Source organism: Streptomyces nojiriensis, from assembly GCF_017639205.1.
Taxonomy (GTDB): Bacteria; Actinomycetota; Actinomycetes; order Streptomycetales; family Streptomycetaceae; genus Streptomyces; species Streptomyces nojiriensis.
Window position 1 is genome coordinate 2,958,493 of record NZ_CP071139.1, and the last position, 113,595, is coordinate 3,072,087.

General features: G+C 71.7%; 104 protein-coding genes and 2 riboswitches (2 of these 106 cut by a window edge). Of the genes, 41 read left to right on the forward strand and 63 right to left on the reverse strand.

Annotation, left to right across the window (positions count from 1 at the left end; genetic code table 11):
- Positions 1-1,341, reverse strand: the 5' portion of a protein-coding gene (locus JYK04_RS13800; protein ID WP_189736235.1) for a YhgE/Pip family protein. The gene continues 756 nt to the left of window position 1, outside the view; the window shows 1,341 of its 2,097 coding nt (coding positions 1-1,341); the start codon lies at positions 1,339-1,341; its stop codon lies off the left edge, out of view.
- Positions 1,313-2,212, reverse strand: coding sequence for an ATP-binding cassette domain-containing protein (locus JYK04_RS13805; protein WP_189736237.1), 900 nt, complete (start codon positions 2,210-2,212; stop codon positions 1,313-1,315). The genes JYK04_RS13800 and JYK04_RS13805 overlap by 29 nt, the downstream gene beginning before the upstream one ends.
- Before the next feature lie 172 nt (positions 2,213-2,384).
- On the opposite strand from JYK04_RS13805, the gene JYK04_RS13810 reads away from it, so the two are divergent.
- The 5 genes from JYK04_RS13810 (at position 2,385) to JYK04_RS13830 (ending at position 6,570) form a co-directional block, all read left to right on the forward strand.
- On the forward strand, positions 2,385-2,879 hold the full coding sequence (locus JYK04_RS13810) for an SAV_6107 family HEPN domain-containing protein (RefSeq protein ID WP_189736239.1): 495 nt from the start codon (positions 2,385-2,387) through the stop codon (positions 2,877-2,879).
- Positions 2,880-2,952: 73 nt separating this feature from the next.
- Positions 2,953-3,711: a methyltransferase gene (locus tag JYK04_RS13815; protein ID WP_189736241.1), complete on the forward strand. Its 759-nt coding sequence runs from the start codon at positions 2,953-2,955 to the stop codon at positions 3,709-3,711.
- A 292-nt stretch (positions 3,712-4,003) separates the two neighbouring features.
- Positions 4,004-4,405 (forward strand): DUF3040 domain-containing protein, encoded by a 402-nt coding sequence (locus JYK04_RS13820; RefSeq protein ID WP_189736243.1) that lies wholly within the window; start codon positions 4,004-4,006, stop codon positions 4,403-4,405.
- Positions 4,406-4,487: 82 nt separating this feature from the next.
- Positions 4,488-5,114 carry a DUF4126 domain-containing protein gene (locus tag JYK04_RS13825; RefSeq protein WP_189736245.1) on the forward strand — a complete coding sequence of 209 codons (627 nt, stop codon included), beginning with the start codon at positions 4,488-4,490 and terminating at the stop codon, positions 5,112-5,114.
- 37 nt (positions 5,115-5,151) lie between these two features.
- Positions 5,152-6,570, forward strand: a complete 1,419-nt coding sequence (locus JYK04_RS13830; protein WP_189736247.1) for a phytoene desaturase family protein — start codon at positions 5,152-5,154, stop codon at positions 6,568-6,570.
- Between the two features lie 4 nt (positions 6,571-6,574).
- Here JYK04_RS13830 and JYK04_RS13835 read toward each other — a convergent pair whose 3' ends face one another.
- The 5 genes from JYK04_RS13835 to JYK04_RS13855 all read right to left on the reverse strand — a co-directional run bounded on the left by JYK04_RS13835 (position 6,575) and on the right by JYK04_RS13855 (position 11,076).
- A complete protein-coding gene (locus JYK04_RS13835; protein WP_189736249.1) occupies positions 6,575-7,456 on the reverse strand; it encodes a hypothetical protein in 882 nt (293 codons plus the stop codon).
- Between the two features lie 50 nt (positions 7,457-7,506).
- On the reverse strand, positions 7,507-8,421 hold the full coding sequence (metF, locus tag JYK04_RS13840; protein ID WP_189736251.1) for a methylenetetrahydrofolate reductase [NAD(P)H]: 915 nt from the start codon (positions 8,419-8,421) through the stop codon (positions 7,507-7,509).
- 142 nt (positions 8,422-8,563) lie between these two features.
- Entirely contained in the window at positions 8,564-9,199 is a 636-nt protein-coding gene (gene thiE / locus JYK04_RS13845) for a thiamine phosphate synthase (RefSeq protein WP_030016873.1), read from the reverse strand.
- Between the two features lie 73 nt (positions 9,200-9,272).
- Complete coding sequence (locus JYK04_RS13850; protein ID WP_189736253.1) at positions 9,273-9,638, reverse strand: Rv2175c family DNA-binding protein; 366 nt, start codon at positions 9,636-9,638, stop codon at positions 9,273-9,275.
- 217 nt (positions 9,639-9,855) lie between these two features.
- Positions 9,856-11,076, reverse strand: coding sequence for an NAD(P)/FAD-dependent oxidoreductase (locus JYK04_RS13855; RefSeq protein WP_189736255.1), 1,221 nt, complete (start codon positions 11,074-11,076; stop codon positions 9,856-9,858).
- 81 nt (positions 11,077-11,157) lie between these two features.
- Positions 11,158-11,269, forward strand: a riboswitch (TPP riboswitch).
- Here JYK04_RS13855 and thiO point away from each other — a divergent pair.
- From thiO to JYK04_RS13885, 6 genes are all read left to right on the forward strand, one after another.
- A complete protein-coding gene (thiO, locus tag JYK04_RS13860; RefSeq protein ID WP_189736257.1) occupies positions 11,267-12,454 on the forward strand; it encodes a glycine oxidase ThiO in 1,188 nt (395 codons plus the stop codon). Its footprint overlaps the riboswitch before it by 3 nt.
- Complete coding sequence (gene thiS / locus JYK04_RS13865) at positions 12,451-12,651, forward strand: sulfur carrier protein ThiS (RefSeq protein ID WP_189736258.1); 201 nt, start codon at positions 12,451-12,453, stop codon at positions 12,649-12,651. The genes thiO and thiS overlap by 4 nt, the downstream gene beginning before the upstream one ends.
- A 5-nt stretch (positions 12,652-12,656) precedes the next feature.
- Positions 12,657-13,451, forward strand: a complete 795-nt coding sequence (locus JYK04_RS13870) for a thiazole synthase (RefSeq protein WP_189736260.1) — start codon at positions 12,657-12,659, stop codon at positions 13,449-13,451.
- A 1,476-nt stretch (positions 13,452-14,927) separates the two neighbouring features.
- Positions 14,928-16,844 (forward strand): Stk1 family PASTA domain-containing Ser/Thr kinase, encoded by a 1,917-nt coding sequence (gene pknB / locus JYK04_RS13875; RefSeq protein ID WP_189736262.1) that lies wholly within the window; start codon positions 14,928-14,930, stop codon positions 16,842-16,844.
- Positions 16,845-16,853: 9 nt separating this feature from the next.
- Positions 16,854-17,711 carry a deoxyribonuclease IV gene (locus JYK04_RS13880; protein WP_189736264.1) on the forward strand — a complete coding sequence of 286 codons (858 nt, stop codon included), beginning with the start codon at positions 16,854-16,856 and terminating at the stop codon, positions 17,709-17,711.
- Between the two features lie 91 nt (positions 17,712-17,802).
- Positions 17,803-18,369 carry a DUF4396 domain-containing protein gene (locus tag JYK04_RS13885; protein ID WP_189736266.1) on the forward strand — a complete coding sequence of 189 codons (567 nt, stop codon included), beginning with the start codon at positions 17,803-17,805 and terminating at the stop codon, positions 18,367-18,369.
- 31 nt (positions 18,370-18,400) lie between these two features.
- On the opposite strand, the gene JYK04_RS13890 is transcribed toward JYK04_RS13885, so the two are convergent.
- Positions 18,401-19,033, reverse strand: a complete 633-nt coding sequence (locus JYK04_RS13890; protein ID WP_030010526.1) for a sulfite oxidase-like oxidoreductase — start codon at positions 19,031-19,033, stop codon at positions 18,401-18,403.
- A gap of 173 nt (positions 19,034-19,206) precedes the next feature.
- Between JYK04_RS13890 and bfr the strand changes: the two genes are divergently transcribed.
- Positions 19,207-19,683 carry a bacterioferritin gene (gene bfr / locus JYK04_RS13895; protein WP_030010525.1) on the forward strand — a complete coding sequence of 159 codons (477 nt, stop codon included), beginning with the start codon at positions 19,207-19,209 and terminating at the stop codon, positions 19,681-19,683.
- Between the two features lie 16 nt (positions 19,684-19,699).
- Here bfr and JYK04_RS13900 read toward each other — a convergent pair whose 3' ends face one another.
- Positions 19,700-19,966: a (2Fe-2S)-binding protein gene (locus JYK04_RS13900; RefSeq protein WP_189736268.1), complete on the reverse strand. Its 267-nt coding sequence runs from the start codon at positions 19,964-19,966 to the stop codon at positions 19,700-19,702.
- A gap of 165 nt (positions 19,967-20,131) precedes the next feature.
- Complete coding sequence (locus JYK04_RS13905; protein ID WP_189736270.1) at positions 20,132-21,487, reverse strand: class II 3-deoxy-7-phosphoheptulonate synthase; 1,356 nt, start codon at positions 21,485-21,487, stop codon at positions 20,132-20,134.
- Positions 21,488-21,827: 340 nt separating this feature from the next.
- Between JYK04_RS13905 and JYK04_RS13910 the strand changes: the two genes are divergently transcribed.
- Positions 21,828-23,723 carry an anthranilate synthase family protein gene (locus JYK04_RS13910; protein WP_189736271.1) on the forward strand — a complete coding sequence of 632 codons (1,896 nt, stop codon included), beginning with the start codon at positions 21,828-21,830 and terminating at the stop codon, positions 23,721-23,723.
- A 279-nt stretch (positions 23,724-24,002) separates the two neighbouring features.
- Here the strand turns inward: JYK04_RS13910 and JYK04_RS13915 are convergent, their stop codons facing one another.
- The 6 genes from JYK04_RS13915 to JYK04_RS13940 all read right to left on the reverse strand — a co-directional run bounded on the left by JYK04_RS13915 (position 24,003) and on the right by JYK04_RS13940 (position 29,354).
- On the reverse strand, positions 24,003-24,320 hold the full coding sequence (locus tag JYK04_RS13915; protein WP_189736273.1) for a hypothetical protein: 318 nt from the start codon (positions 24,318-24,320) through the stop codon (positions 24,003-24,005).
- Between the two features lie 75 nt (positions 24,321-24,395).
- The gene (locus JYK04_RS13920; RefSeq protein ID WP_189736275.1) at positions 24,396-25,391 is read right to left on the reverse strand and encodes a 2-hydroxyacid dehydrogenase; all 996 of its coding nucleotides are present in this window, start codon (positions 25,389-25,391) and stop codon (positions 24,396-24,398) included.
- Positions 25,392-25,458: 67 nt separating this feature from the next.
- Positions 25,459-26,487: a 6-phosphofructokinase gene (locus tag JYK04_RS13925; protein WP_189736614.1), complete on the reverse strand. Its 1,029-nt coding sequence runs from the start codon at positions 26,485-26,487 to the stop codon at positions 25,459-25,461.
- A gap of 166 nt (positions 26,488-26,653) precedes the next feature.
- Entirely contained in the window at positions 26,654-27,361 is a 708-nt protein-coding gene (locus tag JYK04_RS13930; RefSeq protein WP_229875156.1) for a response regulator, read from the reverse strand.
- Positions 27,358-28,575: a MacS family sensor histidine kinase gene (macS, locus tag JYK04_RS13935; RefSeq protein WP_189736277.1), complete on the reverse strand. Its 1,218-nt coding sequence runs from the start codon at positions 28,573-28,575 to the stop codon at positions 27,358-27,360. Before macS ends, JYK04_RS13930 begins: the two co-directional genes overlap by 4 nt.
- Positions 28,576-28,613: 38 nt before the next feature.
- On the reverse strand, positions 28,614-29,354 hold the full coding sequence (locus JYK04_RS13940; RefSeq protein WP_189736618.1) for a lysophospholipid acyltransferase family protein: 741 nt from the start codon (positions 29,352-29,354) through the stop codon (positions 28,614-28,616).
- Between the two features lie 170 nt (positions 29,355-29,524).
- Here JYK04_RS13940 and JYK04_RS13945 point away from each other — a divergent pair, with 170 nt between their 5' ends.
- Positions 29,525-30,304 carry an alpha/beta hydrolase gene (locus JYK04_RS13945; protein WP_189736279.1) on the forward strand — a complete coding sequence of 260 codons (780 nt, stop codon included), beginning with the start codon at positions 29,525-29,527 and terminating at the stop codon, positions 30,302-30,304.
- Entirely contained in the window at positions 30,297-30,929 is a 633-nt protein-coding gene (locus JYK04_RS13950; RefSeq protein ID WP_189736280.1) for a hypothetical protein, read from the forward strand. The genes JYK04_RS13945 and JYK04_RS13950 overlap by 8 nt, the downstream gene beginning before the upstream one ends.
- A 173-nt stretch (positions 30,930-31,102) precedes the next feature.
- On the opposite strand, the gene JYK04_RS13955 is transcribed toward JYK04_RS13950, so the two are convergent.
- From JYK04_RS13955 to JYK04_RS13980, 6 genes are all read right to left on the reverse strand, one after another.
- The gene (locus tag JYK04_RS13955) at positions 31,103-31,852 is read right to left on the reverse strand and encodes an endonuclease/exonuclease/phosphatase family protein (RefSeq protein ID WP_189736282.1); all 750 of its coding nucleotides are present in this window, start codon (positions 31,850-31,852) and stop codon (positions 31,103-31,105) included.
- An 80-nt stretch (positions 31,853-31,932) separates the two neighbouring features.
- Positions 31,933-32,874: an ROK family glucokinase gene (locus tag JYK04_RS13960; protein ID WP_189736284.1), complete on the reverse strand. Its 942-nt coding sequence runs from the start codon at positions 32,872-32,874 to the stop codon at positions 31,933-31,935.
- A gap of 61 nt (positions 32,875-32,935) precedes the next feature.
- Entirely contained in the window at positions 32,936-33,400 is a 465-nt protein-coding gene (locus JYK04_RS13965; RefSeq protein ID WP_189736287.1) for a DUF5304 domain-containing protein, read from the reverse strand.
- A gap of 78 nt (positions 33,401-33,478) precedes the next feature.
- Positions 33,479-34,636 (reverse strand): ArsA family ATPase, encoded by a 1,158-nt coding sequence (locus JYK04_RS13970; protein ID WP_189736289.1) that lies wholly within the window; start codon positions 34,634-34,636, stop codon positions 33,479-33,481.
- 32 nt (positions 34,637-34,668) lie between these two features.
- Entirely contained in the window at positions 34,669-35,109 is a 441-nt protein-coding gene (locus JYK04_RS13975; RefSeq protein WP_189736291.1) for an SRPBCC family protein, read from the reverse strand.
- Between the two features lie 166 nt (positions 35,110-35,275).
- A complete protein-coding gene (locus JYK04_RS13980; RefSeq protein WP_373297415.1) occupies positions 35,276-36,115 on the reverse strand; it encodes a metallophosphoesterase family protein in 840 nt (279 codons plus the stop codon).
- A 255-nt stretch (positions 36,116-36,370) separates the two neighbouring features.
- On the opposite strand from JYK04_RS13980, the gene JYK04_RS13985 reads away from it, so the two are divergent.
- On the forward strand, positions 36,371-38,167 hold the full coding sequence (locus tag JYK04_RS13985) for an AMP-dependent synthetase/ligase (protein ID WP_189736294.1): 1,797 nt from the start codon (positions 36,371-36,373) through the stop codon (positions 38,165-38,167).
- 39 nt (positions 38,168-38,206) lie between these two features.
- Here JYK04_RS13985 and JYK04_RS13990 read toward each other — a convergent pair whose 3' ends face one another.
- The 7 genes from JYK04_RS13990 to JYK04_RS14020 all read right to left on the reverse strand — a co-directional run bounded on the left by JYK04_RS13990 (position 38,207) and on the right by JYK04_RS14020 (position 46,632).
- Complete coding sequence (locus tag JYK04_RS13990; protein WP_189736296.1) at positions 38,207-39,820, reverse strand: GMC oxidoreductase; 1,614 nt, start codon at positions 39,818-39,820, stop codon at positions 38,207-38,209.
- 274 nt (positions 39,821-40,094) lie between these two features.
- Positions 40,095-41,237: a glycosyltransferase family 4 protein gene (locus JYK04_RS13995; protein ID WP_189736298.1), complete on the reverse strand. Its 1,143-nt coding sequence runs from the start codon at positions 41,235-41,237 to the stop codon at positions 40,095-40,097.
- A gap of 23 nt (positions 41,238-41,260) precedes the next feature.
- Positions 41,261-42,376: a hypothetical protein gene (locus JYK04_RS14000; protein WP_189736300.1), complete on the reverse strand. Its 1,116-nt coding sequence runs from the start codon at positions 42,374-42,376 to the stop codon at positions 41,261-41,263.
- 25 nt (positions 42,377-42,401) lie between these two features.
- Positions 42,402-43,460, reverse strand: coding sequence for a C40 family peptidase (locus tag JYK04_RS14005; RefSeq protein ID WP_189736302.1), 1,059 nt, complete (start codon positions 43,458-43,460; stop codon positions 42,402-42,404).
- Between the two features lie 245 nt (positions 43,461-43,705).
- A complete protein-coding gene (locus JYK04_RS14010) occupies positions 43,706-44,734 on the reverse strand; it encodes a C40 family peptidase (RefSeq protein ID WP_189736304.1) in 1,029 nt (342 codons plus the stop codon).
- Between the two features lie 253 nt (positions 44,735-44,987).
- Complete coding sequence (locus tag JYK04_RS14015; RefSeq protein WP_189736620.1) at positions 44,988-46,352, reverse strand: NYN domain-containing protein; 1,365 nt, start codon at positions 46,350-46,352, stop codon at positions 44,988-44,990.
- A gap of 40 nt (positions 46,353-46,392) precedes the next feature.
- On the reverse strand, positions 46,393-46,632 hold the full coding sequence (locus tag JYK04_RS14020) for a hypothetical protein (RefSeq protein WP_008738811.1): 240 nt from the start codon (positions 46,630-46,632) through the stop codon (positions 46,393-46,395).
- A gap of 124 nt (positions 46,633-46,756) precedes the next feature.
- On the opposite strand from JYK04_RS14020, the gene JYK04_RS14025 reads away from it, so the two are divergent.
- Together JYK04_RS14025 and JYK04_RS14030 are read left to right on the forward strand one after the other, a co-directional pair.
- The gene (locus tag JYK04_RS14025) at positions 46,757-47,491 is read left to right on the forward strand and encodes a rhomboid family intramembrane serine protease (RefSeq protein WP_189736306.1); all 735 of its coding nucleotides are present in this window, start codon (positions 46,757-46,759) and stop codon (positions 47,489-47,491) included.
- The gene (locus tag JYK04_RS14030) at positions 47,488-47,769 is read left to right on the forward strand and encodes an Lrp/AsnC family transcriptional regulator (RefSeq protein WP_030013053.1); all 282 of its coding nucleotides are present in this window, start codon (positions 47,488-47,490) and stop codon (positions 47,767-47,769) included. The genes JYK04_RS14025 and JYK04_RS14030 overlap by 4 nt, the downstream gene beginning before the upstream one ends.
- Positions 47,770-48,296: 527 nt before the next feature.
- On the opposite strand, the gene JYK04_RS14035 is transcribed toward JYK04_RS14030, so the two are convergent.
- The 6 genes from JYK04_RS14035 to ctaE form a co-directional block, all read right to left on the reverse strand.
- The gene (locus tag JYK04_RS14035) at positions 48,297-49,679 is read right to left on the reverse strand and encodes an aminotransferase class V-fold PLP-dependent enzyme (RefSeq protein WP_189736308.1); all 1,383 of its coding nucleotides are present in this window, start codon (positions 49,677-49,679) and stop codon (positions 48,297-48,299) included.
- 223 nt (positions 49,680-49,902) lie between these two features.
- A riboswitch (SAM riboswitch) is annotated at positions 49,903-50,019 on the reverse strand.
- A gap of 86 nt (positions 50,020-50,105) precedes the next feature.
- Positions 50,106-51,170, reverse strand: coding sequence for an anthranilate phosphoribosyltransferase (trpD, locus tag JYK04_RS14040; RefSeq protein ID WP_189736310.1), 1,065 nt, complete (start codon positions 51,168-51,170; stop codon positions 50,106-50,108).
- A gap of 164 nt (positions 51,171-51,334) precedes the next feature.
- A complete protein-coding gene (gene qcrB, locus JYK04_RS14045) occupies positions 51,335-52,960 on the reverse strand; it encodes a cytochrome bc1 complex cytochrome b subunit (protein ID WP_189736312.1) in 1,626 nt (541 codons plus the stop codon).
- Positions 52,957-54,012, reverse strand: a complete 1,056-nt coding sequence (qcrA, locus tag JYK04_RS14050; protein ID WP_189736314.1) for a cytochrome bc1 complex Rieske iron-sulfur subunit — start codon at positions 54,010-54,012, stop codon at positions 52,957-52,959. The genes qcrB and qcrA overlap by 4 nt, the downstream gene beginning before the upstream one ends.
- Positions 54,009-54,818 (reverse strand): cytochrome bc1 complex diheme cytochrome c subunit, encoded by an 810-nt coding sequence (gene qcrC, locus JYK04_RS14055; RefSeq protein WP_189736317.1) that lies wholly within the window; start codon positions 54,816-54,818, stop codon positions 54,009-54,011. The genes qcrA and qcrC overlap by 4 nt, the downstream gene beginning before the upstream one ends.
- 76 nt (positions 54,819-54,894) lie before the next feature.
- The gene (ctaE, locus tag JYK04_RS14060; protein WP_033221876.1) at positions 54,895-55,515 is read right to left on the reverse strand and encodes an aa3-type cytochrome oxidase subunit III; all 621 of its coding nucleotides are present in this window, start codon (positions 55,513-55,515) and stop codon (positions 54,895-54,897) included.
- A 199-nt stretch (positions 55,516-55,714) separates the two neighbouring features.
- On the opposite strand from ctaE, the gene JYK04_RS14065 reads away from it, so the two are divergent.
- On the forward strand, positions 55,715-56,116 hold the full coding sequence (locus JYK04_RS14065; RefSeq protein WP_189736319.1) for a DNA-binding transcriptional response regulator: 402 nt from the start codon (positions 55,715-55,717) through the stop codon (positions 56,114-56,116).
- A gap of 111 nt (positions 56,117-56,227) precedes the next feature.
- On the opposite strand, the gene JYK04_RS14070 is transcribed toward JYK04_RS14065, so the two are convergent.
- From JYK04_RS14070 to ctaC, 4 genes are all read right to left on the reverse strand, one after another.
- Entirely contained in the window at positions 56,228-57,475 is a 1,248-nt protein-coding gene (locus tag JYK04_RS14070; RefSeq protein ID WP_189736321.1) for a L,D-transpeptidase, read from the reverse strand.
- Between the two features lie 125 nt (positions 57,476-57,600).
- Positions 57,601-57,999: a cytochrome c oxidase subunit 4 gene (locus JYK04_RS14075; protein WP_189736323.1), complete on the reverse strand. Its 399-nt coding sequence runs from the start codon at positions 57,997-57,999 to the stop codon at positions 57,601-57,603.
- Entirely contained in the window at positions 57,996-59,726 is a 1,731-nt protein-coding gene (gene ctaD / locus JYK04_RS14080; RefSeq protein WP_189736325.1) for an aa3-type cytochrome oxidase subunit I, read from the reverse strand. Before ctaD ends, JYK04_RS14075 begins: the two co-directional genes overlap by 4 nt.
- Positions 59,723-60,697, reverse strand: coding sequence for an aa3-type cytochrome oxidase subunit II (gene ctaC, locus JYK04_RS14085; RefSeq protein ID WP_189736327.1), 975 nt, complete (start codon positions 60,695-60,697; stop codon positions 59,723-59,725). Before ctaC ends, ctaD begins: the two co-directional genes overlap by 4 nt.
- A 283-nt stretch (positions 60,698-60,980) precedes the next feature.
- Between ctaC and JYK04_RS14090 the strand changes: the two genes are divergently transcribed.
- Positions 60,981-62,360: a cysteine desulfurase/sulfurtransferase TusA family protein gene (locus JYK04_RS14090; protein WP_189736329.1), complete on the forward strand. Its 1,380-nt coding sequence runs from the start codon at positions 60,981-60,983 to the stop codon at positions 62,358-62,360.
- A gap of 301 nt (positions 62,361-62,661) precedes the next feature.
- On the opposite strand, the gene JYK04_RS14095 is transcribed toward JYK04_RS14090, so the two are convergent.
- A complete protein-coding gene (locus JYK04_RS14095; protein ID WP_189736331.1) occupies positions 62,662-63,636 on the reverse strand; it encodes a carbohydrate kinase family protein in 975 nt (324 codons plus the stop codon).
- Positions 63,637-63,767: 131 nt separating this feature from the next.
- On the opposite strand from JYK04_RS14095, the gene JYK04_RS14100 reads away from it, so the two are divergent.
- Both JYK04_RS14100 and JYK04_RS14105 read left to right on the forward strand, forming a co-directional pair.
- Complete coding sequence (locus JYK04_RS14100) at positions 63,768-64,007, forward strand: hypothetical protein (protein WP_189736332.1); 240 nt, start codon at positions 63,768-63,770, stop codon at positions 64,005-64,007.
- A 72-nt stretch (positions 64,008-64,079) separates the two neighbouring features.
- Positions 64,080-65,540 carry a hypothetical protein gene (locus JYK04_RS14105; RefSeq protein WP_189736334.1) on the forward strand — a complete coding sequence of 487 codons (1,461 nt, stop codon included), beginning with the start codon at positions 64,080-64,082 and terminating at the stop codon, positions 65,538-65,540.
- A gap of 94 nt (positions 65,541-65,634) precedes the next feature.
- Here JYK04_RS14105 and erpA read toward each other — a convergent pair whose 3' ends face one another.
- A complete protein-coding gene (erpA, locus tag JYK04_RS14110) occupies positions 65,635-65,991 on the reverse strand; it encodes an iron-sulfur cluster insertion protein ErpA (protein WP_030010511.1) in 357 nt (118 codons plus the stop codon).
- 293 nt (positions 65,992-66,284) lie between these two features.
- On the opposite strand from erpA, the gene nadA reads away from it, so the two are divergent.
- Positions 66,285-67,472: a quinolinate synthase NadA gene (gene nadA, locus JYK04_RS14115; protein WP_189736336.1), complete on the forward strand. Its 1,188-nt coding sequence runs from the start codon at positions 66,285-66,287 to the stop codon at positions 67,470-67,472.
- 94 nt (positions 67,473-67,566) lie between these two features.
- On the opposite strand, the gene JYK04_RS14120 is transcribed toward nadA, so the two are convergent.
- The 3 genes from JYK04_RS14120 to cobS all read right to left on the reverse strand — a co-directional run bounded on the left by JYK04_RS14120 (position 67,567) and on the right by cobS (position 72,426).
- Entirely contained in the window at positions 67,567-70,707 is a 3,141-nt protein-coding gene (locus tag JYK04_RS14120; protein WP_189736338.1) for an efflux RND transporter permease subunit, read from the reverse strand.
- Positions 70,708-70,843: 136 nt separating this feature from the next.
- Positions 70,844-71,572 (reverse strand): response regulator, encoded by a 729-nt coding sequence (locus JYK04_RS14125; RefSeq protein WP_229875157.1) that lies wholly within the window; start codon positions 71,570-71,572, stop codon positions 70,844-70,846.
- Positions 71,573-71,604: 32 nt separating this feature from the next.
- Positions 71,605-72,426, reverse strand: coding sequence for an adenosylcobinamide-GDP ribazoletransferase (gene cobS / locus JYK04_RS14130; protein ID WP_189736340.1), 822 nt, complete (start codon positions 72,424-72,426; stop codon positions 71,605-71,607).
- 70 nt (positions 72,427-72,496) lie between these two features.
- Between cobS and JYK04_RS14135 the strand changes: the two genes are divergently transcribed.
- Positions 72,497-73,270, forward strand: coding sequence for a hypothetical protein (locus tag JYK04_RS14135; RefSeq protein WP_189736342.1), 774 nt, complete (start codon positions 72,497-72,499; stop codon positions 73,268-73,270).
- 73 nt (positions 73,271-73,343) lie between these two features.
- Here the strand turns inward: JYK04_RS14135 and pspAA are convergent, their stop codons facing one another.
- Positions 73,344-73,622: a PspA-associated protein PspAA gene (gene pspAA, locus JYK04_RS14140; RefSeq protein ID WP_189736344.1), complete on the reverse strand. Its 279-nt coding sequence runs from the start codon at positions 73,620-73,622 to the stop codon at positions 73,344-73,346.
- 13 nt (positions 73,623-73,635) lie between these two features.
- On the reverse strand, positions 73,636-74,430 hold the full coding sequence (locus tag JYK04_RS14145; RefSeq protein WP_189736346.1) for a PspA/IM30 family protein: 795 nt from the start codon (positions 74,428-74,430) through the stop codon (positions 73,636-73,638).
- Positions 74,431-74,693: 263 nt separating this feature from the next.
- On the opposite strand from JYK04_RS14145, the gene JYK04_RS14150 reads away from it, so the two are divergent.
- Both JYK04_RS14150 and JYK04_RS14155 read left to right on the forward strand, forming a co-directional pair.
- Positions 74,694-75,302 (forward strand): DUF3043 domain-containing protein, encoded by a 609-nt coding sequence (locus JYK04_RS14150; RefSeq protein WP_229875158.1) that lies wholly within the window; start codon positions 74,694-74,696, stop codon positions 75,300-75,302.
- Positions 75,303-75,319: 17 nt separating this feature from the next.
- Positions 75,320-76,111, forward strand: a complete 792-nt coding sequence (locus JYK04_RS14155; RefSeq protein WP_229875159.1) for a class I SAM-dependent methyltransferase — start codon at positions 75,320-75,322, stop codon at positions 76,109-76,111.
- Between the two features lie 174 nt (positions 76,112-76,285).
- On the opposite strand, the gene JYK04_RS14160 is transcribed toward JYK04_RS14155, so the two are convergent.
- On the reverse strand, positions 76,286-76,498 hold the full coding sequence (locus JYK04_RS14160) for a hypothetical protein (RefSeq protein WP_030389078.1): 213 nt from the start codon (positions 76,496-76,498) through the stop codon (positions 76,286-76,288).
- A gap of 93 nt (positions 76,499-76,591) precedes the next feature.
- On the opposite strand from JYK04_RS14160, the gene JYK04_RS14165 reads away from it, so the two are divergent.
- The 5 genes from JYK04_RS14165 to JYK04_RS14185 all read left to right on the forward strand — a co-directional run bounded on the left by JYK04_RS14165 (position 76,592) and on the right by JYK04_RS14185 (position 82,885).
- Positions 76,592-77,797, forward strand: coding sequence for a bifunctional adenosylcobinamide kinase/adenosylcobinamide-phosphate guanylyltransferase (locus tag JYK04_RS14165; protein ID WP_189736348.1), 1,206 nt, complete (start codon positions 76,592-76,594; stop codon positions 77,795-77,797).
- A 119-nt stretch (positions 77,798-77,916) separates the two neighbouring features.
- Positions 77,917-78,981, forward strand: a complete 1,065-nt coding sequence (gene cobT / locus JYK04_RS14170; protein WP_189736350.1) for a nicotinate-nucleotide--dimethylbenzimidazole phosphoribosyltransferase — start codon at positions 77,917-77,919, stop codon at positions 78,979-78,981.
- Positions 78,982-79,063: 82 nt separating this feature from the next.
- Entirely contained in the window at positions 79,064-80,929 is a 1,866-nt protein-coding gene (locus JYK04_RS14175; protein WP_189736352.1) for a phosphatidylglycerol lysyltransferase domain-containing protein, read from the forward strand.
- On the forward strand, positions 80,926-81,627 hold the full coding sequence (locus tag JYK04_RS14180) for a hypothetical protein (RefSeq protein ID WP_189736354.1): 702 nt from the start codon (positions 80,926-80,928) through the stop codon (positions 81,625-81,627). The genes JYK04_RS14175 and JYK04_RS14180 overlap by 4 nt, the downstream gene beginning before the upstream one ends.
- A 13-nt stretch (positions 81,628-81,640) precedes the next feature.
- Complete coding sequence (locus tag JYK04_RS14185) at positions 81,641-82,885, forward strand: sensor histidine kinase (RefSeq protein ID WP_189736356.1); 1,245 nt, start codon at positions 81,641-81,643, stop codon at positions 82,883-82,885.
- A 232-nt stretch (positions 82,886-83,117) separates the two neighbouring features.
- Here JYK04_RS14185 and JYK04_RS14190 read toward each other — a convergent pair whose 3' ends face one another.
- The 5 genes from JYK04_RS14190 to JYK04_RS14210 form a co-directional block, all read right to left on the reverse strand.
- The gene (locus tag JYK04_RS14190; protein ID WP_189736358.1) at positions 83,118-83,927 is read right to left on the reverse strand and encodes an endo alpha-1,4 polygalactosaminidase; all 810 of its coding nucleotides are present in this window, start codon (positions 83,925-83,927) and stop codon (positions 83,118-83,120) included.
- On the reverse strand, positions 83,924-84,607 hold the full coding sequence (locus JYK04_RS14195) for a spherulation-specific family 4 protein (RefSeq protein ID WP_229875160.1): 684 nt from the start codon (positions 84,605-84,607) through the stop codon (positions 83,924-83,926). Before JYK04_RS14195 ends, JYK04_RS14190 begins: the two co-directional genes overlap by 4 nt.
- Complete coding sequence (locus JYK04_RS14200) at positions 84,604-86,172, reverse strand: hypothetical protein (protein ID WP_189736360.1); 1,569 nt, start codon at positions 86,170-86,172, stop codon at positions 84,604-84,606. Before JYK04_RS14200 ends, JYK04_RS14195 begins: the two co-directional genes overlap by 4 nt.
- Positions 86,169-87,695, reverse strand: coding sequence for a GT4 family glycosyltransferase PelF (gene pelF / locus JYK04_RS14205; RefSeq protein WP_189736362.1), 1,527 nt, complete (start codon positions 87,693-87,695; stop codon positions 86,169-86,171). The genes JYK04_RS14200 and pelF overlap by 4 nt, the downstream gene beginning before the upstream one ends.
- 93 nt (positions 87,696-87,788) lie before the next feature.
- Positions 87,789-89,816, reverse strand: coding sequence for a hypothetical protein (locus JYK04_RS14210; protein WP_189736364.1), 2,028 nt, complete (start codon positions 89,814-89,816; stop codon positions 87,789-87,791).
- Positions 89,817-90,161: 345 nt separating this feature from the next.
- On the opposite strand from JYK04_RS14210, the gene JYK04_RS14215 reads away from it, so the two are divergent.
- From JYK04_RS14215 to JYK04_RS14240, 6 genes are all read left to right on the forward strand, one after another.
- The gene (locus JYK04_RS14215; protein WP_189736366.1) at positions 90,162-91,700 is read left to right on the forward strand and encodes a leucyl aminopeptidase; all 1,539 of its coding nucleotides are present in this window, start codon (positions 90,162-90,164) and stop codon (positions 91,698-91,700) included.
- A gap of 342 nt (positions 91,701-92,042) precedes the next feature.
- Positions 92,043-93,431, forward strand: a complete 1,389-nt coding sequence (lpdA, locus tag JYK04_RS14220) for a dihydrolipoyl dehydrogenase (RefSeq protein WP_030731050.1) — start codon at positions 92,043-92,045, stop codon at positions 93,429-93,431.
- Positions 93,432-93,485: 54 nt separating this feature from the next.
- A complete protein-coding gene (gene sucB / locus JYK04_RS14225; RefSeq protein WP_189736368.1) occupies positions 93,486-95,261 on the forward strand; it encodes a 2-oxoglutarate dehydrogenase, E2 component, dihydrolipoamide succinyltransferase in 1,776 nt (591 codons plus the stop codon).
- Between the two features lie 132 nt (positions 95,262-95,393).
- Positions 95,394-96,017, forward strand: coding sequence for a GntR family transcriptional regulator (locus tag JYK04_RS14230; RefSeq protein WP_189736630.1), 624 nt, complete (start codon positions 95,394-95,396; stop codon positions 96,015-96,017).
- A gap of 220 nt (positions 96,018-96,237) precedes the next feature.
- A complete protein-coding gene (gene aceE / locus JYK04_RS14235) occupies positions 96,238-98,922 on the forward strand; it encodes a pyruvate dehydrogenase (acetyl-transferring), homodimeric type (RefSeq protein ID WP_189736370.1) in 2,685 nt (894 codons plus the stop codon).
- 178 nt (positions 98,923-99,100) lie between these two features.
- Positions 99,101-99,619, forward strand: a complete 519-nt coding sequence (locus tag JYK04_RS14240; RefSeq protein WP_189736372.1) for a DUF4240 domain-containing protein — start codon at positions 99,101-99,103, stop codon at positions 99,617-99,619.
- On the opposite strand, the gene JYK04_RS14245 is transcribed toward JYK04_RS14240, so the two are convergent.
- A complete protein-coding gene (locus JYK04_RS14245; RefSeq protein WP_189736374.1) occupies positions 99,620-100,417 on the reverse strand; it encodes an SDR family NAD(P)-dependent oxidoreductase in 798 nt (265 codons plus the stop codon).
- A gap of 86 nt (positions 100,418-100,503) precedes the next feature.
- Between JYK04_RS14245 and JYK04_RS14250 the strand changes: the two genes are divergently transcribed.
- Complete coding sequence (locus JYK04_RS14250; protein WP_229875162.1) at positions 100,504-101,160, forward strand: TetR/AcrR family transcriptional regulator; 657 nt, start codon at positions 100,504-100,506, stop codon at positions 101,158-101,160.
- Between the two features lie 59 nt (positions 101,161-101,219).
- Here JYK04_RS14250 and JYK04_RS14255 read toward each other — a convergent pair whose 3' ends face one another.
- Together JYK04_RS14255 and glnA are read right to left on the reverse strand one after the other, a co-directional pair.
- The gene (locus JYK04_RS14255) at positions 101,220-101,771 is read right to left on the reverse strand and encodes a hypothetical protein (protein WP_189736378.1); all 552 of its coding nucleotides are present in this window, start codon (positions 101,769-101,771) and stop codon (positions 101,220-101,222) included.
- A 141-nt stretch (positions 101,772-101,912) separates the two neighbouring features.
- Positions 101,913-103,322 (reverse strand): type I glutamate--ammonia ligase, encoded by a 1,410-nt coding sequence (gene glnA, locus JYK04_RS14260; protein ID WP_189736380.1) that lies wholly within the window; start codon positions 103,320-103,322, stop codon positions 101,913-101,915.
- 185 nt (positions 103,323-103,507) lie between these two features.
- Between glnA and JYK04_RS14265 the strand changes: the two genes are divergently transcribed.
- Positions 103,508-103,975: an RDD family protein gene (locus tag JYK04_RS14265; protein WP_189736382.1), complete on the forward strand. Its 468-nt coding sequence runs from the start codon at positions 103,508-103,510 to the stop codon at positions 103,973-103,975.
- A gap of 95 nt (positions 103,976-104,070) precedes the next feature.
- On the opposite strand, the gene JYK04_RS14270 is transcribed toward JYK04_RS14265, so the two are convergent.
- The 5 genes from JYK04_RS14270 to JYK04_RS14290 all read right to left on the reverse strand — a co-directional run bounded on the left by JYK04_RS14270 (position 104,071) and on the right by JYK04_RS14290 (position 107,558).
- Positions 104,071-104,769, reverse strand: coding sequence for a DUF4191 domain-containing protein (locus JYK04_RS14270; protein ID WP_189736384.1), 699 nt, complete (start codon positions 104,767-104,769; stop codon positions 104,071-104,073).
- A 10-nt stretch (positions 104,770-104,779) separates the two neighbouring features.
- Positions 104,780-104,977 (reverse strand): SCO2195 family GlnR-regulated protein, encoded by a 198-nt coding sequence (locus tag JYK04_RS14275; protein ID WP_030010916.1) that lies wholly within the window; start codon positions 104,975-104,977, stop codon positions 104,780-104,782.
- A 350-nt stretch (positions 104,978-105,327) separates the two neighbouring features.
- Complete coding sequence (gene lipA, locus JYK04_RS14280) at positions 105,328-106,275, reverse strand: lipoyl synthase (RefSeq protein ID WP_030010915.1); 948 nt, start codon at positions 106,273-106,275, stop codon at positions 105,328-105,330.
- Positions 106,276-106,384: 109 nt separating this feature from the next.
- Positions 106,385-107,185: a lipoyl(octanoyl) transferase LipB gene (lipB, locus tag JYK04_RS14285; protein ID WP_189736386.1), complete on the reverse strand. Its 801-nt coding sequence runs from the start codon at positions 107,183-107,185 to the stop codon at positions 106,385-106,387.
- A gap of 76 nt (positions 107,186-107,261) precedes the next feature.
- Positions 107,262-107,558, reverse strand: a complete 297-nt coding sequence (locus tag JYK04_RS14290; RefSeq protein ID WP_189736388.1) for a hypothetical protein — start codon at positions 107,556-107,558, stop codon at positions 107,262-107,264.
- A 173-nt stretch (positions 107,559-107,731) separates the two neighbouring features.
- Between JYK04_RS14290 and JYK04_RS14295 the strand changes: the two genes are divergently transcribed.
- Positions 107,732-109,171 (forward strand): NsdA family TPR-like regulatory protein, encoded by a 1,440-nt coding sequence (locus JYK04_RS14295; RefSeq protein ID WP_189736390.1) that lies wholly within the window; start codon positions 107,732-107,734, stop codon positions 109,169-109,171.
- A gap of 106 nt (positions 109,172-109,277) precedes the next feature.
- Here the strand turns inward: JYK04_RS14295 and JYK04_RS14300 are convergent, their stop codons facing one another.
- The 3 genes from JYK04_RS14300 to JYK04_RS14310 all read right to left on the reverse strand — a co-directional run bounded on the left by JYK04_RS14300 (position 109,278) and on the right by JYK04_RS14310 (position 112,534).
- Positions 109,278-110,549 carry an NAD(P)/FAD-dependent oxidoreductase gene (locus JYK04_RS14300; protein ID WP_189736392.1) on the reverse strand — a complete coding sequence of 424 codons (1,272 nt, stop codon included), beginning with the start codon at positions 110,547-110,549 and terminating at the stop codon, positions 109,278-109,280.
- 156 nt (positions 110,550-110,705) lie between these two features.
- Positions 110,706-111,593, reverse strand: coding sequence for a TIGR01777 family oxidoreductase (locus JYK04_RS14305; protein WP_189736394.1), 888 nt, complete (start codon positions 111,591-111,593; stop codon positions 110,706-110,708).
- Between the two features lie 182 nt (positions 111,594-111,775).
- Positions 111,776-112,534: a VIT1/CCC1 transporter family protein gene (locus JYK04_RS14310; protein ID WP_373297409.1), complete on the reverse strand. Its 759-nt coding sequence runs from the start codon at positions 112,532-112,534 to the stop codon at positions 111,776-111,778.
- A gap of 89 nt (positions 112,535-112,623) precedes the next feature.
- Here JYK04_RS14310 and JYK04_RS14315 point away from each other — a divergent pair, with 89 nt between their 5' ends.
- Positions 112,624-113,595 carry the 5' portion of a PP2C family protein-serine/threonine phosphatase gene (locus JYK04_RS14315; protein ID WP_189736398.1) on the forward strand. It continues 120 nt past the right edge of the window, so the window shows 972 of its 1,092 coding nt (coding positions 1-972); the start codon lies at positions 112,624-112,626; the stop codon falls past the right edge of the window.

Sequence of the window (113,595 nt, forward strand, 5' to 3'; positions counted from 1 at the left end):
GAGCTTGTACATGCCGCCGTCGAGCTGGTGGGCACCGTCGCCGAGCTTGCCGACGCCGTCGGTGAGGGCGCCGGAGCCGGTGGTGGCGGAGCCGATGCCGGTGTGCAGCTGGGCCATGCCCGCGGACACCTTGTGGGCACCGTCGTTGAGGGCGTTGACCTTGGCGACGGCCGCGTCGAGGTCGCCCGCGAGCTGCGGGGCCTTGTCGACGAGCACGCGGGCCTTGTTCTCCAGGTCGGTGAGCTGGGTGCGGAGCTTGGCGACGTCGCCGTTGGCGTTCTTGGCCAGGACGCTGACGTCCCCGCTGAGCTCGGCGGCCTCGGCCGTGCTGTCCCGGACCGTCTTCAGGTCGGGGCAGGAGGCCAGGTGCGGTTCGCCGCCGGGGGTCACGCAGTGCTTGGTGTAGTAGGTGTCGGCGACGGTGGCGGCCTTCTTGGCGGCAGCGGCGGCGGCCGGGGCCTTCTCGGCGAACTTGTCGAGGTGGTTGCGGACGACCTTCGCGCTGTCGGCGACCAGCTCGGCGGTGTCGGCCAGGTTCTTGGGGTCCTTGACGAAGGGACGGGCCTTGTCCGCGGCCCCGTTGACCTTGTCGGCCAGCGCCTGGGTGCCGTCCGCGACGCCCTTGGAGCCGGTCTCCAGCTTGCCGGCCGCCGTGTTCAGCTTCTGCAGACCGCTGTTGAGCTCGCCGGACTTCTCCTGCGCCGTGTCGAGGCCGTCGGCGAGCTCCTTGGCGCCCTCCTGGGCCTTGCCCGCGCCGTCCTTGAGCTTGTCGGCGCCGTCGGCCGCCTCGGCGGTCTTGTCGTGCAGGTCGGAGAAGTTGACGAAGATCTTGTCGAGGAAGCCGCGGGAGGCGTTGGCGGACGCCGCGGAGCGGACCTCGGCGAAGACGGAGCGCGAGATCGAGCCGACGATGTAGTTGTTGGCGTCGTTGGTGCGGACCTGGAGCGCCCCGGTGGTGGGGTCGTCGCCGGAGCTGGAGGCGATCTTCGCGCTGAAGTCCTCGGGCAGGGTCAGGGTCAGGTAGTACGTACCGTCCTCCAGACCCTTGGCCGCCTCGTCGGCGCTCGCATAGCGCCAGTCGAAGGACTTCTTGCTGGCGTGCAGCTTCTCGGCGAGCTCGGTGCCGACGTCGAGGCGCTTGCCGTCGACGGTCGTGCCCTTGTCGGAGTTGACGATGGCGACGGGCACCTGGTCGAGCCGCTTGTACGGGTCCCAGAAGGACCACAGGTACAGGGCTCCGTAGAGCAGCGGCAGCAGGAGCAGCGCGACGAGAGCGGCCCGGGGCAGCTTCCCCCGCCCGAACCGCTTCAGCTCAAGCGCGGCCAGCTTCGGCGAGCGCATCGTCCGCCCCCTTCGTGTCGTCGTTCTCGGAGTCGTTCTTCGAGTCGTTCTTCGAGTCGTTCTGCGAGCCCTTCTCGGACTCGTTCTCGCCGTCGTTCTCGCTGTCGTTCCCGGTGCCGCTGCCGGTGTCGGCGGCGCTCTCCGCGGCGGCGGGCGCGGCCGGCGCGGCCGGCTCCGTGGGGGAGGTCCGCAGGACGACCGCGTCGGCGGGCGCCTCGCTGCACACCGCGAGGACGGTGATCCCGCGGGCGGCGACCGAGCGGAGCAGGTCCCAGGCCTCGGCGCGTTCGGTGTCCGACAGCTTGAGGTCGAGGTCGTCGAGGGCCAGCAGCCCCGGGGAGCCCAGCAGCGCGATGGCGACGGAGAGCCGTACGGACTCCAGTCGTTCCAGGTCCCGTACGGAGGTCCGCCCGCCCTTGGGCAGCGTGGCGAGGTCCAGCCCGGCGGCCTCCAGGGCGGCGGCGATCCGTGCCTCGGCGGCGGCCCGGCGCTCGGCCCGGGGCCGCAGCATGGCGCGTACCGGTGCGCCGTAGTGGCGCTGGAGCAGGGCGCCCTCGCGCAGCTGTTCCGCGACCGTGAGGGCCTGGTCGAGCTCGTTGACCCCGGAGACCGGGCCGAGTGCGGTGATCCGGCGGACCGCCGTCATGTGCTTCGGCAGCCGGTGGCCGCCGACCTCGGCGTGGCCCCGGGTGGGCTTCATCCGCCCGGTGAGGGCGAGCAGCAGGCAGGTGCGACCACTGCCGGAGGGGCCTTCGACCGCGATGAGCGAGCCTGGCGCCGCGTCGATGCCGACTCCCCGGAACGCCCAGCCTCGCGGGCCCTTGAGTCCGAAGTCCTCGGCCTTGACGGCCGCGCCGTGCGGGCTGTCCACGCCGTCCCCCTTCTTTTTGAACTGACCGGTCAGTTCAAAAACTAGCATCCTTCTTCGCACCAGGTGCGCAGGAGGGGGTAGTTGCCCGGTTCGTGACCGTAAAAGCGCAGGTCAGCGCAATTGTCAGTGGGGCCCGTCACGATGGGGGCAACGCATCGACAGGAGGTTCGTCATGGCCACACCGTCCCCGTCCCCTGTCCACCCCGTCCTGCGCAAGTCGACGGCCCCACCGGCCGCCCTCGACCTACTCGCCAAGGCCCACAGCGGCCTGGCCGAGGCCGCCCGGCTGACCCGCCCCAACGAGCGCTACGCCACCGCCCACCTCGCCGCGCTGCGCACCGCCGCGGCCGTGCTCGCCGCCCGCGCCCGGCCCGAACCGGTGAGCCCGCGGCGGCGGCCCCGGATCCGCAGCGCGTGGGAGGTGCTGCCCGAGCTGGCGCCGGAGCTTGCCGAGTGGAGCGCGCTCTTCGCCTCCGGCGCCGCGCGCCGGGCCAGGGCGGAGGCGGGGATAGCGGACGCGGCGAGCAGCCGGGACGCGGACGATCTGGTGCGGGCGGCCTCGATGTTCCTTCGCCTGGTGGAGCGGATGCTCGCCGTCCGGGCGGCGCCCCAACCCCTGGAGAAGACCCTGCCGCAACCGCGTCCGGAGCATCCGGACGCGGGATGAGCTGCCCGGCGGCGGAAGGCAATAGGGTGGGCCAGGACCGCTCATCCTTTACCGCGCCGAGGAGCCATCAGCCGTGTCGGACACTTCCCGCCCCCGTGCCTCCCTCCGCACCGCCGTGGTGTGGGAGGTCCTCAAGGAGGCGCTCGACCGCCGGGTGAAGGCGACCGGGCGGGATGTCCTGGACGTGCTCGACACCGGTGGCGGCACCGGCAAGTTCGCCGTGCCGGTGGCCCGTCTGGGCCACCGGGTCACGGTGGTCGACCCCAGCCCGAACGCGCTGTTCGGGCTGGAGCGCCGGGTGGCCGAGGCCGGTGTCGCCGATCTCGTGCGCGGCGTGCAGGGCGACGCCCAGGGTCTCCTGGACGTCGTCGAGCAGGACGCCTACGACGTGGTGCTCTGCCACGGCGTACTGGAGTACGTGGACGACCCCGCCGAGGGCGTGGCCAACACGGTGGCCGCGCTGCGGGCCGGCGGCACGCTCAGCCTGCTGGCCGCCGGCCTCGGCGGGGCCGTGCTGGCCCGCGCCCTGGCCGGGCACTTCACGGAGGCCCGTACCGCCCTCACCGACCCGGCCGGCCGCTGGGGCTCCGGCGACCCGGTACCGCGCCGCTTCACCGCCGAGCAGCTCTCCGAGCTGGTCGGCGGCGCCGGCCTCGCGGTCGGCGCGGTGCACGGCGTGCGGATCTTCGCCGACCTCGTGCCCGGGGTCCTGGTGGACACCGAGCCCGGCGCCGTGGAGGCGCTGCTGCGTCTGGAAGAGGCCGCGGCCGAGCTGCCCGCCTTCCACGCCGTCGCCACCCAGCTGCACGTCCTGGGTGAGAAGCAGGCCTGAACAGCGACCTTCCGCGCGGAGTCGGCCACACACCCTCCGATCCGCCGGTCGGCCCCGTATGATCAGGTGCAAGACCGGCATGGTGGACGGACCATTGGGGAATAAGGGCCTCAGTGACCGCCCCCGCGGCGGTACGGTTTTCACGCAGTGCTTTTACCGGCTGCGTCATTTCTGGGCCGTGTCCAATTGGAACGTGGCGTAGAGGGCGGGTGTCACGGGGGCGATTCCCCGCCTATCCTGAAGGGGACCCCTGGTCGCTACCCCCCGCGACCGACGGATGAGGAGGACTCCCGTGCCGCTCTCGGAGCACGAGCAGCGAATGCTCGAGCAGATGGAGCGAGCGCTGTACGCCGAAGATCCCAAGTTCGCGACAGCGCTTGAGGGAAGCGGACTGCGTACGTACACCCGGCGACGGGTCTACCAGGCAGTCGCAGGCATTGTGGTGGGTATCGCGCTCCTCATGACCGGTGTGATCATTCCGAACGTGCTCTGGATCAGCGTGGTGGGTTTCCTCGTCATGCTGGGATGTACGGTCCTGGTGGTCACCGGTTGGCGCAAGGCACCCAAGCCTGGCGAGCAGCCCGTCTCCGGAAGTACCGGTGGTTCGGCCCATGGCCGGAACCGGCAGCGTCGGTCGATGATGACCCGCATCGAAGAACGGTGGCAGCGCCGCCGTGACGAGCAGGGGCAGTAGCCCCGGACAACGTGGGTGAGGGGATGGCCGCTGTGCGGCCGTCCCCTCACTTTTCTGCGTTCCCGTACGGCATGATGATCCGATGAGTGTGCTCCCCCTGGTCTTCACCAGCGGCTGGGCCAGTGGGATCAACGCTTACGCCGTGGTCCTCCTGCTCGGCATCTTCGGCCGCACCGGCCTGACCGACGACGTCCCCGCCGCCCTGCAGCGCACCGACGTGCTGGTCGTCGCGGCGGTGCTGTTCCTGTGCGAGGCGATCGCCGACAAGGTCCCGTACATGGACTCGATATGGGACACCGTCCATACCGTGATCCGCCCGGTGTCCGGCGCGGTGATCGGCGCGCTGCTGGCCGGGCAGACCGGCTCGCTCCCCGAGATCACCGCCGCCGCGGTCGGCGGCTCCACGGCTCTGGCCAGCCATTTCATCAAGGCCGGCACCCGGATGGCGATCAATACCTCGCCCGAGCCCTTCACCAATGTGGGGATGAGCATCGCCGAGGACCTCGGCGTGGCCGGGCTCGTCACCTTCGCGATGTTCAATCCCGAGGCCGCCGCGATCATCGCCGCCGTGCTGCTGGCCATCGGGCTGGCGATACTGGCCTTCCTGTGGAGCCGGATCCGCCGGTTCCTGCGCCGTCGCGCCCAGCGCCGCGAGGAGAAGCGGCTGGCCGCCGGGGTCCGCGAGACCACCGGGGCACCACCCCGCTGACCACGGGGTCACCAGGGGGGTCGATAGGCTCGGCCGCATGGCACGAATTGCGGTGATCGGCGCCGGCATGGGCGCGATGGCTACGGCGGCCCGGCTGGCGGTGGCGGGGCACCAGGTGACGGTGTACGAACGCGGGACGACCTACGGCGGAGCCGTGGGGCGGTACGAGCGCGAGGGCTTCGCCTTCGACACCGGGCCCGGGCTGCTGCACCTGCCCGCCGTCTACCGCGATCTCTTCGTGAAGACCGGCAAGCGGCCGCTGGAGACCTGCGTCGACATGGTCCAGGCGGACCCGGCCATCCGGCACGTCCTCCCCCACCACGGCATCGACGTCGCGCTCCCCGGCGCCTCCCACGGCGGTGTCGCCGCCGCCCTGGAATCCGCCTTCGGCCCGGGCGCGGGCGAACGCTGGAACGCCGTCCTGGGCCGTGCCCGCGACGCCTGGGACGCCACCCGGCGCCCGCTGCTGGAGGAGCCCCTGCGGCCCGGCGCCCGGCAGAGCCTGGGCGGCGACCCGTATCCGGCCCTGCGCCGCAGCGGTCTGCTGCGCCGCCGTACGCCGACCCTCGCCGAGGTGGCCGACCGGGAGCTGGGCGGCGCCCTCGCGGAGCTGTTGACCGGCCTGGTGCGCGGGTACGGGATCGACCCCGCCACCGCACCGGCCTCGGCGGCCGTGCTCCCGTACATGGAGCAGACCTTCGGCAGCTGGTACGTGCGCGGCGGGATGCGGGCCCTGGCCACCGCCGTGTACGAGCGCTGCCTGGAGCGCAAGGTCGCCTTCGTCTTCGGGGCGGGAGTCCGGGAGGTCCTGGTCACGGACGGTCGCGCGGCCGGTCTGCGGCTGGCCGACGGCACCGAGGTGGCCGCCGACACCGTCGTGTGCGGGATCGACCCCCAGCAGCTGCCCGCCGGTTCGCTGCCGTGGCCGCCGGAGGCGGTTCCCGCCCGCGGGGACGGCGTGCCGGGGCGGATCACGCTCCTGCTCGCGCTGCGCGGCTCCCGCCCCGCCACTGCCGTGCACCGCACCCTGGTCCACGCCTCCGGGGCGCAGGTCACCGTCATGCGCCCGGACGACCCGGCCACCCGGCCCGACGAGGAGCACGAGGCGGTCACCGTGAGCGCCGTGCCCGGGCCCGGGACCTCGGACCCCGCCGAGCTGCTGAACCTCGCGGAGAAGGCCGTACAGGGGCTGCGGGAGCGGCTGTTGTGGCAGGAGGTGCGCACTCCGGCCGACATCGAGGCGGCGACCGGGGCGCTGGGCGGCGCGGTGCCCCCGCCCGCCCTCGCGGGGGCCGGGGGCCGGCTGCTCCAGCCGGCCAACACCACCGCCGTGCCCGGGCTCTACCTGGCGGGCGGCTGGGCCCACCCCGGCGGCGGGCTGGCGCACGCCGGGATGACGGGGGCCCTGGTGGCCGGACTGATCGTGGAGGGCGCGGAGTTCCGCGGCTCCCAGTGAGCGGTCAGTAGCGGTACTGCTCGTACCCGCCCTGCTGGGGGTACGGGTACTGCTGCGGCGGCTCGCCCTGGTCCTCCATCGGGTAGGACTGGCCGGCGCCGTCGGTGGACCGCTGCTGCGGGACCCAGACCCCGCCGGGCGGGGTGTCCGTGGAGTACTGCTGCTGGCCGTAGCCGGCGTACGGGGTGTAGTCGTACGGCTGGGGCGGGGCCATGCCGCCGCCGGTGCCGATGTACGGGTCCGAGTAGGCGGCGTAGACCTGCTGCTGGTCGCCCGTCGGGTAGCCGCCCGAGTAGTCGTAGCCGCCCTGGTTCTGCTGGTCGTAGTACGCCGCGTACTGGTGGGCGTCCTGCTCGGCCGTGGTGAACGGCGAGGCGAAGGCCGCCGTCCGGTCGGCCTCGGGCGCGAGACTCTGTATCCCGTAGGACCCGGTGTCCTCGGGCACCGGCTCCGGGCTGTAGACGACCGGGGGCGCGTCCCGGAACGACCGCTCCTCGGGGGCCCCGTCCGCGGCACCGCCGCCGGCACCGTCGGCGGCAGCGTCGTCGTACTGCAGCGCGGTGACCTGGAGGGCCGGCTCCTGCTTGGTGCCCGCGGCCCGGCGGCGCCGGTTCTGCCGTACGGGTTCCCCGCCGCGGCGCAGCGCCCAGCCCGCGACGAAGCCCTTGCGGAAGGACAGCGTCACCAGGGTCTGGCCCACGGCGAACGCCAGCGCGCCGGCGCCGATGACCGGCACCGACGGCAGTATCACGCCGGCGACCACGCCGAGGAAGCCGGCGAAGGCGAGCAGGCGCCAGCGGAGCCGGGCCTTGTACTGCATCAGGACCTCGGCAAGCAGCCACAGCGCGACGAATCCGAACGCGATGTAGAGGACCGTCATTCCCATGCGTGGCCCCTCTCGGTACGGCCGCCGGCGCGGGAACGGGAGGCGGCCGCTCAGGCCCGCTGGTGCAGGCCCAGGTTCTCGTAGATTTCGAGAGTCGCCGTGGAATTGTTGAGCGTGATGAAGTGCAGCCCCGGGACACCCTCGGACAGCAGTCGCGCGCAGAACTCCGTGGCGAACTCGATGCCAATGGAGCGTACAGCGGCCGGGTCGTCCTTGACGGCGAGCATGCGCTCTTTCACGTCCGCGGGGAAGACCGCGTTGCTGAGCTGGGGCAGTCGGTCGAGCTGCTTGATGCCCACAACAGGCATGACCTCGGGGATGATCGGGGTCTCGCAGCCCGCCTTCTCGACGCTGTCGCGCAGCCGCAGATAATTCTCCGGATCGAAGAACATCTGGGTGATCGCGTAGTCGGCGCCTGCGTGGCACTTGTCCACGAAGTGCCGGATGTCCGTGTCCCAGTCCGACGAACGCGGGTGCATCTCGGGGAAGGCCGCGACGCCGACGCAGAAATCGCCGGACTCCTTGACCAGCCGGACCAGGTCGGCGGCGTAGTGCACGCCCTCGGGGTGCGCCACCCACTCGCCCATCGGGTCGCCCGGCGGGTCTCCGCGCACGACGAGCATGTTGCGGATCCCGGCGTCCGCGAACTGCCCGATGACATTGCGCAGCTCGGCGACCGAGTGGTCCACGGCGGTGAGGTGCGCGACGGGGGTGAGGGTGGTGTCCGCGGCGATCTCCTGGGTGGCCTTGACGGTGCCGCCGCGGGTGGAGCCGCCGGCGCCGTAGGTCACGGACACGAAGCTGGGGGATACCGCCTCGACCCGGCGCAGGGCGTTCCAGAGGTTGCGTTCGCCCTTCTCCGTCTTCGGGGCCCAGAACTCGAAGGAGTACGAGCGCCCGGACGCGAGGAGGTCGCGGACCGTGTGTGCACGATCCGACCAGGTGGAAGCGGTACCAGAGGCCATGTGGGCAGGTTAGACGCGGCCCGGCGTACGCCGAAGCCTTGTCCGCCTTTTGGACACGTTTTTGGACACTTGAGGGGTCGGCTCCGGCCGGAAGGCGTCCGTACGGGGTAACGCGACCGCCCGTGGTCCGGGCGGACCGGACTCAGCCGAGGCGGGCCCGGACCCGCTTGGCGAGCTCGGCGGCGGCCGCGCCGGGGTCGGTGGCCTCGGTGAGGGCGCGGACGACCACGATGCGGGTGGCGCCGGCGTCCAGCACCTCGTCCAGGTTCGAGCCGTCGATGCCGCCGATGGCGAACCAGGGGCGGTCCTGCTCCAGGGAGGCCGCGTACCGGACCAGGTCCAGGCCCGGGGCGTGGCGGCCGGGCTTGGTGGGGGTGGGCCAGCAGGGGCCGGTGCAGAAGTAGTCCACGCCGGCTTCGGCGACGGCCGCGTCGACCTCGCCCTCGGCGTGGCAGGACCGGCCGATCAGCACCCGCTCGCCGAGGATGGCGCGGGCCGCGGGGACGGGGATGTCGCCCTGGCCGAGGTGCAGGACGTCGGAGCCGATGGCGTGGGCGACGTCGGCGCGGTCGTTCACGGCGAGGAGCTTGCCGTGGCGGCGGGCGGCCTCGGCGAAGACCTGGAGGTGTTCGAGTTCCTCCCCCGCCTCCATGCCCTTGTCGCGGAGCTGGACGATGTCCACGCCCGAGGACAGGACGGCGTCGAGGAACTCGGGGAGGTCACCCTGGCGCTTGCGGGCGTCCGTGCAGAGGTAGAGCCGGGCGTCGGACAGCTGCATGGGTTTACCCCCCGTGATGGAGGCGGTGTACGGGCCGCGGCCCGTACACCGCTGTGGAGCGAAGGCGATCAGGTCAGAGGGCGAGCGCCTGAGCGCGGCGCTTCACCTCCGTGCCGCGATTCTCGCTCAGCGCCTGCACGGGGGTGCCGGGCAGGGTCGGATCCTCGGTGAAGAGCCATTCCAGGATCTCCTCCTCGGTGAAACGGTCGTCGCGCAGCACGGTCAGCAGGCCGACGAGGCCCTTGACGACCTTGTCGCCGTCGATGAAGGGGGCCGGAACCTGCAGGGAGCGGTTCTCGCCCCGGCGGACGGCGATGAGCTGCCCTTCCTTGACCATCTGGCGGACCCGGGTCACCTCGATGCCGAGCATCTCCGCGATGTCGGGGAGGTACAGCCATGAGGGGACAAGGGCATCGATCTTTGCGTCAATCTCGGTCACAGGCACAAGCCTGCCATCTCGGCTGCGCCGCCGGTACCTGGGCGGCCCCGTCCGGGTCGCGTCCCATGCCGGGGCTCCGCCCCGGACCCCGCGCCTCGAACGCCGGCGGGGCTGAAATCTCCCGGCGGGCAATCCGCCCCCACCAGGTGGACGGCAGCAGCCGAAATCCAGCCTCGCCGACGTTTGAGGCGCGGGTCCGGGCGGAGCCCGGCGGCCGTCAGGCCGTGGCCGACTTGAGGGGTACCTCGGGGTCGGAGACCTTGGCGGGGTCCAGCGGGACCGCCGCCTCGATCAGCCGGCGGCCCTGCGCCATGTCGCGCGGACGGCCCACGACCAGCACGGCGACGAGCGCGCCGTCGCGCAGCCAGCACGCCGACCAGGCGGGTCCGGCCGGGTCCCCGCGCAGGAGCAGGGTGTCGGCCCCGCCGTGGTGTCCGGCGTACTGCACGAAGCGCCCGAACTGCTCCGACCAGAAGTACGGCACCGGGTCGTAGACCTGGGCCGGCTCCCCGGCCAGGATGTTCGCCGCGACCGTCCTCGGTCCCTGGAGCGCGTTGTCCCAGTGGTGCACGAGCAGCCGCGTCCCGTACCGCCCGGACGGGAAGGAGGCGCAGTCGCCGACCGCGTACACGCCGGGCAGCGAGGTCCGCAGGTACGCGTCCGCGGTGACCGAGCCGTCGGGGCCGCGTTCCACGCCGCTCCCGTCCAGCCATCCGGTGGCGGGGCGGGCGCCGATGCCCACCACCACCGCGCCGGCGGGCAGGGTCCGCCCGTCCGCCAGCAGGACCCGCCCCTCCTCGATCCCGGCGACCTTCGCCCCGGTGATCAGCTCCGCGCCCGCCTCCTGGTACCAGCGCGCCATCGGCTCGGCGACCTCGGCGGGCAGGGCCCCCGCCAGCACCCGGTCCGCCGCCTCGACCACGGTCACCTCGCAGCCCGCCTCCCGGGCGGCGGTCGCGAACTCGGCGCCGATCCAGCCCGCCCCGACGACCACGGCCCGGGGCGATGCGGCCAGCACCGGGCGCAGCCGGGCCGCGTCGTCCAGGGTGCGCAGCAGGTGGACGCCCGGGACGCCCTCGGTCCCGGGGAGGGTCAGCGGCTGCGCGCCGGTCGCCAGCACGAGGATCCCGTACGGGACCGGTCCCGCCTCGGTGTCCAGCTCGTGGACGGCGGCACGCAGTCCGGTGACCTCGACGCCGAGCCGGAGGTCGATGTCGAGGCCTTCGAAGTCCACGTCGAAGGCGGAGTCCTCGGCCTTGCCGAGGAGGACCGCCTTGGACAGCGGGGGCCGGTCGTAGGGCTGGTGGGGTTCGGCTCCCAGCAGGGTCACGGGGCCGGTGAAGCCCTGTTCCCGCAGGGCGACCGCGGTCTGGACCCCGGCCATTCCGGCGCCGACGATCACGACGCCGCGCTGATTCTGTTCCGTCTGCTCGCTCACCCCGCCACCCTAATCATCTGACGCTCCGTCAGGAATAGGTGCCGCCTTACCCGCCATCCACCGCCGGGTTAGTCTGGCCACCGTACCTATCGCGGGAGTCCGGCGCACCGGGCTGAGAGGGAGGCTGGCCGGCCTCCGACCGTACGAACCTGATCCGGGTCATGCCGGCGAAGGGAGGGGCTGGACGCCCATGCACTCATCCCGAACACCCCGAACACCTCGGACGGGATCCGACGTCCTCGTCATCGGGGGCGGAATCATCGGCCTGGTCACCGCCTGGCGGGCCGCCGCGCGTGGACTGCGCACCGTACTCGCCGACCCCGCACCCGGCGGCGGCGCCGCCCAGGTCGCGGCCGGCATGCTCGCCCCCGTCACCGAACTGCACTACGGCGAGGAAGCCCTGCTGGGCCTCGGCCTCGCCTCCGCCGCGCGCTATCCGCAGTTCGCCGCCGAGCTCGCCGAAGCCAGCGGCGGCATGGACATCGGCTACCGCGCCTGCGGCACCCTCGCCGTGGCCCTCGACGCCGACGACCGCCTCCACCTGCGCGAACTGCACGCCCTGCAGCGCCGCTGCGGCCTGGAGTCCGAGTGGCTCACCGGCCGCGAGTGCCGCCGCCTGGAGCCCATGCTCGCCCCGGGCGTACGCGGCGGCCTGCGCGTCGACGGCGACCACCAGGTCGACCCCCGCCGACTCGCGGCCGCCCTGCTGGCCGCCTGCGAACGCGCCGGCGTGACCATCCACCGGGCCGGCGCGGAGCGGCTCCTCACCACCGCCGACCGGGCCACCGGCGCCCTCCTCGACGACGGCACGGAGCTGCTCGCCGACCAGGTGGTCCTCGCCGCGGGCTCGCTCACCGGCCGGCTGGCGGGCGTACCGCCGGAGGTCGTGGCCCCCGTACGGCCGGTCAAGGGACAGGTCCTGCGGCTCACGGTGCCCACCGCGTACGCGCCGTTCCTGTCGCGGACCGTACGGGCCGTCGTCCGCGGCAGCCACGTCTACCTGGTGCCGCGCGAGAACGGCGAGCTCGTCATCGGCGCCACCAGCGAGGAACTCGGCTGGGACACCACCGTCACCGCGGGCGGGGTCTACGAACTCCTGCGCGACGCCCACGAACTGGTCCCCGGCATCACCGAACTCCCGCTCACCGAGACCCGGGCGGGACTGCGCCCCGGATCCCCCGACAACGCCCCGCTGCTCGGCCCGACCGAGCTGCCGGGCCTGCACCTGGCCACCGGGCACTACCGCAACGGGGTGCTGCTGACCCCGCTCACCGGCGAGGTCCTCGCCGAGCTGCTGGCCACCGGCGAACTGCCGGAGATCGCGCGCCCCTTCACCCCCCGCCGGTTCTCCGCCGCACGTCAGGAGTCGTACGCATGACCATCTCCGTCAACGGCGAGCCGCGCGAGATCGCGGCCGGCGCCACCCTCGACACGGTGGTCGCCACCCTGACCACCGCCCCCTCCGGCGTCGCCGCCGCACTCAACGAGACGGTGGTCCCGCGCGGGCAGTGGCCGGCCACCGTCGTGGGCGACGGCGACCGGGTCGAGATCCTGACCGCGGTACAGGGAGGCTGACCGGCATGGCGGACGACCTCTTCACCCTCGGCGGCCGGACCTTCACCTCCCGCCTGATCATGGGCACGGGCGGGGCCCCGAGCCTGGACGTCCTGGAACGCGCCCTCGTCGCGTCCGGCACCGAACTCACCACGGTCGCGATGCGGCGGCTCGACCCCACGGTCCAGGGCTCCGTCCTGTCCGTGCTGGCCAAGCTCGGCATCTCGGTCCTCCCCAACACGGCGGGCTGCTTCACGGCGGGCGAGGCCGTCCTCACGGCCCGCCTGGCACGCGAGGCCCTCGGCACGGACTGGATCAAGCTGGAGGTGGTCGCGGACGAACGGACCCTGCTGCCCGACGGCGTCGAACTGCTGGACGCCGCCGAGATCCTGGTGGACGAGGGCTTCACGGTCCTCCCGTACACCAACGACGACCCGGTGCTCGCACGGAAGCTGGAGGACGTGGGCTGCGCGGCGATCATGCCGCTCGGGTCCCCCATCGGGTCCGGCATGGGCATCCGCAACCCGCACAACTTCGAGCTGATCACGGAGCGCGCGTCGGTCCCGGTCATCCTGGACGCGGGCGCGGGCACGGCGTCCGACGCGGCCCTGGCGATGGAACTGGGCTGCGCGGCGGTCATGCTGGCCTCGGCGGTGACCCGGGCACAGGAACCGGTCCTCATGGCGTCGGCCATGCGCGACGCCGTCTCGGCGGGCCGCCTCGCCTTCCGCGCGGGCCGCATCCCCCAACGCCGCTTCGCCGAAGCCTCCTCCCCCACGGAGGGCCGCGCCACCCTGGACCCGGAACGACCGGCGTTCTGAGGAGTACGAGGCCTCGGGGCGGGGCCTTCACCCCCGCGGCGCGGTGCCCCGGGCCGGTGGCTGCCCACCCGCCCCCCTCGGCGGCGGGGGAGCGGGGAGCGCAAGGCCGGACGGCGGCTTCGGGGTGGGCGGGAGCCACTCGACCGGCATCAGGGATGCGTGTGGGGGTTTCCCGTCAGTCCGATCGTCTCCGGGTCGGGCCGCCCCCTCAAGGGCGCTCCTTCGTCGCGTCGCTTCGCGATGTCGCTGCGCTCCACCCTTGACCGGCCGACCCGCCCCAGAGGAACGAAGACTGCCGGGAAACCCCCAAAAGAACGGGCCGGGCGTTCAAGGATCAGGACGGGGAGTCGGATATGCCCATGCCTGTCCCGGGTGAGGGACGAGCAGGAGACGGGACCCATCCAGACCAGGGCCCGGGGCGAGGGGCGCGTCCAATCGCTACGCGCTCCTCACCTCTCAGCGTCCGACGACCGTCTGTGGCTGGACATAGGCCGCCCACAGCCTCAGATGCTTCCCACTGACAGCGTCCGACGACCGTCTGTGGCCCCTCATAAGCCGCCCACGACCCGCAGAGACTCCTCACGAGTCGCGCCTGACCGCCGTCCGGGGCGGAAAAGCATGAGACAGCGGCTATTCCGCAGTGGATGCGGGTCAGCGCACATGGGTGGCCCGAAAGACCAGCCATTTGCCCCAATTACCCCTATTTGGGGATGGGTTTGTGGTGTCCTGCTCGCGCTGACCCGGTCCCACTACGGAATAGGTGAAGTGACGGCGGTCAGCTCCTCCCATCTGTTCTCATCAGCCCCTGTCGGCCGTCGGTCGCGGTCATGGAGAAGCGCGTAGCGATCCGAGGCGGCCTATGTCCGGCCACGGCCGGTCGTCGGACGCCTCCCGAGAGGGGCGTCCAAGGGTCTTGGGCGGCTTATGTCCAGCCCAAGACGGTCGTCGGACGCAGAGGGATGAGGAGCGCGTAGCGATCTGGCGCGCCCCACCGACCCGGGCCCTGGTCCGGATGGGTCCCGTCTCAAGACCATGTCGCCGGGACAGGGCTGGGCATCTCTGACGGGCCCGTCCCTGGAAAGGAAAGCCCGGCCCGTTCTTTTGGGGGTTTCCCGGCAGTCTTCGTTCCTCCGGGGCGGGACGGTCGGTCAAGGGTGGAGCGCAGCGACATCGCGAAGCGACGCGACGAAGGAGCGCCCTTGAGGGGGCGGCCCGACCCGGAGACGATCGGACTGACGGGAAACCCCCACACGCATCCCTGATGCCGGTCGAGTGGCTCCCGCCCACCCCGAAGCCGCCGCCCGGCCTTGCGCCCCCCGCTCCCCCGCCGCCGAGGGGGGCGGGTGGGCAGCCACCGGCCCGGGGCACCGCGCCCGCGGGGGTGAAGGCCCCGCCCCGCCCCGCCCAGCGTCACAGGTGCGCTGCAAGGCGAGACGCCCAGGACGGGCTCCGCTCGGCGGCTCGTAGAATCGGCGGGTGGATACGACCCTGGATGACCCCCTCGTCGGGCGCGTGCTCGACGGCCGCTACCGCATCGACGCCCGCATCGCGGCCGGCGGCATGGCCACGGTCTACCGGGCCGTCGACACCCGCCTCGACCGCGTGCTCGCCCTGAAGGTGATGCACCCGGCCCTCGCCGCCGACGCCGCCTTCGTCGACCGGTTCATCCGCGAGGCGAAGTCCGTCGCCCGGCTCGCGCACCCGAACGTGGTCGCCGTCTTCGACCAGGGCACGGACGGGCCGTACGTGTACTTGGCCATGGAGTACGTCTCCGGCTGCACCCTGCGCGACGTGCTCCGCGAGCGCGGCGCGCTCCAGCCCCGGGCCGCCCTCGACATCCTCGAACCGGTCCTCGCCGCCCTCGGCGCCGCCCACCGGGCCGGCTTCGTCCACCGCGACATGAAGCCCGAGAACGTCCTGATCGGGGACGACGGCCGGGTGAAGGTCGCGGACTTCGGGCTGGTCCGGTCGGTCGACTCGGTGACCAACACCACCGGCTCCGTCCTCGGCACCGTCTCCTACCTGGCCCCCGAGCAGATCGAGAACGGGGTCGCCGACACCCGCGTGGACGTCTACGCCTGCGGTGTCGTCCTCTACGAGATGCTCACCGGCTCCAAGCCCCACGTCGGCGGCACCCCCGCGCAGGTGCTCTACCAGCACCTGCACGAGGACGTCCCGCCCCCGTCCGCCGTGGTCCCGGGGCTCGCCGTCGGGCTCGACGAGCTGGTCGCGCAGGCCGCCGCCCGCAATCCCGAGCTGCGTCCCTACGACGCGGCCGCCCTGCTCGGCCTCACCCGCGAGGCCCGCGCGCTGCTCAGCGACGCCGAGCTGGACGCCGTACCCCCGCAGGCGCGCGCCGAGGAGCGGTCGTCCGCCGAGGACCGTACGGGTGTGATCCCGCGCCCGGTGGCCGAGCAGCAGCCCGTGCAGCACACCTCCCGCCTGGAGATGCCCGCCTCGCCGCCCGCTCCGCCCGCGCAGCGGCCTCAGGCCCCCGCGCGGCGGCCCCGCCGCGGGGTGCTGCTCGTCGTCGCGGGCGTGCTGCTCGCGCTCGGGCTCGGGGCCGGCGTCTGGTACATCAGCTACGGGCAGTTCACCAAGGTCCCCAACCTGCTCGGCAAGACCGAGGCGCAGGCCCGCTCCCAGCTGTCCGCGGCCGGACTCGGGGTGAAGGGGGTGAACCGGAAGTTCAGCGACGCCTTCGACCGCGGGACGGTGATGAACACCGATCCCCCGGGCGGCCGACGGATCCGCGGCAACGACGCGGTGACCATCACCATCTCCCGCGGCCCCGAGGTCGTGGCCGTGCCGAACCTGAAGGGCCGGCCCCTGGAGGAGGCCAAGGCCGAGCTGACCCAGTCCGGGCTGGCGCCCGGCATGGTCACGCAGGCCTTCAGCCAGGACATCGCCCAGGGTTCGGTGATCAGCACCAATCCGGCGGGCGGTGAGAAGCGGGCGCCCGACACGGCGGTTTCGCTCGTCGTCAGCAAGGGTCGCCCGGTGCCGGTGCCGAGCGTGACCGGTCTCCCGGTCGATCAGGCGACGGCCGCTCTCGAGGCTCAGGGCCTCAAGGCCGTGACGGCTCCCGAGCAGGTCAACGCCCCCTTCGCGGCCGGTACGGTCGCCAACCAGTCGATCGGCGCCGGCACCCAGGCCGCGGCCGGGGAGACGGTCACGCTGACCGTGTCCAAGGGCCCCCGGCAGATCCCGGTCCCGAACGTGACCGGCCAGGACGTGGACGCGGCCCGCAAGGCGCTGGAGGCCGCCGGCTTCAAGGTGAAGGTGGACCGGCCGCTGATCTCCTTCAGCAACACGATCGACACCCAGTCGGTGCCGGCCGGGCAGAACGCCCCCGAGGGCACCACGATCACCATCAAGACCAAGGGGCTGTAAGCCGTAGTGATGCGCAATCCAGTGGGCGGGCACGTCCCCGTTGCCGGGGGGCTCGCCTCGGTCGGCCTGACCTACGCCCGTGAGATGGGGGCGGAGGCCGTCCAGGTCTTCGTCGCCAATCCGCGCGGCTGGGCCACTCCGGTCGGCAATCCGGCGCAGGACGAACGGTTCCGGGCGGAGTGCGCGGCGGAGTCCATCCCGGCGTACGTGCACGCCCCGTACCTGATCAACTTCGGCTCGCACACCGAGGCGACCGTGGAGAAGTCGGTGGAGTCGCTGCGCCATTCCCTGCGCCGCGGCCGGGAGATCGGTGCGCTCGGGGTGGTCGTGCACACCGGGTCGGCGACCGGGGGGCGCCCGCGTGAGGCGGCGTACGCGCAGGTCAGGGAGCACATGCTGCCGCTGCTGGACGAGCTGACGCACGACGACGACCCGTTCTTGCTGCTGGAGTCCACGGCCGGGCAGGGCTTCTCGCTGTGTTCGCTCGCCGAGGACTTCGGGCCGTACTTCGACGCACTGGACCACCACCCGAAGCTGGGGATCTGCCTGGACACCTGCCACATCTTCGCGGCGGGTCACGACCTGGCGGAGCCGGGCGGGACGAAGGTGATGCTGGACCTGCTGGTGGACACGGTGGGCGAGGGCCGGCTGAAGCTGGTCCATGCGAACGACTCCAAGGAGGGCGTCGGCGCCCACAAGGACCGGCACGCCAACATCGGCCAGGGGCACATCGGCCGGGACGCCTTCGCGGAGCTGTTCACGCACCCCGCGATGGACGGCGTTCCGCTGGTCATCGAGACGCCCGGCGGCAAGGAAGGGCACGCGGCGGACGTCGCGCTGCTGAAGGAGCTGCGCGGCCCGCAGTGATCCGCTGATTCCTTGAGGAATACCCCAGGGGGGTATACGGTTCGGTCATATCGACGGAACCGCTACCCGGCGTTCCCACGAGGGGGTTGTCATGGAGCACATGCACGAGAGGCACGAGGGACACACGGCTCACGAAGGACACACGGGCCACGAAGAGCACCACCACCCCGGGTCCGCGCAGCCGCACGAGCACCACGCATCCGCGCACGGGGCCGGCGGCCCGGTCAGCTGGGGCATGGCCGCCCGGGCCACCCTCCACTGCCTCACCGGGTGCGCCATCGGCGAGGTGCTCGGCATGATCATCGGCACCGCGCTGGGCTGGGGGAACGCCGGGACGATGATCCTGGCGATCGTCCTCGCGTTCTTCTTCGGCTACGCGCTCACCCTGCGCGGGATCCTCGCCGCCGGCGTCGACCTCCGTACGGCCGTCCGGGTGGCGCTGGCCGCGGACACCCTTTCGATCGCCGTCATGGAGCTGATCGACAACGGGGTGATCGCCCTGTGGCCCGGCGCGATGGACGCGCACCTGTCGGACCCGCTGTTCTGGATCGTCCTGGCGATCGCGCTGGCGGCCGCCTTCGTGATCACGACCCCGGTCAACAAGTGGATGATCGGCCGCGGCAAGGGTCACGCGGTCGTGCACCGGTACCACCACTGAGCGAGCCCGGCCCGACCGGCGAGGCGCCCCGCTACAGTTCGGGGCCCTCCCCGGGCTCCTCCTGGTACGAGTAGCGCTGCTCGCGCCACGGGTCGCCGATGTTGTGGTAGCCGCGCTCCTCCCAGAAGCCGCGGCGGTCGGCGGTCATGTACTCGATGCCGCGGACCCACTTGGGGCCCTTCCAGGCGTACAGGTGCGGGACCACCAGCCGTACCGGGAAACCGTGCTCGGCGGTGAGCAGTTCACCGCCCTCGTGGGTGGCGAAAACGGTCCGGTCGGAGGCGAAGTCGGCCAGCCGCAGATTGGAGCTGAAGCCGTACTCGGCCCACACCATCACATGCGTGACCTGCGGTGCGGGGGGAGCCAGGGCGAGGACCTCACGGGCGAGCACACCGCCCCATTCGGCGCCCTGCATGCTGAACTTCGTGACGCAGTGCAGATCGGCCACGACGGAGTCGAACGGCAGGGCCGTGAACTCCTCATGGTTCCAGCAGTGCTTGTCCCCGTCGGCCGTCGCGCCGAAGACGCGGAACTCCCAGCGGTCCGGCTTGAACTTGGGTACGGGCCCGTAATGGGTGACCGGCCAGCCCCTCTGCAGCCGCTGCCCCGGTGGAAGCTCCAGCTGCTCTGCTCCCGGAGATTCCCGGCTTTCCGGCTGACCCATGACTCCATGGTGACAGACTGGGCAGGGTGGTCATGACCAGGCCTTGGTCGATTCGGGCAAGTCATGGTAACTCCCACTAAGGAGGCACTTACTGGACGGTCCCCGACGGCGGTGCAAGGATGCGCGCAACTGCCCCGTCACATAGCTGACATTGCCTGGAAGGAGCCTCTGCGATGCAGGGCGACCCCGAGGTCCTTGAGTTTCTGAACGAGCAGCTGACCGGCGAGCTGACGGCCATCAACCAGTACTGGCTGCACTACCGCATCCAGGACAACAAGGGCTGGACCAAGCTCGCCAAGTACACGCGTGAAGAGTCCATCGACGAGATGAAGCACGCGGACAAGATCACCGAGCGCATCCTGATGCTCGACGGTCTGCCGAACTACCAGCGTCTCTTCCACGTGCGCGTCGGGCAGACGCTCACGGAGATGTTCCAGGCGGACCGCCAGGTCGAGGTCGAGGCCATCGACCGGCTCAAGCGGGGCATCGAGGTCATGCGCGGCAAGGGCGACATCACCTCGGCCCGGCTCTTCGAGGAGATCCTGGAGGACGAGGAGCACCACATCGACTACCTCGACACCCAGCTGGAGCTCATCGAGTCCCTGGGCGAGCCGCTCTACATCGCGCAGCTGATCGAGCAGCCGAGCTGACCGGGCCGATCGAGCCCTAGGCCGCTTCCGCCAGCTCCGCCGAACGGACCGGACCCGGCTCCGCGGCGAGCACGGCCGCGCTCTGGCCCTTCTCCAGCAGCTCCCGGCGCGGGCAGGCCCCACGGCCGAGGATGCCCTGGATGGTGCGCACGCACGATCCGCAGTCGGTGCCGGCCTTGGTGGCCGAGGCGATCTGGCGCGGGGTGCAGGCCCCGGACGCCGCGTGCTCCTTGACCTGCTTGTCGGTGACACCGAAGCAAGAGCAGACGTACACGCGGTTCACCTCCCAGGGCGGAATGGTTCTGCGGTTCAGCGAGCCATCCCCTTTTCGGTGAGGCTTACCTAACCGTACCCAAAGTTAGGGTCGCCTAAAAGCCCTGGATACGACAGTGGGGCGCGGATCACATCGATCCGCGCCCCACTGTCGTACGAAGGTACTGACTGATCCCTACTGGTCGCGGTACATCTCGGCGACGAGGAACGCCAGGTCCAGGGACTGGCTGCGGTTGAGCCGCGGGTCGCAGGCCGTCTCGTAGCGCTGGTGCAGGTCGTCGACGAAGATCTCGTCGCCGCCGCCCACGCACTCGGTGACGTCGTCACCGGTGAGCTCGACGTGGATGCCGCCCGGGTGGGTGCCGAGGGCCTTGTGGACCTCGAAGAAGCCCTTGACCTCGTCGAGCACGTCGTCGAAACGGCGCGTCTTGTGGCCGGAGGCCGCCTCGAAGGTGTTGCCGTGCATCGGGTCGGTGACCCAGGCGACGGTCGCACCGGAGGCGGTGACCTTCTCGACCAGCTCGGGGAGCTTGTCGCGGACCTTGTCGGCGCCCATGCGGACGACGAAGGTCAGCCGGCCCGGCTCGCGCTCCGGGTCCAGGCGGTCGATGTACGTCAGCGCCTCGTCCACCGTGGTGGTGGGGCCGAGCTTGATGCCGATCGGGTTGGCGATCTGCGAGCAGAACTCGATGTGCGCGTGGTCCAGCTGGCGGGTGCGCTCACCGATCCAGACCATGTGGCCGGAGGTGTCGTACAGCTTGCCGGTGCGCGAGTCGGTGCGGGTCAGCGCGCCCTCGTAGTCGAGCAGCAGCGCCTCGTGGGAGGCGTAGAACTCGACGGCCTTGAACTCGGCCGGGTCGGTGCCGCACGCCTTCATGAAGTTCAGCGCGTTGTCGATCTCCCGGGCCAGCTGCTCGTACCGCTGACCGGACGGGGAGGACTTCACGAAGTCCTGGTTCCAGGCGTGCACCTGGCGCAGGTCGGCGTAGCCGCCGGTGGTGAAGGCGCGCACCAGGTTGAGCGTCGAGGCGGACGCGTTGTACATGCGCTTCAGGCGCTCCGGGTCCGGGACCCGGGCCTCCTCGGTGAAGGCGAAGCCGTTGACGGAGTCGCCGCGGTAGGTCGGCAGGGTGACGCCGTCGCGGGTCTCGGTGTCCTTGGAGCGCGGCTTGGAGTACTGGCCCGCGATGCGGCCGACCTTGACGACGGGCACGGAGGCCGCGTACGTCAGGACGGCGCTCATCTGGAGCAGCGTCTTCAGCTTGGCGCGGATGTGGTCGGCGGAGACGCCGTCGAAGGCCTCGGCACAGTCGCCGCCCTGGAGCAGGAACGCCTCGCCCTTGGCGACGGCTCCCAGACGGGCACGCAGCTGGTCGCATTCACCCGCGAAAACGAGGGGAGGATACGACTCGAGGTCCGCGACGACAGCGCGCAGAGCCTCGGCATCGGGGTACGAAGGCTGCTGCGCCGCGGGAAGGTCTCGCCAGGTCGCCTTGGCGGCGGGGGCTTGGGTTTCAGCGTTCACGGTCACCTCGTACACATTACGGCGTCACAGGCCGCGTTCGGCCCCCCGCCCACAACGTGAGACGAACCAGCTCAAAGGTCGCGGACGCCCGGCGGAACGGAATCCATGGTTCAGCTCACGCCATGAGACAGATCCTGCCCCGCGGGGGTGGTCTGGGCTAAAGTGCCCACCATGTACGCGCACTCGAACCAGAACTGGTGGTGGCCCGCTCCCGGCGGCCCACTTCTCGCGCGTACCTGAAGACACGCACGACGCGAAGGCCGCCCCGAGGGGCGGCCTTCCGCGTTTTCGACCACGCTGTCGGATCCCAGGGGCCGCTCCTCCCACCGGAAGGACGCTCCGCCCCATGAATCCCAGCCGACCCGACCGACTGAGCCGACTGCTCGACCCCGCCTGCCCGCCGTTCGCCCTGCTGCGCCGGCGAACCCCCGGCCGCGACCACGACACCGTCGAGGTGCTGATCGGTCAGGTGGGCGACGTCGAACACCTCGCCGACCTGCCCGTCGGCGAGCTTCCCACCCTCGCGCTCGTCCCCTTCCGGCAGATCCGGGAGCGCGGCTTCGACGTGCGCGACGACGGCACGCCGCTGAGCGTGCTGGTCGCCGAGGAGGCGTACGAGATCCCGCTCGCCGAGGCGCTGGCCGCGCTGCCGAGCCATCCGGTGCGGGTCGACGGCGGCGGCTTCGACGTCCCCGACGAGGAGTACGCGGCCACCGTCCGGCGGGTCATCGAGGACGAGATCGGCCGCGGCGAGGGCGCGAACTTCGTCATCCGGCGCACGTACGAGGGCCGCATCGACGGCTTCGGCCGGGCCGACGCGCTCGCGCTGTTCCGGCGGCTGCTGGAGGGCGAGCGGGGCGCGTACTGGACGTACGTCGTCCACACCGGGCGGCGGACCCTCGTCGGGGCGAGCCCCGAGGTGCACGTGCGGATGTCCGGCCGGACGGTCGTGATGAACCCGATCAGCGGCACCTACCGCTATCCGGCCGGGGGCCCGACGGCCGAGTCCCTGCTCGCCTTCCTCGGCGACCGCAAGGAGACCGAGGAACTGTCGATGGTGGTCGACGAGGAACTGAAGATGATGTGCACGGTCGGCGACATGGGCGGGGTCGTCGTCGGACCGCGGCTGAAGGAGATGTCCCACCTCGCGCACACCGAGTACGAGCTGCGCGGCCGGTCCTCGCTGGACGTGCGGGACGTGCTGCGCGAAACCATGTTCGCGGCGACCGTCACCGGATCGCCGGTGCAGAACGCCTGCCGCGTCATCGAGCGGTACGAGGCGGGCGGGCGCGGCTACTACGCGGGCGCGCTGGCCCTGCTGGGCCGGGACTCCGCGGGGGCGCAGACCCTCGACTCCCCCATCCTGATCCGCACCGCCGACATCGCGGCGGACGGCACGCTGCGGGTGCCGGTGGGCGCCACGCTGGTCCGGCACTCGGACCCGGCGGGCGAGGTGGCGGAGACCCACGCGAAGGCGGCGGGGGTGCTGGCCGCGCTCGGGGTGCGGCCGGCCGCGCCGCGCCCGGCCTTCGAGGGGGCCCGGCTGGCGGACGACCCGCGGGTGCGGGCGGCCCTGGCGGCGCGCCGCCAGGACCTGGCGCCGTTCTGGCTCCGGATGCAGGAGCGGCCGGCCGCTCCTGCGGGCCATGCGCTGGTGGTGGACGGCGAGGACACCTTCACGGCGATGCTGGGGCACGTCCTGCGGGTGGCCGGGCTGGAGGTGACCGTACGCCGCTACGACGATCCGGGGCTGCGGGCGGCGGCCCTGGCCTGGGAGGGCCCGATCGTCCTGGGCCCCGGCCCGGGCAACCCGGCCGAGGCGGCGGACCCCAAGATGCGGATGCTGCGCGCGCTGACGGCCGATCTGCTGGCCGGGCACCGGCAGGGCCTGGTCGGGGTCTGCCTGGGCCATGAGCTGCTGGCGGCCGAGCTGGGCCTCCCGCTGGTCCGCAAGGCGGAGCCGGCGCAGGGGGCGCAGACCCGGATCGAGCTGTTCGGGGCCGAGGAGGTGGTCGGCTTCTACAACACGTACACCGCGCACTGCGACGACGCCCTGGCCGCGCGGCTCGCCGACGAGGGGGTGGAGGTGGCCCGTGATCCGGCGACGGGCGAGGTCCACGCCCTTCGCTCTACGGCCGGCTTCGCGGGGGTGCAGTTCCACCCGGAGTCGGTCCTCACCCTGCGCGGGGCGGACCTGCTGCGCGAGCTCCTGGCCGGAGTCCGGGCGGTGTCCCCGGCCTGAGGCGTCGCACGCCGGGCGGGCCGGATTTCAGCCCGTCCGGCGCTCGAGGCGCGGGGACCGGCCGGGGTCCGGGCCGCCGCCTGGGTCGTCTCTTTCGGATCTTGTCGGCCGAGCCCGCGGCGTCCGGTGCCATGGGGCCTCCCCAGGCCCGCCAGGGCCGAGGGGAAGCATGGCAAGGCGGAGGAGCGCACCGTGTACTGGACGTACTCGGGCGCCCCGACAACGCGGCCAGGTGCGGTGCCGGGCGGGCCGGGCCCGGCAAGATCCGAAAGAGACGACCTAGTCCCCGCCCGGGGCGGCTCCCGTGCCGGGCGCGGGGGCCGTCGGCGCCGCCCGGCGGGCGAGGGCGGACCGGATCCCCTGCCACGACAGGACCGCCAGCAGTACCGGGGCCCCGAACACCAGGACGGAGACCGCGCCGAGTGCCAGCCCGACGGACAGCACCACGCCCACGGCGTGGTCGGCGACCTCCAACCACGGATCGGTCCGCCGGCCGGGCTCGGCCCGGCGCGCCAGGTGCGCGGCGCGGTAGGCGAACAGCAGTTGTACGGCGGCGAAGACGAAGAAGATCCAGCGGATCCAGTCGGGTATGTCCACGGTGCGAACATAGGCCCGTGGTCGCCTTCCGTCGTGGACGGGATGTGAACGCGGGCGGAAATCCGAGGGCGCGCCCTACTCCGGCGGGACCAGGGTGTTCTCGGAGCGGCGGCCCGCCAGGTAGTCGGCCACGTTGGCGACGGTGGTGTCGATGATCTGGCCCACCGCGTCCGTCGTGTAGTACGCCTGGTGGGAGGTCACGACGACGTTCGGGAAGGTGACGAGGCGGGCCAGGGTGTCGTCCGCGACGGTCTCCAGCGACTTGTCCAGGAAGAAGACGCCGGCCTCCGCCTCGTACACGTCCAGGCCGACGCCCTCGAGGCGGCCCGCCCGCAGCTCGTCGACCAGGGCCTCGGTGTCGATCAGCCCGCCGCGGCTGGAGTTCACCAGGATCGCGTCGTCCCGCATCCGCCGCAGCGCGGCCGCGTCGATGAGGTGCCGGGTGGAGTCGACCAGTGGCACGTGCAGGCTGATCAGGTCCGAGGACTCCAGCAGCTCGTCCTTGTCCACGTACGTCATGCCGAGCTCCACGCAGGCCGGGTTCTGCACCACGTCCCAGCCCAGCAGGCGCATGCCGAAGCCGTGCGCGATCCGGGTGAACGCCTCGCCGATCTTGCCGGTGCCGAGCACGCCGACCGTGCGGCCGTGGAAGTCCCGGCCCATCAGCCCGTTCAGCCGGAAGTCGAAGTCCCGGGTCCGGGTCGTCGCCCGGACGAGCCGCCGGTTCACGGTCAGCGCCAGCGCCCACGCGAACTCGGCGACCGAGTAGGGCGAGTAGTACGAGACCCGGCCGATCGTCATGCCGAGGCGCCGGGCCTCGTCCAGGTCGATGTTGTTGAAGCCGGTGGACCGCTGGGCGATCATCTTCGTCCCGCCCGCCGCCAGCATCCGCAGCACCCGGCCGCTCAGGTCGGCGTTGACGCTGGAGGAGACGATCTCGTACCCGGCGGCGATCGGCGCGGTGTCCTCCTCCAGGAAGACTTCGAGGCAGCGGATCTCGTGCGTGCCCGCGAAGGCCTGCTCCAGGAGCGGCTTCTCGTCGGCGGTCACACCGAATGCCAGGATCTCCACGCCAGCTCCCGCACCTCGACACCATGGGCCGTTCGTCACGATACGGCCCATGGTGGCGGGTCGCCGCTCAGCCGAAGAAGACCCCGGCCTCCTTGTACAGGGCGGGATCCACCGTCTTCAGCTTCGACGTCGCCTCCGCGATCGGCACCCGGACGATGTCCGTCCCCTTGAGCGCGACCATCTTCCCGAAGTCCCTGTCGCGCACCGCGTCGATCGCGTGCAGACCGAACCGGGTCGCGAGCCACCGGTCGAAGGCGCTCGGCGTGCCGCCCCGCTGGATGTGCCCGAGCACCGTCGTACGGGCCTCCTTGCCGGTCCGTTCCTCGATCTCCTTGGCCAGCCACTCGCCCACGCCCGACAGCCGGACGTGGCCGAAGGAGTCCAGGGTGCCGTCCTTCAGCACCATCTCCCCGTCCTTGGGCATGGCCCCCTCGGCGACCACCACGATCGGCGCGTAGCTCGCCTTGAACCGGGAGGTGACCCAGGCGCAGACCTCGTCCATGTCGAAGCGCTGCTCCGGGATGAGGATGACGTTGGCGCCGCCCGCGAGCCCCGAGTGCAGGGCGATCCAGCCGGCGTGCCGGCCCATGACCTCGACGACCAGGACCCGCATGTGGGACTCGGCCGTGGTGTGCAGCCGGTCGATCGCCTCGGTCGCGATGCCGACGGCGGTGTCGAAGCCGAAGGTGTAGTCGGTGGCCGACAGGTCGTTGTCGATGGTCTTGGGCACGCCGACACAGGGGATGCCGTACTCCTCGTACAGCCGGGCCGCGACCCCGAGGGTGTCCTCGCCGCCGATCGCGATGAGCGCGTCCACCTCGTACTTCGCGAGGTTCTCCTTGATGTCGCGCACGCCGTTCTCCGTCTTGAACGGATTGGTGCGCGAGGAGCCGAGGATGGTGCCGCCGCGGGGCAGGATGCCGCGGACGGCGGGGATGTCGAGGGGGACGGTGCGCCCCTCGACCGCGCCCCGCCAGCCGTCCTTGAACCCGATGAACCCGCAGCCGTACTCCTGCTCGCCCTTGCGGACGACGGCCCTGATCACCGCGTTGAGACCGGGGCAGTCGCCGCCACCGGTCAGCACTCCGACCTTCATGGAATCTCCAATCGCCATGACGGTCACGCTAGTGGTGACCCAGGTCACAGCAAGGGACCCGGAGAGGCCAATTCCGGTGGAATCGCGAGGCGTTGCGTACACCCGTTCACTCGTACGAGGACGTAAGTACGATCGACGGGCGGTGCGGACGTCCCCCGGGCGGGTACTACGCGTCGTCGAGGCCGCGTTCTATGGCATACCGGACGAGCTCCACCCGGTTGTGCAACTGCAGCTTGCCCAGGGTGTTCTGGACGTGGTTCTGCACGGTGCGGTGGGAGATGACCAGACGCTCGGCGATCTGCTTGTACGACAGCCCCTTGGCCACGAGCCGCAGTACCTCGGTCTCGCGGTCGGTCAGTTGCGGGGCCTTCGGCTCGTCGGAGGTGGCCGGCAGCGGGTCGGTGGCCAGGCGCCGGTACTCGCCGAGCACCAGCCCGGCCAGGCCCGGGGTGAAGACCGGGTCGCCGGCCGCGGTGCGGCGGACGGCGTCGATCAGCTCCTGGGCGCCGGCGGACTTCATCAGGTAGCCGGTCGCGCCGGACTTCACCGCCTCCAGGACGTCCGCGTGCTCACCGCTGGCCGACAGGACCAGGACCCGCAGCGCCGGGTTGGCGCCGACGAGTTCCTTGCAGACCTGCACGCCCGGCATGCCGGGCAGGTTGAGGTCGAGGACCAGCACGTCGGGCGTGACGGCGTGGGCCCGGCGGACCGCCTCGGGGCCGTCGCCGGCCGTGGCGACGACGTCGAAGCCCGCGGCGGCCAGGTCCCGGGCGACCGCGTCCCGCCACATCGGGTGGTCGTCGACGACCATCACCCTTATGTCGTGGAGCTCGTTCGGCCTGTTCGGGTCGTTCACGTCGGTGCGCTCGCTCATCTCTTGTCCGTCCTCGCCCTGGGTACCTTCAGTTCCACTTCGGTGCCCTGCCCGGGAACGGACACCAGATCGGCGCTGCCGCCGAGATCGCGCAGCCTGCCGCGGATGGACAGGGCCACCCCCATCCGGCCCTCGCCCGCCGCCTGGTCGAGCCGGCCCGCCGGGATGCCGGGGCCGTCGTCGCGAACGGTCACGATCACCTCGTCGCCCCAGTCCTCGACGAGGATCCAGGCCCGCGCCCCTTCCCCGGCGTGCTTGCGCACGTTGTCCAGGGCGGCGCCGACCGCCGCGGCCAGTTCCTTCGCGGCCGGCACCGGCAGCGGCACCGGGGTGCCCGGCTCGGCGAAGCTCACGCGGGACCCGGCGTGCGGGGCGAGGAGCGTGCGCAGGTCCAGCTCGCCGTCCTCGGCGCCCGGCTCGTCCACCTCGTACGTGTCCACCAGCGCGCCGCGCGACTCGTCGTGGGAGACCCGGGAGGGCTGTACCAGCCCGCTGGAGACCAGCGTGCGCAGCGCCACCTCCTGCTCCCCCGCCATCCGGCCGAGCTCCTCGGCCTCGCCGCCCAGCTCGCTGCCGCGCCGCTGGACCATGGCGAGGACCTGGAGGACCCCGTCGTGGATGTCGCGGGCGAGGCGCTCGCGCTCGCGGGTGGCCGCCTCGATCTCCAGGGCGCGGGCGAGGGTGTTCTCACTGGCCCGGGCGACCTCGACCACGTAGCCGATGGCCACGGAGGCGACCCAGACGAGCAGGACGTTGTGCAGGGTGTCCCGGGTGGGCTGGCCGGTGTGGATGGCGAGGTTGGCGGCCGCCACGAAGGTGGAGGCGAAGCAGGCCCAGCGCCAGCCGCCCTTGATGGCGAAGGCGAGGACCGCACCCGCCGTCCAGATGGTGGGGAGGGTGCTGCCGCCCGCGCTGATCCGCGCCTGGGTGTCGGCGACCGGTGTGAGCACGATCCCGACGATCGCGACGGTGAGGTCGGCGACGAGGAAGCCCTTGGTGCAGCTGGCGGCGTTCGCCACCTTCCGGGAGGTGGCGAGGGTCCAGACGGCGAGGGCGGCCAGGTAGCCGACCGCGACCCCGGGGCGGGAGAACTCCTTGTACGCGAAGGCGAACAGCAGCACCGCGTAGACCATGGTCAGCAGCCGGTACGCGGTCAGGGCACGCCAGAGCGGCTGCTCGACCGACATGCGTACGACGCGTTCGCGTTTCGCCATCTCCCCCACCCCTCGCGGGCGGTACCGCCCACGCGCAGCTACTCCGACGTGCCGTCGGCCTTCTCGCCCTTTTCGGCCTTCTCCGCCTTGGCGGCCTTCTCGGCCTTCTCGGCGTCGGCGATCTGGCGCTTGGCCGCCGTCGCGTAGATGTCGACGTACTCCTGGCCGGAGAGCTTCATGATCTCGTACATGACCTCGTCGGTCACCGAGCGGAGGATGAAGCGGTCGTTGTCCATGCCGTGGTAGCGGCTGAAGTCCAGCGGCTTGCCGATCCGGATCCCCGGGCGCATCAGCTTGGGGACCACCTTGCCGGGCGGCTGGATCTTCTCCGTGTCGATCATCGCTACGGGGATCACGGGCGCACCGGTGGCCAGGGCGACGCGGGCCAGACCGCCGGGCTTGCCGCGGTAGAGGCGTCCGTCGGGTGAACGCGTGCCCTCGGGGTAGATACCGAACAGCTCTCCGGCCTCGATGACCTTGATGCCGCTCTGGATCGCGGCCTCACCGGCCCCGCGGGCGCCGGAGCGGTCCACCGGGAGCTGGCCGACGCCCTTGAAGAAGGCGGCCGTCAGCTTGCCCTTGACCCCCGGGGAGGTGAAGTACTCCGCCTTCGCGATGAAGGTGACCTTCCGGTCCAGCACCGCCGGCAGGAAGAAGGAGTCGGAGAAGGACAGGTGGTTGCTCGCGAGGATCGCCGGCCCCTCCGCGGGAATGTTCTCGAGGCCCTCCACCCACGGCCTGAAAGCGAGCTTCAGTGAACCGCCGATGGAGAACTTCATTGCGCCGTAGATCAACTCGAAAGCCTTCCTGTGTCTGTCGAACAGACCATATCCCGTGCCTACACCGGCAGGGACCCGACGACCCTGGCCGGTGCCACCCCGGTCGCGTACGGTGAAGTCACACAGAGCAACGCACCCACCCGACGTACATCATGATCAAGGAGACCCTGGTGCCCGTCCTCCCTGGAGCCGAGCCGTTCCGCCACGAGGGCGGAGAGGTCGGCGTCCTCCTCTGCCACGGCTTCACCGGTTCCCCGCAGTCCCTGCGCCCCTGGGCCGAGTATCTCGCCGGGCGGGGCCTCACGGTGTCGCTTCCGCTGCTGCCCGGCCACGGGACGCGCTGGCAGGACATGCAGCTCACGGGCTGGCAGGACTGGTACGCCGAGGTCGACCGCGCCCTGCGGGAACTGCTGGACCGGTGCGAGCAGGTGTTCGTCTTCGGGCTGTCGATGGGCGGGGCGCTGACCCTGCGGCTGGCGGCCAAGCACGGGGACGCCATCAGCGGCATCGTGCTCGTCAACCCGGCCAACAAGGTGCACGACCCGCTCGCCGTGACCCTTCCGGTGACCAAGCACCTCATCCGGTCGACGCCGGGCATCGCCAGCGACATCGCGAAGCCGGGCTCGGAGGAGGTCGGATACGACCGGGTCCCGACCCGGGCCGCGCACTCGCTGAAGAAGTTCCTGCAGCTCGTGGACGCCGACCTGCCGCAGGTGACGCAGCCGATGCTGCTGCTGCACAGCCCGCAGGACCACGTCGTACCGCCGGTCGACTCCGCGCGGGTACTGGCCCGGGTCTCCTCCACGGACGTCACCGAGACCCTGCTGGAACAGAGCTACCACGTCGCGACGTTGGACCATGACGCGGAGCGGATCTTCGCGGACAGCTATGCGTTCATCGGCCGCTTGGCGGAGAGCGTGGGCAGGGAGGGGGCGGAGGCCGGTGGCTGAGCACGAGGAGCAGTCGGGCGGGGTTCCGCCGCTGGACGAGGAAGCGGCGTGGGCGGCGATCGTCGCCGGGTACGGGCAGGAGCCGCCGGACCCGCCGGGGGCCCGGCCGTTCAGACCGATCGAGAACCTCCTCCTGCCGGAGGAGGACGTCAAGCCGCTGCCCGCGGAGTCCGGAGCGGACGCGAAGGCCGATCCGGAGCCGGACGCGGAGCCGGATCCGAAGACGGATGCGGAGCCGGATCCGAAGACGGATGCGGACCCGGGGCCTCCGGCGGCGCTGGGCAGCTCCGTGGTCTTCGCCCCGGGCGTGGGCATGTCGGGTCCCCGGGACCACTCGCCGGCGGAGCCGAAGGACGACGACCTGACCGCGGCGGAGGAGGGCCACTTCGTCCCTCCGGAGCCGGAGCTCCCGCCGGCGGACACGACGTCGAAGTTCGCGTGGCTGGCGGTCGTCGGCGGCCCGGTCCTGCTTCTGCTCGCGGTGCTCCTGCAGTGGGAGATGACCTGGTGGCTGACGACGCTGGGCATCGGCGGCTTCCTGGGCGGCTTCGCCACGCTGGTCGCGCGCATGGCGACCGGCGACGACGATGACGACGACGACCCGGGCCGCGGCGCGGTCGTCTGACCCCGAGGCTTCCCGGGGCTCCGCCCCGGACCCCGCGCTTCAATCTCCCCCAGCTACCGCTGGGAGGTACCCCCTGGCGGGGCTGACATTCGGCCCCGCCGGCAATTGAGGCGCGGGGGTCCGGGGGCGGCGCCCCCGGCAACGGCGCCGCACGCGGACCCGGGACCGCCAAGCTACGGCGCAGCCGCCAGCCGGAGTGCCGCCAGCACCGGCAGGTGGTCCGTCGCCGAGCGCAGGTCCGTGGTCGAGATTCCCGGCAGCCCCGCAGGGACACCGCAGGCCAGCACCTCCACCCCCTTCGTGGCGAACACGGCGTCGATCCGCCGCTCCGGCGCCGCCGCCGGGAAGGTCGGTCCGCCGCCCCACGGGGCCACCGCCCGGCAGTCCTGGAGCTCGGCGGCCAGCCGCCCGTACGCCGGCCCCTCCGGGCCCTCGTTCACGTCGCCCGCGGCGATCGCGTACGGCACGTCCATGGCGGCCAGCCGGTCCAGCAGCAGCTCCGTGTGGGCGCGGCGCTCCTCGGCCCGGAGCGAGAGGTGCAGGGAGGCCAGGCCCATCCGGACGCCCCCGATCCGGACCACCGCCGTGGCGAAGCCCCTGCGGTGCAGGCCGGGGGTGCGCGGCAGCAGGACGTCCTCCGTGCGCTCCACGAAGACCCGTAGCGAGCACAGCAGCAGCGGCCCGGCCGCCGTCGCGCCCCCGCCCAGCACCACCAGGTCGCACTTGGCGGCCAGCCGGGCCGCGTGTTTGCGCCACCGGAAGAACCGGGGGGCCTCCTGCACGAGGACGAGGTCGGGTTCGCACGCCCGGATGACCCGGGCCAGCGCCTCCTCGTCGTCGCGCAGGGAGCGGATGTTGTAGCTGAGTACCCGGATCACGGCAGAACCGTCGGGCTCCGTACGAGACTTCGGCAGCTGGTCCATGCCCCGCAAGATACGCAGCCGCCCGCCGCTCCCCCAAGGGGCGCGGCGGGCGGTGCGCAGGGAATCGAGACGGAGAGGGCTCAGCCCTGGCGGGCCAGGTCGGCCGCGCCGACGAGCCCGGCCTTGCCGCCCAGCTGCGCGGCGAGGACCTGCGCGTGCGGGCGCCAGGCGCCGCCGACCAGCCAGCGCTTGAAGGACTTGCGGATCGGGTCGAGGACGAGGTCGCCCTCGTCCGAGACCCCGCCGCCGACGATGAAGGCGGACGGGTCGAACAGCGAGGCCAGGTCGGCCAGTCCCGCGCCGGCCCAGCGGGCCAGTTCGCGGAAGGCGTCGATGGCCACCAGGTCGCCCTGCCGGGCGGCCTCGCTGATGTGCTTGCCCTCGATGCCGTCGGCGGTGCCGTCGCCGAGCGCGAGCAGGATCGCCGCGTTCTCGGGGGTGGCGTTGGCACGCTGCTTCGCGTACCGGACGAGGGCGCGCCCGGAGGCGTACTGCTCCCAGCAGCCCTGGCTTCCGCAGCCGCACAGCAGGCCGTCCGGGACGACCCGGATGTGCCCGAACTCGGCGGCGACGCCGAAGCGTCCGCGGCGCAGCTTGTTGCCGATGATGATGCCGCCGCCCAGGCCGGTGCCGAGCGTGATGCAGATGACGTCGTCGTGGCCCTGGCCGGCGCCGAAGCGGTACTCGCCCCAGGCCGCGCAGTTCGCGTCGTTCTCGACGACGACGGGCAGGCCGATGCGCTGCTCGACCTTGTCCTTCAGCGGCTCGTGCCGCCAGTTGATGTTGGGCGCGAAGAGCACGGTCGCGCGCTTGTCGTCCACGTATCCGGCGGCGCCGATGCCGACGGCCTCGATCGTGTGGTTGCTGCTGACCTCGGAGACGGCGGCGCAGATGGCCTCCGTCACTCCGTCCGCGGTCGGCGGGGTGGGCACCTTGTACGTCTCAAGGATCGTGCCCTCTTCGTCGACCACGCCGGCCGCGATCTTCGTGCCGCCGATGTCGACGCCGATGGTGAGTCCCATTAGTCCCTCGGTTTCCGGTCAAACCCCGCCACGGCCAACGGTACCCGAGGCTTCCGGGGGATCAGTCGAGATCGATCCGCTCGGAGGGGCCTGCGTCGGGGCCGTCGTCCCCGGGGTCGCGGTCGTGGGACGCCTGCCGGGGGGCCGGGGGTTCGCCCCGCGTCCAGCGGCGCTCGTGGCCCTCGACGGCCGAGCGGTAGGCGGCGAGCAGTTCGGATCCGGCGGCCGCGAGGTGGTCGAAGACCTCCGGGTTGCGCTCGATGACGGGCTTGGCGGCGGTCTTGGCCTGGTCGACGAACTGGCGCACCGCACCCTGTGCGGCCACGCCGAACAGCGGGTTGTTCAGCCCGGACACCTTGTCGGCGACGGCTTCGAAGAGCTTGAACAGCTCCTCGGCGGCGGTGCCGGTGCCGCCGGCCGCGGCCTGCTCCTGTCCGCGCAGGCGCTCCTTCTCGGCGGCGAGGTCCTCGGCGCAGGCCTTGGCCCACGCGTCGTCGTCGGTGGGGCGGTCGGTGGCCTCGCTCATGGCGGACTCTCTCCTGCGGCGGCTGCTGGACGTGCGGTACGGACTACTTTCGACGGTACCCGAACGGGGGTACGCGGTTCATCGCGCGCGGGGCCACAGTCCCGGGTCGGGGGTGAAGCGGATGCGGAGCTCCCCCTCGGCGAGGGCGGCGCCGGAGACGGTGCAGCGGCGCAGCGCCGCGGGGAGCGGAACGATCCTGCGGTGCGGGCCCGCGGTGAGCAGCAGCTCGTCGCCGCGGCGTACGAGGTCGAGGTCGCTCTTGTGCGCGCCGGGCAGCGGTACCACCCAGACGAGGACCCCGTCCTCGGCCAGCCGGTCCTCGACGGCCCAGGCCCGGCGGGGTGCGGGCGCCCCGGGTACGAGCCCGTCGGTGTCGGCGAGCAGCTCCAGGTCCTGCGGGCCGCGCGGATCGCGGCCGAGGTGGGCGAGGGCCACCACGGGGAGCTCGGCGGCCCACTCGGCGGCGTACTTCTGTTGCTGGGCGGCGAGCCCGGCGAGCCAGGGATCGGCGGATTCCGTCGGCACGGTGCGGTTGGCGACGAGGGCGGAGACGGGCAGCTGCTGCAGGGCGAGCCCGAGCCGGCCCAGGCGCAGCGCGTCGGCGGCGGCCGGGCCGGGCTCGGCGACCAGCCGCAGCTCGGTGGTGTCGGCCTCGACGACGGCCTGGACGGCGGCCAGCTCCTCGTCCCAGCGGGCGGCGGTCTCGTAGAGCCACTGCGCGGGCATGGGGACGCCGGCCAGCTGGGCCAGTACGGGGCGCAGGGCGCGGGCGGCCTGCCGCTCGGCGGGCAGCAGCCGGGTGAGGTAGCGGCGCAGCTGGGCGGGGAGGGCGAGGGTGGCCACGGTCCGGTGGAGCGGCGGCATGTCGACGACGACGAGGTCGGTGCCGGGCGCGGCGGCGGCCCGCCGCAGGGCCCGGAGCAGGGCGAACTCCTCGGCGCCGGGCAGTTCGGTGATCTCCTCGGCGCCCAGCGGCCGGGCCCCGACCATGCCGAGCAGGGCGGATCCGCGCTGCTGGAGGGCGACGAGCTCGTCGCGGAACTCCTCGCCGGAGTCCACCCGCGCCACCCGCAGCCCGGGGGCGGCCGGGTCGCCGACCAGGGCGGTGAGCGGGTCGCCGATGTCGCCGGAGAGCAGCAGCACCCGCTGCCCGTGGCGGGCCGCGGCGAGGGCGGTGGCCGCCGCCACGGTGGTCCGCCCGGCCCCGCCGGGGCCGGTGATCAGCAAGGTGTGCATGGTGCGGGTGCTCCGGTGTGCGGGAAGCGGGATCAGACGGTTTCGACGCGCTTCTTCAGGCCCGCGAGCGCACGGTCGATGATGACCTTCTCGGCCTTGCGCTTGATCATGCCGAGCATGGGGATCTTGACGTCGACGGTCAGCTGGTAGGTGACCTCGGTGCGCTTGCCGCCGTCGACGGCGGTCAGCCGGTAGGAGCCGTCCAGCTGGCGCAGCATCTGGGACTTGTCCAGGGTCCAGCTGACCTCGTCGGTGCCCGTCCAGGTGTAGGCGAGGGTGTGGTCGTCCTTGATCGCGCCCGCGTCGAGCAGCAGGCGGACCTTCTCGGCGCGCCCCTGGGCGTCGGTGGCCAGCACCTCGGCCTCCTTCACCTCGCCGGTCCACTCGGGGTAACGGGCGAAGTCGGCGATCACGGCCATCACGTCGGTGGGCGCAGCCTCGATCGTGATGCTTGAGCTGGTGTGTTCCGCCATCGCGGTCGCTCCTCCGGGCTGGGGGTGGTACCTCCCAGCGGCAGCTGGGCAAGTTCGAGGATGTGTGCGGCCTGGGGCCGCCGCGTGAAGGCTACCGCGCGTGTGGACGTCGCCACTCCAGCGCCTCCCGTACCCTGCGCGAGCCCGCCGTGAAGCGGCTCGATCTCTACCATTCGAGGACCCAGGGCCGGCCGGTGGCCGCGAAGTGGCCCACGTTCACGCACTCGGTGTTCCCGATGCGCATGCGGCGGGCGAGCGGCTGGTGAACGTGTCCGAAGAGGGCGTAGCGGGGGCGGGTGCGGCGGATCGCGGCGAGCAGGGCCTCGCTGCCGCGTTCGAAGCGGCGGGCGACGGTGTCGTAGCAGAGCTCGGGCACTTCCGGCGGGATGTGCGAGCAGAGCACGTCCACCTCGCCGAGGGCCTCCACCTTGGCGGCGTACTCCTCCGGGTCCACCTCGTAGGGGGTGCGCATCGGGGAGGGCAGTCCGCCGCCGACGAAGCCGAAGACGCGGCCGCCGATCTCCACCCGCTGGCCGTCGAGCACGGTGAGGCCGTGGCGGTCGGCGTACTCGGGCCACAGGCCCGGCATGTCGACGTTGCCGTAGGTGGCGTACGTGGGAGTGGGGAAGGCGGCGAACATCTGGGCGTACTGGCGGCGTACGGCGCCCTCGATGAGGGTGTCCCGGTCCAGGCCGGCCCACAGCTCCCGCCCGAAGGCGCGGGCCTCGTCGAAGCGGCGCGCGGTGCGCAGCTCGACGATCCGGTCGGCGTTCTCGATGCCGAACAGGTCGGGGAAGATGCCGCGCGAGTGGTCGGCGTAGTCGAGGAAGAGCACGAGGTCGCCGAGGCAGACGAGGGCGTCGGCGCCGTCGCCCGCCCGGGCGAGGGCCTCGGTGTTGCCGTGCACGTCGCTCACGACGTGGACCCGGGTGCGGCCCGCCCCAGGGCCTGCTCCACGGCCCGCCCCACGGCCTGATCCGCTCGTGCCGAACTGCTGTCCCCGCATGCTGCCAGCCATGCGGCCAACCCTAGAGCTGCCTGGTGGCGGCGGGTAGAGGGGGTGGAAGAGGCGGCCGGACCTGCGGTTACTTCCGAGTCGCGAACGGGGTCGACTACTGTCGGCACGTTGGTGCGAGGCAGGGTAAGTGCAGAATGTGACGCACGGAACATCTGGCCGGTTCCCCCTATCGGGAACCCACTACCGGTGGGTAACGTCCGGTCGGTCCACATGGTGGCGATGGCGCCCAGAGGAGCAGCAGTCTTGCGCGAGTTCAGCCTTCCGGCCCTGTACGAGGTCCCGTCGGACGGGAACCTGACGGATCTCATCCGCCGCAACGCCGCTCAGCATCCAGACACCGCCGTCATGAGCCGCAAGGTCGACGGCCGGTGGCAGGACGTGACCGCGACCGAGTTCCTCGCCGAGGTCCGGGCCGCGGCCAAGGGCCTCGTGGCGGCCGGCATCCGGCCCGGCGACCGGGTCGCCCTCATCTCCCGCACCCGCTACGAGTGGGTGCTGTTCGACTTCGCGATCTGGAGCGCGGGCGGCGTCACCGTCCCCGTGTACGAGACCAGCTCCCCCGAGCAGGTCCAGTGGATCCTCGGTGACTCCGGGGCCGTCGCCGTCATCGTGGAGAGCCCGGCGCACAGCGCGGCCGTGGCCTCCCTGCGCGACCGGCTGCCGGAACTGCGCGAGGTCTGGGAGATCGAGCAGGGCGCGCTGGAGGCGCTGAAGGCCGCCGGCGCGGAGATCTCCGACGCCGAGGTCGAGGAGCGCAGCAGCCTCGCCAACGCCGACGACCCGGCCACCATCGTCTACACCTCGGGTACCACCGGCCGCCCCAAGGGCTGCGTGCTGACCCACCGCAACTTCTTCGCCGAGTGCGGCAACGTGGTGGAGCGCCTCAGCCCGCTCTTCCGCACCGGAGACTGCTCGGTCCTGCTCTTCCTCCCGGCCGCGCACGTCTTCGGGCGCCTGGTGGAGGTGGCGGCCGTGCTGGCGCCGATCCGCCTGGGCTGCGTACCGGACATCAAGAACCTGACGGACGAGCTCCAGTCCTTCCGGCCCACGCTGATCCTCGGTGTCCCGCGCGTCTTCGAGAAGGTCTACAACTCGGCACGCGCCAAGGCCCAGGCCGACGGCAAGGGCAGGATCTTCGACGCCGCGGCCGACACGGCGATCGCCTACAGCCGCGCGCTGGACGCCCCGGGCGGCCCGTCCTTCGGGCTGCGCCTGAAGCACAAGCTGTTCTCCAAGCTGGTCTACAGCAAGCTGCACACGGTCCTCGGCGGGCGCGGCGAGTACGCGATCTCCGGCGGCGCCCCGCTGGGCGAGCGGCTCGGCCACTTCTTCCGCGGCATCGGCTTCACGGTGCTGGAGGGCTACGGCCTCACCGAGTCCTGTGCGGCCACGGCCTTCAACCCGTGGGACAAGACGAAGATCGGTACGGTCGGCCAGCCGCTGCCGGGCTCCGTGGTGCGCATCGCCGACGACGGCGAGGTGCTGCTGCACGGCGAGCACATCTTCAAGGAGTACTGGAAGAACGAGACGGCGACCGCCGAGGCGCTGACCGACGGCTGGTTCCACACCGGCGACGTCGGCACCCTCGACGAGGACGGCTACCTCGCGATCACCGGCCGCAAGAAGGAACTCATCGTCACGGCGGGCGGCAAGAACGTCGCGCCGGCCGTCATCGAGGACCGGATCCGCGCGCACGCGCTGATCGCGGAGTGCATGGTGGTGGGCGACGCGCGGCCCTTCGTGGCGGCGCTGGTCACCATCGACGAAGAGTTCCTCGGCCGGTGGGCCGCGGAGAACGGCAAGCCGGCCGGTGTGACGGCGGCGGAGCTGCGCGAGGACGCGGAGCTGATCGCCGCCGTCCAGAAGGCCGTGGATGACGGCAACGCGGCGGTTTCCAAGGCGGAATCGGTGCGGAAATTCCGCATTCTTCCCTCCCAGTTCACGGAGGAGTCGGGTCACATCACGCCGTCGCTGAAGCTGAAGCGCAATGTGGTGGCCAAGGACTTCGCGGACGAGATCGAGGCGCTCTACCGCGGCTAGTCCGCCGCTCCTCTAGCGGCCCGCGGCCGGAGGCCGCTGTCAGCGGGGGTCGGCGAGGATCCGGGCCATGTTCCGTTCCGCGAGGGCGGTGATGGTCACGAACGGGTTCACGCCGAGCGATCCGGGGATCAGGGAGCCGTCGACCACGTACAGCCCCTGGTACCCCTTGGCCCGCCCGTACCCGTCGGTGGCGTCCCCGAGGACGCAGCCGCCGAGCGGGTGGTAGGTGAAGTTGTCGGCGAAGGCCTTGTTGTCGCCGAAGAGGTCGTACCGGTACATCGTGAAGTTCCGCCAGTTGATGCGGTCGAAGAGGTTCTTCGCCGCGTTGACCGAGGGCGTGCTCTGGTCCCGCCGCCAGTTGAGCCGGGCCGAGTCGGTGGCGGCGTCGTAGGTGAAGTGCCCGCGCTCCGGGTTCTTGGTGATGGCGAGGTACATCGAGATCCAGTGCTCGATGCCCATGGGGAGCGGGGCGATCTCCGCGAAGACCGGGTTCGAGGCGTTGTCCCAGTCGTCGATGCCCATCGCGGGCATGGTGGCCTGGTTGCAGCCGACCGTGTCCCACAGGTGGTTGGCGCGTGCGGTCATGACGTTGCCGTTGGGGCCCCAGCCGAGCCCGACCTTCTCGCTGAGCGCGGGCAGCGTCCCCCGCTCGCGGGCCCGCAGCAGGATCTCGGTGGTCCCCAGGCTCCCGGCCCCGAGGAAGAGCTGTTTGCAGCCGAGTTCGCGGACCTGGGTGGCCCGTCCGGTGACATCGCTGGTCCGTACCGTCAGGACGTATCCCCCGGCCGGGTCGAGCCGTACGCCGACCACGCGCTGCATGGTCTCGATGGTGACGTTCCCGGTGCCGATGGCGGCGGCGAGGTAGGTCTTGTCGACGCTCTTCTTGCCGTGGTTGTTGCCGTAGATGACCTCTCCGGCCAGGGCCGAGCGGGTGGCGGTGCCGGCGGCCTCGCGCTTCATGTACTCGAAGTCGTAGACGTTGGGGACGAAGACGGTCTTCAGGCCGGTGTTCTGGGCGTGCTTGCGGGAGATCCGGGCGAAGCGGTACCACTCGGTGGACTCGAACCAGGCCGGGTCGATGTCGTTGACCCCCAGCATGGCGCGGGCGCGGGGGTAGTAGGTGCCGTACATCTCGTCGGCGTCGACCTGGGGCAGGACCTCGGAGAAGTACGAGCGGCGGGGCGTGGGCGCCATGCCGCCGTTGACGAGCGATCCGCCGCCGACGCCCCGGCCGACGTACACGGACATGTCGCCGTAGTTCACGCGGTCGAGGACGCCGGGGTAGGGGCTGATGTCGCGGTTGACCACGTCGAGCCAGAGGAACTGGGCGAGCGGGGCCTCGGTGCGGTTGCGGAACCACATGGAGCGCTGGTCGGGCGCGGAGGTGGAGGGGAAGACCTTGCCGTCGGCCCCGGGGGTGTCCCAGAGCCGGCCCATCTCCAGTACGACGGTACGTACGCCCGCCTGCCCGAGCCGCAGGGCGGCGACGGCGGAGCCGTAGCCGGAGCCGACGACGATGGCGGGGGCGTACCGGGCGGCGGCGGGCTCCACGGCCGCCGCGGAGGCCGCCCCGATCCGGGTGAAGCCGAGCGCGGCGGCGGTCGAGAGGGCGCCGAGTCCCAGTACTTGACGGCGCGTCAGGTTGGATGTCATGGCCGCATCATGGACGGAATCCAGCCGTCCGCCCATATGCGGTATTGACAGACATCTGAGGAACAGTCAGGCATGGCTGCGCGACCGACCGGGTGCGGCTCCGCTGTCGGGGCTCCGCCCCGAACCCCGCTCCTCAAACTCCCCCAGCTACCGCTGGGAGGTGCCCCCTGGAGGGGCTGGATCTTGATGACAGCAGCCGAATCCAGCCCCGCCGGCGATTGAGGCGCGGGGGTCCGGGGGCTGGCCCCCGGCAGCGGCGCCGCACCGGCACCGGCTACAGCAGCTCGCGCAGGCGGTCCGCCAAGAGGTCCCAGCGCCAGCGGTCCTCGACCCACATACGGCCGGCGGCACCCATCCTGGCCCGCAGCTCCGGATCCTTCAGCAGGGTGACGATCCGGTCCGCCGCGTCCTCGGGGGATCCGCCCCGCACGACCCAGCCCGTCTCACCGTCCAGCACCGCGTCCGGCGCCCCGCCCGAGTCGCCCGCGATCACCGGCAGGCCCGTGGCCGAGGCCTCCAGGTAGACGATGCCGAGCCCCTCCACGTCCAGCCCGCCCCGGCGGGTCCGGCACGGCATGGCGAAGACGTCACCCGCGCCGTAGTGGGCCGCGAGTTCCGACCACGGGACGGCTCCGGTGAAAACGACGGAGTCCGAGACCCCGGTGGAGACGGCCAGCTCCCGCAGGTCCGCCTCGTAGGGGCCGCCGCCCACGATCAGCAGTACCGCGTCCGGCACCGCCGCCAGGATCCGCGGCATCGCCTCGATCAGGGTGTCCTGCCCCTTGCGCGGCACCAGCCGGGAGACGCAGACGACCACCGGCCGGTCCGTCAGCCCGAGCCGGGCCCGGACCTCCGCCCCACCCGATCCCGGGTGGAAGGTCTTCTCGTCCACCCCCGGCGGGAGCTGCACCATCCGGGCCGCCGCCCGGTCCGTCACCGCCGAGGCGATCCGCGAGCGTGTGTACTCCCCCAGGTAGGTCAGCGTGTCCGTGCCCTCGCCGATCCGGCGCAGCAACTGCCGCGCGGCCGGCAGCTGGGCCCAGCCCGCCTCGTGCCCGTGGGTGGTCGCGACGATCCGCCGCGCGCCCGCCCGCCGCAGCGCGGGGCCCATCAGCCCGAGCGGGGCCGCCGCCCCGAACCACACGGACTCGCAGCCGTGTTCGCGCAGCAGGCCCACCGCCCGCCGCGTCACGCGCGGGGTCGGCAGCAGCATCGTCGTCCGGTCGCGGACCACCTGGAACGGCTGCTCCGCGTCGAAGGCCGCGGTGGCCTCGCGGCCCTCCGCACTGTGCTTCCAGGTGGAGGCGTAGACGACGATCCGGTCGGGATCCAGCCGCAGCGCCATGTTGTGCAGGAAGGCCTGGATGCCGCCCGGTCGCGGCGGGAAGTCGTTGGTCACGATCAGCGTCTTGTGCATCGCTGACAACGTACCGGACGCCCTCAGCGGAGCTCCGCCCGCAGGGCCTCCCGCCAGTCCTTCGTCAATGCGTCCGGATCCGCTCCGAGGGCGCCCCGCACCGCCACCGGCCACGGCTCGCGCCCCGCCCTCCCGTACAGGTCCACGAGCGCCGCCTCGCCCCATCTCCCCGCGATCAGCCGGCAGGCCAGCCAGGCGCCCTCGTACGCGCGGGCCAGGGCCTCCGGGTCACCGCCGAAGGCGAAGTCCTCCGTCCGGGGCAGCTCGCCGGGCACCTCGCCCCGCCGTACGGCCCGGGCCAGCGTCGGAGCGGCCTGCTCCGGGGTGGCCGGGGTGCTGCGGTAGGCGGCCCAGTCCGCGAAGCCCTCGGAGAGCCACAGCGGGGTGGTGGCGGTGGTCGCCGCCCGGGTGGCCACATGGGTGACCTCGTGGGTCAGGATGACCCCGCGGCCCGCCGCGCTGAGCTCCGCCCACCCCTGCGGGTTCACGACGACCCGGTCGGCGGGGGCGGGGGCCTCGCCCACCCGGCCCGTGGTGACGGCCCCCATGCCCCGGTACTCGGCGGCCGGGCGGCCCAGCAGCTCCGCCATCCGCTCCAGGGATCCGGGGACCAGGACCACGGCACGGCCCGCCCAGGGCCCCGGCCAGCCGGCGCTCGCCGCGGGCACCGCCCGGTCGGCCTCCGCCGCGATCGCGGACAGCGTCCCCGTCTCCTGCCCGACGCCCAGCACCAGCGCGTGCGCTCCGCGGACCACCGCCACCGGGCCCTGGTCCCACAGCTGGGGCAGCGCGCCCGGCGCCGCCCGGTCACCGGTGACGTGCCACCGCCCGCCGTCCCGGGTCAGGCGCACCTCGCGCGCCGACCCGGCCGCGGCCGGGTCGTAGCCGGCCAGCCGGTAGTGGAGCTCCGCCCGGACGGTGGCCCCGGCGCCGTCCCGCCGGACCTCGGAGACCTCGTACGCCCAGCCCTCCAGCGGGATCCCGGCGAGCCGCTCGGGCGGCGTCCGCGACCAGGCGGCGACGGCCTCGCGGATGTCCCGCTCGGCGCCGTCCCGCGGGGCGGGCGCGCCGCACCCGGCGAGCAGCGCGCTCAGCAGGAGCGGCAGCACGCGTACGAGGGACCGGCGGACGGGGGGCATCCGACGATCGTACGCACGGGTGCGGTCAGGGGCGCGTCACCGAGGAGACGGGCATCATCCCGACGGGGTCGTAGCGGACCCGGGCTCCGGGGTAGGGGGCGTGCACCACCTGGCCGTTGCCGACGTACATGCCGACGTGGCTGGCGTCCGAGCGGTACGTCACCAGGTCGCCCGGGCGGGCCTGCGACAGCGGCACCTGGCGGCCGGCGTGCCGCTGGGCCTGCGAGGTGCGCGGCAGCGAGACTCCGGCCTGCCGGTACGACCAGACCATCAGCCCGGAGCAGTCGAAGCCGGCGGGGCCGGTGGAGCCCCACACGTACGGCCGGCCCACCGCGGCCCGGGCCGCCCTCACGGCGGTCTCGGCGCGTCCGGAGGAAGCACCGAAGGAGGCCGGCTCGGGCAGCCCCTCGGGACGGCCTCCGGAGCGCGAGGAGCGTTCGTAGTCGGCCCGCTCCCCGGAGGGCATGGCGTTGAGCAGCTGCCGGGCGGCAGCGAGCTTCGCCGTGACGGAGCGCTTGTGCCGGGCCACGTCAGTGCGCAGGGCGTCGAGTTCGGCGAGTTTGCGGGAGGCCTCCTGGCGCTCCTGGCCGAGTTCGCGCTGTTCCTCGCGGAGTTCGTCGAGCTGGCGGGCCTGCCGGCCGGTCAGCCGGTCGAGGGCGGCGGCCCGTTCCAGGTACGCGTCGGGGTCCTCGGACAGCATCAGCCCGACGGCGGGGTCGATGCCGCCGCTGCGGTACTGGGCTCCGGCGAAGGTGCCCAGGACGCCCCGCAGGGTGTTGATGCGCTCCTGGCCGCGGGCCACCGCGTCCTGGGCCCGGTTGACCTCGACGCGGAGCCGGTCGGCCTTCTCGCCCGCCTCGTTGAAGCGCTCGGTGGCCTGCTCGGCCTCCTCGAAGAGGCGGTCGACCTGGGCGCTGATGCCGGTTCTCGCGCCGCCTCCGGGTTCGTACGGGAAGCCGGGGGCCGCGTACGCGGGTACGCCCGTCATGGCGACCGCGGCGGTGGCCGCGGCGGCGGCGGTGAGGACGGTGACCTTCGTGCTCCGGTCGAGGCTGCCGAGCCCGGCCCGGCGATGGGACGCCACGTGAAACCGCTCCCTTCCGCTGTGCGGGGCCCGGGTCCGCCCTCCGTGGACGGCCGTGTGCCGGGTTCCGCGCTGGCAGACAGTAGCGGCGCGACCACGCACCGACCAACGGCCGTCGGCGGGCGCACATGCCGACGCCCCGCAGGAGACGCAGGTCACCGGCGGGGCGTGTGGTCAGAGGGCGGCCCTGGAATTCGCCCGGATGGGCGGTGTACGGGGCGTCCGGGACCGCGGGGCGGAGCGGATCAGCCGACGCGGACGCCGAACTGGAACGGCATGTTGTCCATGGACTCGTACTTGATGCCGCTGCGCGGGTTCGAGGCGTGCAGCGTCATGTTGTTGCCGGCGTAGAGGCCGACGTGGTGCAGGTCGTCGTAGAAGAAGACCAGGTCACCGGGCTGGAGCTGGCTGCGGCCGATGCGGGTGCCGTCGTTCACCTGGGTGAAGGTGACGCGGCTGATGTTGACGCCGGCCTGCTTGTAGGCCCACTGCGTCAGCCCGGAGCAGTCGTAGACCGTGGGGCCGGTGCCGCCGGACTGGTAGGTGAAGCCCAGCTTCGTCTTGGCGGCTTCGAGGGCGGCTCCGGCGCGGCCGGAGGCCTTGACGTTGCCGAGGTCGACGCGCTGGTTGTCGGCGCGGCTGGCGCGCGTGTCCTCGTCCTTGATGGCCGCGCGCTCCTGCGCGGTCAAGGTGTTGAGGAGGGCCTGGGCGGCGGCGAGCTTCTCGGTGGAGACCTTCTTCTTCTCGCCGAGCTCCTTGCGGGTGGCGTCGAGGTCGGCGAGCTTGCCGGCGGCCTCCTGGCGCTGCTGCGCGAGGGTGCGCTGCTTGTCCTGGATCCGCTGGACCCCCTCGACCTGCTTGGTGCTCAGGTGCTCCAGGGAGGAAGCCTTGTCGAGGTAGCTGTCGGGGTCCTCGGAGAGGAGGAGCGCGAGGGAGGGGTCGATGCCGCCGCTGCGGTACTGGGCGCTGGCCATCGAACCGAGCGTGCTGCGAAGGTCGTTGAGTTCGCCCTGGCCGCGCGCGACCTGGTCCTGCAGCTGGCCTATCTCCTTCTCGAGCTTGTCCTGGCGCTCCTTGGCCCCGTTGAACTTCTCGGTGGCCTGCTCCGCCTCTTCGTAGAGCGCGTCGACCTGGCTCTTGACCTCGTCCTTGCTCGGCTTCGTCGGCGCGGCGGAGGCGCTCTGCGCGGTGAGGGCGACGGCTGCGGCCGCGACCGAGGTGAGCACGGTCACACGAGCGCGGTTCGGCTGCTTGGGTCGACGGTGGGACGCCACGAAGGCGAGCTCCTTCTTCCTGGGAGCCGCCGAAGAACGCAACTCGGCAGCACCTTCGCTGCCACCCCGAATGAGTGATCTACCGCACGAAGGTTTGAGCAGACCCTAGTGACCCATCTGTGATCAGTTCAAATCCTGCCGGGAAAAAACTCGCCCCACGACCAGGTTCTTTACCTACAGCGCACGCTCCGTGCAGGTCACTTGACGGTGCGTCCCCCGCAAGTCCCACCAATTCGGGCATTGCGGCGAGGAGTTACGAAACGCGCGAAAGCCGCTTCAGCAGCAAAGCGGACGTCACGGGCCGCGCACCCGCCTTGGCCACCCCGTCGGCGACCTCCCGGTCCGTGGAGACCACGACCACCGGCCGGCCGGGCGGCTCCGCACGCACCAACTGGCGGATCAGCTCGTCCGCCGTCACCCCGGCCTTGGAGAACAGCACCCGCACCCCGCGCGGCGGCGCGAGCAGCACCGGGGCCGCCAGTTCCGCCCCGTCGAAGACACAGGTCATCTCCGCGCCCGTCTGCGCGGCCAGCATCGACAGCCCGCCCAGCAGCCGCAGCCGCTGCTTCTCCAGCGGCATCGTCGGATAGCCCGTCTTGGTCACGTTGTAGCCGTCGACCACCAGATGGGCCTGAGGCAGCGCCAACAACTGGTCCAGCAGCGCCGGATCGGTCTCCGAGAGGGCCCGCGCCGCGATGTCCTTCGGCGTCATCCGGCCCGGCTCCACCGCGTCCACCGTGTCGGCCGGGCGGGTGCTCACCGGCGGCAGCGCCAGCTCCCGGCGCAGCCCCTGGGCCGCGTCCAGCACGGTGTCCAGCAGCAGCCGCAGCCGCATGTCCTCGATGCTGCGCCCCTCACGGGTGGCCCGGCGCGAGGTCTCCAACGCCGCCTCCACCTCCGCGAGCCGGGCCTTGAGCCGCCGGGTCTCACTCTCGGCGGCGGCCACCCTGGCGGCCGCGTCGCCGCGGATCCCGTCGATCTCCGCATTCACCTTGCGCAGGGCAGCGTCACCCCGCTTGACGTCGCTGAGGGCGCTGCGCAGCTTGCGCTGAAGCGATTCCGCTTCCTTGCGGGCCGCGTCCAGTTCGACCCGGACCTGCTCCCCGCCCGCGCGCTGCAGCTCCCGTGCGTGGGCCAGCTCCTCGCGCAGCCGCTCCAGCTCGCGCCGGGTCTCCTCGCCGACCCGCTCGGCGTCGGCGCGCTGCGCCTCCTCGCCCGCGGCGGCCACCAGCTTGACCCAGCCGGCCGGCCGCAGGACGAAGGCGGCGGCCGCCACGTCCAGCGGATCCGCCGCGGCCGGGGGCGCGCCGGCCTCCAGCGCGGCGGCCAGGTCGGCCTGCGCCTCACGCAGCTTCTCGGCGACCCTGCTCCGGAACACGGCGTCGGTCTCGACCGCCGCGGCCATGGCATTTCCCGCGAACTTGGCGCGCCGGGTCGGGGTGAACCGGGCGTACTGGCGCAGCTGCGCCGGGAGGTCCGCGACCGTCAGCGCGCCGAAGGCGTCCGAGACGAGCGCGACGACCCGGCGCCGCACGCCTTCCGGCAGCGGGTGGTCGAGCGCCTCGGCGGCGTCGCCGGCCGCATCGGCCGGCTCAGCGCCGCTTGCTGGCTCCACAATCCGTCACCCCTACCGTGATCTTCCTGTGGGTGCGCCTCCGTCAGGAGTCCGCGCCCGGCCTGTCCACGAGCTCGATCTGGTCCACCGCGTTGCACCAGCGGCAGCGGACCGACTCGATGGTCTCATTGACCACCTCGCGCTCCTCGACCTTGGGCTCCCCGGCGAGGTCCAGGTGGACGTACTCCACGACCTTCGACGAACGGGTCACGTCGAAGCGCGTGAGATTGCCGCACAGGGTGCAGCGCCACCGGGTGGTGTCGGTCGGCAGGGGAACCGTCATCAGGCCGCTCTCTCCTTCGTAGCTGATTCAATTAAAGCCGCCCGCGCCGCCGTATGCGTCGTCCTGCGGACCGCAGCTCGTAACCCTACGGCCTGCCACCGCTTCAGGTGGGTCCCCTTGCGTCATGCTCTGTCACATGATCGTAAGGTGGCGGGCCGTTCGCGAGGCCGCCCGGGGACCGGTGGTGGCCCATGCGCTGATCGCGGGCTGCGCCGTGGCGTTCGTACTCGGCCCGGCCTCGGGGCTCAACCCGGCCTACGGGACGGGGGAAGAGCTGCTGTCCGACGGGACGGCTTACTTCCGGCGCTGGGGGGTGGTCCCGGACGAGCTCTTCACGGGCGGCCCCGGCGCCTGGCTGACCCCGCTGACGGCGCTGTTCGTCCACGGCAGCTGGCTGCATCTGCTCGGAAACATGCTCTTTCTGTACGTTTTCGGCGCGATGGCGGAGGAACGGATGGGCCGCCCGGCGTTCCTCGTCTTCTACCTCTGTACGGGGTACCTGGCGATGGCGGCGTACGCGGCGGCCAACGCGGGCTCCCCGCAGACGCTGGTCGGGGCCTCCGGTGCCATCTCGGCCGTACTGGGCGCCTTCCTCTTCCTGCTCCCGCGGGCGAGGGTGACGAGCCTGTTCCCGTTCCTCTTCTTCCTGCCGCTGCGGTTCCCGGCGTGGCTGGTGCTGCTGTTCTGGTTCGCCCTCCAGTGGGTGGCGGCGCAGCGGGCCGGCAGCGGGCCTGGAGTCGCCTATCTGGCCCATCTGGTGGGCTTCTCGCTCGGCTTCCTCTACGCGTGGGCCCGCTATCGGGGTACGACTAGAGTGAGGCGACCAGCGACGGCCACCGAGGGAGACAGCCAGCCGTGATCACCGCGATCGTGCTCATCAAGACCAGCGTGGACCGGATCCCCGAGATCGCCGAGTCCATCGCCGCCCTCGAGAACGTCAGCGAGGTCTACTCCGTCACGGGGACGTACGACCTGATCGCGCTGGTCCGCGTGGCCCGTCACGAGAACCTGGCGGACATCATCCCCGGCCGCATCAGCAAGATCCCGGGCGTCGAGGCGACGGACACCCACGTGGCCTTCCGCACGTACTCCCAGCACGACCTGGAAGCGGCGTTCGCGATCGGTCTCGACGCGTAACGCCTCCGGCACGGTCTGCCGGGTCCCCTGCGGGGTGCTCGGCTGTGTGCGGTGCTCGCGCCGTCTGCCGGGTCCCCTGCGGGGTGCTCGGCTGTGTGCGGTGCTCGCGCCGTCTGCCGGGCGCTGCCCGGACCCGCGCCTCAAACGCCGGCGAGGCTGAAAGTGCGGGCCTGTCGGTTCGGGTCGGTCCGTGGGGCCGCGCCGGGGTGTCTCCTCGGCTCGGCGCGTGCTGTGTGTCTCGGCTGTGCCCGGCGGTCGCGCCTCGTCCTGCGGGGACACCCCGCCACGTCCCCACTCCCCTTCCGCCGTCGAAGCCCTGCCGTGGGGCGGGGACACGCAGGAGGGTCCCCGCAGGACGAGGCGCGACCACGGCCGCCTGGCCGGGACGAGCCCGAACGCGCCGAGCCGAGGAGACCCTCGTGCGGGGCACCGCCCCACCCTTTGAAGCCCCGCCGGCGATTGAGGCGACCCACCTCGGCAGAGGAAGACGTGCCGCCGAGCCGTACACCGCCGAGCCGCCCGCAGGGCTACACGGCGGGGACGCAGCGGCCTTCCTCCGTGCGGTACTGCCACTTGGCTCCGGAGGTGACCAGTTCCTTCACGGCGCCGACGAAGCGCTCCACGTGCTCGTCGGGGGTCCCGGCGCCGAAGCTGACGCGGATGGCGTTGAGGGAGCGCTCGCCCGGGGCGGCCTCCGGGGCTCCGCATTCGCCCTGGGCCTGCGGCTCGCTGCCCAGCAGGGTGCGGACCAGCGGGTGGGCGCAGAACAGGCCGTCGCGTACGCCGATCCCGTACTCGGCGGACAGCGCGGCGGCGAAGTGGGAGCTGTTCCAGCCGTCCACCACGAAGGAGATGACGCCGACCCGGGGGGCGTCGTCCCCGAAGAGGGAGAGGATCCGGACCGCCGGGACCTCCGCCAGGCCTTCCCGGACCTTCTCGATGAGGTGCTGCTCGCGGGCGACGAGGTTCTCGAAGCCGGCCTCGGTCAGGGCCTTGCAGGCGGAGGCGATGGAGTAGACGCCGATGACGTTCGGGGAGCCGGCCTCGTGGCGGGCCGCGGTGGTGTGCCACTCGACGTCGACGCCGCCGTCCTCGCGCCGGGCCACCTTCCGGGAGGCGCCGCCGCCCGCGAGGTACGGGTCGGCCTGCTGGAGCCAGTCCGCGCGGCCGGCGAGCACGCCCGAGCCGAAGGGCGCGTAGAGCTTGTGCCCGGAGAAGGCGACCCAGTCGACGTCGAGCTCCTGCACGGAGACGGGGTGGTGCGGGGCCAGTTGGGCGGCGTCCAGCACGATGCGCGCGCCGTGGGCGTGCGCGGCGGCGGCGAGTTCCTTGACCGGCCACAGCTCGCCGGTGACGTTGGAGGCGCCGGTGACGCAGACCAGTGCCGGACCGTACGGGTCGCGGTCGGCGAGGGCCCGCTCCAGGGTGGCGACGGCCTCGGCCGGGGTGCGCGGTGCGTTGAGGTAGGTGACCTGGGCGTTCGTCCACGGCAGCAGCGAGGCGTGGTGCTCGGTCTCGAAGACGAACACCTGGCAGTCGGCGGGGAGTACGGCGGCGAGCAGGTTCAGCGAGTCGGTGGTGGACCGGGTGAAGACGACCTGGTCGGTGGGGCGGCAGTCGAGGAACTCGGCGACGGTGACCCGGCTCTGCTCGAAGAGGTCGGTGGAGAGCTGCGAGAGGTATCCGGCGCCGCGGTGCACGCTGCCGTAGTACGGGGCGTACGCGGCCACGTCGTCCCAGACGCGCTGCAGGGCGGGGGCGCTGGCCGCGTAGTCGAGGGCCGCGTAGGTGACCTCGCCGCCGGTGACGAGCGGGACGGTGACGTCCCGGCCGAGGACCGCGAGCGGCTCGGCACAGGCGGGGTCGACGGTGGTGGCGGTGGCGACGGCGGCGTTCAGGGATGCGGACATGGCGGTATCTCCCGGCAGGCAGGGCTGAATGGCTTCGGTGTGCCCGTACGCGGGTACGGCACTGCGGCCGTCCGGGGTACGGGAGGGTCCTCGGACCGCGCTGTGCGGGGGTACACGGAAGTGACCCTGATCCGAGGGTTGAAGTAGGGGCGGAGTCGCCCTATCGCATTCGCTTGCTCACGGAAAAAGCTCCTCGAGAAGACCAGGACCCCTGGTGTCGAGGGATCCGCGCTTGCCGTAGGCCTTGCTGCCTACGACCTGGTCATCACCCGGGGCACCCCGCCACGGAAGGAGGGTTGCCGGACAGCAAGCCGGGGCCTACACGCTGTCACTCGTGACCTGGTCAGCATCCTGCCACATGATCGCGCGTACGCAAGACCCCGGTCCGCATGGTGGACCGGGGTCGTCGTTTTCGCGCCGTTCCCGCTACGCGTTGCTGGCCGTCACCCAGCGCTCCAGGGCGGCCCGGGCCGCGCCCGAGTCGATGGACTCCGCCGCGCGGGCCATACCGGCGGCGATCTGCTCCTCCAGGCTGCCCGCGCCGGGGTCGAGGGCGGCCAGGGCCGCCGCCGAGTTCAGCAGGACGGCGTCGCGGACCGGGCCGGTCTCGCCGGCCAGCAGGCGGCGGGCCACGTCCGCGTTGTACGAGGGGTCCCCGCCGGCCAGGGCGGAGACGTCGACCAGGGAGATGCCCACGTCACGGGGGTCGAAGGCCTGCTCGGAGACCTTGCCGTCACGGACCCACCAGATGCGCGAGGTCGACGTCGTGGTCAGTTCGTCCAGGCCGTCGTCACCGCGGAAGACCAGCGCGGAGGAGCCCCGGTCGGCGAGCACGCCGGCGATGATCGGGGCCATCCGGGGGTCGGCCACGCCGGTCGCCTGGGCGCGCACCCGGGCCGGGTTGGTCAGCGGGCCCAGCGCGTTGAAGAAGGTCCGGATGCCCAGTTCCTTGCGGGCCGCGGCCACATGGCGCAGTGCCGGGTGGAACTTCACGGCGAAGCAGAAGGTGATGCCGGCCTCCTCGGCGACCTCCACGACCCGCTCCCGGCTCAGCTGGAGGTTCACTCCGAGCTTCTCCAGGACGTCCGAGGAGCCGCTCGCGGAGGACGCGGCCCGGTTGCCGTGCTTGACGACCTTGGCGCCGGTACCGGCCACCACGATGGCCGACATCGTGGAGATGTTCACCGTTTTGGCCCCGTCGCCGCCGGTGCCGACGATGTCCACCGTGCGGCCGGGCACCTCGATCAGGTTGGCGTGCGCGTACATCGCCCGTACGAGGCCGTTGATCTCCTCGACCGTCTCCCCCTTGGCCCGCAGCGCGACCGTGAAGCCGGCGATCTGGGCGTCGGTGGCCTCCCCCCGCATGATCCGGTCCATGGCCCAGGCGGTGTCCTCCGCGCGCAGGTCCTGGCCGGTCAGCAGAGCGTCGAGAAGGCCCGGCCAGCCACGGGCCGCCACGCTGTCGCCGCCTGCCGGGGTCGCAACGTTCATGGTCCGCTCCTGCTGTCGGTGGAGGATTCCACGCTTGATCGGTCAGGGTTCAGCCTATCCAGCCCCGGTTACGGCAAAGAGCCCCGTCCAGACACTGGACGGGGCTCTCGCCGTGGCGACACCAGGACTGACCGAAATCAGTCCCTCATGCGTTCAGACGGGGATCAGTGGTGGCCGTGGCCGGACTGGATCTCCTTGTATTCCTCCACCGTGGGCTTCGGAATCTGGTTGTTCTCGCCGTAGAAGCCCTTGCTGAGCTTCGCGCGCAGCTTCTCGGCGGCCTTCACCTTGCGCTCGACACCGTTCTCGTCGACCGTCGGGCCGATCTCGACCGGCTTGTACTGCTCGTGCGCGGTGAGCTTGTGCAGCTGACCCGCCGGGAGCGGCTCGTGGACCTCGACGAACTCACCGTGCGGCAGACGCTTGATGATGCCGGTCTCGCGACCGTGCAGCACCTTGTCGTGGTCCCGGCGCTGGAGGCCGAGGCAGATCCGCTTGGTGACGATGAAGGCGAGGACCGGGACGACGAAGAAGCCGATCCGGACGAACCAGGTGATCGAGTTGATCGACAGGTGGAAGTACTGGGCGAACATGTCGTTGCCGCCGCCGATGAGGAGCACGATGTACTCCGCGATCCAGGCGACACCGAAGGCCGTACGGGTCGGGACGTTGCGCGGGCGGTCCAGGATGTGGTGCTCGCGCTTGTCCCCGGTGACCCAGGACTCGATGAACGGCCAGACGGCGATCGCACCCAGCACCAGCGGGAAGAGCAGCAGCGGGATGAACACGCCCAGGACGAGCGTGTGGCCCCACAGGTTGATCTCCCAGCCGGGCATGGCTCGGATCAGGCCTTCCGGCATACCCATGTACCAGTCGGGCTGCGCACCGGTGGACACGTTGTCCGGGCGGTACGGGCCGAGCGCCCAGATCGGGTTGATCGAGGCGATCGCCGCGATGGCCGCGATGACACCGAAGACCAGGAAGAAGAAGCCTCCGGCCTTGGCCATGTAGACCGGCAGCAGCGGCATGCCGACGACGTTGTCGTTCGTCTTGCCGGGACCCGCGAACTGGGTGTGCTTGTGGTAGAAGACCAGGATCAGGTGGGCCACGAGCAGGCCCATCATGATGCCGGGCAGCAGCAGGATGTGCACCGAGTAGAACCGCGCGACGAAGTCGCCGCCCGGGAACTCCCCGCCGAACAGGAACATCGACAGGTACGTGCCGACGACCGGGACGGACAGGATGGCGCCCTGCATGAAGCGGACACCGGTACCCGAGAGCAGGTCGTCCGGCAGCGAGTAACCGGTGAAGCCGGTGAACATGCCGAGGACCAGCAGCAGGAAGCCGAAGATCCAGTTGACCTCACGCGGCTTGCGGAACGCGCCGGTGAAGAAGACGCGCATCATGTGCACGACCATGGCCGCGACGAAGATCAGCGCCGCCCAGTGGTGGATCTGACGGATCAGCAGGCCACCGCGGACGTCGAAGCTGATGTCCAGCGTCGAGGCGAAGGCCTCGGACATCATGACGCCCTGCATCGGCACGTACGAGCCGTGGTACACGACCTCGTTCATGCTCGGGTGGAAGAACAGCGTCAGGTACACACCCGTGAGGATGATGATGATGAAGCTGTAGAGGCAGATCTCACCGAGCATGAAGGACCAGTGGTCCGGGAAGATCTTGCGCATGTTGGCCTTGGCGAGGCTGTAGATGCCCAGGCGGCCGTCCGCCCAGTCCGCTACGCGCTCGCCGGCCGGCGCTTTGCGCTCGTTGTTGACGCTGGTGCTCATCCGCGCTCCCAGAATGCAGGACCGACGGGCTCTTCGAAGTCGCCGAGCGCTTCGAGGAAGCCTTCGTCATTCACGCCGATCCGCAGCTGCGGAAGCGCGTGACCGGCCGGGCCGAAGATGACACGGGCGCCGTCGGAGAGGTCGAAGGTGGACTGGTGGCACGGGCAGAGCACGTGGTGCGTCTGCTGCTCGTACAGGCTGATCGGGCAGCCGACGTGGGTGCAGATCTTGGAGTAGGCCACGATCCCGTCGTGGGACCACTCCAGTTCCTTCTTGTCCTTGATGTCTTCCGGCTGAATGCGGACGATCATCAGGGCGGCCTTGGCGATCTGGACCTGGAAGTCGTGCTGCTCCTCCTCCAGGCCTTCCGGCATGGCGAAGGTGAGCGAACCGACGAGGACGTCCTCGGGACGCAGCGGCTCCATCGTGTTCTGGTTGATGAGCAGCTTGCCCTTGGCCCACAGGGTCTTGCGCAGCTTGTCCTCGGGCAGCGGGCCCAGGTCGCGCATGATCATGACGGCGGACAGCGGCAGCATGGCCAGCGCGCCCAGCATCGTGTTGCGGATCAGGGGACGCCGGCCGATGCCGGACTCGTTCGCGCCGTCGGCGAAGTCCTGCAGGACCTGTGCCTTGACCTCCGGCGGAGCGGCGATCTCGTGGCGCTCGGCGGCGACCTCCACGTCGGACATCAGGGTGCGGGCCCAGTGGACCGCGCCCGCGCCGATGCAGAAGAGGGCCACGCCCAGGGTCATGCCCAGGGAGAAGTTGAGCGCGCTGACCTTCCCGATGGGGAAGATGTAGACGATCTTGTCGACCGGGAAGATCACGTAGGACGCGATGAAGCCGATCGTCGCCAGCATCGACAGGGTGAAGAGCATCGCGACGGTGCGCTCGGAGCGCTTCGCCGCCCGCTCGTCGATGTCCTGGATACGGGGCTTGTGGACCGGCAGGCCCGGGTCGGCGAACGGGTCGTCCGCGACCGCTACGCCGTGGTGGGCGTCGCCCTGCTCGCTCGGCAGGTGCTTGTCTTCGGGAATCTCTTGGCTACTCATGACTTCTTGGCCTTAGCGGTGTGGGCCGCGACCCAGACGGCGACAGCGATCAACGCACCCAGGGCGAAGATCCAGCCGAACAGACCCTCGGAGACGGGGCCGAGGCCACCGAGCTTCAGGCCGCCGGGGCTGGTCGACTTCTCGCCGTTGACGTTCTCCAGGTACGCGATGATGTCCTTCTTCTGCTTCTCCGGCATCGTGCTGTCGGGGAAGGAGGGCATGTTCTGCGGGCCGGTCTGCATGGCCTCGTAGATGTGCTTCGGCGAGACACCCTCAAGGTTGGGGGCGTACTTGCCGTTCGTCAGCGCGCCGCCTTCGCCGGTGAAGTTGTGGCACTGCGCGCAGTTGTTGCGGAAGAGCTCACCACCGTTGGCGATGTCGGCGCCCGCCGGGTCGTACTGCTTCGCGGTCGGCGTGATCGGACCGGCGCCGAGGGACGCGATGTACGCCGCCAGCTGGTCGATCTGCGCCTGGTCGTAGATGACGGGCTTCTTCGGCACCTGGGCGCCGGGCTGCTGGGCGGGCATGCGGCCCGTGCTCACCTGGAAGTCGACGGCCGCGGAGCCGACGCCGACCAGGCTCGGGCCGTCAGAGGAACCCTGACCGCCGGTTCCGTGGCAGCTTGCGCAACCCACGGCGTAGAGCTTCTTGCCCTCCTCGATGGCGAGGGACTGGGCGGTTTCATCGGCCTGCGCCTTGCCCGCGGGGGCGAAGGCGGCGTACAGCCCCCCAGTGGCCGCCAGCGCGAGGAGTAGAACGACGACCGCCGCCAGCGGATGGCGTCGTCGTGCGGAGAGCTTTTTCACGGATTACCCCGGTGTCAGGATCTTCTGCGTCGGTGTGTCTGGATGGAGTGCCGGGTCTTGCCCGGTGACGTGTTCGCTACTTGATCAGGTAGATCGTCGCGAAGAGGCCGATCCAGACGACGTCGACGAAGTGCCAGTAGTAGGACACGACGATGGCCGACGTGGCCTGTTCGTGGGTGAACCTCTTGGCCGCGTACGTCCGGCCGAGGACCAGCAGGAAGGCGATGAGACCGCCCGTCACGTGCAGCCCGTGGAAGCCGGTGGTCAGGTAGAACACCGAGCCGTAGGGGTTCGACGAGAGGGACAGGCCCTCATGCTTGACCAGCTCGGTGTACTCGAACACCTGGCCGCCAATGAAGATCGCACCCATGACGAACGTGATGATGAACCACGTCCGGAGCTTCTTCACGTCACCGCGCTCGGCGGCGAATACGCCGAGCTGGCAGGTGAGCGAGGAAAGCACCAGGATCGTCGTGTTCGTCGCCGAGAAGGGCAGATTCAGGGCCTCGGCCTGTTCTGTCCAGAACTCGGGACCCATCACGGATCGCAGGGTGAAGTACATCGCGAAGAGGGCCGCGAAGAACATCAGCTCGGAACTCAACCAGATGATGGTTCCGACGCTGACGAGGTTCGGCCGGTTGACCGTCGGGTGCGCGTGCCCGGTATCTACTGTCGTTGCTGTCGCCACGACCGACATTATGTCGGTCGCTTATCCCGCCCTCACCCCGGGGGGTGCCGTTCGGAGTGTCAGGGGCGTGTGCAAGGCCCGAACGGCCCATCAGATGAGCCCCGCGTACCGCCACCTGCGACATGTTCGAAGCGATGTTGACGGCGCACCGGGAGGAGTAGCATCCCGCGCAACATCAACGTGATTCACGGCCACGTGGAGGAACGAAATGCGGGCGACTGCGCGGGTTCTGGTCTACAGCGACGACGCGGGCACCCGGGAGCAGGTGCGGCTGGCGGCAGGACGCAGGCCCGCCGCGGACCTGCCGCCGGTGGAGTTCCTGGAGTGCGCGACGCTCCCGGCGGTCCTGTCGGAGCTGGACGCGGGTGGTGTCGACGTGTGCGTGCTGGACGGCGAGGCGGTTCCGGCCGGGGGCATGGGGGTGTGCCGGCAGATCAAGGACGAGATCTTCCGCTGTCCGCCGGTGCTGCTGCTGATGGGGCGCCCCCAGGACGCCTGGCTGGCCACGTGGAGCCGTGCGGACGCCGCCGTGACCCTTCCGGTGGACCCGGTGCAGTTCGCGGACACCCTGGCGGGCCTCCTGAGGACCCGTCTGTCCCTGGACGCCTGATACACCCCCTCAGGGGCCCGCGTGCGCCCCTGAGGGGGCCGTACGGGTGAACGGGCCGGGAATTCCCCTCCCCCGGACGCCGTCCGGGGGAGGGGCCCCGCCCGGGGCCGCTCAGACGGTGGGGCGCAGGCGGGCCTGGTCGACGGGGCTGCGGCCCTCCTGGGTGCCCTTGAGCAGGGCGCTGCCCTGGCGCCAGTCCTTCCAGTCCATGTTCCAGTCGCCGAAGCCGTTGCCGAAGACGTCCATGTCGTCGCCGATGCTGTTGATCACCTGGACGATGTCGCCCTCGGTGATGTTCTCGTAGAACCAGGCGGCGTTGCCGGTGCTCATGCCCGTGCAGCCGTGGCTGACGTTCTCGTAGCCCTGGGAGCCGACGGACCACGGCGCGGCGTGGACGTATTCACCACTCCAGGTGACGCGAGTGGCGTAGTAGACGGGCAGGTTGTAGTACTCGCTGCCGCCGATGCCGACGGTGTCGCCGCGCATCTGTACGAAGTACTGCTTGCCCAGCACCACCTTGATGCCGTTGCGGGTGGAGAAGCCGGGCTTGCCGGTGGTCACCGGGATGGTGTTGATCACTTCTCCGTTGCGCTTGAACGTGAGGTAGTGCGAGGAGGCGTCGGTGGTGACCTCGACCCGGTCCCCGATCTCCAGCTTCAGCGGCTTGGCGACGGCCCCGTGGAGCTCGTCGGTGATCCTGACGCCCTCCAGGTTGCTCCGCACGGAGACGGCGGAGTTGGCGGGCCAGTAGTCCTTGGGCCGGTAGTGGAGGTTCTTGTCGTCCACCCAGTGCCAGGCGCCCTCGACGCCGGGCGGGGTGTCGACGACGAGGCCCCGTTCCACGATGGCGCGGGCGGCCTTGTCCTTGACCGGCTCGCTGAGTTCGGCGGTGATGGGCTGCCCGACGCCGTACTTTCCCTCGTCCGGGCCGAATTCGACCTTCAGGATCCCCTTGGAGGGGGTGGTGTCGAAGGTGAGCGTGCGCTGCCCGGGGGCGCCCCGCTCGTCCTCGGTGCTCACGATGACCGTGTAACGGACTCCTGAGGCCATCGGGGTCGTGCTGTGCCAGCGGTCCCCCTTGGCGCTCAGTTCGCCCGCCAGGCGGCGGCCGTGGGTGTCCACGGCCAGCACATCGGTGATCCGGCCGCCGCTGTTCTTGGCGGTGATTTCGAGGGGCCGGTCGGGGTTCACGGGGCGCTTGCCGGCGCTCTGGTTGAAGGCGACCTGATCGCCCGCGTCGTACGGGCGGGCTGACAGCGGGTTCTTGTCGCCGGACCCGCATGCGGTGGCGCCGGCCCCGAGGGACGCGACCAGCAGGGAGCAGCTGAGTACCGTCCAAAGACGCGGTGAGTGCTTCATGGAGCCAACGCTATGAAGATATGACAAATCCGGCGCGCGGGGTGACTGCAAACGAGGGGCCCGGGCTCCTCCCGAAGGAGGGACCCGGGCCCCAAGTGCGGCGCGGCACGGCCGCGAAGGTGCTGCTACTGGTTCTGGTTCTCACCGCGGTAGTACTCGTACACCCAGCCCCACAGGCCGATCATGATGATCGGGGCCGAGAAGTACATGAGCCACCAGCCGAAGACGACGCCCAGGAAGGCGAGCGCACCGCCGATGCCCAGCGAGAGCGGCTGCCAGCTGTGCGGGGAGAAGAACCCCAGCTCGCCCGCCTCGTCGGCGACGTCGGCCTCCAGGTTGTCCTGGGCCATCTGGTCGACGCGCTTGGCCGTGAAGGCCAGGTAGTAGCCGATCATGACGCTCAGGCCGAAGGCCAGGAAGAGCGCGGTGGTACCGACGGGCTCCTTCGACCACACGCCGTACACGACGGCCATGATCAGGATGAAGAAGGAGAGCCAGAGGAACATCTTGCCCTGGATCTTCACTTGCCGGCCTCCTTGCCGCCGGTGACGGCCTTGGCGGCGACGCTGTGGTCCTCGAGGTGGTCGAGGGCCGCGATCTCAGGGTGGTGCAGGTCGAACGCCGGGGACTCGGAACGGATCCGCGGCAGGGTGAGGAAGTTGTGCCGCGGCGGCGGGCAGGACGTCGCCCACTCGAGCGAACGGCCGTAACCCCACGGGTCGTCGACCTCGACCTTCTCGCCGTACTTGGCCGTCTTCCAGACGTTGTACATGAACGGCAGCATCGACAGGCCGAGCACGAACGAGCTGATCGTCGAGATCGTGTTCAGCGCGGTGAAGCCGTCGGCGGCGAGGTAGTCCGCGTAACGACGCGGCATGCCCTCGGCACCGAGCCAGTGCTGCACCAGGAAGGTGCCGTGGAAGCCGATGAACAGCGTCCAGAACGTCATCTTGCCGAGACGCTCGTCCAGCATCTTGCCCGTGAACTTCGGCCACCAGAAGTGGAAGCCGGCGAACATCGCGAACACCACGGTGCCGAAGACGACGTAGTGGAAGTGCGCGACGACGAAGTACGAGTCGGAGACGTGGAAGTCCATCGGGGGCGAGGCCAGGATGACGCCGGTCAGACCACCGAAGGTGAAGGTGACCAGGAAGCCGATCGTCCAGAGCATCGGGGTCTCGAAGGACAGCGAGCCCTTCCACATGGTGCCGATCCAGTTGAAGAACTTCACACCGGTCGGTACCGCGATCAGGAAGGTCATGAAGGAGAAGAACGGCAGCAGCACACCACCGGTGACGTACATGTGGTGGGCCCACACGGTCACGGAGAGACCGGCGATCGCGATCGTCGCGGCGATCAGGCCGATGTAGCCGAACATCGGCTTACGGCTGAAGACCGGGATGATCTCGGAGACGATTCCGAAGAATGGCAGCGCGATGATGTACACCTCTGGGTGCCCGAAGAACCAGAAGAGGTGCTGCCATAGCAATGCGCCGCCGTTCGCGGCATCGAACACGTGCGAACCGAACTTGCGGTCGGCCTCCAGCGCGAAGAGCGCGGCGGCCAGCACCGGGAAGGCGAGCAGGACCAGAACACCGGTCAGCAGCACGTTCCAGGTGAAGATCGGCATGCGGAACATCGTCATGCCGGGTGCGCGCATGCAGATGATCGTGGTGATGAAGTTGACCGAGCCGAGGATGGTGCCGAAGCCGGAGAAGGCCAGACCCATGATCCACATGTCGGCGCCGATGCCCGGCGAACGGACCGCGTCCGACAGCGGGGAGTAGGCGAACCAACCGAAGTCGGCGGCGCCGCTCGGCGTGACGAAGCCGGCCACCGCGATGGTCGAGCCGAAGAGGTACAGCCAGTACGCGAACATGTTCAGCCGCGGGAACGCCACGTCGGGCGCGCCGATCTGCAGCGGCATGATCCAGTTGGCGAAGCCCGCGAAGAGCGGGGTGGCGAACATCAGCAGCATGATCGTGCCATGCATGGTGAACGCCTGGTTGAACTGCTCGTTCGACATGATCTGCGTGCCCGGACGGGCCAGCTCGGCGCGCATGAAGAGCGCCAGCACACCGCCGATGATGAAGAACACGAACGACGTGACCAGGTACATCGTGCCGATGGTCTTGTGGTCGGTCGTGGTCATCCACTTCACGACCACATTGCCCGGCTGCTTGCGCCGTACCGGCAGCTCGTTCTCGTACGAGTCGGCGGCGGCACCCTGGGATTCGTTGAGGATGCTCACAGTTTGTTCACTTCCGCATTCCGGGCCGGGTCGGTCTGCTGGATACCGGCCGGGAGGTAGCCGGTCTGACCCTTCTCCGCCAGATCCTTCAGGTACGCCCGGTACTCCTCGGGGGAGACCACCTTGACGTTGAAGAGCATCCGGGAGTGGTCAGTGCCGCAGAGCTCGGCGCACTTGCCCATGAAGGTGCCGTATTCGGACGGGGTGACCTCGAAGACGTTGGTGTGGCCCGGAATGACGTCCTGCTTGAACAGGAACGGGACCACCCAGAAGGAGTGGATCACGTCGTTCGACGACAGGATGAAGCGGACCTTCTCGCCCTTGGGGAGGACCAGGGTCGGACCCGGGTTGCCCGTCTGGGGGTTCCGGTCGCCCGGGACACCCTTCTGGTAGACGCCCTCGGCGCCCGCCGGGAACTCCTTGGTGAAGCGGTCCGGGATGGAGGCCAGCTCCTTGGGGACCGCGCCCGCCTTCGGGGTCGCCGCGTCGCCGTCGACGTTCTCGACGTAGTTGAAGCCCCAGCTCCACTGGAAGCCGATCACGTTGATCGTGTGCGGCGGCTTCGGGGTGAGGGCCAGGAGCTTCGACTCGTCACGAGCGGTGAAGTAGAAGAGCACCGAGACGATGATGAGCGGGACCACGGTGTACAGCGCCTCGATGGGCATGTTGTACCGGGTCTGCGCGGGGACCTCGATCTTCGTCCGGCTGCGCCGGTGGAAGATGACGCTCCAGATGATCAGGCCCCACACGAGGATGCCCGTGACCAGCGCGGCCGCCCAGGATCCCTGCCACAGGGAGAGGATGCGCGGCGCCTCCTCGGTTACCGGAGTCGGCATTCCGAGGCGGGGGAAGTCTTTCCATGTATACGAGCAACCAGTGGCGGTCGCCAGGACCACGCCCGCAGTCAGCGCCTGCAGCAGCTTCCGCCGCATCGGGCGCCGCGGCGAGCGGTCGGAGCCGTAGGGACTCACGTAGCGCCTTCCCGAGAGTCTCGGCCCGCGCGGCCGGCCGCGGCCGTGTTCGGGTCGGTCGCCGGCCCTGACGCAGGCAGGGGTTTGGATGTTTATGCGGACCAAACCCTACTGGACGCTATTTGGGGTCGCGCGGGGAGGGTGCCCAACGCGCCGCTACTGCCCCCGAAGGGATGGATCCGCCGTCCGGGGGACGGCGCGAATGGCCCTGAATGGCGGGCTCCGGGGCTCATCTGACGCCCCCTGACCTCGAACGTCGTGGGGCTGGAGCTAGCGTGGCCGGATGCCGTACTTCGACAGCGCGTCCGCCGCCCCCCTGCACCCCGTGGCCCGGCAGGCGTTGCAGGCCTCCCTGGACGAGGGCTGGGCCGATCCGGCCCGGCTGTACCGGGAGGGCAGGCGCGCGCGGCTGCTCCTGGACGCGGCGCGGGAGGCCGCCGCGGAGGCAGTGGGATGCCGGGCCGACGAGCTCGTGTTCACTCCTTCGGGGACGCACGCGGTTCACACGGGGGTGGCGGGGGTCCTCGCCGGGCGCCGGCGCGTCGGAAGTCATCTGGTCGTATCGGCGGTCGAACACAGTTCTGTATTGCACGCGGCCGAGGTGCTCGAGGCGCGCGGTGGGACGGTGACCGAGGTCCCGGTGGACCGGTGGGGCGCGGTGACGCCCGCCGGCTACGCGCAGGCGCTCACCCCCGAGAGCGCCCTCGCCTGCCTCCAGTCGGCCAACCACGAGGTGGGCACGGTCCAGCCGGTGGCGGAGGTGGCCGAGGTCTGCGGGGCGGCCGGGGTGCCGCTGCTGGTGGACGCCGCGCAGTCGCTGGGCTGGGGCCCGGTGGAGGGCGCCTGGTCCGTGCTGGCCGCGAGTGCGCACAAGTGGGGCGGCCCGCCGGGGGTCGGCCTGCTGGCGGTCCGCAAGGGGGTGCGCTTCTCCCCCCAAGGCCCTGCGGACGAGAGGGAGTCGGGGCGCTCCCCCGGTTTCACGAACCTGCCCGCGATCGTGGCCGCGGCGGCCTCCCTGCGGGCCGTACGGGCCGAGGCGGACGCGGAGGCGGCCCGGCTGCGGGTCTTGGTGGACCGCATCCGGCGGCGGGTGGTGCGGCTGGTCCCGGACGTGGAGGTGGTGGGCGATCCGGAGCGGCGGCTCCCGCACCTGGTCACCTTCTCCTGCCTGTACGTCGACGGGGAGACGCTGCTGCACGAGCTGGACCGGGCCGGTTTCTCGGTCTCCTCCGGCTCCTCGTGCACGAGCTCCACGCTGACCCCCAGTCACGTGCTGCGGGCGATGGGCGTGCTGTCGGAGGGGAACGTACGGGTGTCCCTGCCGCCGGGGACCCCGGCGGAGGAGGTCAACGCGTTCCTGGAGGTGCTGCCGCGCGCGGTGGCGGACGTACGGGAACGGCTCGGCGTGTCGGAGCCCCCGGCGGTGGCGCCGGTGGCGGACTCGCTGGAACTGGACGCGCTGGGGCTGCGGTGTCCGCAGCCGGTGATCGAGCTGGCCCGGGCCATCGTGACGGTGCCGGTGGGCGGGACCGTCACGGTCGTCTCCGACGACGAGGTGGCCCGGCTGGACATCCCGGCGTGGTGCGCGATGCGGGGACACACGTATCTGGGCGAGACCCCGCGCGAAGTCGGCTCCGCCTACACGGTCCGCCGCTCCACCTGACCCGCCGCTTTCAGCCTCGCCGACGGCACCGTCCAGCCCCGCTCGCCGATCCCGCTTCGCCGGGCGAGTTTCAGCCCCTCCGGCGTTTGAGGAGCGGGGTCTGGGGCGGAGCCCCAGGAAACCCGGCTCCGCCGGGCACCGGGCTCCGCCCGGACCCTCCCCCGGCTACCGCTGGGAGGTGCCCCCTGCTCAAACGCCGGCGAGGCTGGATGTGCGCGGGCTCAACACCAGTGAGACGGGGAAGTGCCCGGGCTCTCCCCCGGAAGGGGTGGAAACTTGGCCCGGGCCCAGACGGCGGCGGTCAGGCGAGGTGGGCGCGGACTTCTGCTGCGGCGTCTTCGCCGTAGGCCTTGGTGAAGCGCTCCATGAAGTGGGCACGGGCCAGCGCGTACTCCTGGGTGCCCAGGGTCTCGATGACCAGCGTCGCGAGCATGCAGCCCAGCTGCGCCGCCCGCTCCAGGCCGACGCCCCAGCCCAGACCGGTCAGGAACCCGGCGCGGAACGCGTCGCCGACACCCGTCGGGTCGACCTTCGCGGTCTCCTCCGGGCAGCCGACCACGATCGGGTCCTCGCCGACGCGCTCGATCCGGACGCCGTTGGAGCCCAGCGTGGTCACGCGGGTGCCGACCTTCGAGAGGATCTCCTCGTCGGTCCAGCCGGACTTCGACTCGATGAGGCCCTTCTCGTACTCGTTCGAGAAGAGGAAGGTCGCGCCCTCCATCAGGGTGCGGATGTTCTCGCCGTCCATGCGGGCGATCTGCTGCGAGAAGTCGGCGGCGAAGGGGATCCCGCGCGTGCGGCACTCCTCCGTGTGGCGCAGCATCGCCTCGGGGTCGTCCGCGCCGATCAGGACCAGGTCGAGCCCGCCCACCCGGTCGGCGACGGACTTCAGCTCGATCAGCCGGGCCTCGCTCATCGCGCCCGTGTAGAAGGAGCCGATCTGGTTGTGGTCGGAGTCCGTGGTGCACACGAAGCGCGCGGTGTGCAGCACCTCGGAGATCCGGACGGACTCGGTGTCGACGCCGTGCCGGTCCAGCCAGGCGCGGTACTCGTCGAAGTCGGAGCCGGCGGCTCCGACGAGGATCGGGCGGATGCCGAGCTGCCCCATACCGAAGCAGATGTTCGGGCCGACCCCGCCCCGCCGGACGTCGAGGTTGTCGACGAGGAAGGAGAGGGAGACCGTGTGCAGCTGGTCGGCGACCAGCTGGTCGGCGAAACGGCCGGGGAAGGTCATGAGGTGGTCGGTGGCGATGGAGCCGGTGACTGCGATGCGCACGGCGTGGACGCTCCTGCTGAGGACGGCGAGGGACAGTCAAAACTACCCGGTAAGCAGCCCCGGGCTGTACCCCGGAAACTACCCCTTAGTAGGTCTTTCTTCGCCAGAGATCCGATGCCTACGGTGCCTGCATGACCTATACCGACGGTTTCGGCTACTCCGAGTACACCGCCGCCAAGCGCGGCGCGGAAGCCCCACGACAGCCCGGTTTCGCCCGCCTGCTGGGTGACTGCGCCCGGATGGCCCCGCACTGGGCGGTTCCGGCGGGCCCCCGGCCGGTCCGCGTGGCCCCTTCGCAGATCCACGGGATCAGCGTCCCGCCGGCCTCGGCGCGGCTGATCGCCGCCACGTCCGTGTACGGGGACCAGTAGGAGGGAACCGGTTGCGCTCCCGCTCCGTCACACCCGCATCAGGTACGACGGGACCGGTGAAGGAGCGATGCGGTGACCAGCGAAGGACCCGACGAGACATCACGCGGCACACGGCGGCGGCCCGCCTGGGCCGTCGGCTCGATCGCGGCCGCCGTCCTGCTGGCGGGCGGCGGCACCGCGTACTGGGCGTCGACCGCCTACGGCGACGGTGGGCAGGGCCACCGTACGGCTGACAGCGCGGCCTCCGCGCCCCGCGACGCGGGAGACCCCTCGGGGCCGGGCATCGCGCCCGGGGAGCCCGACCCGTCCGGCGGCGGGGTGGTCTACCGGGCGGACGTGAAGCTTCCGGAGGCCCCGGCCGGCGCGCCCACCTACGCGCTGTCCGGTGAGGTCACCTCGGCGGAGGTGGCCCGCCTCGCGGCGGCCTTGGGCCTGCCCGGCGAGCCGCGCCTGAGCGGGGACGTCTGGCTGGCCGGGGAGGCCGCCGACGGTTCCGGGCCCCGGCTCACCGTGGCCCGTACGGCGCCGGGGACGTGGAACTTCGCACGCTTCCGGGCCCCGGGCAACGGCACGGGCAACGGCGCCGGGGACGACTGTGCGCGCGGCAAGGACACCTGTGGCCCGGCCACCCTCCCGCAGGACCCGGGGGCGAGCGCGGGCGGCGGGGCCGAGACGGGCAAGCCGGTGTCGGAGGAGGCCGCCAAGGCCGCCGCGGCCCCCGTACTGGCCGCCGCGGGGGTGGCGGGGGCCCAGCAGGACGCCCGGTCCCACCAGGGGTCGGTACGGGTGGTGGCCGCCGACCCGGTGGTCGGCGGGCTGCCCACGCAGGGCTGGTCCACGAAGGTCAGCGTGGGCTCCGACGGATCGGTGGTGGGGGGCAACGGGGAGCTGAAGGCGCCCGTGCGGGCGGCCGACCAGCAGGTGGTCGGGGCCGTGGAGGCGCTGGCCCGGCTGAACGCGAAGTCGGGCGGCGGGGAGGGCAATCCCGAGCCCAGCGGTTGCGCGAGCGCGGTTCCGCTGGCGGCGGACACCGCGGTGTCGTCCACGGACGCGGTGCCGTGCAACCCGGAGCCGCGGCCGATGAAGCCGCCGCGGACGGAGTCGGTGAAGGGCGCCGTGCTCGGGCTGGTCCCCGGCACGGTGAACGGGGCGCAGGGTCTGGTTCCGGCCTGGCTCTTCGAGGTGGCGGGCCAGGGCGGCGCGCCCGGCCGCACGGTGGCCCAGCCGGCGGCGGCCGCCCAGGAGGGCACTCCGGGCCCGAAGGACCTGCGCACGGTGACCGGGTTCTCGTACGCGGAGGCCGACCGGAAGCTGACCGTGAACTTCTGGGGCAGTGTGTGCAGCACCTACGCCATGGAGGCGCGGGAGCAGGCGGAATCGGTCCTGGTGAAGATCACGGACACCCCGAACAAGCCGGGTCAGGCCTGCATCATGCTGGCGCAGGAGATGTCCTTGACGGTGGCGCTGCAGCAGCCGCTGGGTGACCGGAAGGTGCTCGACGCGACCACGGGCAAGCCGATCCCCCGGCAGTAGCCGGGGTCCCGGGTGCGGCCCGGGACCGGGTACGTCACGAGGGCCCGTCCCCGGTCGGATTCGACCGGGGACGGGCCCTCGTGGGCGTTCAGGCTTAGCTGAACGAGTCGCCGCAGGCGCAGGAGCCCGTGGCGTTGGGGTTGTCGATCGTGAAGCCCTGCTTCTCGATGGTGTCGACGAAGTCGATCGAGGCACCGTGGAGGTACGGGGAGCTCATCCGGTCCGTGACGACCTTCACACCGTCGAAGTCCTTCACGACGTCGCCGTCGAGGGAGCGCTCGTCGAAGAAGAGCTGGTAGCGCAGGCCGGAGCAGCCACCGGGCTGGACGGCGACGCGGAGCGCCAGGTCATCGCGGCCTTCCTGCTCCAGCAGGGTCCTGACCTTCTCGGCGGCGGCGTCGGACAGGAGGATGCCGTCGCTCACAGTGGTCTTGTCGTCCTGTACGGACATCTGCATTCACTCCCGAAGTGGGCGGCTCCCCGCCGGGGGCGGGGAAACGTCGGACTCTTGCCGTCGGTGGCAACGAGCGGGACCGCGGATTCATTCCGGGACCCGACGCTTGTTTCAGATATTCCATGCTCGCACACCGCGCGAGGGGGTGGGCCCGGCGAATCGTGGGCTGATGCGTCACATTGACACTATCGGCATCGTCAAACTGACGTGAAGCGGTTATGATAGATAACGTCAAGTAGACGAGAAGTCGATGTGATGATCCAGAAACCCCTTGTCGCAGAACAGAAAGGGTGCGTGTCGTGACCACCGCCCAGCCGTTGGACGTCCAGCCGACGCCCCTTGCCCTGCTGCTGCTCGGCCGTGAGGCCGACCCCAAGAGCGAGCGCGGGGTGGAGTGCCCCGGCGACCTGCCCTCGCCGTCGGACCCGAACCTCGTGGCGCGTGCCCGCGCGGCCAAGGAGAAGCTCGGGGACAAGGTCTTCATCCTGGGTCACCACTACCAGCGCGACGAGGTCATCGAGTTCGCGGACGTCACCGGCGACTCCTTCAAGCTGGCCAAGGACGCGGCCGCCAAGCCGGAGGCGGAGTACATCGTCTTCTGCGGCGTGCACTTCATGGCCGAGTCCGCGGACATCCTGACCTCGGACGACCAGAAGGTGGTCCTGCCGGATCTGGCCGCCGGCTGCTCGATGGCCGACATGGCCACCGCCGAGCAGGTCGCGGAGTGCTGGGACGTGCTGACCGAGGCCGGCGTCGCCGGCGTCACGGTGCCCGTCTCGTACATGAACTCCTCCGCCGACATCAAGGCGTTCACCGGCAAGCACGGCGGCACGATCTGCACCTCGTCCAACGCGAAGAAGGCCCTGGAGTGGGCGTTCGAGCAGGGCGAGAAGATCCTCTTCCTCCCGGACCAGCACCTGGGCCGCAACACCGCCGTCCGCGACATGGGCATGTCCCTGGACGACTGCGTGCTCTACAACCCGCACAAGCCGAACGGCGGCCTCACGGCCGAGCAGCTGCGGAACGCCAAGATGATCCTGTGGCGCGGGCACTGCTCGGTGCACGGCCGGTTCTCGGTCGACTCGGTCAACGACGTCCGCGCCCGGATCCCCGGCGTGAACGTCCTGGTCCACCCCGAGTGCAAGCACGAGGTCGTGGCGGCCGCGGACTACGTCGGCTCGACGGAGTACATCATCAAGGCGCTGGAGGCGGCCCCGGCCGGTTCCAAGTGGGCCATCGGCACCGAGCTGAACCTGGTCCGCCGCCTGGCGAACCGATTCGCCGCCGAGGACAAGGAAGTCGTCTTCCTCGACAAGACCGTCTGCTTCTGCTCGACGATGAACCGCATCGACCTCCCGCACCTGGTGTGGACCCTGGAGTCCCTGGCCGAGGGCAACCTCGTCAACCAGATCCAGGTCGACAAGGAGACGGAGAGCTTCGCGAAGCTCGCGCTGGAGCGGATGCTGGCGCTCCCGTAGCCGCCGCTCCCGTAGCGCCGCTTCTCCCCCGTACACGCCCGAAGGGCCGCCCCTCGATCCGAGGAGCGGCCCTTCGGCCGTCGTGCGACGGGTGTCAGGCCTTGGCCGGGACCTCGTCCTCCGCGGCGGAGGGGGCCGGGACCACCGTCAGGCGGGCCTCGCGCTTCGCCGCGCGCTTGGCGCGGCGGCGCTCCTTGCGGAGCTCGACCATCGTGTAGAGGGTCGGCACGAGCAGCAGCGTCAGCAGGGTGGAGCTGACCAGGCCGCCGATCACCACGACCGCGAGCGGCTGCGAGATGAAGCCGCCCTCGCCGGTGACGCCCAGCGCCATCGGGAGCAGCGCGAAGATCGTCGCCAGGGCCGTCATCAGGATCGGGCGCAGCCGGTGCCGGCCGCCCTCGATGACCGCTTCCACGACGCCCAGGCCCTGGGCGCGGTACTGGTTGACCAGGTCGATCAGGACGATCGCGTTGGTCACCACGATGCCGATGAGCATCAGCATGCCGATCATCGCCGGGACGCCCATCGGGGTGCCGGTGGCGATGAGCAGGCCGAGTGCGCCGGTCGCCGCGAACGGGATGGAGACCAGCAGGATCAGCGGCTGGACCAGCGACCGGAAGGTCGCGACCAGCAGCATGAACACGATCGCGATGGCCGCGAGCATGGCCAGGCCCAGCGAGCCGAAGGCCTCGTCCTGGTCCTCGGAGACGCCTCCGATGGACGCGGTGGCGCCCTCCGGCAGGTGCAGGGCCTTGAGCTTGGTCTGCAGCTCGGCGCTGACCGCGCCGGTGTTGTCGCCGAGCGGCCGTGCGGTGATGGTGGCGGCGCGGGCGCCGTCGATCCGGGTCATCGCGACCGGGCCGGGGACCTCCTTGACCTCGGCGATGTCGCCGAGCTTGGCCGGGCCGACCGGGAGCGCCTGCAGTTCGGCCAGGGTGGTGGCCGGCTGCGCGGACCTGATGACGATGTCCCGCTCGGTGTCGTCGAGTACGGCCTTGCCCGCCGGGTTGCCCCGGACGGCCTGGGCGACGATCGCGCCGAGCGCGGCCTGGTTGAGGCCGGCCTCGGCCGCCTTGGGGGTGGCGGTCACGGAGATGCGGGGCACGGACTGGGACAGGTCGCTCTGTACGTCGGCGACGTTCTTGAGCTTCGCGACCTCGCCCCGGACCTGCTCGGCGGCCTCGGCGAGGACCTTGCCGTCGCCGGCCTTGACGACCACGCTGAGGTTCTGGCTGCCGAAGCCGTCGCCCGCCACGATGCGGGTCTCGCCGATGCCGTCGAGAGCGGCCAGCTTGCCCTCGATGCCCTTCTTGACGGCGTCGGCCTTGCCGGAGTCCTTCAGGCTGACCTGGTACGAGGCCTGGTTGGAGCCCGTACCGCCGCCGAAGGCCGCGAGGAAGCCGGAGGAGCCGACGGTGACCTGGTAGCTCTTGACCCCGTCGACCGAGGCCAGCACCTGCTCGACCTTGCGGCTCGCCTCGTCGGAGGCGGCCAGCGAGGTGCCGGGGGCGAGTTCCTGCTTGACCGTCAGGACCTCCTGCTCGCCCTGGTCGAAGAAGTTGGTCTTCAGCAGCGGGGTCATCCCGAAGGTGCCGATCAGGACGACCACCGCGATGGCCACACTGGTCACCCGGCGCCGGGTGGCGAAGCCCAGGACGCGGACGTAGAAGAGCTGGAGGCGGCTGCGCGCCTCCTTCTCCTCGGCCTCGCGGCGGGCCTTGGCCGCGCTCTCGGCGTTGCCGGGCTCGACGCCCTTGGGTGCGCTCAGGAACCAGTACGAGAGCACCGGTACGACCGTCAGCGAGACGAGCAGCGAGGCCAGCAGGGCCGCGGTGACGGTGAGCGAGAAGGAGCCGAAGAGCTCGCCGATCATGCCGTCGGTGAGGCCGATCGGCAGGAAGACGGCGACGGTGGTGAGGGTGGAGGAGGTGACCGCGCCGGCGACCTCCTTGACCGCGGTGATGATCGCGGCCTCGCGCTCCTCGCCGTAGCCGAGGTGGCGCTTGATGTTCTCCAGGACCACGATCGAGTCGTCGACCACGCGGCCGATGGCGATGGTGAGGGCGCCCAGGGTCAGCATGTTGAGCGACAGGTCGCGGGTCCACAGCACGATGAGCGCGAGGACGACGGACAGCGGGATGGAGACCGCCGTGACCAGCGTCGAGCGCAGCGAGGCCAGGAAGACCAGGATCACGATCACCGCGAAGAGCAGGCCGAGCATGCCTTCGGTGGTGAGGCTGGAGATGGACTTGGCGACGGCCGGGCCCTGGTCGCTGACGACGGTCAGGTCGGCGCCGGCGCCGAGCGCGGTGCGCAGCTCGGGCAGCTTGTCCTTGACCGCGTCGGAGATCGCGACGGCGCTGCCGTCCTTGTCCATGGTGAGGACGAGGGCGAGGCTGGGCTTGCCGTTGGTGCGGGTGATGGAGACGGCCTTGGCCGGCTCCTGCTTGACGGTGGCGACGTCGCCGAGGCGGACGGCCGGCTTGCCCGGGCCGGGGGTCAGGCGCAGCTCTTCCAGCTGGGCGAGGGAGGTGTAGCCGGAGCCCACGCGCACGGTGCGGTTCTTGCCGGCCTCGTCGAAGGAGCCTGCGGGGACGGCAGCGCCGCCCGCCTGGAGGCCCTCGGCGAGCTTGGCGCCGTCGAGGCCGGCGGCCGCGAGCTTGGCGTTGTCGGGGGTGACGGTGACCTGGAGGTCCTGGACGCCGTCGACGGTGACCTGGCCGACGCCCTCGATGTCCGAGAGGACGGGGACGACGGAACGTTCCAGCTGGTCGGCGAGCGCCTGCTGGTCCTTGTCGGCGGTGACGGCCAGGATGACGGTCGGGATGTCGTCGGTGGAACCGGCCACGACCTGCGGGTCCACCTCGGCGGGCAGCCGGACGCGGGCCCGGTTCACGGCCTGCTGGACGTCGGCGACGAGCTGCTTGGTGCCGCTGTCGCCGTAGTCGAAGGTGGCCATGATGAGGGCGTTGCCCTCGCTGGCGGTGGAGGTGATGCCGGTGAGGCCGTCGACACCCTTGAGCATGGCCTCGATCGGTTCGACGACCTGCTTCTCGACCACGTCGGGCGAGGCGCCCTGGTACGGCGCGAGCACGGACACCATCGGCAATTCGATGGAGGGCAGCAGCTGCTGCTTGAGCTGCGGGATGGCTATGGCGCCGAAGAGGAGCGCGACGATCGACACGAGGCCGACCAAGGCCCTTTGGGCCAGGCTGAAGCGGGACAGCCAGGACATGGGTATGAGATCTCTCTGCAGTGACGAACGCGAGGGCACTCCTACCCTGTCGCACCGGGGTGGCGCGTTTCGTCGCTCGCAGGTGCCGTCCTTATGTGCGGCATACCGCGTCTGGAGTACGCCGTACGGGGCGGCGCTACTCCGCGCGCGGGCGGACCAGTCCCGATTCGTAGGCAATAACAACCAATTGGGCCCGGTCGCGGGCGCCGAGCTTGGCCATGGCCCGGTTCACGTGGGTCTTGACGGTCAGCGGGCTGACCTCCAGCCGCCCGGCGATCCCGTCGTTCGACAGTCCGGCCGCGACGTGTACGAGGACCTCGCGCTCCCGGACGGTCAGCGCGGCGAGCCGCTGCGCGTGCGCCCCTGCGGAGGCTCCGGTGGCGGCCGGGTCGGCGCCGCCGCCCTGGGCGAGGAAGGTGGCGATGAGCCCCTTGGTGGCGGCCGGGGAGAGGAGCGCCTCGCCGGCCGCGGCGACGCGGATCGCGTTGAGCAGCTCCTCGGGTTCGGCCCCCTTGCCGAGGAAGCCGGAGGCGCCGGCCCGCAGGGCCGAGACCACGTACTCGTCGACCTCGAAGGTCGTCAGCATCACCACGCGCACACCGGCGAGTTCCGGGTCCGCGCTGATCATGCGGGTGGCGGCGAGCCCGTCGGTGCCGGGCATCCGGATGTCCATGAGGACGACGTCGGGGCGCGTCCGGCGGGCGAGTTCGAAGGCCTGCGCCCCGTCGGAGGCCTCCCCGACGACCTCCATGTCGGGCTCGGAGTCGACGAGCACCTTGAAGGCGCTGCGCAGCAGCGCCTGGTCGTCGGCGAGCAGCACCCTGACGGGCGCGGCGGAGGGCAGGTCCGTCGCAAGTTGGTCCACGGGGTGAGGGTACGCGGGACCGCCGTCCGCGCTCAGCCCAGGGCGAGGACGATCAGGGCGGTGGTCGCCGCGACCTCCGCGAGGGCGCCGAAGACGTCACCGGTGACCCCGTCGAAGCGGCGTACGCAGCGGCGGAGCAGCAGTTCCGCGGCGAGCAGGGCGGCCAGGACCGCCGCCGCGCTCCGGCCGGCGGCGGGCAGGCCCAGCGGGAGTGCGGCGGCCGCGGCCAGGGCGACGGTGAGCACGGCGATCAGGGCGGCGGCGCGGCGCGGGACCACCCCGGCGACGGCGGCGCCGAGCCCCCCGGGGCGGGCGGCCGGGACGCCTTCCCGGCAGGCCAGGGTCATGGCGAGGCGGGCCGCCACGGCGGCGACCACGGCGGCGAGGGCGCCGCGGATCCAGCTGTCGGCGTAGATGTCGGAGAGGGCGGCCGCCTGCAGGAGCAGCACGATCACCAGGGCCACGACGCCGAAGGGGCCGATGTCGGACTGTTTCATGATCCGCAGGGCCTCGTCGGCGGGTTTGGCGCTGCCGAGGCCGTCGGCCGTGTCGGCGAGGCCGTCGAGGTGCAGTCCCCGGGTGAGTGCGGCCGGTACGGCGACGGTGAGGGCCGCGGCGAGCAGCGGGCCCCCGCCGAGCAGCAGCACGATCGCTCCGGGCAGGGCCGCGAGCACGCCGACGACCAGTCCGGCGAGCGGGGCGCAGGCCATTCCGGTGCGGGCGGCGGGGCGGTCCCAGCGGGTGATGCGGGCGGGCAGCACCGTGAGGGTGCCGAACGCGAAACGGAGGCCGTCGGGGAACGAGGCGCGTTCCGCGGGCGGCGTCTGGGGCGGGCCGTCGTACGAATCTGTCATCGGCGGGAACGGTACCCGCTCGACGCGAGCGGTAAATTACCCATTACATGCCAAATAGGGAGTCAGTGGGATGGGTCACTGGTGGTATCGGAACATCGTCGAACCGGGGAAGCTGCCGCTCCTGCTCGCCCTGCTCTCCTTCGTGATGTCGTTCCTGGTCACCCGTGTGATCACCCGGCTGATCCGGGCCGGCCGGGGCCCCTTCAAGAACGTCACCCCGGGCGGTCTGCACATCCACCACGTGGTGCCGGGCGTGATCCTCGTGATCATCGGCGGCTTCGGCGCGGTCGGCAGCGGCCGGTACGGCTTCGGCGCGTACGCCTCCGCCGTGATCTTCGGCCTGGGCGCGGGCCTGGTCCTGGACGAGTTCGCGCTCATCCTGCACCTCGACGACGTGTACTGGAGCGAGCAGGGCCGCAAGAGCGTGGAGCTCGTGGTGATCACGGCCGCCGTCGTGGCCCTGGTCATCGGCGGTTTCGTGCCCTTCGGGGTGAACGACCTGTCGGCCCAGGAGCGCGAGAGCCGCGGCCTGGTCGTCATGAACGGGGCCACCAACTTCTTCCTCGCCCTGGTCGCCCTGTGGAAGGGCAAGGCCCGCACCGCGCTCTTCGGCGTGGTCGTGCCCTTCGTGGCGCTGGTCGGCGCGATCCGGCTGGCCCGGCCCGGATCCCCGTACGCGAAGAGGTTCTACGCGAACCGGCCGCGCGCCCGGGCCAAGGCCGGGCTGCGCGCCTTCCACCACGACCGGCGCTGGGCGGGTCCGCGCCGCAGGTTCGAGAACTTCATCGGCGGGACCCCGGACCCGGACCACCCCGTCCCCCTGGAGGGGCCGCCCCGGCACTGACGACGGCGGCGGGCCCTCCCCCGTCGAAGGAGGAGGGCCCGCCGCCGTGCCGTCGGTGCGTCCGGCCCGGGACTCAGCCCGGGATCAGGCCGTCGTCGCTGAGCATCTCCCTGACCTCGTCCAGAGCGGCGCCCGCACCGGGGAGGATCAGCTCGGACGGCTCCAGCGCGTCGTCCGGGAGCGGCGTGCCGAGCCGCCGGACGGCGTCGAGCAGTGCGCCCAGCGTCCGCCGGAAGCCCTCCTCGTCACCGCCCTCCAGCTCCGCGAGCAGTTCGTCGTCCAGCCTGTTGAGCTCGGGGAAGTGGCTGTCGGCCACTTCCACCTGGCCTTCCCCCATGATGCGGACAATCATGACGGGCCCCGTCCTACTGCTTGTCGAACCGGTGCGGAGTCGGCGGCTGCTGCCCGTTGCCCTGCGCACCGCCCTCGATGGCCTGCTGCTGGGCGGACGGGCCGCCCGCCAGCTCGGCCTTCATGCGCTGGAGCTCCAGCTCCACGTCGGTACCGCCCGAGAGGCGGTCCAGCTCGGCCTGGATGTCGTCCTTGGAACCGAGGCCGCTCTGGTCGTCGAGCGCGCCGGAGGCCAGCAGCTCGTCGATCGCACCGGCGCGGGCCTGCAGCTGGGCGGTCTTGTCCTCGGCCCGCTGGATGGCCAGGCCGACGTCGCTCATCTCCTCGGAGATACCGGAGAAGGACTCCGCGATCCGGGTCTGCGCCTGGGCCGCCGTGTACGTGGCCTTGATGGTCTCCTTCTTCGTGCGGAAGGCGTCCACCTTGGCCTGGAGCCGCTGGGCGGCGAGGGTCAGCTTCTCCTCCTCGCCCTGCAGGGTCTGGTGCTGCACCTCCAGGTCGCTGACCTGCTGCTGGAGCGAGGCGCGCCGGGACAGGGCCTCACGGGCCAGGTCCTCGCGGCCCAGGGCGAGGGCCTTGCGGCCCTGGTCCTCCAGCTTGGCGGACTGCCCCTGGAGCTGGTTCAGCTGCAGCTCCAGGCGCTTGCGGGAGGTCGCCACGTCGGCGACTCCGCGGCGCACCTTCTGCAGCAGCTCCAGCTGCTTCTGGTACGAGTAGTCGAGGGTTTCGCGCGGGTCCTCGGCCCGGTCAAGGGCCTTGTTCGCCTTCGCGCGGAAGATCATCCCCATACGCTTCATGACACCGCTCATGGGCTTCGCGCGCCCCCTTCTAGACGGACTGTGCTCCAGGTCACCGACAGAACCCACAGTACGGGCCCTGTCTCCATTACCGCACTGTTCGAGTACGGATGTGCTCCTCCTCCAGGACGACTACGCCCGCGCCCCATCAGGCGTAAGGAGTAGGTGATCCCAGGAGGGCGGGCCCACCGCACGTACCGTGCAAGGGGAAGGACGCCCGCCGTTGCCGGATCGTTCCCCGGCGGGGTGGGGCCCGTGCCCGCAACCACGTAGGCTTGGGTTTTGTGTTTGGTAGCCGCTCCTCCAAGGAAGAGAAGGCCGCCGCCGCCGACAAGGTGAGCGCCGACCTCTCGCAGCCCCGTGACCCGCAGGCCCCGAAGGGCCGCCCTACGCCGAAGCGTGCTGTGGCCCAGTCGCAGCGCAAGGCCGTGGTGGCCTCGACCGGCAATCGCAAGGAGGATGCCAAGCGAGCCCGTGAGCGTCGCCGTACCGAGATGGCCAAGCAGCGCGAAGCGCTGGCCAATGGCGACGAGCGTTACCTGCCCACCCGTGACAAGGGTCCCGTCCGCCGGTTCGTCCGCGACTACGTGGACTCCCGCTACTCGGTCGCCGAGATGTTCCTGCCCCTGGCGGTGATCATCCTGGTGCTGAGCATGGTGCGCCAGCCCTCGATCCAGACCATCGCGCTGACGCTGTGGCTCGTCGTGATCGTCCTGATCCTGCTCGACTCCATCGGCCTGTGGTTCCGCCTCCGCAAGGCCCTGGTCACGCGCTTCCCGGACGAGCCCCGCCGCGGCGCCATCGCCTACGGCCTCATGCGCACCCTCCAGATGCGCCGGCTCCGCCTCCCGAAGCCGCAGGTCAAGCGCGGGGAACGGCCCTGAGCCGAGCGACGCCCGGCATGTCGGGGGAAGGCTTCGCGGAAGGCGCCCGGCTCTGGCTCGAAGGCCTGGGCGGACTGCGCAACGCCGTCCGGCAGGAGCTCGTGGGCCGGCAGGTCGACGAACAGATCGCGCAGCGCTTCCCGGTCGGGCAGCGGCTGCGCGTCCTCGACGTCGGCATGGGCCAGGGCACGCAGGCGCTGCGGCTGGCGCGCGCCGGGCACAAGGTGACGGGCCTGGAGCAGGACCCCGCCATGCTGGACGTCGCCCGTGAGGCGCTGGCCGCCGAGCCCGAGGGGATCCGCGACCGGGTCACCCTCCTGGAGGGCGACGGCCGCGAGACCGGGGCCCACTTCCTGCCGGGCAGCTTCGACGTGGTGCTGTGCCACGGGGTGCTGATGTACGTGCCCGAACCGGACGCCATGCTGGCCGGGCTGGCCCGGATGCTGGCCCCGGGCGGCCTGCTGTCCCTGCTGGTGCGCAACGGCGACGCGCTCGCCATGCGGCCGGGGCTGGGCGGCGACTGGCAGGGCGCGCTGGACGCGTTCGACTCCACCGAGTACACGAACCGGCTGGGCCTGGACGTCCGCGCGGACCGGCTGGCCGGACTGACGGCGACCCTGTCGGGGATCGGCGCCCCGCTGCAGTCCTGGTACGGCGTCCGCGTCTTCACCGACGGCACCGAGGCGGGCGAGGTCCTGCCGCCCGACGAGGAGCTGGAACGCCTGCTGGCCGCCGAGGACCGCGCCGGCCGGACCGACCCCTACCGCGGTGTGGCGGCGCTGCTGCACCTGTGCGGGGTACGGGGCTAGCCCCGCCGACCGGGTCGCGAGCCGGTACGGGTCCGCCGCCGCGCCCGGCCGCAGACCCGTACGGGACATGCACGAGGAAGGGGCGGGCCGCGGTTCTCCTGCGGCCCGCCCCTTCCTCGTCTTCGGCTCCGGCCCCGGGGGGCGTCCCCTAGATCCGCCGAGCCCCCGGCAGGGCTACGCGTCCAGGGCGGCGCGCAGGCTCATCGTGTAGAGCTCGGTCCCGGCGTCGTCGGACAGCTTCACCTGCTCGACGCCGCCTTCCAGCAGGTCCTTCCAGTACTCGCCGATCCAGGACTCCGCGTCCCCCTGCGTGGTGAACTCCTCGGGTACCACCGACGGGCTCGTCTCGGTGCCGTCGGCCGTCTCGAACCGCCACGTCCACGCCATGTCCGCCTCCGTTGCTCGCACGCTTCCTGTCCTGAGTGTGCCCGCAGAGTAACCGGGCGCGCAGCAGTCTCGGCGACGCGGGAGGATCATCCTGTGGAACTCACTCTGCTCGGCACCGGAACACCCGAGGGCCTGCCCCGCCCCGGCTGCCCCTGTGCGGCCTGCGCCGTCTCCGTCGGCTCGCGCTCGCGCGCCGCCACGGCCGTCCTCGTCGACGGGGCGCTGCTGCTGGACCTGACGCCCGGGGCGGTGCTGGCGGGCGCCCGGGCCGGGCATTCGCTGGCCGGTGTGCGGCAGGTGCTGCTGACCCACCCGCACGACGGGCCCGCGGTCGAGCTGCCGCCCGGGCTGCCGGCCGCCGGGCGGGTGCCGGACGGGCGGGAGCTCGCGGTGATCTCCGGGCACCGGGTGCGGGCGGTGCCGATGGACGCGCCGGGCACCGGGTACGAGGTGACGGGCCCGGACGGCGCCCGGCTGCTGTACCTGCCGCCGGGCGGGGCCCCGGCCGGGCTCGCCGACCAGGCCGGGCGGCGCCCGTACGACATGGTCCTGATGGATGTGCTGGGCCGGCCCGAGGCGCTGGCGCGGCTGCGGGCGAGCGGCGCCGTCGGTCCGGCGACGGACGTGATCGCCGTCCACCTGGACCACGACACCCCGCCGGGCCGGGAGCTGGAGCGCCGGTGCGCGGCGGCCGGGGCCCGGGCGGTGCCGGACGGGACGACCGTGATCGTCGGGGAGTACCCCGCGGTGCCGGAGCTGCCGCGCCGGACCCTGGTGCTGGGCGGGGCCCGCTCCGGCAAGTCCGTGGAGGCGGAGCGGCGGCTGGAGTCCTTCCCGGAGGTGGTCTACGTGGCCACCTCCGGCACCCGGGACGGCGACCCGGAATGGGCCGAGCGCGTCGACCTGCACCGGGAGCGCCGGCCGGGCGGCTGGCGGACGGTGGAGACGTGCGAGCTGGTTCCGCTGCTGGCCGCCGACGGGCCGCCGCTGCTGATCGACTGCCTGGCGCTGTGGCTGACGGACGCGATGGACCGGGCCGGGGCGTGGGACGACGCGGTGTGGGCCGAGAGCGGGCAGCAGCAGCTCGCCGGGCGGACCGCCGAGCTGGTGGCGGCCGTGCGCGCGACCCGCCGTCCCGTGGTGCTGGTCAGCAACGAGGTCGGCTCCGGCGTCGTCCCGGCGACCGCCGCGGGCCGCCGCTTCCGCGACGAGCTGGGCCGGCTGAACGCGGCCGTCGCGGGCCAGTGCGAGCACGTACTCCTCGTCGTCGCGGGTCTGGTGACCGTGCTCAAGGAATAGCCCGAGGAATGGCTCGAGGAATGGCGGGGGAAGGCATCGGAGTGGCGGGGCGCCCGGCAGTCCGACGACCGGTCACCGAAGGCCTGAGGGAGGGCCTTACCGGCTGTACTCTCTGGCAGATGAGCACGCTGAATCTCGACGACTTCTCCGATCTGATCGAGCGCCCCGACGGGGGCGTCCGGCGTGACGCCGAGGAACGCCGTGAGCGCCTCGCCGTCCCGCCCGGCGCGCTGGGCCGGCTCGACGAACTCGCCGAGTGGCTCGCCGCCGCGCAGGGGCAGGTTCCGGTCAAACCGATCGAGCGCCCCCGCGTGGTGCTGTTCGCCGCCGACCACGGGATCGCCGCCCAGGGCGTTTCCGCCCGGGCCGCGTCCACCGGCCACGAACTGGTGCGTGCCGTCCTCGACGGGGCCAGCCCCGTGGCCGTCCTGGCCGGCCGGCTCGGCGCCACCATACGGATCGTCGACGCCGGCCTCGACTGCGATCCCGAGCTGCTCCCCGCGGACGTGGTCGGGCACCGGGTGCGGCGCGGCAGCGGCCGGATCGACGTGGAGGACGCGCTGACGGCCGAGGAGGCCGAGGCCGCGGTGCGGCTCGGGATGCGGATCGCCGACGAGGAGGCCGACTCCGGAACGGATCTGGTCGTCCTCGGTGACCTGAGCGTGGGCGGGACCACGGTCGCCGCGACCCTCGTCGCCGCCCTGTGCGGAACCGATGCCTCGGTGGTCACCGGCCGCGGCGGCGTGCCCATCGACGACCTGGCCTGGATGCGCAAGTGCGCGGCGATCCGCGACGCGCTGCGCCGGGCCCGCCCGGTCCTGGGCGACCAGGTGGCGCTGCTGGCCGCGGTCGGCGGTGCGGACGTGGCCGCCATCACCGGATTCCTCCTCCAGTGTGCGGTGCGCCGTACTCCGGTCATCCTTGACGGTGTCGTTTCGGCGGCGTGCGGGCTGGTGGCCCAGCGGGCCGCGTTCCGGGCTCCGGACTGGTGGCTGGCCGGACAGGCCAGCGGCGAGCCGGGCCAGGCGAAGGCACTTGACCGAATGGCGCTCAACCCGGTGCTCGATCACGGCGTCACAGTAGGTGAAGGTACCGGGGCATTGCTGGCCCTCCCCCTCGTCCAGGCGGCCGCCGCACTCGCGGCGGAACTCCCGGAGCGGGCGGTGGAGGAGCCGACGGAATGAGCCGCCGGGGCCCCCGGTCCTGACCAGGCCGAGGCCCCGACCGCGCAATCACGGACAGCTGCGCCCCATATGATCGCTTTTTATGGGAGAGGTCCGTTTGACCAGCGCAGAGACCGACCGCACCGCCGCACCGGCGACCGGTCCGTCAGCCGGCAGGAAAGAGACCGGCGGCGACCCCGCCGGCAGGGCGGCGGCGAGCGGCCGGGAGACCGGCCGGGGGAGCGCCCGCTCACGGCACGGCGCCGCGTTCGCGGTGTGGTACCTGCGCGCCGTCACCTTCGTCAACTTCCTCAGCGCGGTGTGGGTTTCGCTCGGGCAGGACCTCAGGCGCCACAACATCGAGGACTTCTACACCCCGTACATGCTCACCGCGGGGTTCGCCTCCGGACTGTTCACGCTGCTGCTCGCCGTCACCCTCGGCCGCCGCAAGCGGGCCTCCTGGATCCTCAACCTCGTCCTCAGCGGCCTCCTGGCGCTGCTGCTCGCCTACGCGCTCTCCACGCACGAGGAGATCCGCGAGCACACGCAGAACTGGGTCTCCCTGGTCCTGACCGCCGCCTTCACGGCGGCCCTGCTGCTGGGCCGCCACGAGTTCTACGCCAAGGGCGACCGCTCCAACCCCGCGCTCGCCAGCGCCGTCGCCGCCATCGGCCTGCTGCTCACCTCGCTGGTCGCGGCCCTGCTCGTCGGCGCCACCAACACCTCCCCGATCGCCTCGGAGGCCTCCTTCCCGGAGCGCTGGTGGTACGGCGTGATGCGGCTGATCACCCTGACGCCCGGTGAACGGGCCTCCGAGGCGATCACCACGCCCGGCTGGGTGGACGTCTTCATCAACGTCATGTCGATGCTGCTGCTGCTCGCCGTGCTGTTCGCCGCCTTCCGCTCGCGCCGCGCCGTCGACCCGATCAGCGAGGAGGACGAGGAGCGGCTGCGGGCCCTGCTGGCCCGCCAGGGCGACCGCGACTCGCTCGGCTACTTCGCGCTGCGCCGCGAGAAGTCCGTCATCTGGTCCCCCACCGGCAAGGCCGCCGTCACCTATCGCGTCGTCGGCGGGGTCTCCCTGGCCTCCGGCGACCCGATCGGCGACCCCGAGGCCTGGCCGGGCGCCATCGATCCCTGGCTGGCCGAGGCCCGCGAGCACGGCTGGGTGCCGGCCGTGATGGGGGCGAGCGAGGAGGCCGGGCAGATCTACGCCCGGCACGGCCTGGACGCCCTGGAACTCGGTGACGAGGCGATCGTCGAGACCGCCGACTTCACCCTGGAGGGCCGCGCCATGCGGACCGTCCGGCAGGCCTTCAACCGCGTCAAGCGGGCCGGGTACACCGTCCGCATCCGCCGCCACGACGACATCCCGTCCGACGAGATGGCCGAGCTGGTGCGCCGCGCCGACGACTGGCGCGACGGCGCCACCGAGCGCGGCTTCTCCATGGCGCTGGGCCGGCTGGGCGACCCCGCCGACGGCCAGTGCGTGATGCTGGAGTGCACCGACGGCAACGGCGAGCTGCGGGCCGTGCTGTCCTTCGTACCGTGGGGGCCCAAGGGTCTGTCGCTGGACCTGATGCGCCGCGACCGGGACTCCGAGAACGGCCTGATGGAGTTCATGGTCATCGAACTCCTCGAACGCTCCAAGGAGATCGGGGTCACCCAGGTCTCCCTCAACTTCGCGATGTTCCGGTCCGTCTTCGAGCGCGGTTCCCGGCTCGGCGCCGGTCCCGTGCTGCGGATGTGGCGCTCGCTGCTCAGCTTCTTCTCCCGCTGGTGGCAGATCGAGTCCCTCTACCGGGCCAACGCCAAATACCGGCCGATCTGGGAACCGCGGTTCATGCTCTTCGAGAAGAGTTCGGACCTGCTGCGGATCGGTGTCGCGGCCGGACGGGCCGAAGGCTTCCTGGAGGCCCCCGGCCTTCCGAAGTGGCTGCACCGCAGACACCTGGAGACCCGCCGTTGACAGCGTGGAACACCTCCTCACTCCGGCGGTTCGCCCGCCGTGAGTGGGGACCCCTGTTCTGGACCGTCCGGGACGCGCTCGTGCGCGACAGGTGGCGGGCGATCCCGATGACCATCGGCGCGGTCTGTCTGACCTCGGTCTTCCAGATCGTGCAGAACACCTCCTGGGGGTTCCAGCCGGTCCAGGACCTCGGCTCGGTCAAAGCCGCCGACCCGCTCGGGCTGGCCCTGCTGCGCACCCCGCTGTCCCTGTTCGTCCCCGCCCTGGACCTGCCGGTGTGGGGGGCGCTCGCCCAGATCCTGCTCGTCTTCGGCATCGCCGAGATCTGCATCGGCTGGTGGCGCACCCTGCTGATCGGCTACGTCGCCACCCTCGCCGGGACCACGTACGCGCGGATCGGGCTCGCGCTCGGGCCGGAACATCCCCTCGGTCTGCCGGTGTCCGACCGGATCGTCAACGACACCGGGCCCTCGGCGGCGGTGGTGGGGCTGGCCATCTACGTGTGCTGGCGCTATCGGGCTTACCTGACCGGCGCCCTGGTGATCCTGGCGATGATCGGCGAGGTGCTGGTCAAGGACAACCTGGCGGGCAAGGAGCACCTGGCGGCGATCACGGCCGTCATGGCGGTGTGCGTGGTGCGGGCGCGCTGGGGTCCGGTGCGGTCCCGCGTCGCGCTGGGGTCCCACCCTCCGCCGTAGGGGGCGCCGGCGGATGAGGCCGTACCGTATCCGGGTGACGACAGACCTCGGGCGGTTCGCCCCCACCCGGCAGTGGATGCGGGCCCATCCGCTCGCCACCGATGCCGTGCTGGCGTTCGGGGCGTTCGTCGCCATGGTCGTCGGCTCCTTCGCCGATCCGCACGGGCCGCACGGACCCACGTTCGGGACGCGCACCCCGGAGCCGTTCTCGCTGCTGCTGATGCTGCTCGGCGCGGCCGCCCTGGTGTTCCGGCGCCGGCAGCCGCGCGCCGTGCTCGCCGTGACCTGCGGGCTTTCCCTGCTGGAGCTGACCACCGGGGAGCCGCGGGCGCCCGTCGCCATGTGCACGGTGATCGCCCTGTACACCGTGGCCGCCCACACCGACCGGCCGACGACCTGGCGGATCGGGCTGCTCACCATGGCGGGGCTGACCGGTGTGGCCATGCTGGCCGGGCCGCTGCCCTGGTACGCCCAGGAGAACATCGGGATCTTCGCCTGGACCGGGATGGCCGCGGCCGCCGGGGACGCCGTACGCAGCCGGCGGGCCTTCGTCGACGCCATCCGGGAGCGGGCCGAGCGCGCCGAGCGGACCCGGGACGAGGAGGCCCGGCGGCGGGTCGCCGAGGAGCGGCTGCGGATCGCCCGGGACCTGCACGACGTGGTGGCCCATCACATCGCCCTGGTCAACGTGCAGGCGGGAGTGGCCGCGCACGTCATGGACAAGCGCCCGGACCAGGCGAAGGAGGCGCTGGCGCACGTACGGGACGCCAGCCGGTCGGCGCTGAACGAACTGCGGGCCACCGTCGGGCTGCTGCGGCAGTCCGGCGACCCGGAGGCACCGACGGAGCCCGCGCCCGGGCTCGGCGTCCTGGACGAGCTGGTGGACACCTTCCGGCACGCCGGGCTGCCGGTGGAGGTCATCGTCCAGGTGGACGGCGAGCCGGGGGCGCTCCCCGCGGCGGTGGACCTGGCGGCGTACCGGGTGATCCAGGAGGCGCTGACGAACGTGCGCAAGCACGCGGGGCCGGGGGCGAAGGCGGAGGTCAGCGTGGTCCGGGTCGGGCCGTCGGTGGAGGTGACGGTCCTCGACGACGGCGGCGAGGTGGCCGGGCCGGCCCCGGAACCGGCCGATCCGCCGGGCGGCGGCCACGGCCTCCTCGGCATGCGGGAGCGCACCGGCGCACTGGGCGGCACCTGCTTCGCGGGCCCCCGCTACGGCGGCGGCTACCGCGTCCACGCCATCCTCCCCCTCGGCTAGCCGCCCCAGCGTCGGTCCGGACAAACCCGACCTCGGTCCGGCCTCCCAGCCTGTGTCCGGGCACATCCAGCCTGGTCCGGCCATCCCTGCCTGGGGCCGGCACACTCAGCCTCGCCGGCGTTCGAGGCGCGGGGTCTGGGGCGGAGCCCCAGGAAACCCGGCTCCGCCGGGCACCGGGCTCCGCCCGGACCTGCGCCTCGAACGCCGGCGAGGCCGGATACGGCCGGCGAGGCTATTGGCAGACTTGGCGCCACGCGTCCAAGTCGTACCGCTTCTGGAGCGAGCTCAGCTTCGCCGCACGGGCGCGCGGGCACCAGCGGTTCAGTTTGCCCTCGTACTCCACGTGGAACACCGCCTTGCCCGCGTCGATGAACGGCACGTACCGGTCGCACTCCTCGTACTCCATGCACTGCTCGTTCACCGCGAAGTCGAAGTCGCCCACCAGCTCCGGGATCTGGTCCAGGTCGTTCTTCAGGCCGACCGACATGCCCCGCTCGTGCACCATCCGGGCGATCAGGCGGTTGTACTTCAGCTGGTCGTCCGCGGTCAGCGGGAAGCCGGACCGGTTGGCGTAGCCGTCCATGTTGTCGGGCTCCACCGCGTCGAAGCCCTTCACCTTGCACATGTCGAACCGCTTGCCCATCAGCGGTTCCAGTTCCGCCAGGCGCCGGATGTCCAGCCAGCGTTCGCCGTCCCAGCCGTTGCCCTCGCCCAGCAGCGCCTTCGGGAAGGCGGCGGCGTCCGGCCGGAAGTCCTCCCAGGCGCCGGTGGAGATGTAGCAGATGGTCTTGCGGCCGGCCTTCTTCAGGGTCGCCACCTGCTCCTTGGTGGTGTTGAACCCGTCGACGTCGTACACGGCCGCCTTCACCGAGGTGTCGAGCTTCCCGGTGAGCTGCCACTGCCAGCCGACCCCCGGCTTCGGCTGCCAGCGCTGCCCCGGCGGCGGGTCGGGCGACAGCCCGTCACGTTCCGGTTCCGGCTCGGCCGTACACGCCGCGAGCAGCAGCAGGGGCACCGCCAGCAGGAGTGCGATCTTCCTCATCCCGCCGCCTCCAGGACGTACGGCAGGGTCCCCCAGGGGTGCGCGCCGCTGCCCGGGACGGCGCAGTGCACCCCGGCCCCGCGTTCGGCGGCGAGTTCCTCGGCGAGCCGGGCGGCGAGCGCGCCCGGCGGGACGGCGTACACGAGGTGGCAGAACCGCTGGGCGGGATGGTCGGCGGTCCAGGGCGGTGCGGCGGCCGCGTCCCGGTAGGCGTCCCAGGGGCCCTCGAAGGTGACGAGCAGGTCGGCGAGGTCGGCGTAGCCGGGGTGCGGGTGGACCCCGTGGTTGAGGACGAGGGTACGGGCGCCCGCGGCCCGGGCGGCGACCGCGAGCCGCCCGTAGTGCGGGAGCAGCTCCGGGTCGGCGGAGGCCTGGTCGAGGAAGGCCCCGTCGGTGGCGTACCAGTCGCGGTGGCGCAGCAGGTCCTGCACCACCTCGGCGTGCGGGCGCCGCCCGTAGTCGGTGTCGGCGTACCCGAGGACGGGTACCCCGGCCTCGCGCAGCCGTGCGGCGACGACGGCGAACCGTTCGTCGCGGGCGGCGCCCGGTCCGCTGTCGGGGTTGAGGACCACCGAGTGCAGCCGGCCGGCGGAGCGGATGAGCCGCTCCCAGGCTTCCGGCCGGTCGGCGGGATGCTCGTAGAGGGGCACCAGCAGCATGGGGTCCTTCTTTTCGGTCATCGGTGGGCGGTCGCCCGGCCGAGGAGCAGGCAGACCAGGGTGGCCAGTACGGTGGCGGCGGCGCCCGCCACCACCAGCTGGACCGCCCGGGGCTGGCCGAGCCCGGTCAGCAGGGCCAGGCTCTGGGCGACGGCGGCCGAGGAGCAGACCACGGCCGCGGGCCGGACCGCGCCGAAGGACTGCAGGAGCAGCCCGGTCCACATGACGGCCCCGAGCAGCAGCAGGGTCGCGATCCGGACTCCGGTGAGGACCGGGGCGCCGGGCCAGAGCAGGGTGCCGGCCAGCCCCAGGGCCAGCAGGACGGTCAGGTAGACGGCGAGGCACCGGGTCAGGGTGGCGAGCATCCGCCGGTGGAAGGCCCGGGGCGAGCGGGCTCCCTGGAGTCCGGAGAGGGTGCCGCTGCGGAACCGGTGGAGCAGCCATTCGGCCGGGCCCATGCTGAGGGTGAGGGCCACCGCCGAGGGGGCGGCGACCGCCTCGGCGGGGCCTCCGGCGAGGACCTCCCCGAGGGCGGCGTACAGCACGAGCAGGCCGGTGCCGAGGCCGAAGACCCCGTAGGGCACCGAGTCCCCGATCCGGGGTCCGCGGGGTGCGAAGTCCTCCTCGGCGCCGCGCAGCATCTGCCAGCGCACGGGGCCGTGGCCGGGTCGGCGGGCCGCGGAGGCGCGGATCCGGCGCACGGCGGACCGGAGTCCGGCGGCCAGCGGGAGTTCCCGCAGGGCCAGGGTGCAGGCGGCCAGCAGGGACACCACGAGCAGGGTGACCCGGACCGGCACGGGCAGGTCGACGAAGAGCGAGAGCAGTGCTCCGGCGGCCATCGGGGCGAGTGCGGCGAGCAGGACCCGTTCCCGGCCGAGGACCAGCAGGACGGTGGCGGCCCCGACGTAGAAGGCCTGTCCGGCAGCGAAGGCGTAGGAGAACGGGGGCCCGCCGGGCACCGACAGTGCGGCGGCGGTGCCCAGCAGGGCGCCGACGGGGGCTCCGACGAGCAGGGTCCGCCCGGCGGCGCGCCGGTCGCCGAGGCCGAGCCAGGAGTAGGCCCGGTGGGACAGGGTCTGGTCCCAGACCCAGCCGATGAGCGCGCCGGCGAGCAGGGTCAGGGTCCCGGCGGGCAGGCCGAGGCGGTCCTGGGGGCCTTCGAGCAGGGGCGCGCCGAGCAGGTAGGCGAGGCCGGGCAGGGCGAAGATCACCCCGCGGAGCAGGCAGGCGGTGAGGGAGACCTTCCAGGGGTCGGGGGCGGCGCCCGGCTCCGGGAAGGAGCGGGGCACCCGGGCGTAGAGCTCCTCGGCGAGTCCGAAGGAATCGTTCCGGCCGTAGGTGAGCCGGATGTACTCGTCCGTCATGCCGTCGGATTCGAGGATGGCGGCGATCTCGTCGGGGTGGACGGCGGAGGCGATGAACACGTCGAGGCGCTCGGCGAGTTCGTCGATGGGGTCGGCGGCGGCGTCGGCGGCGGTGATGCCGGCGCCGGGGCCGTCGCGGCGGGGCCGGGGGATGGCCGGGAGCGTGTCGGAGCCGGAACCGGGGCCGGAGCCGGGCGGCTTGAGCCAGAGGGATCCGCTCACCACAGGCTCCCGTCGGCAGCGAGTTCGCGGTACCAGGGATCGGCGAGCCGCTGGGTCCATTCGTCGCCCGCGTGGACGGGCAGGACGGGCTGGCCGGCGAGTTCGCGGTAGATGTGCCGGAAGCCGTCCACGGACTGGTGGAGGGTGAACTTCTCCACGACGCGCTTGCGGGACATCCGGCCGAGCTCGGCCCGGCGTTCGTCGTCGCGGAGCAGGGCGAGGGTGGCGCGGGCCATGGTCTCGGGCTCGCGGGGCGGTACGACGAGGCCGGTGTCGCCGACGGCCTCGCGGACTCCGCCGACGTCGGTGGAGACGGTGGTGCGGCCGCAGGACATGGCTTCGATGATGCTGAAGGGGAAGCCCTCGCTGATGGAGGAGAGCATGACGACGCTGCCGGCCGCGTAGGCCTGGGCCACCTGCTCGATGCGGCCCTCGTAGGTGATCCCGTCGGTCACGCCGAGTTCGGCGGCGAGCTTCTCCAGGCGGATCTTGTACTCCTCGCAGCCGGCCGGGACGGGGCCGAAGAGTCGCAGCCGCAGGGCGGGGAGTTCCTCGCGCATGAAGGCGTAGGCCCGGATGAGGGTTTCGAGGTCCTTGATCGGGTCGATGCGGCCGCACCAGCTGAGGGTGGGCACGTCGGGTTCGGGGCCGGCCTCGGGGAAGGCGTGCGGGTCGACGCCGTTGTAGACGGTGCGGATGCGGTCGGACTCGGCGCCTCCGCGCTCTTCCCAGCGGCGGTTGTACTGGTTGCACGGGGTGATCAGGTCGGCCTGCCGGTAGCCCTCGGTGTTGAGCTCGCGGTAGAAGCCGAGCATGAGGGCCTTGACGGGCCAGCGCTGGGCGGCGCTGCGGTAGCCGAGGTAGCGCTCGCGCAGGTAGATGCCGTGCTCGGTGAGCAGGAAGGGGACCCCGTCGAGGTATTTGGCGGCGAGGGCCGGGAGGGTGGCGAGGCCGCTGCTGACGGCGTGCGCGACGCTGTCGGGCGGGATCCGGACGCCGAGCGGGCGCAGCGCGTGTTCCAGCAGGTCGGTGGCGGTGAGCGCGTCGTGGATGGTGGGCTCGGCCTCGGCGGTGACGAGCCCGGGCCGGGTCCATACGTCCATCAGCAGCCGCAGGACCGACTCGGAGCGCAGGGCCGGTGCGAGTTTTCCGGCCCGGGCGAGGACGGCCAGTTCGCGCAGGGCCTCGGAGAAGCTGTGCCGGGCGGGATCGGGTTCGGCGTCGAGCAGGGAGAGCAGGAAGCTCTCGTAGACCTTGGTGAAGTGGCGGTGGGCCCTGCCGCGCAGGGCCGACCGGCGGATGCGGGACGGGAGCGGCCCCCAGAGCGGGAAGGCGGTGTGCCGGTAGACGTTGCGGGGCAGTTCCCAGGTGACCGGCTCTCGTCCGGAGCCGGTCAGGGCTATGACGTTGAAGTCGACCTCCGGCATACCTCGTACCAGTTGGTCGCACCAGGTGCTGACGCCGCCGTGGACGTGCGGATAGGTGCCTTCGGTGAGCATGGTGACGTGACGCCCATGACTCATGCGGTGTGTCCCCCCAGGACGGAAAAGGGGCCGGCGCCCGTGGTTTCGCGGAGCGCCGGCGCTAGGTGGTACTCGTGGTGGCTTGCTCGGCGGTCAGCTGGGCAGCTTGAGCGTGACGGCGCTCTGGAGCGTCTCCGGACCGGCCCAGGCGGAGCGGGTACCGGCGTAGGCGGTGCCGAAGTCGGCGGTGCCGAGCAGCAGCTGCTTCTTGGTGCCGGTGGGGGCGGTCACCGGGGCGACGACCCCGGAGGGCGCCTGGATGGTGACGTCGTTGCCGATGCGGTAGGCGGTGACCTTGCCGTCCGCGAGGGCCTTGTCCCAGACGGCGCGGCGCTGGAACTCGACGCCGGTGTCCTTCATGCTCTGGTTGACGATCGGCGCGCTGGGGGCGTAGAGGGCGCGGTAGGTGTCCAGGACCTGGTTGAGCACCGGGTAGAGGGTCCGGTCCTCGGCGAGGTTGGACTGGTGGACGTAGTGCGGCCGCGGGTCGTTGGCCAGGACGTGGCGCAGGGCGGTGCGGGCCTCGGCCGGGACGATGGCGTCGAGGTAGCCGGTGTTGACGTTCAGCGGGGCCGGCAGGCAGGTGGAGGTCGCCGGGTTGTCCTCGCAGACGCCGCTTCCGCCGTGGGCGCGGCTGGTGTAGATCCAGTTGTACTCGTCGGCCATCTCGGCGTTGGTGCCCGTGTTGTAGTACACGTTCATCGGGTGCCGGGGGACGGTGAGGGCCGCGCCGACCGCTCGCTGCGCCGGTTCGCGGGAGTTGTCGCTGCCCGCCCACTTGACCCCGTTGTCGGCGAGGGCGCCGGCCAGGTTGGGGTTGTCCACGGGCTGCTGCGGTGCGGTCTTGAGGCCGGAGTGCTCACCGGTGACCAGTTCGGTCCGGTCGGTGGTGATGCCCTTGGTGGCGGCCCAGTTGTTGTTGTCGCGGATCTGGGCGGAGATCTCTGCGCGGCTCATGTACTGGATCGCGCCGGCGGCGTTCTTCGTGCAGGTCCACGGGGTGACGGCGGTGTTCTGGACGCAGCCGAGGAACGGGTGGGTGTAGGTGTGGTTCATCCAACGGTACTTGGCGCGGTCGGCGACGAGCTGGGCGGTCATCGCGTCGACGCCGCCGTTCTCGGCCTTCCACTCCTCCCCGGCGCCGCCGTTGAAGAGCATGTCGAGCTTGAAGTTCTTCGACGTCTGCCACTGCGCCGCGTACACGGCGTCGGCGGCACTCATCCGGATGGTGCTCTCCTTGCCCTCGCCGCCCGCGCAGGCGTAGTCGCCCGGCGTGCAGTTCAGGTCCTTGTTCCAGCGGGCGTCGGGGGCGAAGACGTCGTCGACGTGGACCGCGAAGTAGTTGCGGCTCTGGCCGAGGTGCACCCCCCGGGTCAGCCAGTCGACGATGCCGCGGGCGAGCAGCCGGAACTGCTGCTGGTACTGGTTGTAGCCGAAGGTGACGACCAGTTCGCTGCGGCCGTCGTGCGTGTATTCGCCGACGAGCGAGGCCCGGCCGGAGCCGACGGGCGCGTCGACGTAGCTGGTGTAGCCGGGGCGCGGCTTGCCCATGAAGCCGAAGCTCTCGGGGACCAGGGCCGAGTTGTCCTCGAAGGCGATCTGGCCGCCGAGGTAGGCGAAGGGGCCGGCCTTTCCGGCGGTGGTGACGGCGGCCCGGGTGCCGTCGAGCTGGCCGCTGTAGCCGCCGTTGTCGGTGTATTCCAGCCCGACGCCGGGGTGGGCCCAGGTGTAGGCGTCAACCTGGCGGATGCCGTACGTCGTCTCGTAGGCGGTGAGGGCGGCCATCTCGGCCGAGCCCTCGCCGAACGGGTTCTCGTTGGGCAGGACGACACCCTGGTACTTGGCGCGCGGACGGCCGTCCACCGTGTCGCTGAGGAAGCCCGCGTTGATGACCGGGCGGCCGCTGCTGCCCAGCTGGACGCGGGTGTAGGGCACCCCCGTGTCGCGGAGTTCCGCGGTGATCGCCTCGACCGAGCTGCCGCCGTCGTCGACGACCAGCACCTTCAGGTCGATGCGCGGCGCCACGGCCGCCTGAGCGGTCGAGGCGGGTACTGCCACGGACACCAGGGCTGCTGCCGCCATCATCGCGGCGACCCTGTTCATCCGATTCTTGTTGACCATATTCGGCCTTTCCCCCCGCAGGCGTCCCTCGACCGGCCCTTGGCGGACAGCCGGGCCTGGGAGGCTCTGTGGAAATCATGCAAAGGAACCCCGCGTCCCCTTGCGAGAGTGGACCGAGTCTTTCGGACCTCGTCAGGTCTACGGGGCAAACCTGGAGCAGAGTCCACAGATGGGTGAACCTGATGGCCTCTTGATCGAACAACTTGCCAAACCTTCGAGTGACGTACGGACGAGCGCCTACGCGTAGGCTCATTTCTGGCGGCCGTCGGGCCCGAATACGATCGCTACGGATGGCCGTCCACCCACTCGGCCCACACACACAAACGGAAGCGAGACTTCACCACCGTGACTGCTCTGACTCTCAGCACTGCCGGCGCGGCGACGCTCCGCGCCGACGCCCTCGTGGTCGGCGTGGCGAAGGGCCCCAAGGGACCGATCGTCGCCGCGGGCGCCGAGGCCGTGGACAAGGCGTACGACGGTAAGCTCGCCGGCGTCCTCGACGCGCTGGGCGCCTCGGGCGCCGAAGGCGAGATCACCAAGCTGCCGGCCCCGGCGGGCCTCAAGGTCCCGGTCGTGCTGGCGGTGGGGCTCGGCTCCGTCCCCGAGAAGGACGAGTCGTTCGACGAGGAGGTGCTGCGCCGCGCCGCCGGCGCCGCCGCCCGCGCGCTGCACGGCAACAAGAAGGCCGCCTTCGCCCTCCCCCTGGAGGACGCCTCGGCCGTCACCGCCGTCGCCGAGGGCGCCCTGCTGGGCGCGTACGCGTTCACCGCCTACCAGGGCGGCGAGAACAAGGTCCGCAAGGACGCCAAGGGCGCGGCCCCGAAGCAGCCGCTCGCCGAGGTGGCGCTGCTGGGCGCCAAGCCCCGCGACAAGGAGCACAAGGCCGCCGTCGAGCGCGCCGCGGTCGTCGCGGCCGAGGTCAACGTCGCCCGCGACCTCGTGAACACCCCGCCGAACGACCTGACCCCCGAGGCCTTCGCCGCGGTCGCCTCCGCGGCCGCGAAGGAGAACGGCGTCAAGGTCCAGGTGCTGGACGAGAAGGCCCTGATCAAGGGCGGCTTCGGCGGCATCATGGGCGTCGGCAAGGGCTCCGAGAACCCGCCGCGCCTGGTGAAGCTCACCTACACGCACCCGAAGGCGGAGAAGACCCTGGCCTTCGTCGGCAAGGGCATCACCTACGACTCGGGCGGCATCTCCCTGAAGCCGGCCGGCCACAACGAGACGATGAAGTGCGACATGGCCGGCGCCGCCGCCGTGTTCGCCTCCGTCGTCGCGGCCGCGAAGCTGGGCCTGAAGGTCAACGTCACCGGCTGGCTGGCGCTCGCCGAGAACATGCCGTCCGGCTCCGCCACCAAGCCCGGTGACGTGCTGCGCATGTACAGCGGCAAGACCGTCGAGGTCCTCAACACGGACGCCGAGGGCCGCCTGGTCCTCGGTGACGCGCTGACCAAGGCCTCCGAGGACAACCCGGACGCGATCGTCGACGTCGCCACCCTGACCGGCGCCATGGTGCTCGCCCTCGGCGACCGCACCTTCGGGATCATGGCCAACGACGACGCCTTCCGCACGTCGATCCACGAGATCGCCGAGGAGGTCGGCGAGTCCTCCTGGCCGATGCCGCTCCCCGCCGAGCTGCGCAAGACCATGGACTCCCCCACCGCCGACATCGCGAACATGGGTGTCCGCATGGGCGGCGGCCTGGTGGCCGGCCTCTTCCTGCAGGAGTTCGTCGGCGAGGGCATCACCTGGGCCCACCTCGACATCGCCGGCCCGGCCTTCCACGAGGGCGCGCCGCACGGCTACACCCCCAAGGGCGGCACCGGCTCCGCCGTCCGCACCCTGGTGCGTCTGGCCGAGCGCACGGCCACGGGCGACCTGGGCTGAATACCACGCGCGATGTGACGTGACGCACCCCGGGCCCGCTCAAGGGCCCGGGGTGCGTCCGTCCGCGCCCGTTCCCGGTACCATCCGCGTCCGTCTCACGGCGAAACCTCAAGGAATCGGTAGGTATCTCCGTAGGTACCTACGCAGTGGTAACCCCCGGTCCGGGCAGATCGCCCGATCACATCGTGGGCCCGGCGTCCCGCGTTCCCCCGACAAATGCGAAGATGGGTTCTCGGCAGGACAGGGCCCCCACCACAGGGCCGAAGAAACAAGCGGCCGTATACCAGCCGCCGCCCGGTCACAGAGGACCGGTGCCCGGCGCACATGCATGGAGGACGTGACGTGGCGAACGACGCCAGCACCGTTTTCGACCTAGTGATCCTCGGCGGTGGCAGTGGCGGTTACGCCGCGGCGCTGCGCGCATCCCAGCTGGGTCTGGACGTTGCCCTGATCGAGAAGAACAAGCTCGGCGGCACCTGCCTGCACAACGGCTGCATCCCCACGAAGGCTCTGCTGCACGCGGGCGAGATCGCGGACCAGGCCCGTGAAGCCGCCCAGTTCGGTGTCAAGACCTCCTTCGAGGGAATCGACATCGCGGGTGTCCACAAGTACAAGGACGAGGTCATCTCGGGCCTGTACAAGGGTCTGCAGGGCCTGGTCGCCTCCCGCAAGGTGACCTACATCGAGGGAGAGGGCCGCCTCTCCTCCCCGACTTCCGTCGACGTGAACGGCCGGCGCATCCAGGGCCGCCACATCCTGCTGGCGACCGGCTCCGTGCCGAAGTCGCTGCCGGGCCTGAACATCGACGGCAACCGCATCATCTCCTCGGACCACGCGCTGGTCCTGGACCGCGTCCCCGAGTCGGCGATCGTCCTGGGCGGCGGCGTCATCGGCGTCGAGTTCGCCTCGGCGTGGAAGTCCTTCGGTTCCGACATCACCGTCATCGAGGGCCTCAAGCACCTCGTGCCGGTCGAGGACGAGAACAGCTCGAAGCTGCTGGAGCGCGCGTTCCGCAAGCGCGGCATCAAGTTCAACCTGGGCACCTTCTTCGACAAGGCCGAGTACACGGAGAACGGCGTCCGCGTGACGCTGGTCGACGGCAAGACCTTCGAGGCCGAGGTGCTGCTGGTCGCGGTGGGTCGCGGCCCCGTCTCGCAGGGTCTGGGCTACGAGGAGCAGGGCGTCGCGATGGACCGCGGCTACGTCCTGGTCGACGAGTACATGCAGACCAACGTGCCGACCATCTCGGCCGTCGGTGACCTCGTCCCCACCCTCCAGCTCGCGCACGTCGGCTTCGCCGAGGGCATCCTGGTCGCAGAGCGTCTGGCCGGCCTCAAGGCCGTCCCGATCGACTACGACGGTGTCCCGCGCGTCACCTACTGCCACCCCGAGGTCGCTTCCGTCGGCATCACCGAGGCCAAGGCCAAGGAGATCTACGGCGCGGACAAGGTCGTGGCCCTGAAGTACAACCTGGCGGGCAACGGCAAGAGCAAGATCCTCAAGACCGCGGGCGAGATCAAGCTCGTCCAGGTCAAGGACGGTGCCGTGGTCGGCGTCCACATGGTCGGTGACCGGATGGGCGAGCAGGTCGGCGAGGCCCAGCTGATCTACAACTGGGAAGCTCTGCCGGCCGAGGTCGCGCAGCTCATCCACGCGCACCCGACCCAGAACGAAGCGATGGGCGAGGCCCACCTGGCCCTCGCCGGCAAGCCGCTTCACTCCCACGACTAATTCGTCACGGGCGCGACGACCACTTCCGCACATTCGTTAGGAGCAACTGAAACCATGTCGGTTTCCGTAACCCTTCCGGCGCTCGGTGAGAGCGTCACCGAGGGCACTGTCACCCGCTGGCTGAAGGCCGAGGGCGAGCGCGTCGAGGCCGACGAGCCGCTGCTCGAGGTCTCGACCGACAAGGTCGACACCGAGATCCCCTCCCCCGTGTCGGGCATCCTGGCCTCCATCAAGGTCGCCGAGGACGAGACCGTCGAGGTCGGCGCCGAGCTGGCCGTCATCGACGACGGCTCCGGCGCTCCCGCCGCCGCGGCTCCCGCCGCCGAGCCGGCCCCTGCCGCCGAGGCCCCCGCGGCTCCGGCCCCGGTCGCCGAAGCCCCCGCGGCTCCGGCCCCGGTCGCCGAGGCCCCCGCCGCGGAGGCCGCTCCGGCCGCCGCCGGCACCGATGTCGTGCTCCCCGCGCTGGGCGAGTCCGTCACCGAGGGCACCGTCACCCGTTGGCTGAAGGCCGTCGGCGAGTCGGTCGAGGCCGACGAGCCGCTGCTCGAGGTCTCCACGGACAAGGTCGACACCGAGATCCCCGCGCCGGTCTCCGGCACGCTGCTGGAGATCCTGGTCGGCGAGGACGAGACCGCCGAGGTCGGCGCCCGCCTGGCCGTCATCGGCGTCGCCGGTGCCGCTCCGGCCGCCCCGGCTCCGGCCGCCGCCCCGGCCCCCGTGGCCGCGCCGGCCCCGGTCGCCCCGGCTGCCCCGGTCGCCGCTCCGGCTCCGGTCGCCCCGGCCGCTCCGGTCGCCGCTCCGGCTCCGGTCCAGGCCGCCGCCCCGGTGGCCGCTCCGGCCCCGGTCGCCCCCGTCGTCCCGGCTCCGGCCGCTCCGGCAGCCGCTCCGGCGTCCGCCGGTGACGAGGGCGCGTACGTGACCCCGCTGGTGCGCAAGCTCGCCTCGGAGTCCGGCGTCAACCTGTCCACGGTCTCGGGCACCGGTGTCGGTGGCCGTATCCGCAAGCAGGACGTCCTGGCCGCCGCCGAGGCCGCCAAGGCCGCTGCCGCCGCTCCCGCGCCGGCCGCTGCCGCTCCGGCCGCCAAGGCTCCGGCCGCCGCGGTCTCCGAGCTGCGCGGTCAGACGGTCAAGATGACCCGCATGCGCAAGGTCATCGGCGACAACATGATGAAGGCCCTGCACTCGCAGGCTCAGCTCAGCTCCGTGGTCGAGGTGGACATCACCAAGATCATGAAGCTGCGCGAGAAGGCCAAGGGCGCGTTCCTGGCCCGTGAGGGCGTCAAGCTCTCGCCGATGCCGTTCTTCGTCAAGGCCGCTGCCCAGGCGCTGAAGGCCCACGCGGTCGTCAACGCCCGGATCAACGAGGACGAGGGCACCATCACCTACTTCGACTCGGAGAACATCGGCATCGCCGTCGACTCCGAGAAGGGCCTGATGACCCCGGTCATCAAGGGTGCCGGTGACCTCAACCTGGCGGGCATCTCCAAGGCGACCGCCGACCTGGCCGCCAAGGTCCGCGGCAACAAGATCACGCCGGACGAGCTGTCGGGCGCGACCTTCACCATCAGCAACACCGGCTCGCGCGGTGCGCTGTTCGACACCGTCATCGTGCCGCCGAACCAGGTCGCCATCCTGGGCATCGGTGCCACCGTCAAGCGTCCGGTGGTCCTGGAGACCGCCGAGGGCACCGTCATCGGCGCCCGCGACATGACGTACCTGACCCTGTCCTACGACCACCGCCTGGTGGACGGCGCGGACGCGGCCCGGTACCTCTCGGCCGTCAAGGCGATCCTCGAGGCCGGCGAGTTCGAGGTCGAGCTCGGTCTCTGAGCCGAACGGCTTGTAACCAGCCTCACTGTCGGCGCCCCCGTCCGGGATACTCCCGGGCGGGGGCGCCGCCGTATTGTCTACGCATCAGGCCCCGCACAACCCCTGCACACACCAGGAGATGAAGCCCCGATGATCACCCCACCCGTCGTGCACTCGCTGCGCGAGCAGATCCGCGAGCACATCGTGGAGGGGATCGTCAGCGGGCGCTGGAAGCCCGGCGAGCGGATCGTCGAGCGCCGGATCGCCGTGGAGCTGGAGGTCAGCCAGACCCCCGTACGGGAGGCCCTGCGCGAGCTGGAGACGTTGCGGCTGATCGAGTCGGCGCCGAACAAGGGCGTGCGCGTACGGAACCTCTCCGCGGCCGACCTGGAGGAGATCTACCCGGTCCGGGCCGGTCTGGAGCAGATCGCGGCCGAGCTGGCCGCGCCGCGCCTGGCGAGCGACTGCTCGGCGCTGGAGCCACACGTGGCGGCGCTGTGGGAGGCCGACCGGACCGAGGACGGGACCGCGCAGGTGCGCCACACCGTCGGGTTCCACCGGGAGATGGTGCGGGCGGCCGGGAACAGCGTGCTGCTGCACACCTGGGAGAGCCTGGGCATCGAGGTGTTCACGGCCCTGTCCATCCGCTGGCTGGGGACCGTCCAGAAGTCCTACGCCGAGGAGCACGAGGCCCTCGTGGAGGCCTTCCGCACGCGGGATCCGGACATCGGAGTGCTCGTGAAGCGGCATGTCCTGGGGTGCGCCCCGCGCGCCTGAGTGCCCGGATTGCACCGGTTTGACCGGCACCGCGTGCCCTATTTCCTGGCACGCGGTGCCGACTTTTCGTCGAACGGACGTTTCTTCGTCACTTTCATTTGATCGATCATCGATCAGCGATTTACAGTCGTCGCGGGCCTCAACCAGGTCCACCGACCCTGTCCTGCCCGTCAGGGATTTTTTCACCACCTCTCCTTTGTCCGGAAGGCGGCGCACAGCAATGTCCGACCCCGTAGGAAAGCTTCCGAGCGAGCTCGACCAGCTCCCGGACCGCGACACCGAGGAGACCGCCGAATGGGCGGCCTCCCTCGACGCCGTCGCACAGGCCGCCGGTACGCGCCGCGCCGAATACCTGCTCCGCCGCACGCTCCAGCACGCCGAGGCCGCCGGCCTCGCCCTGCCGAAGCTGCTGGAGACGGACTACGTCAACACCATCCCGACCGCCGCGGAGCCCGAGTTCCCCGGTGACGAGGAGATGGAAGCCAAGATCACCGCATGGAACCGCTGGAACGCGGCCGCCATGGTGACCCGCGGCTCCAAGTACGGCGTCGGCGGCCACATCGCCACCTTCGCCTCGGCCGCGTGGCTCTACGAGACCGGCTTCCAGCACTTCTTCCGCGGGAAGGAGGCCGACGGATCGGGCGACCAGCTCTACATCCAGGGCCACGCCTCCCCCGGCATCTACGCCCGCGCCTTCCTCGACGGGCGCATCTCCGAGCAGCAGCTCGACAACTTCCGCCAGGAGTCCGGCGGCAACGGCCTGCCGTCCTACCCGCACCCGCGGCGCCTGCCGTGGCTGTGGGAGTTCCCGACGGTGTCCATGGGCCTCGGCCCCCTCTCCGCGATCTACCAGGCGCGCTTCAACCGCTACCTGCAGAACCGGAGCATCAAGGACACCGCCAACTCGCACGTCTGGGCCTTCCTGGGCGACGGCGAGATGGACGAGCCCGAGTCGACCGCCGCCCTGGCCCTCGCCTCCCGCGAGCAGCTCGACAACCTGACCTTCGTCATCAACTGCAACCTGCAGCGCCTCGACGGTCCGGTCCGCGCCAACTTCCGCGTGGTCCAGGAGCTGGAGGCCCAGTTCCGCGGCGCCGGCTGGAACGTCATCAAGTCGCTGTGGGGCTCCGCCTGGGACGAGCTGTTCCAGCTCGACACCACGGGCGCCCTCGTACGCCGCCTGCGCGAGGTACCGGACGCGCAGTTCCAGACGTACGCGACCCGCGACGTGGCCTACATCCGCCAGCACTTCTTCGGCGCCAACGCCGAGCTCGTCGCCCTCGGCGGCCTGCTCTCCGACGCGAAGATCGCCGAGTGCTTCCACAGCTCCCGCGGCGGCCACGAGCCCCGCAAGGTCTACGCCGCGTACAAGGCCGCCCTGGAGCACAAGGGTGCGCCGACGGTCATCCTCGCGCAGACCGTCAAGGGCTACACGCTGGGCGCCGGGTTCGAGTCGAAGAACGCGAACCACCAGATGAAGAAGCTGACGATCGACGAGTTCAAGAGCATGCGCGACAAGCTCGGCCTCCCGATCCCGGACAGCGCCTTCGCCGACGGCCAGGTCCCTTACGGCCACCCGGGCGCGAACAGCCCCGAGGTCCGGTACCTGAACGAGCGCCGCGCGGCGCTCGGCGGCCCCGCCCCGGCCCGCAAGGTCAAGCACGTGGCCCTGCCCGCCCCCGCGGACCGTTCCTTCGCCCCGCTGCTCAAGGGCTCCGGCAAGCAGGAGATGGCCACCACCATGGCCTTCGTCCGGCTCGTCAAGGACCTGATGCGGGACAAGGAGACCGGCAAGCGCTGGGTGCCGATCGTCCCCGACGAGGCCCGTACCTTCGGTATGGAGTCCCTCTTCCCGTCGGCCGGCATCTACTCGCCGCTGGGCCAGACGTACGAGCCGGTCGACCGCGACCAGCTCATGTACTACAAGGAAGCCAAGGACGGCCAGATCCTCAACGAGGGGATCACCGAGGCCGGCGCCATGGCCGACTTCATCGCCGCCTGCACGTCGTACGCGACGCACGGCGAGCCGATGATCCCGTTCTACATCTTCTACTCGATGTTCGGCTGGCAGCGCACCGCCGACCAGATGTGGCAGCTCGCCGACCAGCTCGGCAAGGGCTTCATCGTCGGCGCCACCGCCGGCCGCACCACCCTGACCGGTGAGGGCCTCCAGCACGCGGACGGCCACTCGCACCTGATCGCGTCCACGAACCCGGCGTCGCTCAACTACGACCCGGCCTTCGCGTACGAGATCGCGGTGATCGTCAAGGACGGTCTGCGCCGGATGTACGGCGAGACGCCGGAAGACGTCTTCTACTACCTGACGGTCTACAACGAGCCGAAGGTGCAGCCCGCCATGCCGGAGGGCGTGGAGGAAGGCATCCTCAAGGGCCTCTACCGCTTCAACACGGCGGCGGACCTGGCGGAGGCGGCCCCGGCCGCCGACGCCCCCAAGGTCCAGCTGATGGCCTCGGGTACGGCGATCCACTGGATCCTGGAGGCGCAGAAGCTGCTGGCCGCCGAGTGGAACGTGGCCGCCGACGTCTGGTCCGCCACCTCCTGGGGCGAGCTGCGGCGCGACGCGCTGGAGTGCGACGAGGCGCTGCTGCGCGGCGAGGTGCGCACCCCGTACGTCACCCGCGCGCTGGAGGGTGCCGCCGGCCCCGTCCTCGCGGTCTCCGACTGGATGCGTCAGGTCCCGGACCAGATCAGCCAGTGGGTGGAGCAGGACTACACCTCGCTCGGTACGGACGGCTTCGGCCTGTCCGACACCCGTGAGGGCGCCCGCCGCCACTTCGGTGTCGACGCCCAGTCGATCGTGGTGGCCGCGCTGGCCCAGCTCGCCCGCCGCGGCGAGGTACCGGCGTCCGCCGTCAAGGAGGCCCGGGAGCGCTACGGCCTCTGAGCCGCCGGTCCCGTCCGTGCCCGTCCGTGCCCGTCCGTGAGGCGGCCCGCCCCTGCCGGGGTGGGCCGCCTCACGGCGTTTCCGGCGGCCGGAACCTCGCGCGGCGCCGGGCGGGCACCGGCCTTTGGCCGTATGCGCGGTGGCGGTCGGGGGGCGGACCCGTGATGCTGGAGCGGTGATGGACGAGACGGAGTTCTGGGAGATCGTCGACCGTACCCGCGAGGCCGCCGACGGCGACCCCGAGGAACACGCCGAGCTGCTCGTGGAGCGGCTCGCGCTGCTCGACCCGGACTCCGTCCTGGACTTCGCCCGCCACTTCGAGTCCCGGTACAACCGGGCGTACACCTGGGACCTGTGGGGCGCGGCCTGGGTGCTCCTCGACGGGGCGAGCGACGACGCCTTCGACTACTTCCGCTGCTGGCTGATCGGCCAGGGGCGGGAGGTGTTCGAGGGCGGGGTGCACGATCCCGACCAGCTGGCGGAGCTCCTGGGCGATTTCGACGAGGAGATCGACGGGGACGGCGAGGAGCTGGGGTACGCGGCCGACGAGGCGTACGAGCAGCTGACCGGGGCGGTGGCGCCGGATCTGGGCATCCCGCTGCAGGCGGCCGAGCCGGAGGGCGCCCCGCTGGACTTCGAGAACGAAGCCGTGCTCGCGGAGCGCTTCCCCCGGCTGTGGGACCGGTTCCGCAGCTGATCAGTAGTGCGTACCGCCGTCGATGCGGATCTCCGTACCGGTGATGAACGCACCGTCCTCGGAGCCCAGCATGGCGACGACGCCGGCGACGGTCTGCGGGCCGGCGAAGCCCTGGCCGAGGGCCGGGGCCAGCTTGGTGAAGAGGGACCAGTCGGTGTCCTCCGGCAGGCCGGGGCCGGTGCCGGTGGTCATGCCGCTCTCGATGGAGCCGGGTGCGACGCTGACGAAGCGCAGGCCCTGCTTGCTGTACTCGGCCGCCAGGGCGTGCGTCATGGACTGGATGCCGCCCTTGCTGGCCGCGTAGGCGGACATGTAGGGGTGGGCGAAGGACGCCGAGGTGGAGCTGAAGTTCACGACGACCGGCCGGTCGCCCGCGAGCAGCGCGGGGAGGGACTCGCGGATCATCAGGAAGGTGCCGGTCAGGTTGACCCCGATGACCTGGTTCCAGAGGTCGAGGGTGGTCCGGTGGGTGTGCGCGGAGCGCAGGATGCCCGCGGCGTTGACGAGTACGTCGATCCCGCCGAGGACGTCGGCCGCGGCGGCCACGCCCTCCTTGACGGCGTTCTCGTCGGATATGTCGAGGAGCGCGGTGGTGAGCCGGGCCGCGTGGCCTCCCCCAGCTACCGCTGGGAGGTGCCCCCCTGCGGCGGCGCGGTCGGCGGTGGCCTTCAGGCCGGCCTCGTTGACGTCCACGGCGTGGACCCGGCCGCCCTCGGCGAGGATGCGGTGGACGGTGGCCTGGCCGATGCCGGAGCCACCGCCGGTGATGAGGACACGACGTCCTTCGTAACGGTTCATGGCGCGAGCGTACCGAAGCAGTGGCACGTTTTGCCATGACGACAAAGAATGTAATCGCCGAGCACGGCGAGGGGTACCCTTCACCCGTGAGATCCCCTCGTCCGTACTCTCCCCAGGCCGGCCCCGGAGCCCAGTCGCTGACCGAGCGCCGCAAGGCCGCCACCCAGCTCGACATCGCCCGCGCGGCCTGCGAACTGTTCGCCGAACACGGCCCCGACGGCACCACCGCCGAGGACATCGCCCACCGGGCGGGGGTGGCCCTGCGCACCTTCTACCGCTACTTCCGCAACAAGCAGGAGGCGGTGGCCCCGCTGCTGGCGGGCGGTGGTGACGCCTGGCGCGCCCTGCTCGCCGAGGAGGACCCCGGCACACCGCTGGGCGAGGCGCTGGAACGCGCGGTCACCCGGTCCCTGAGCGGACAGCAGGCGGTCGAGGAGGGCCTGGAGGTGACCCGCGGCCTGCTGCGCGCGGCGGCGGACGACCAGGCCCTGCGCGCGGTCTGGTACCGGGTGAACCAGGACTCCGAGGAGCACCTGGTCCCGGCGATCTCCCGGCTGGTGGGCCCGGAGGCGGATCCGCTGGAGGTGCGCCTGCTCGCGGCGGCGGCCACGGACGCGATCCGCGTCTCGCTGGAGCTGTGGTCGACGACGCAGGACCCGGTCTCGGGCTCCGGATCCCCGGCGGAACTCGCGGTCCGCTGTCTGCGCGACCTGACAGGGGCGATGCCCCTGCTCCTCCGCTAGGGGAGGAGCAGGGGCATCGCACCGGGTCGGTCCGGTGGCCCTGGGTTGCCAGGCGGGGTTCAGCCACCCCAGCCGCCACCACCGCCACCGCCGCCCCCTCCGCCGCTGCCACCCCAGTTGCCGCCTCCGCCGTCGCCTCCGCGACCGCCGTCACCGCCCCCGCCTCCCCAGTTGCCGCCGCCGTCGCCACCGCGACCGCCGCCGTCACCCCAGTTGCCGCCGCCGTCGCCGCCACGTCCGCCGTCGCCGCCACGGCCGTTGCCCCAGTCGTCGTGGTGGCCCCAGTCGCCGTTGCCACCGCGGCCGGAGTCGTTCCAGTTCGACCAGTTCGAGTCGCGCCAGCTGTGGTCGTCGCGCCAGTTGTCGTTGTATCCGCCGACGCCGCCCTGGTCCCAGCACCAGCTGGGGCGGTTGCGCCAGTCGTGGTTGCAGCAGGCGTCCCACCGGGCGTCGGAGCGGTTCGAGGGGTAGCGCCAGCAGTCGTAGCCGCCGTTCCCGCCGCCGCCACCATTTCCGGCGACGACCGAGGCCGACGCGCTGGCGACGGGCAGCAGACCTATCGCGATTCCCGCGGCGCCCGCCATGGCTGCCGCAACGATCTTACGGCGCATTCTCATGCACCTCCGCACGTATCTCGCTTATTGGGCTTTTAGGTCATTTCCACCCTCACTCGCCCGTGCGGCCCTGTCAAAGCGGAAAGGCCCCCCGCCGCGCTCCGTGGAGCGTGGCGAGGGGCCTCCCATCAGGCATTTCTAGATGTCGAAGTAGAGCTCGAACTCGTGCGGGTGCGGACGCAGCGCGATCGGGGCGATCTCGTGCGTGCGCTTGTAGTCGATCCAGGTCTCGATCAGGTCGGGGGTGAAGACACCGCCGGCCAGGAGGTACTCGTGGTCCTCCTCCAGGGCCTTGAGGACGTCCTCGAGGCTGGTCGGGACCTGCGGGACGCTCGCGTGCTCGTCGGGCGAGAGCTCGTAGAGGTCCTTGTCGATCGGCTCCATCGGCTCGATCTTGTTCTTGATGCCGTCGAGGCCCGCGAGGAGCAGCGCCGAGAAGGCGAGGTACGGGTTCGAGGACGGGTCCGGCGCGCGGAACTCGACGCGCTTGGCCTTCGGGTTCGAGCCCGTGATCGGGATGCGCATGGCGGCGGAGCGGTTGCGCTGCGAGTACACCATGTTGACCGGCGCCTCGAAGCCCGGCACCAGGCGGTGGTAGGAGTTCACCGTCGGGTTGGTGAACGCCAGCAGCGACGGGGCGTGCTTGAGGATGCCGCCGATGTAGTAGCGCGCGGTGTCCGACAGGCCCGCGTAGCCGGCCTCGTCGTAGAACAGCGGGTCGCCGTTCGCCCACAGCGACTGGTGCACGTGCATGCCCGAGCCGTTGTCACCGAAGATCGGCTTCGGCATGAAGGTCGCGGTCTTGCCGTTGCGCCAGGCGACGTTCTTCACGATGTACTTGAAGAGCATCAGGTCGTCGGCCGCGGCGAGCAGCGTGTTGAACTTGTAGTTGATCTCGGCCTGGCCACCGGTGCCGACCTCGTGGTGCTGACGCTCGACCTGGAGGCCCTGGGCGTCCAGCTCGAGGGAGATCTCGGCGCGCAGGTCGGCGAAGTGGTCGACCGGGGCTACGGGGAAGTAACCACCCTTGTAGCGGACCTTGTAACCACGGTTGTTCTCCTCGGAGCCCGTGTTCCAGGCGCCGGCCTCGGAGTCGATGTGGTAGAAGCCCTCGTTCGCGGAGGTCGCGAAGCGCACGCTGTCGAACACGTAGAACTCGGCCTCGGGGCCGAAGAACGCGGTGTCGGCGATGCCGGTGGAGGCGAGGTACGCCTCGGCCTTCTTCGCGATGTTGCGCGGGTCGCGGCTGTAGGCCTCACCCGTGATCGGGTCGTGGATGAAGAAGTTGATGTTGAGCGTCTTGTCCTTGCGGAACGGGTCCAGACGCGCGGTGGTGATGTCGGCACGCAGCGCCATGTCGGACTCGTGGATCGCCTGGAAGCCGCGGATCGAGGATCCGTCGAAGGCGAGCTCCTCCGCCGGGTCGAACGCTCGCGCCGGGATGGTGAAGTGCTGCATCACACCAGGCAGGTCACAGAAGCGGACGTCGACGAACTTGACGTCGTTCTCCTCGATGTACTGCTTCACTTCGTCGGCGTTCTTGAACATCCAACTCCTCCTACTCCCGGCCCCGGGGCAGGGACGGGCTTTATAGCTCGTGGCGCGTCAGTGCGGTGCCGCACGCTGACCCGACCATAAGCAGACGGGATTTCCCAAGCATGACCCATTTGTTTCGCACAAGTTAACCAGGGTCCGGCCGGAGGGCCGTGCGGCGCCACGGGTACCGTGTTCGGGTGGACAACAGACAGGCAATCGGATCCTGGCTCTCCGGCCCCCGCGCGGCCGCCGAGGAGATGGGCGTCGACTTCGGCTATCCGGGTCAGCGGCTCGGCCTGCCCCAGCAGGGGCCCGGCTCGGTGGCTCGCTTCGGGCGCCGGCTCGGCGCCGTCGCGATCGACTGGATCGGCTGCCAGCTGATTGCCTACGGGCTGATCACCGGCGGCAACCTGGCCGCGGCGGGCAACTGGACCCTCGCACTGTTCGTGACCCTCACCATCCTGACGGTCGGCACCGTGGGCTTCACCCCCGGCAAGCGGATCCTGGGCCTCCGGGTGATTTCGGAGTCCGGCGGCCGTCTCGGCCCCGTCCGGGTGGTCCTGCGCACGCTGCTGCTGGCCCTGGTCATCCCGGCGCTGATCTGGGACCGCGACGGCCGCGGCCTGCACGACCGGCTGGCCCGCGCCGTCCAGGTCCGCATCTAGGACCGCAGCGAACACGTACGACGACACAGGGGTGCCCCCCGGCCCGTGGGCTCGGGGGGCACCCCTGTGTCGTATACGAAAATCAGGTGACCGGGTCAGCGCATCTTTCCGCCGCGGGGCATCTTCATGCCCTTCGGCATGGGGCCCTTCGGCAGCGGCATGTTGCTCATGAGATCACCCATGGCGCGCAGCTTGTCGTTGACCTCGGTGATTTGCGGGCCGGCCAGCACGCGCGGCAGCTTGAGCAGGGTGGTGCGCACCTTCTTGAGCGGCACCTCGCCCTCGCCCGTGCCCACGATGAAGTCGTGCACCGGCACGTCCGGCATGATCCGGGCCATCTTCTTCTTCTCGTTCGCGAGCAGCGGCTTCACCCGGTTCGGGTTGCCCTCGGCGATCAGCACGACGCCGGCCTTGCCCACGGCCCGGTGGACGATGTCCTGCTGCCGGGTCATCGCGATGGCAGGGGTGGTCGTCCAGCCCCGTCCCACGTTGTCCAGCACGGCAGCGGCCGCGCCCGGCTGGCCTTCCATCTGCCCGAAGGCAGCCCGCTCGGCCCGACGTCCGAAGACGATCGCCATCGCGAGGAACGCCACCAGGAGTCCCAGGATGCCCAGGTAGACCGGGTGGTCGAACAGGAAGCCGATCGCGAGAAAGACACCGAAGGTGACGATGCCCACGCCCGCGACGACCAGACCGACCTTCGGGTCCGCCTTGCGCGTCATCTTGTACGTCAGGGCGATCTGCTTCAGTCGCCCGGGGTTCGCAGCAGTCTCTGCGTTTGACTTCCTCGCCATAAAGCGAAGTTTACGTGGCCTGCGGGGTTCGGGTAGCCGCGGCCTCAAGTACATGTTCGGTTTCGACCCGGTCCTTGGCCCTCTTGCGGTCCTCCAGGACCGCCGTCCAGGCGTTGCGGCGGGCCCCGCTCATGAGGAGGGATTCGATGCCTCTGAAGGCGTCGGAGAGCGTCGGGATGGCGATGGCGCGTACGGGCGCGGCCTGCATGATGTCGATCCCTTTCACGATGCTCACGTCTTCGCGAGGTGGGCGGGTGTCTACGGTGCGTGGACCAAGCGTCACTGACTGGTGTTACCAGGGCGTGACCGGTCGGTCAAATGTGATTGACACGTTGCAAACGCCGACGCGGCCCCCGGGCTTCTTCCCTCGGGAAAGAGCCTAGGGGCCGCGTCGATGCGGAGTTACCCACTAGTAACGCTTTGTGCGCGACTTCACACGGTCGCCGCACGAGCGGTCAGACTCGGCTGCGCTTCTCGGTACCCACGGTCGAGCTCCGCCTCGTCACCGCTCCGGCCGAGTGCCCGCCCTCGTACCTCGGGCGGACCCTCAACCTGCGCTCAGACTCGGCTGCGCTTCTCCATCGCCTGCTGGTACAGACGGCCCGCGCGGTAGGACGACCGGACCAGCGGGCCGGACATCACGCCGGAGTAGCCGATCTCCTCGGCCTCCTTCGCCAGCTCCACGAACTCGGCCGGCTTCACCCAGCGCTCGACGGGGTGGTGCCGCGGCGAGGGCCGCAGGTACTGGGTGATGGTGATGAGCTCGCAGCCGGCCTCGTGCAGGTCCTTCAGGGCCTGCGAGACCTCCTCGCGCTCCTCGCCCATGCCGAGGATCAGGTTCGACTTGGTGACCAGGCCGTACGCGCGGGCCTTGGTGATCACGTCGAGCGAGCGCTCGTAGCGGAAGCCGGGGCGGATCCGCTTGAAGATCCGCGGCACCGTCTCGACGTTGTGCGCGAAGACCTCGGGCCGGGAGGCGAAGACCTCCTCCAGCAGCTCCGGGACCGCGTTGAAGTCCGGGGCCAGCAGCTCGACCTTGGTGTGGCCGGACTCGCGGCCCGCCGTCTGCTGGTGGATCTGGCGCACGGTCTCCGCGTACAGCCAGGCACCGCCGTCGGCCAGGTCGTCGCGCGCGACGCCCGTGATGGTGGCGTAGTTCAGGTCCATCGTGACCACGGACTCGCCGACGCGCCGCGGCTCGTCACGGTCCAGCGCCTCGGGCTTGCCCGTGTCGATCTGGCAGAAGTCACAGCGCCGGGTGCACTGGTCACCACCGATGAGGAAGGTGGCCTCGCGGTCCTCCCAGCATTCGTAGATGTTCGGACAGCCGGCTTCCTGGCACACCGTGTGCAGTCCTTCGCCCTTCACCAGGGCCTGCATCTTGGTGTACTCGGGACCCATCTTCGCCCGGGTCTTGATCCACTCGGGCTTGCGCTCGATGGGGGTCTGGGCGTTACGGACCTCCAGGCGCAGCATCTTGCGTCCGTCGGGTGCGACTGCGGACACGACCGGCTCCCTGTGACTTCGATTGTTCGGGCGCCCACCAGGGTACGCCCGTAATTTCGTACGCTCTTACGTCGGCCAACCTGCGAGCGGCCGACCGCATTCCCGGGGGCTAGGAGCCCACCGCCGGCTCTATCTCGCGGGGCCTCAGCTCCGCGTGCTCCAGTACGTCCTTCAGGTGCCGTTCGGCCACCGGAAGGACCTCGGCGATGGTGATGTCCCGGCCCAGTTCGTACGAGAGCGAGGTCACACCGGCGTCGCGGATCCCGCAGGGGATGATCCGGTCGAACCAGGTGCTGTCCGGGTTCACGTTGAGCGCGAAGCCGTGCATCGTGACGCCCTTGGCGACCCGGATGCCGATCGCGGCGAGCTTGCGGTCCTCGCGGCGCTGGCCGGCGTTGGACGGGGCGTACTCGGGGCCGTTCAGCCGCGCGTCGAACTCCTCGTCGTGCAGCCGGGGGTCGAGGTCGAGGGAGAGGCCGCCGAGCGTGGGGCGCTCCTCGACGGGGTCGCCCAGGACCCAGACGCCGGAGCGGCCCTCGACCCGGGTGGTCTCCACGCCGAACTCGGCGGCGGTGCGGATCAGGGCCTCCTCGAGGCGGCGGACGTGCGCGACGACGTCCACCGGGCGGGGAAGCTTCATGATCGGGTAGCCGACCAGCTGCCCCGGGCCGTGCCAGGTGATCTTGCCGCCGCGGTCCACGTCGACGACGGGGGTGCCGTCGAGCGGGCGCTCACTGGGATCGGTGCGCCGCCCCGCCGTGTAGACCGGCAGGTGCTCCAGCAGCAGGCAGGTGTCCTCGATCTCGTCCGCGAAGCGGGCCGCGTGCACCCTGCGCTGTTCTTCCCAGGCCCGGGTGTACTCGACGGATTCCGGTCCGAAGCCCAGATGGACAAACCCAAGCTCAGCCACCGCAGCGCCTCCTCGTTGAACCTGCTGTGTGCACGTACCTCACTGAGCAAGGGTACGGCGGCCCGTGCGAGCCCCTTCAGGGCCCCGGCGCGGGCTCTTGCAGGGGCTCCGGCGGGGGTCCCGGCAGCTGCTTCGGCCGGCGCCGGCCCTTGGGCGGCCGGTCCGGGTCCTCGTCCGCGCGCGGCAGCCTCCGGTGGCCCTCCGAGTGGTCGTTGACCCAGCCGCACACCCCGCACGCGTACCGCCCGTCGAGCCCGGCGATGTAGGTGCCGCAGCGCCGGCACTCCGCCTCGGTCAGTTCGGGCGGGGACAGCGGGGCGGTGGATTCGGTTCGCTCCTCGGGGAGGTGCGCCCTGTGGGGCCGAGGGGTCATGGGCCGCAGCGTACGCGGGCGGAGGGGGCCGGTCCGTAAAGGGCCCTACGCATTCTGCACACGATCGGATGAATGTGGGGCAGAGAGGGCGGCATCGGCGAAGTTCGCCGCTACATTCACGCCGTTCACAGGGCCGGGACCCCGGTCCGTCACGTCAGGAAACCGTGGAGCCGATGACGGAACGACCTGCCCAGCGCGTCCCCAACCGGCAGCTCGCGGCGCTGATCGCGGAAGCCGGGTTCTCCAATGCCGGTCTCGCCCGCCGCGTCGACCAGCTCGGCCTGGAGCACGGTCTCGATCTGCGGTACGACAAGACCTCCGTGACCCGATGGCTGCGCGGGCAGCAGCCCCGCGGGACCACCCCGGCACTGATCGCCGAGGTCTTCACGCGCCGCCTCGGACGCCGGCTCTCCGCCCAGGACCTGGGTCTGGACGCCTGCGCGCCCGTGTACGCCGGGCTGGAGTTCGCGGCCACCCCGGAGGAGGCCGTGGACATCGCGAGCGGGCTGTGGCGCAAGGACTCCGGTTCGCACGCCGAGCTCCGGAAGATCGCCTTCACCCCGGCCGGGCTGGTCGTGCCCAGCCGGGACTGGCTGATCGGCCGGGCCGACGAGCGGGTCGGCCGCGGCGCGGAACCCTCCGCGGCCCGCGTCCCGCTGCAGGGACGGGCCTCGGTGCCCCGGCAGCGGCAGATCGACCGCGGCCCCGGGCAGCGCGTGACGAGCGGGGACATCGCCGCGCTGAGATCGGTGAGCGAGCTGTTCCGGACCCTGGACCAGTCCTACGGCGGCGGGCACGCCCGGCAGGCCCTGGTGCGCTACCTGGAGCACGAGGCCGAACCGATGCTCCGCGGGACGTACGGGGAGACCACCGGGCGGCGGCTGTTCTCGGCCGCCGCCGATCTGACCCGGCTCGCGGGCTGGACCTCCTACGACATCGCCGCGCACGGGCTCGCCCAGCGGTACTTCGTGCAGGCGCTGCGGCTCGCGCAGGCGGCCGCGGACCGCCCGTACGGCTCGTACGTGCTGGTCACCATGAGCCGGCAGGCGGTCTACCTCGGCCACGGCCGCGAGGCCGTGCAGCTGGCCCGGGTGGCCCAGCAGGGCGTCGGCTCCGGCCCGCCGCCCGTGGTGCAGGCGCTGCTCCACTCGGCGGAGGCCCGCGGGCACGCGGTGCTCGGCGAGGTCCGGGCGGCGACCGCCTCCCTGGTACGGGCCGAGCGCGCGCTGGGCGCCGCCCGGCCGGGGGACGACGTTCCGCACTGGGCCCGGTTCTACGACGAGGCGCAGCTGGCGGACGAGTTCGGACACTGCCACCGGGACCTCCAGCAGTACCGGGCCTCGGCGCAGCACGCGGAGCGGTCCCTGCAGCTGCGGGGGCCGGCGTACGCGCGCTCGCGGCTGTTCTGCCGGGTGGTGCTGGCCACGGCCCGGCTGGGACTGGGCGAGCTGGACCAGGCGTGCGCGCTGGGAGCGGAGGCGGCGCAGCAGGCGATGGAGATGCGGTCGGTGCGGGCGGTGGAGTACGTACGGGACTTCGAGCGGCGGCTGGAGCCGTACCGGGACGCCTCGGCCGTGCGGACCTACCGGGACCGGGTGGCCGCCCTGTCCTGAAGCGCCCCGCGCCCCGGAGCGTCCTGCCGTGCCCTGGAGCATCCCTGGACATGCGGCAGGGGCCCGGTCCTGTGACGGGACCGGGCCCCCGTGTCGGCTGTGGTTCTCAGGCCGCCACCGGAAGTGCGGGCTCCGGTACGACCGGGAGCCGGATGCCGAAGTCCCGCAGGACGGCGCCGGCGGCGCGGCGGGCCGAGTGCAGGGCCCCCTGGACGGTGTTGGTGTCGCGGTGGTCGCCGCACACGTAGAGCCCGGCCAGCACGCGTACGGGCCGCCGCATGTCGTGCGGCGGCGGCATCGCGGGGACCGCCTCCGGGGTGTGGTGGACGGCCAGCAGTTCCCACTCGCGGGTGGGGGTGTCGTAGAGCCGGGCCAGCCGTGAGGCGACCGTGCGCACGGGCGGCGGCGGGCCGAGCACGGTGGTGGTGACCAGGCTCCGGCCGGCCGGAGCCCGGGTCGGGTCGACCGCGCTCATCACCGCCGTGTGGGAGACGGGCCACTGGGGGTCGCCGTCCAGGAGCAGCGAGCCGTCCCGGGACAGGGGTGCGGTGGTGGCGTGGTGCAGGACGGTGACCTCGTGGAAGGCGGGCACGCGCAGCCCGGGCAGGAGCTCGGCGGCGGCGCGGGCCCCGGTGGCCAGGAGGACGGAACGGCAGCGGAAGTCGCCGTGCTCCTCGGTGGTGACCAGGTTGGTCGCCACCGACCGGACCCGGACCCCGGTCCGTACGGTGCCGGGCGGCAGGGCGGCGGCGAGCAGTTCGGGCAGGGCCGCCGCGCCGCCCTCGGGCACGGCGAGGCGGCCGCGGGCGAAGGTGCGCAGGGCGAGGTCGGCGACCCGGCTGGAGGTGGTGAGCTCCGGGTCGCGCAGCAGGGTGGCGAGCAGGGGGCGGAGCGCTCCGTTCAGGGTGCGCGTCGGCAGCCCGCGGGAGCGCAGCGCGGCGTGCGCGGTGCGTTCGGGACGGGCGAGCAGCTTCTCCTCGGGCAGGGTGGCGAGCCGGCCGAGGGCGGCGCTGATCCGGGCCTGGTCGAGGGAGCCGCTGGCCAGGGCCCGGGCCGGGGTGAGGACCCCGACCCGCAGCTGTTTCCCGTCGGTGTGGACGAGGACGCCCGGTGTGAAGGGGCGCAGGTTCAGGGCCCGCAGGCCGGGGGTGCGTTCGAGCTCCGTGTACGAGGTGTTGAGCAGTTGCCCGATCCGGTCCAGCCGGAACCCGTCGGCGGACTCGGTGGCCATCCGCCCGCCGAGGTCGTCCGCGGCTTCCAGGACGGTGACGGTGACTCCGGCTGCGATCAGGTGCTGCGCTGCCGCGAGTCCTGAGACTCCGGCTCCTACGATGACGACGTCCGCATGGTGTGCGGCATGGTGTGCGCTGCTGAGCACGTGCCCCTCCCCGAGGTCGGCGCGGCTGTGTGGGGATCCTCCTTCCCCCAACGGGTTAAAGGGGAACCCGAGTTCGGCGGGGTATTGCGGTCAACTTCGGTCGCACAGCGGTCGCATATGGGTCACGAACGGTCGCACGGTGGTCGCACGCGGATCTCAGAGCGCCGCGCGGATCGCCTGCTCGATGCCGGGGTCGCGGAAGACGAAGCCGGACTCCAGCAGCCGCGCGGGCCGGGCCCGCTGACTGCCCAGCACGTCCTCGGAGAACTCCCCCAGCACGACGCGCAGGGCCACGGCCGGTACCGGCAGCAGCGCGGGCCGGCGCAGCACCCGGCCCATGGCCTCGGTGACCTGGCGGTTGGTCAGCGGCTCCGGGGCGGTCAGGTTGACCGGGCCGGACAGGACCGGGGTGTCGATGATGTGCCGCAGGGCCGCGATCTCGTCCCGGAGGGAGATGTACGACCAGTACTGGCGGCCGTTGCCGAGCCGGCCGCCGATGCCGGCGCGGAAGATCGGGAACATCCGCCCCCAGGCCCCGCCCTCGCGGGCCACGACCAGTCCGGTACGGGCGAACGCGGTCCGGATCCCGGCCTCCCGGGCGGGGGCGGCCGCCGCCTCCCACTCCACGCAGACCGAGGGCAGGAACCCCTGCCCGGCCGGGGCGGCCTCGTCGACGGCCCGGTCACCGGTGTCCCCGTAGTAGCCGACGGCCGAACCGCTGACCAGGACGGCGGGCGGCTCGTCGAGGGCGGCCAGGGCGTGCGCCAGCGCGGCGGTGCCGAGCACCCGGCTGTCGCGGATCTCCCTCTTGTACGCGGCCGTCCACCGGTGGTCCCCGACCCCGGCCCCGGCCAGGTGCACGACGGCCCCGCAGCCGGCCAGCCCGGCCGGGTCCACGTATCCGCCCGCCGGATCCCACCGCGCCTCGTCCGCCCCGACGGGCTCCCGCCGCACGAACCGCACCACCTCGTGCCCGTCCGCCCGCAGGGACCGCACGAGTGCACTTCCGATGAGCCCGGTCGCACCGGTGACAGCAATCCGCATGCCCCCATCCTGCCGGGTCGCTGCGCTGTGCGCTGACGTCACGACACGGCGCTCCGCGCCCGCGCCTCAAACTCCCCCAGCTACCGCTGGGAGGTGCCCCCTGGCGGGACTGAAGAACCAGCCCCGCCGGCGTTTGAGGCGCGAGGTCCGGGGCGGAGCCCCGGGGCCGGGCGGAGCCCGGTTCAGGTGGTCGTGCCCAGCCAGGTGCCCACCGCGTAGGTGACCGCCATCGCCAGGGCGCCGCCCAGGACGTTGCGGGCGACCGCCCTCGGTACCGGCGCCCCGCCCAGCCGCGCACTGATCACCCCGCACAGCGTCAGCGCCGCCAGCACCGCCACCACCGTCACCGGCACCCGCTGCGACGGCCCCGGCAGGATGATCGCCAGCAGCGGCAGCAGCGCCCCCACCGTGAAGGCGACGAGACTGGCGAAGGCCGCGTGCCACGGGTTGGCGAGCTCGTCGGGGTTGATCCCGAGCTCCACCCGGGCATGGGCCCGCAGCGCGTCCCGCTCCGTCAGCTGCTCGGCGGCCTCCCGCGCCACGTCCCGGCTGAGCCCCCGCTCGGCGAGGAGGTCGGTGAGTTCGTCGAGCTCCGCCTCCGGCTCCTCGGCCAGCTCCCGGCGTTCCAGGTCCAGCGCCGCCCGCTCGGAGTCCCGCTGGGAGCTGACCGAGACGTACTCCCCCGCCGCCATCGACAGCGAGCCCGCCAGCAGCCCGGCGACGCCCGCCGCCAGGATCGCCGCGCGCGAGGTGGTGGCCCCCGCCATGCCGACCACCAGGCCGGCGGTGGAGATGATCCCGTCGTTGGCGCCGAGCACCCCCGCGCGCAGCCAGTTGAGCCGCGTGCTGATCTCCCCGCTCTGCGAGCCGTCGCCGCCCTCCCCGTGCGCCTCGATGTGCGCCCTGCTCGGCCGTTTCCCCGCGCCTTCGCTTGCCGTCACGCCCCCACTGTCGCGGCCCGGGGCGTACGAGGCCACCCGGCGGACCGGTCCGGGGTGCGCGGGCCCGGCCCCCGTACCAGGGTGGAGGGGTGAGACGCCGACGTCAGGAAGCGGGCTGGCTGCGCGGCGAGCCGCCGCCGCGCTGGGCCCGGATCGCGCCCGCGGCGGCCCTGGTCGTACTGGTCCTCGCCCAGGCGGTCACCCCGGGTGCGGAGCTCGGGTTCTTCCTGGCCGGTCTGCCCCCCGTGGCCGCCTTCGCGTACGGGGCGGCCGGGACCGCGGCCTTCGCCGGCATCGTCCTCCTGCTCCTGGGGGTCCACTCGCTCGGTGTCGCCAACGCCCGGAGCACGGACCTCGCCACGGTGGCCGCCGTCGGCGTGCTCAGCGTGGTGATCGCCTGGGTCCGCCAGCGCCGGGACGCGCAGCTGGTCAGCGTACGGACGGTGGCGGAGGCGGCCCAGCTCGCGGTCCTCCCGCCGGTGCCGGAGCGGGTCGGTCCGGTGCGCTGCTCGGGCCTCTACCGGGCGGCGCAGCACGGCACGCTGGTCGGCGGCGACCTGTACGACGTACGGGCCGGGCCCTACGGGGTGCGGGCGCTGGTCGGGGACGTGCAGGGGCACGGGCTGGCGGCGGTCGGCACCGTGGCGGCGCTGCTCGGGGCCTTCCGCGAGGCCGTGATCGACGACGCCGGACTCGGCGCGGTCGCGGCCCGGCTGGACCGGCGGCTGGTGGCGGACGCGGCCGCCGCGTCGGTCGAGCATCCGGAGCTGTTCGCCACCGCCGTGCTGCTGGAGTTCCCGCCCGGCCTGGATGTCGTACGGATCGTGTCGTGCGGCCATCCGTCGGCCCTGCGGGTCCGCGGATCGGCGGTGGAGGAGGTGATCGTCGAGCCGGGGCCGCCACTGGGGCTGGGTCTCGCCGGTCCGACCCCGCCGGTGGCGACGGAGCTGGCGGTGCGCCCCGGGGACCAGCTGCTCCTGCACACCGACGGCGTGACGGAGGCCCGCGACGCGACGGGGCACTTCTACCCGCTGGCCGCCCGGGTACCCGTACTGGCACGA

Excerpts from the sequence above, each read along its gene's own strand:
- JYK04_RS14145 (WP_189736346.1), bottom strand. The coding sequence starts at position 74,430 with ATGAGCGGTGTCATGAAGCGTATGGGGATGATCTTCCGCGCGAAGGCG.
- JYK04_RS13965 (WP_189736287.1), bottom strand. The coding sequence starts at position 33,400 with ATGAGCGAGGCCACCGACCGCCCCACCGACGACGACGCGTGGGCCAAG.
- metF (WP_189736251.1), bottom strand. The coding sequence starts at position 8,421 with ATGGCCTCTGGTACCGCTTCCACCTGGTCGGATCGTGCACACACGGTC.
- cobS (WP_189736340.1), bottom strand. The coding sequence starts at position 72,426 with ATGACAGATTCGTACGACGGCCCGCCCCAGACGCCGCCCGCGGAACGC.
- JYK04_RS14305 (WP_189736394.1), bottom strand. The coding sequence starts at position 111,593 with ATGCGGATTGCTGTCACCGGTGCGACCGGGCTCATCGGAAGTGCACTC.
- JYK04_RS14195 (WP_229875160.1), bottom strand. The coding sequence starts at position 84,607 with ATGACCGAAAAGAAGGACCCCATGCTGCTGGTGCCCCTCTACGAGCAT.
- glnA (WP_189736380.1), bottom strand. The coding sequence starts at position 103,322 with ATGTTCAAGAACGCCGACGAAGTGAAGCAGTACATCGAGGAGAACGAC.
- JYK04_RS14090 (WP_189736329.1), top strand. The coding sequence starts at position 60,981 with ATGCCGTACTTCGACAGCGCGTCCGCCGCCCCCCTGCACCCCGTGGCC.
- JYK04_RS14245 (WP_189736374.1), bottom strand. The coding sequence starts at position 100,417 with ATGAACCGTTACGAAGGACGTCGTGTCCTCATCACCGGCGGTGGCTCC.
- JYK04_RS13975 (WP_189736291.1), bottom strand. The coding sequence starts at position 35,109 with ATGGCGGAACACACCAGCTCAAGCATCACGATCGAGGCTGCGCCCACC.
- JYK04_RS13885 (WP_189736266.1), top strand. The coding sequence starts at position 17,803 with ATGGAGCACATGCACGAGAGGCACGAGGGACACACGGCTCACGAAGGA.
- JYK04_RS14000 (WP_189736300.1), bottom strand. The coding sequence starts at position 42,376 with ATGCCCCCCGTCCGCCGGTCCCTCGTACGCGTGCTGCCGCTCCTGCTG.
- JYK04_RS13910 (WP_189736271.1), top strand. The coding sequence starts at position 21,828 with ATGAATCCCAGCCGACCCGACCGACTGAGCCGACTGCTCGACCCCGCC.
- JYK04_RS14295 (WP_189736390.1), top strand. The coding sequence starts at position 107,732 with ATGACGGAACGACCTGCCCAGCGCGTCCCCAACCGGCAGCTCGCGGCG.
- pelF (WP_189736362.1), bottom strand. The coding sequence starts at position 87,695 with ATGAGTCATGGGCGTCACGTCACCATGCTCACCGAAGGCACCTATCCG.
- JYK04_RS14185 (WP_189736356.1), top strand. The coding sequence starts at position 81,641 with ATGAGGCCGTACCGTATCCGGGTGACGACAGACCTCGGGCGGTTCGCC.
- JYK04_RS14065 (WP_189736319.1), top strand. The coding sequence starts at position 55,715 with ATGCGGGCGACTGCGCGGGTTCTGGTCTACAGCGACGACGCGGGCACC.
- JYK04_RS14240 (WP_189736372.1), top strand. The coding sequence starts at position 99,101 with ATGGACGAGACGGAGTTCTGGGAGATCGTCGACCGTACCCGCGAGGCC.
- JYK04_RS13970 (WP_189736289.1), bottom strand. The coding sequence starts at position 34,636 with ATGCACACCTTGCTGATCACCGGCCCCGGCGGGGCCGGGCGGACCACC.
- JYK04_RS14025 (WP_189736306.1), top strand. The coding sequence starts at position 46,757 with ATGCTCTGTCACATGATCGTAAGGTGGCGGGCCGTTCGCGAGGCCGCC.
- JYK04_RS14270 (WP_189736384.1), bottom strand. The coding sequence starts at position 104,769 with ATGGCGAGGAAGTCAAACGCAGAGACTGCTGCGAACCCCGGGCGACTG.
- JYK04_RS13870 (WP_189736260.1), top strand. The coding sequence starts at position 12,657 with ATGGCGGACGACCTCTTCACCCTCGGCGGCCGGACCTTCACCTCCCGC.
- JYK04_RS13990 (WP_189736296.1), bottom strand. The coding sequence starts at position 39,820 with ATGACATCCAACCTGACGCGCCGTCAAGTACTGGGACTCGGCGCCCTC.
- JYK04_RS13930 (WP_229875156.1), bottom strand. The coding sequence starts at position 27,361 with ATGAGCGAGCGCACCGACGTGAACGACCCGAACAGGCCGAACGAGCTC.
- JYK04_RS14255 (WP_189736378.1), bottom strand. The coding sequence starts at position 101,771 with ATGCGCCGTAAGATCGTTGCGGCAGCCATGGCGGGCGCCGCGGGAATC.
- JYK04_RS13890 (WP_030010526.1), bottom strand. The coding sequence starts at position 19,033 with ATGGGTCAGCCGGAAAGCCGGGAATCTCCGGGAGCAGAGCAGCTGGAG.
- JYK04_RS13980 (WP_373297415.1), bottom strand. The coding sequence starts at position 36,115 with ATGCGGGGACAGCAGTTCGGCACGAGCGGATCAGGCCGTGGGGCGGGC.
- ctaE (WP_033221876.1), bottom strand. The coding sequence starts at position 55,515 with ATGTCGGTCGTGGCGACAGCAACGACAGTAGATACCGGGCACGCGCAC.
- JYK04_RS14020 (WP_008738811.1), bottom strand. The coding sequence starts at position 46,632 with ATGACGGTTCCCCTGCCGACCGACACCACCCGGTGGCGCTGCACCCTG.
- JYK04_RS13810 (WP_189736239.1), top strand. The coding sequence starts at position 2,385 with ATGGCCACACCGTCCCCGTCCCCTGTCCACCCCGTCCTGCGCAAGTCG.
- JYK04_RS14210 (WP_189736364.1), bottom strand. The coding sequence starts at position 89,816 with ATGGTCAACAAGAATCGGATGAACAGGGTCGCCGCGATGATGGCGGCA.
- qcrB (WP_189736312.1), bottom strand. The coding sequence starts at position 52,960 with ATGAGCACCAGCGTCAACAACGAGCGCAAAGCGCCGGCCGGCGAGCGC.
- JYK04_RS14070 (WP_189736321.1), bottom strand. The coding sequence starts at position 57,475 with ATGAAGCACTCACCGCGTCTTTGGACGGTACTCAGCTGCTCCCTGCTG.
- JYK04_RS13880 (WP_189736264.1), top strand. The coding sequence starts at position 16,854 with ATGCGCAATCCAGTGGGCGGGCACGTCCCCGTTGCCGGGGGGCTCGCC.
- JYK04_RS14160 (WP_030389078.1), bottom strand. The coding sequence starts at position 76,498 with ATGGCGTGGACGTGGCGGTTCGAGACGGCCGACGGCACCGAGACGAGC.
- macS (WP_189736277.1), bottom strand. The coding sequence starts at position 28,575 with ATGGCGAAACGCGAACGCGTCGTACGCATGTCGGTCGAGCAGCCGCTC.
- JYK04_RS13925 (WP_189736614.1), bottom strand. The coding sequence starts at position 26,487 with ATGAAGGTCGGAGTGCTGACCGGTGGCGGCGACTGCCCCGGTCTCAAC.
- JYK04_RS14155 (WP_229875159.1), top strand. The coding sequence starts at position 75,320 with ATGTCGGGGGAAGGCTTCGCGGAAGGCGCCCGGCTCTGGCTCGAAGGC.
- trpD (WP_189736310.1), bottom strand. The coding sequence starts at position 51,170 with ATGAACGTTGCGACCCCGGCAGGCGGCGACAGCGTGGCGGCCCGTGGC.
- thiE (WP_030016873.1), bottom strand. The coding sequence starts at position 9,199 with ATGCAGCTGTCCGACGCCCGGCTCTACCTCTGCACGGACGCCCGCAAG.
- pspAA (WP_189736344.1), bottom strand. The coding sequence starts at position 73,622 with ATGATTGTCCGCATCATGGGGGAAGGCCAGGTGGAAGTGGCCGACAGC.
- JYK04_RS14190 (WP_189736358.1), bottom strand. The coding sequence starts at position 83,927 with ATGAGGAAGATCGCACTCCTGCTGGCGGTGCCCCTGCTGCTGCTCGCG.
- JYK04_RS13825 (WP_189736245.1), top strand. The coding sequence starts at position 4,488 with ATGAGTGTGCTCCCCCTGGTCTTCACCAGCGGCTGGGCCAGTGGGATC.
- erpA (WP_030010511.1), bottom strand. The coding sequence starts at position 65,991 with ATGTCCGTACAGGACGACAAGACCACTGTGAGCGACGGCATCCTCCTG.
- JYK04_RS14135 (WP_189736342.1), top strand. The coding sequence starts at position 72,497 with ATGGGTCACTGGTGGTATCGGAACATCGTCGAACCGGGGAAGCTGCCG.
- sucB (WP_189736368.1), top strand. The coding sequence starts at position 93,486 with ATGTCGGTTTCCGTAACCCTTCCGGCGCTCGGTGAGAGCGTCACCGAG.
- JYK04_RS14275 (WP_030010916.1), bottom strand. The coding sequence starts at position 104,977 with ATGCAGGCCGCGCCCGTACGCGCCATCGCCATCCCGACGCTCTCCGAC.
- JYK04_RS13940 (WP_189736618.1), bottom strand. The coding sequence starts at position 29,354 with ATGAAGTTCTCCATCGGCGGTTCACTGAAGCTCGCTTTCAGGCCGTGG.
- thiO (WP_189736257.1), top strand. The coding sequence starts at position 11,267 with ATGCACTCATCCCGAACACCCCGAACACCTCGGACGGGATCCGACGTC.
- aceE (WP_189736370.1), top strand. The coding sequence starts at position 96,238 with ATGTCCGACCCCGTAGGAAAGCTTCCGAGCGAGCTCGACCAGCTCCCG.
- JYK04_RS13960 (WP_189736284.1), bottom strand. The coding sequence starts at position 32,874 with ATGGGACTCACCATCGGCGTCGACATCGGCGGCACGAAGATCGCGGCC.
- thiS (WP_189736258.1), top strand. The coding sequence starts at position 12,451 with ATGACCATCTCCGTCAACGGCGAGCCGCGCGAGATCGCGGCCGGCGCC.
- JYK04_RS14035 (WP_189736308.1), bottom strand. The coding sequence starts at position 49,679 with ATGTCCGCATCCCTGAACGCCGCCGTCGCCACCGCCACCACCGTCGAC.
- JYK04_RS13830 (WP_189736247.1), top strand. The coding sequence starts at position 5,152 with ATGGCACGAATTGCGGTGATCGGCGCCGGCATGGGCGCGATGGCTACG.
- bfr (WP_030010525.1), top strand. The coding sequence starts at position 19,207 with ATGCAGGGCGACCCCGAGGTCCTTGAGTTTCTGAACGAGCAGCTGACC.
- JYK04_RS14100 (WP_189736332.1), top strand. The coding sequence starts at position 63,768 with ATGACCTATACCGACGGTTTCGGCTACTCCGAGTACACCGCCGCCAAG.
- JYK04_RS13835 (WP_189736249.1), bottom strand. The coding sequence starts at position 7,456 with ATGGGAATGACGGTCCTCTACATCGCGTTCGGATTCGTCGCGCTGTGG.
- qcrA (WP_189736314.1), bottom strand. The coding sequence starts at position 54,012 with ATGAGTAGCCAAGAGATTCCCGAAGACAAGCACCTGCCGAGCGAGCAG.
- JYK04_RS14175 (WP_189736352.1), top strand. The coding sequence starts at position 79,064 with ATGGGAGAGGTCCGTTTGACCAGCGCAGAGACCGACCGCACCGCCGCA.
- cobT (WP_189736350.1), top strand. The coding sequence starts at position 77,917 with ATGAGCACGCTGAATCTCGACGACTTCTCCGATCTGATCGAGCGCCCC.
- JYK04_RS14290 (WP_189736388.1), bottom strand. The coding sequence starts at position 107,558 with ATGACCCCTCGGCCCCACAGGGCGCACCTCCCCGAGGAGCGAACCGAA.
- JYK04_RS13995 (WP_189736298.1), bottom strand. The coding sequence starts at position 41,237 with ATGCACAAGACGCTGATCGTGACCAACGACTTCCCGCCGCGACCGGGC.
- JYK04_RS14120 (WP_189736338.1), bottom strand. The coding sequence starts at position 70,707 with ATGTCCTGGCTGTCCCGCTTCAGCCTGGCCCAAAGGGCCTTGGTCGGC.
- JYK04_RS13955 (WP_189736282.1), bottom strand. The coding sequence starts at position 31,852 with ATGGACCAGCTGCCGAAGTCTCGTACGGAGCCCGACGGTTCTGCCGTG.